Genomic DNA, 112,047 nt, shown 5'->3' with positions numbered 1-112,047 from the left:
GCCAGCGCCCGGTATCGAGTCCGGCGACGACGCCAAGGGCGAGAAGCTGCCCAAGGTCGAGTTGAGCAGCGATTTGCTGTACAAGCTGACCAAGGCTGAAATGGAATTCAAGAGCGGCCAGTGGCAAGGGCCGTATGTGACGATGATGGTGGCGGCGCAGCAGACGCGCGACCCGCGCCTGGCGCGCCGCGCCTCCGAAATGGCGCTGGCCGCCAAGCAGGGCGGCGAAGCGCTGGCGGCCATCCGCCTGTGGCGCGAGCTGGCGCCCGAATCGGATGAGGCGACCCAGTTCTTCCTCGGCTTCGTCGTCCTGACGGACAAGATCGAAGAAGCAGAACCGATTTTTGCCGAGCGCCTGGCCAATGCGCCGCCGGGCGCGCGCGGCGTGGCCCTGTTCCAGATGCAGCAGATCCTGTCGCGCTCGAATGACAAGCTGTATGCCTATTCGATGGTGACGCGCCTGGTGCAGCCCTACCTGGACATGTTCGAAGCCCACCTGGTGCTGGCGCAGGGCGCCTTGTCGATCGGCGAGCGTGAGCGCGCCATCGGCGAAGCGAACAAGGCGTTGGCGATCAAGCCGAACTCCGAGCTGGCCGCGCTGACCCTGGCGCAGGTGACGGGCGAGCCCGAGGCGGCAGGCAAGGTGCTGGCCGCCTTCCTGCAAAAGAATCCGGACGCCGTCGAAGTGCGCGGCGCGTATGCGCGCCTGCTGGTCGAGCAAAAACAGCTGGAGCTGGCACGCGACCAATTCCTGCTGCTGCTGAAAAGCCAGCCCGACAACCTGGGCGGCCTGTATGCGCTCGGCATCGTGGCGTTGCAGCTGGAAGACACCAAGGGCGCGGAGCAGTACTTCAAGCGCTTCCTGGCCGTGCTCGACAAATCCCCTGGCGACGCGCGCGATCCGTTCAAGGCCCTGATGATACTGTCGCAGATCGCCGAAACGCGCGGCGACACGGCCGGCGCCATCGCCTGGCTGGACAAGATCGACAACAGCGCGTCCGCCGGTTATGTCGAGGCGCGTTTGCGCCGCGCCCAGCTGATCGCCCGTGGCGGCAATCTCGATGCGGCGCGCAAGGCGCTGACGGAAATCGAAACGGACGATCCGGCAAGCCAGGCGCAGGTGCTGCTGGTCGACGCGCAATTCCTGCGCGATGCCGGCTACGTGCAAAGCGCCTATACGGTGCTGGAAAATGCCTTGCTGCGCTTCCCCGATAATCCGGAACTGCTGTACGACTATGCCTTGCTGGCTGAGCGCCTGGATAAACTCGAACTGATGGAAGCGAGCCTGCGCCGCGTGATGGCGCTGGCGCCCGACAACCAGCACGCGTATAACGCCCTCGGTTACTCGCTGGCCGAACGGGGCATCCGCCTGCCGGAAGCCCATGCGCTGATCGAAAAAGCCTTGCAGATGGCGCCGGGCGACCCGTTCATCATGGACAGCATGGGCTGGGTGCAGTTCCGCATGGGCAACCTGGCGGCCGCGGAAAACGCGCTGCGCCGCGCCTATGCCGTGCGCAGCGATCCGGAAATCGCCGTCCACCTGGGCGAAGTGCTGTGGCAGAAGGGCGACAAGGCCGAAGCGCAAAAGCTGTGGCGCGAGGCGCAAGGCAAGGATCCGAAAAACGACGCGCTAAAAAGCACCCTGGCGCGCTTGAATGTCAGTTTGTGATTGAATCGATTAACTCAACTATGAAAAACCAGCGCCATGGCGCTGGTTTTTCCTTGTGTCCATGTCCAAACCCATGTCCAAACATTTCCTGCCCCTGACGGTCCTGTGCCTGGCCCTCTCGGCCTGCTCGACCCTGACTTCTCCCTTTTCATCCGGCGCCGCGCCATCGGGCGAAGCCGTGGCGCCCTACCGGGAACAGGTGGAGTTGACGGGCCGTTTGAACGTCGTGTACCAGAAGGATGACAAGCCCGAATCGGCCACCGTCAATTTCAACTGGCTGCAGACGGCCGCGCGCACGGATGTGACCCTGTATACGCCCGTCGGCAGCACCCTGGCGACGATCGCCGTCACGCCGCAGCAGGCCGTGTTGACGCAAAGCGGCAAGGCGCCGCGCAGCGCGCCCGATGTCGATACCCTGAGCGCGCAGATGCTGGGCTGGTCCCTGCCCGTGTCGGGCTTGCGCGACTGGCTGCAAGGTTATGCCGTGGGCGCCGATGGCAAGCGCTTCGTCGCGTCACCGGCCAATGACAGCGTGACAACCAAAGACGGCTGGCGCTTGCGCTATGTGTCGTGGCAAGATGCTGCTGAGAATACACCGGGCGCCTTGCCCCAACCGCGGCGTATCGATGCCGAACGCACCACCAGCGCGCAGGCCGATGCCGTCTCGCTGCGCATCGTGCTCGATGCCGCCCCATCCACACCTGCACCATGACATTGACGACCCTGAATCATTGCCCGGCTCCCGCCAAACTGAACTTATTTCTGCACGTTAACGGCCGCCGCGCCGATGGCTACCATCTGCTGCAGACGGTGTTCCAGTTGCTCGACCATGGCGACACCTTGCACTTCGCGCTGCGCGACGACACGCTGATCCGCCGCGTGACGGCACTGGCCGGCGTGCCGGAAGAGCAGGACCTGATCATCCGCGCCGCGAAACTGCTGCAGGCGGAAGTGCTGCGCCGTACGGGCGCCTTGCCGCGCGGCGTCGATATTGCCATCGACAAGGTGCTGCCCATGGGCGGCGGCCTGGGGGGCGGTTCGTCCGACGCGGCCACGGCCCTGATGGCCTTGAACCGCCTGTGGCAAGCGGGGTTGAGCCGCGAGGAATTGATGGCGCTGGGTTTGCCGCTGGGCGCCGATATCCCGTTTTTCATCTTTGGCGAAAACGCCTTTGCCGAAGGCGTGGGCGAGGCCCTGCAGCCCGTCGCCACGCCCGAATGCTGGTATGTGGTGATCGAGCCGGGCGTGCAAGTGCCTACCGCCGCAATTTTTTGCGCGGAAGGCTTGACGAGAAATACCGAACCCGTCACAATAGCGGACTTTTCCAGGCACCTCGCAGAAGGAAACGATGCGGGCGGGTTTGGTAAGAATGATTTACAGCAAGTGGCATGCAGTCTTTTCAAGCCGGTAGCAGATGCGGTAGAATGGCTGGGTGCTTACGGTGAGGCCAGGATGACTGGTTCCGGTGCTTGTGTGTTTAGTGCGTTTGGCAGTCAGGAAGAAGCGGATGCGGTGCTCAGCAATGTGCCACCAATCTGGATCGCCTGGAAGGCAAAAGCGCTGAATCGCCACCCGATGCTCACGGTGTTGTAAAGAGCAAAAAAAGATTTTGCTTAGCGTCAAATAGTCGGTATAATACTGGCCAACATGACGGCAAGCAGTCAGTAACGTAGGGGAATCGCCAAGCTGGTTAAGGCACTGGATTTTGATTCCAGCATGCGAAGGTTCGAATCCTTCTTCCCCTGCCAAAATTTCACCGTAGTCTGTCGATGCGAAGTTAGCGTCCAGTACGGGAAAAAGCAGATATGTCGCCACGCGGCATATTCTAAACAATGACTGACCGGGCCTATGCCCGGTTAGTGCTTTTCAAGACTTCTATATCACCTCTTGGGACTCCCATGGCTTACGAAAACCTGATGGTTTTTACCGGCAACGCGAATCCAGCGTTGGCAGAGGGGGTCGCAAAAAACCTCGGCATCCCTCTCGGTAAAGCAAACGTTTCGAAATTCTCCGACGGCGAAGTAATGGTCGAGATTAACGAAAACGTACGCGGCAAGGATGTTTTTGTTTTGCAATCCACCTGTGCTCCAACCAACGACAGCCTGATGGAAATCATGCTGATGGTTGATGCCTTGAAACGTGCTTCCGCTGGCCGCATCACCGCCGCGATTCCTTACTTCGGCTACGCCCGCCAAGACCGTCGTCCACGCTCCGCGCGTGTGGCAATTTCGGCCAAGGTGGTGGCGAACATGCTGGAAGAAGCCGGTGTCGAGCGCGTCCTGATCATGGACTTGCACGCTGACCAGATTCAAGGTTTCTTCGATATCCCAGTCGACAATATCTACGCTTCGCCAATTTTGCTGGGCGACCTGCAAAAGAAAAACTACCAGGATCTGCTGGTGGTGTCGCCGGACGTCGGCGGTGTGGTACGTGCGCGCGCTCTGGCAAAACGCCTGGGCTGCGACCTGGCCATCATCGACAAGCGTCGTCCAAAAGCGAACGTGTCGGAAGTAATGAACATCATCGGTGAAGTCGAAGGCCGCAACTGCGTGATCATGGATGACATGGTCGACACGGCAGGCACCCTGACGAAGGCTGCCGAAGTGCTCAAAGAGCGCGGCGCGAAAAAAGTCGTGGCGTATTGCACGCACGCGGTGCTGTCGGGCCCGGCGATCGACCGTATTTCGGCCTCGCCACTCGATGAGCTGGTCGTGACCGACACGATCCCCCTGTCCGAAGCGGCCCTGGCCTGCGGCAAGATCCGTCAATTGACGTGCGCGCCGCTGCTGGCCGAGACGTTCAAGCGCATCATCAAGGGCGATTCGGTTATTTCCCTCTTTATCGATTAATTCGACAAGAGCAGCAACAAACGTCACCTGCGGCGCGACCGGCTTTTTGCCTGTTGCGCCGTAGTATTTTAGTTTTCGGGGCGCGTATGCGCCCATTTTCGAAGATTCCTGGTCGCGGGAATCTTCATAACACAAGGCGCAAGCCTTGTTCTTCTTGGAGTTTCACATGAAAGTTATCGCATTTAAACGCGAATTGCAAGGTTCCGGAGCGAGCCGCCGCCTGCGCATTTCCGGCCAAACCCCTGGTATCGTCTACGGTGGCGCTGAAGCCCCAGTGCTGATCTCGCTGGATCACAACGCCCTGTACCACGCGCTGAAAAAAGAAGTGTTCCACTCGTCGATCCTGGACCTGGAAATCGACGGCGTTTCCCAGCAAGTTCTGTTGCGCGACTTCCAAGTCCACGCATACAAACAACTGGTTCTGCACGCTGACTTCCAACGCGTTGACGCTAAGCAAGCTATCCACGTGAAAGTTGCTCTGCACTTCACGAACGCTGACGTTTCCCCAGCAGTCAAACTGCACGGCGCGACCATCAGCCACGTAGCCAACGAAATCGAAGTTTCGTGCCTGCCAGGCCAACTGCCAGAATTCATCAACGTTGACCTGTCGAACATCGACGTCGGTCACTCGCTGCACGTTGGCGACCTGGTCCTGCCAGCTGGCGTGACCGCGGTCACCCACGGCGCCAACCTGACCATCGCTACCGCTTCGGTACCGGCTGGCCACGTTGCTGCTGAAGCCGCTGCTGCTGAAGTTGTTGCTGACAAGAAGTAATTTTGCCGCCGCAGCAATGCGGTAGTTGCAAGGAAAAACCCGTCCGGTTCGCTCCGGACGGGTTTTTTTCTGTCCGTTTTCACCGATAATACGTTTTTACACTGCAGACACAGCCATGCCCATACGCCTGATCGTCGGCCTCGGCAACCCGGGACCCGAATACGAACAAACCCGTCACAATGCCGGTTTCTGGCTGGTGGACAACCTCGCCAACAGCTTGCCCGGCACGCGCTTGCAGCGCGATTCGCGCTACAACGCCATGCTGGCCAAGACTTCCATCGGCGGCAACGAAGTCTGGCTGCTCGAACCGCTGACCTTCATGAACCGCTCGGGCCAGTCCGTGGGCGCGCTGGCGCGTTTCTTCAAGATCGCCGCCGATGAAGTGCTGGTCGTGCACGACGAACTCGATCTGATGCCCGGCATCGCGCGCCTGAAGAAGGGCGGCTCGGCCGGCGGCCATAATGGCTTGAAGGACATCACGGCCGCGCTGGGCACGCAGGATTACTGGCGCTTGCGCCTGGGTATCGGCCATCCGCGCACCCTGAGCCTGCAGCAGCAGGTGGCTGACTTCGTGCTGCACCGCCCGCGCCGCGAAGACCAGGAGCTGATCGAGCAAGCGATAGAAAAATCCTTGCAAGTCATGCCGCAGATCGTCGAAGGCAAGTTCGAGGCGGCGACCATGAAGCTGCATACGGTCTGAGAACAGGGCCTGATGGCGTCACGATACGACTGTTTTGGCGTCATTTGCCCATCATCGGACTGTTGAAGCGCGCGGGACACGGGTACAATTGACCCCTTGAAATGCAGCACACGCACTATCCCCGGAAAAGGGTGAACAATCGCCCCGTTTTCCCTAACAGCACGGCAAGCACGCCGATAGACGGCGCCATGTGCTTTGATTATTAAAGGTTTTCCCATGAGTCTCCAATGCGGTATCGTCGGCTTGCCGAACGTCGGCAAGTCCACCCTGTTCAATGCACTGACGAAAGCCGGCATTCCGGCTGAAAACTATCCGTTCTGCACCATCGAGCCGAACGTCGGCGTCGTCGAAGTGCCGGATCCACGCATGGATGCGCTGGCCGCCATCGTCAAGCCGGAACGCATGGTCAACGCCATCGTGGAATTCGTCGACATCGCCGGCCTGGTGGCGGGTGCATCGAAGGGCGAGGGCCTGGGCAACCAGTTCCTGTCGCACATCCGTGAAACGGATGCCATCGTCAACGTCGTGCGCTGCTTCGAAGATGACAACGTCATCCACGTGGCAGGCAAGATCAACCCGCTCGACGATATCGAAGTTATCCAGACCGAACTGGCGCTGGCCGACATGGGCACCGTGGAAAAAGCCATCCACCGCGAAAACAAGAAAGCCCGCTCGGGCGACAAGGATGCGGCCAAGCTGCTGGCCATCATGGAACGCATGATGCCGTACCTGAACGACGCGAAACCCGTGCGTGCGATGGGCCTGGACGCCGACGAAATGGAACTGATCAAGCCTTTGTGCCTGATCACGGCCAAGCCGGCCATGTTCGTGGCCAACGTGTCCGACTCGGGCTTCACGAATAACCCGCTGCTGGACCAGCTGACGGCCTATGCGCAATCGCAAAACGCCCCCATCGTCGCCATCTGCGCGGCGCTGGAAGCGGAAATCGCCGACCTGGACGATGCCGACAAGGGAGCTTTCCTGGCCGACATGGGCATGGAAGAGCCTGGCCTGGACCGTCTGATCCGCGCCGGCTACAAGCTGCTGGGCCTGCAAACCTACTTCACGGCAGGCGTGAAGGAAGTGCGCGCCTGGACCATCCCCGTCGGCGCCACGGCGCCGCAAGCGGCCGGCGTGATCCACACCGATTTCGAACGCGGCTTCATCCGCGCGCAAACCATCGCCTATGACGACTTCATCGCCTACAAGGGCGAGGCGGGCGCCAAGGAAGCGGGCAAGATGCGCGCCGAAGGCAAGGAATACGTCGTCAAGGATGGCGACGTGCTGAACTTCCTGTTCAACGTCTAAGGACAGATGCTTGCTGGCGAGCGCCAGCAACATACTGCATTCGTCCATCGCGAAATGCCGCTCAATGTATTTGAGCGGCATTTTTTGTTTGTCTATTTGAAAAGGCCTGCCATGCAGCCGGAGAAACAACCGCTCGTTTCCATTGTCATGGCCACGTATAACCGGAGCAATATCCTCGGGTACGCTATTCAGTCGGCACTCGCCAGCACCGTGCAGGATTGGGAACTGATTATTGTCGGCGATTGCTGCACCGACGATACCGCCGAGGTGGTCGCCGCGTTCGGCGACGCGCGTATCCGCTTTGTGAATCTGGAAACCAATTACGGCGAGCAGACGGGGCCCAACAATCTCGGCGTCAGCCTGGCACGCGGCACCTATCTGGCATTCCTGAACCACGACGACCTGTGGTTGCCCGATCATTTGCAAAGCAGTATTGAAGTCCTCGAGCGCACCGGGGCCGACCTGGTCTTTGGCCTGGGACTGGTGGTTTTGCCGGTCGGGTATCACATGGTGGGGGCGCTGGCAGACGGCGTGCAACCGTACCGTCCGTGGATGGATGTGCCCGCTACCCTGTGGGTCATGCGGCGCGAGCTGGCCCTGCAGATCGGCCCATGGCAGCCCTCATGGGAAGTGCGCTGCTGGCCGTCGCAAGCCTGGCTGCACCGCGTATATCGCGCGGGGCGGCCGATGCTGGCCCATTCTCGCATCGGCGCCATCCTGATCCAGTCTGGCACCCGCAGCAATGCCTACCTGGACCGGCAACACGCCGAGCATGCGTTCTGGTGGACGCACATGCAAGATCCGTTGAATATTCTGCAGGCTGTCACCACGCTGTATGGCAAGGTGGGGCGTGAGCGTCTTATCGCACCGCTACAGTCCGCGATAACGGCCATGAAAGCATTGTCACGCCGTCTTTGTTATATGTTGGGGCTGTGGCCGCCGCATCCCGGCTTCTGGCTCAAATATTGGCGCAAAGGCACATTTTTACGTGAATTACGCCATCGCCGGGGATTGAAGGACATGCCGCGGCGATAGATAATACGGTTGCAATACATAAGAGCATTTTTATAAAAATTCTAGGGGTAGATCTGGTGGTTGAGAAAGATAACTGGTTGTTGGTTGGCGCGAAGCAGGATGGTGTCAGTATTACCAAGGAATGGAAGCCGACAACGCCTTCCTTGATCGATGGCGTGATTTTCCAGGAAATCAAGCCTGTCTTGACGGCGTACGGCAGCCTGACTGAAATCTTCCGCACCGAATGGGTGCCTGATGCTACAGCGCAGATTGGCCAGATATTTGCCTCGACCCTGGAGCCGGGCGGACTGAGCGCCTGGCATGCGCATGCCATCACGACGGACCGCCTGTTCGTGGCGGCGGGCCAGATGCGCGTGGTGCTGTACGACGCGCGCGAGGACTCGCCCACCTTTGGCATGCTCAACGAATTCAAGCTGGGCACCAGGCGTCCCGGCCTGCTCGTCGTGCCGCCGCGCGTCTGGCATGGCGTGCAAAATTACTGCAGCACTCTTGCCATCCTCGTCAATGCGGTGGACCATGCGTATCGCTATGATGCGCCGGACCACTGGCGCGTGCCGGCCGATTCGGACACGGTACCCTATCGCTTCTCCAACGACAGGCATGGCTGAGATGCCCGGCCCGGCTGAACGATGCGCCTGAACCGTCTCGCGGGTTTTTCAGCCGGCCCCATCTTGTCGCTGCTGTGCAGCCTGGCCACCGTTCCTGCCGTGGCCTGGCTGTTTCAGCCTGCCGACATCGGCAAGCTGGATTTCTTCATGACCGCATGCACGGTGGCCGGTTTGCTGCTGTCGCTGGGGCTGGATAAGGCTTTCCTGCATGAATACCATTACAGCACCGCGCGTAGCGGCTTGCTGAAAGCGTGCCTGCTGCCTGCGGTGTTGCTCGCGCCCGTGGCGCTGGCCGTGATACTCGTGTTTGCCGCGCCCGTAGCACAACTGTTATTTGATGTGGCGCAACCGGCACTGGCTGTCCTGTTCGCTGCCGGCATGCTGAGCGCCCTGGCCAATCGCCTGATCGCACAGCTGTTCCGCATGCAGGAGCGTGCCTGGGTGTTCAGCCTGGCGCAGGTATTGCCGAAAATATCGCTGCTGTTGCTGCTGCCTGTCCTGTGGTGGGATCCGCAGCGCAATTTCGTGCACCTGGCAAGCCTGGTCGTGGCCACCACCTGGCTGGTCACGCTATGGCTGTTGTGGCATGCGCGCGTATCGCTGGCGCATGCCTGGAATACCGCCGTGGACCGGGTGCTGCTGCGGCGCCTGCTTTCCGAGGCGGCGCCCCTGCTGGTGAGCGGGATTTTTTATATGTTCATGTTGTCGGCCGGCATGGGTTTGCTGCGTTTCTTTGCCGGCTTTGACGAGCTCGGCATTTATGCGCTGGCCACGCGCGTGGCCGCCGGCGCCTGGCTGGTGCAATCGATTTTTACGATTGTCTGGGTACCGCAAGTACACAAATGGGCGGCGGCCGGCGGCGGCCTGTCGAATATTGCGGCCATTTGCCGCCATGCGCAGGCCATCGTGGTGGTGGGCTTTTGCCTGGCGGGCGCCCTGGCCTGGCTGATCGGCTGGGTCTTGCCTTCCAACTATCATGGCGTCGCGTACCTGGCGGTGGCTACCGTCGGCCAGCCGCTGTTGTATGCCCTGGCGGAAGTGACCGGCGTCGGCATCAATCTGGCCCGCCGTCCGGCATTTTCCATCGCCGCCTTTGCGGCCGGCTTGCTGGGCACCTTGCTGGCGGGCGCCGTGCTGGTGCCGGGCCATGGCGCCACGGGCGCCGCCGTGTCTCAACTGATGGGCTTCCTCGTGTATTTCGTCGTCAAGACAGAGCTGGGCATGCGCGTCTGGCGTCCGCTGCCGCGCCGTTCGCTGTACCTGAGCACCGCCCTGCTGTCGCTGCTGGCAGCGGGCCACGCATTTTTTGCCCAGCGCCTGGGGGTGCTTGCTCCGCTGGCGTGGGGTGTGCTGCTCGCTGCCGCACTGCACGTCTACCGGCCTTCGTTGTGGGCCGCTTTCAGGCTCTTCAGGCCCGTCCGGCAGCAGGGCTGAGGGCGTTTGCTGCCCGTCGCCGTATTGCGTTTTCCTCGTCACTCCGCGTACAATGAGAATAATTCTCATTTATAATCCGATGCGCCTGTTCTTGCCGGCCGTTGGCGACAGGAAGGGTATCGTGAGCACCGCCGAGTTAGCGCTTCAGCAGCAAGTCAGCAGTCTGTACACCGACCACCATCACTGGCTGCGTGGCTTGCTGCGCCGTAAACTCGGCAATGCCTTCGATGCGGCCGACCTGGCGCACGATGTGTACCTGCACCTGATGAAGACGGGGCGCATGCCGCCGGCCGGGGAGTCGCGCCGTCACCTGACGCAGATCGCCAACGGCATGGTCATCGACCTGTACCGCCGCCGCCAGATCGAGGCCGCCTACCTGGAAGTGCTGGCCCTGGTGCCCGAGGCGCTGGCGCCGTCCGAGGAAGAGCGCGCGCTGGTGATCGAGGCGCTGACGGAAATCGATGCGGTGCTGCACCGGTTGCCCGCCAAGGCGCGCAAGGCCTTGCTGCTGTGCAAACTCGATGGCCTCAGCTATCGCGACATCGCCGCCGAATTGCAGGTGTCCGTCTCGTCCGTCGAAAAATACATCGCCGCCGGTTTGCTGGCCTGCTACCAAGCCATGCACGCGCCGGACGCCTGAGCCATGGAGGTGGTGATCGCGCCCGCCGTCGTGCAGCAGGCTGCCCAGTGGATGGCGCGCCTGTGGTCCGATGACGCAAGCGACGAAGACCGGGCTGCCTGTGCCCGCTGGTGCGCCGCCCATCCGCACCACGCCATCGCCTGGCAGCGTTTGCAAGCGTTCGAGGGCAAGCTGCACAGCGTGCCGCGCGATGCGGCCCGGCACGCGCTGCGCGAACCGGCGCCCGCCGCCTACCTGAACCGCCGCCGTGCCCTGAAGCTGCTGGCCGTGCTGCTGCCCGTGGGCGGCATGGCGTATATGCTGCGCGGCACGGATGCCTGGCAAGTGGCCACGGCCGGCCACGGCACGGCCACGGGCGAGGTCCGCGAGATTACCTTGCCTGACGGCACGCGCGTGATGCTGGCCTCGGCGTCCGCCATCGACGTGCGCTTCGATGCCAGCGAGCGCTTGCTGATCCTGCGCAGTGGCGAAATCTTCGTCACCACGGCGCACGATCCCGACCCGGCTCAGCGGCCTTTCCGCGTGCAGGGCCGCCACGGCACGGTGCAGGCGCTGGGCACGCGTTTTACCTTGCGACAAGACGAACACACGTCGCGCGTGGCCGTCTTCGAGGGCGCCGTCGAAATACGCCTCGCGCATGCGCCCGGCCACGCCGTGGGCATCGCCACGGGCTACGGCGCCATCTTCTCGGCGGACATCGTGCAATCGGCCGCCCCCGTGCCGGCCAGCGCGGCCGCCTGGACGAAGGGCGTGCTGGTGGCCGACAACATGCGCCTGGACGACCTGCTGGCGGAACTGGCCCGCTATCGCCCCGGCCTGCTGCGCTGCGACCCGGCCGTGGCCAGCCTGAGCGTCAACGGCGTGTTTTCCCTGCGCGACACGGACCGCGCGCTGCATAACCTGGCGCTGGCCTTGCCCGTGCAAATCCTTGCGCGCACGCGCTACTGGGTGACGGTGCAAGCCATACCGCAAGCCGCTGCCTGACAATTTTTCGGGCCCGATTGAGGGTTTTGCATTCTCGTTCGGGATATAGGGTGAGAGCCACCCTTATTCATTGACCTTATGCACGTTTTTTCCCGTTTTTCCCATGCGTAGCCAACGCCGCCAGCCCGGCCCGATCAGCCGGATACTGCACCCCATCCGCGGACGCCTGATCGTCGCCGCCGTGCTGGCCGGCACGGGGTCCATGCTCACCCTGGTGCCCTTGGCGGGCATCGCGCAGATCGCGCAAATCGCCATGGCCCCCGCGCTGGCGCCGGACGCTGTGTGGCCGATCATCGTCGCCAGCGTCGCCTGCCTGTTCCTCGGCATGGTCCTGATGTCGCTGGGCGAACTGGCCGCACACCTGGCCGACAACCACCTCACGCATCGATTGCGCCTGCAAGCCATGCAGCGCCTGGGGCAGGTGCCGCTGGGCTGGTTCACCAGCCGGGCCTCGGGCGAGGTCAAGCAGGCGATGCAGGACGACATCAATACCCTGCACAGCCTCACGGCGCACTTCTATACGACGACGGGGCGCGCCGTGGGCGCCATCGCCATCTCCGTCGTGTATCTATTCGCCATGGATTGGCGCCTGGCCCTCATCGCCATCCTGCCGTTTCCCGGCTTTTTCCTGTTCTTCGGCCGCGCCATGAAAGCCAGCGGCGGCAATATGGAGCAATTCGTCGCCGGCATGGGGCGCATCAACAATGCCGTGGTGGAATTCGTCAACGGCATTCCCGTGGTCAAGGCGTTCGGCGCCACGGGACGCGCGCACGGCAGCTACCGCACGGCCGTCGATGCGTTTGCCGATGCGTTTTCCGCGTTTACCCGTCCGCTGGTCGGTTCCATGGCCAACGCCAACGCGCTGATCGCGCCGGCCGCCGTGCTGGGCGTGGTGGTGCTTGCCGGCACGGCCTTCGTGGCCCTGGACTGGATTGCGCCCGTCGATATCCTGCCGTTCGCGCTCGTGGCGCCCGGCATTTCCGCGCCCATGCTGCTGCTGCATTACCTGACGCATGACCTCAACAACGCCACGGGGGCGGCCCAGCGCGTGCAAGCCTTGCTCGACACGCCCGTGTTGGCGCAGCCCGCGCCGGAGCAGCAGCAGTTGCCCGACGGCACGGAGATCCGCCTGGAAGGCGTCGGCTATGCCTACGATGGACACAACAAGGTGCTGTCGGATATCACGCTGACCTTGCAGCCCGGCACGGTGACGGCCATCGTCGGCGCTTCCGGTTCCGGCAAGTCGACCCTGGCGCGGCTGCTGCTGCGCTTTTTCGACCCGACCGAGGGGCGCATCACCCTGGGCGGCGTCGACCTGCGGCACATCGCCACGCCCGAGTTGTACCGGCGCATCGGTTTCGTGCTGCAGGAAGTGCGCCTGATCCACGCCAGCGTGCGCGAGAACATCGCGCTGGGCCGGCCATCGGCCAGCATGCACGAGATCGAACAGGCGGCGCGCCTGGCGAACATCCATGAACGCCTCCTGGCCTTGCCGCGCGGCTACGATTCCGTCATCGGCGAGGATGCGCAATTGTCCGGCGGCGAGTTGCAGCGCGTGAGCATCGCCCGCGCCGTGCTGCTCGACCCGTCCGTGCTGGTGCTCGATGAAGCGACGGCCGCGGCCGATGCGGAAAACGAGGTGGCGATCCAGGACGCGCTGTCGCGCTTTGCCCGGGACCGCACCTTGCTCATCATTGCGCACCGGCTCGACACGGTGATGCATGCCGACAACATCGTCGTCGTCGAGAACGGCGCCATCGTCGAACAGGGCAGCCATGCCGGCTTGCTCGCCGACAAGGGCCGCTATGCGCAACTGTGGGCGCTGGGCGGCTATCAGGATTTCCAGGAAGACGCGGTGCTCCCATGCTGAAAACGTTTATTCAACTGCTGGGCGATGACGCGCCCGTGTTCCGCCGCTACTGTGCCATGGCGCTCGCGTATGGCGTGCTCAGCGGGCTGACCATCACGGCGCTGGTGCTGGCCCTGGGCCGCCTGCTGGGCGGCGACGTGGGCGGCGCGGCCCTGTGGCTGCTGGTGCTGCTGGCCGGGCTGGTTGCCTGCTGGGTCTGGCGGCGCCAGGTGGAAAAGGCCGGCGTGCGCGTGGGCGTGACGGTGCTGCAAGGGGCGCGCCAGCGCCTGGGCGACCACGTCGCGCGCTTGCCCGTCGGCTGGTTCACGCCGGACAACACGGCAAAACTGGGCCACGTCATCACGCAAGGCATGATGAATGTGGCCCAGCTGCCCGCCCACGTGTTGACGCCCGTCATCTGCGGCGCCGTCACGCCCGTCGTGATGCTCATCGCGCTGTTCGCGCTGCACTGGCAGCTGGGTCTCGTCGCGCTGCTGGCGCTGCCGCTGCTGGCCGGCGCCTTGCGGCTCACCGCGTACCTGGGCCAGCGCGCCGACGATGCCTATCACCACCATTTTGCCCAGACCAGCCAGCGCCTCGTTGAGTTTGCGCAAGCGCAATCCGTCTTGCGCGCATTCAATGGCAACGGCAGTGGTGCAGCTGACGGCGGCACGCGTTTCCTGCAGCAAGCGATCGATGCGCAGCGCCACGCGGGCACGCGGCTCATTTACCTGTCGGCGCTGTCGTCGGTGCTCAACGCCTGGACCGTGCAAGCCATTTTCGCCGCCTTGCTGGCCGCCGCCGCGCTGTGGCTTGACAGCCTGGCGGGCGGTGCTGCCGGCGCGGGCGACGCCATCGCCGTCATCGTGGCCTTGCTGCTGGTGGTGCGCTTTGTCGACCCGCTGCAGGAAGTGGCCAGCTATGGCGAAGTGCTACGCGGCGCACGCGGTCCGCTCGACGCGGCGCGCGATATTTTCGCCGTGCAGCCGCTGCCGGAAGCAGACAAGCCGCAGGCGCCGCGCGATGGCGCCGTCGAATTGCGCGGCGTGGCTTTCCGCTATGCACAGGATCAGGCCGACGTCTTGACGGATATCAACCTGCGCATTGCGCCGGGCAGCATGACGGCGCTGATCGGCGCGTCCGGCTCCGGCAAGACGACCCTGGTGCGCCTGATCGCGCGTTTCTTTGACGCCAGCGCAGGCGCGGTGCTGGTGGGCGGCGTCGATGTGCGCGATATGTCCAGCGAGCAATTGGCTGGCCAGATCAGCCAGATATTTCAGGACAGTTATCTGTTCCAGGGCAGCATCGGCGACAACATTCGCATCGGCAAGCCTGGCGCCACCGATGCCGAGGTGCGGGACGCGGCGCGCCAGGCGGGCGTGGCCGAGATCATCGCCCGCCTGCCGCAGGGACTCGATACCCTGGTCGGCGAGGGCGGCGCGCGCCTGTCCGGCGGCGAACGCCAGCGCATCGCGATTGCCCGCGCCCTGGTCAAGGATGCGCCGATTTTGCTGGTCGATGAGGCGACGGCTGCGCTCGATGCGGAAAACCAGGCGGCCATCGCCGAAGCGCTGGCGCGGCTGCGCGGCAAGCGCACGGTGATCGTCATCGCGCACCAGCTGTCGACGGTGGCCATGGCCGACCAGATCGTCGTGCTGGACGGTGGCGTGATCCGCGAGCAAGGCGCGCCAGCCACCTTGCGCGCGCAGCACGGCCTGTACGCGCACTTCCTGGCCCAGCGCCAGGAGGCCAAGGGCTGGCGCATCGCCGCGCCCGCCCGCCAGGCTGGAACGGAGTTCCGCATTTGACACGCGCGCGTCTGTTCTTCGTCTTCTTCCTGCTGTGCTGCGCGTCCTTGCTGGTGGGCGCCAGGCAGATGGAGTGGGCGCAGCTGTTGTCCTCGTCCGACGCGCCGTCCGCCGATGCATGGCTGACCCTGACGGCCAGCCGCCTGCCCCGCCTGGCGGCGCTCGTGCTGACGGGCGTGGGCCTGTCCGTGTGCGGCGTCATCCTGCAGCACATCGTGCGCAACAAATTCGTCGAACCGGCCACCTCGGGCGGTCTCGACGCGGCCAAGCTGGGCATCCTCGTGGCGCTCACCGTGGCGCCCGCGGCGGGCACGGCCGGCAAGATGGCGTTCGCGCTGGCCTTCTGTTTTGCCGCCAGCCTCGTGTATGTGGCCCTGATCCGCCGCATCCGCTTCAAGAATACGATACTCGTCCCCGTCATCGGCCTCGTGTATGGCGGCGTGCTGAGCGCCGTGGCCGAGTTTTATGCTTACCGCAACAACATCCTGCAAAGCATGCAGGGCTGGCTGCTGGGCGATTTCTCGAAGATCGTGCAGGGTAACTATGAAATCATTTATCTGATCCTGCCCATCGTTGCCCTGACGTATTTGTATGCGCAGCGCTTTACCGTGCTGGGCATGGGCGAGGGCATGGCCACCAGCCTGGGCTTGAACTATGGGGGCACGGTGGCGCTGGGCCTGATGCTGGTGGCCGTCACGGTGGCGGCCACGGTGATCACGGTGGGGGCGATCCCGTTTGTCGGGCTGGCCATCCCCAACCTGGTGGCCTTGCGCTACGGCGACAAGCTGGACCGCACCCTGCCCATTGTCGCGCTGGGCGGCGCGTCGCTGCTGCTGGCCTGCGACATCGCGGGGCGCTTGCTGATCTATCCATTCGAAGTGCCCATCGGCCTGACGGCAGGGGGCGTGGGGGGCGTGCTGTTCCTCATGTTGATCATCCGGGGGCGGCGATGAGGCGCCGTTTGAACCAGCGCATGCTCTGGTTGGCCGCGTTGGCCCTGGCGCTCGCTTTCCTTTTCATCGGCGCAAATCTGGATGTCGATTACGTCATTCCCAAGCGCATGTCGCGCCTGGCCGCCATCGTCATCGGCGGCGTTTGCGTGGCCGTCTCTTCGATTGTGTTCCAGACCATCGCCGGCAACCGCATCCTGACGCCGGCCGTCATGGGTTACGAAGCCGTGTATTTGCTGCTGCAATCGCTGCTGATCCTCGCGATGGGCATGCACAGCGTCGTGCTGCTGGGGCAGAACGGCAATTTTGTCGTGTCGATCGCACTGATGCTCGCGTATTCCTGGGCCATCCACTATTGGCTGTTTCGTGATCGAAAGAACAACGTGTATTTCCTGTTGCTGCTGGGATTCGTGCTGACGATGGTGATCGGCACATTTACCCAGTTCATCCAGTTGCGCATCAGTCCCGGTGAATTTGCCATCTTGCAAGGATTCAGCCAGGCCTCGTTCAACAAGGCGCAGCCCGTGCAGTTGCTGTACTCGGCCGTGCTGGCGGGCGCCGCCTGCGTGGCCGTGCTGAAAACCTTGCCAGCGCTCGACGTGCTGGCGCTGGGGCGCGAGCAGGCCATCTCGCTCGGTATCGATTACCGTCGCATGGTGCGGCTGCAGCTGGCGCTGATCGCCGTGCTGGTGGCGGTGTCGACGAGCTTGCTGGGACCGACGGCCTTCATGGGCATCTTTGTCGCGAACACGACTTACGCCCTGGCCCGCACGGCGCGCCACCGCGTCACCTTGCCGCTGGGCTGCGCCATCGCCATCGCCATCTTCCTGGCCGCCCAGTTGCTGGTCGAACACGTTTTCAATTACCGGACCACGGTTGGCATCCTCGTCAACCTGGTGTGTGGCGCCTATTTCCTCGCGCTCATGGTCCGCATCCGAGGTACAGCATGATCCACGTCAAACAGATTGACAAAAGCTACGGCGAAAAGCGCGTGCTGGCCAAGGTCAGCGCGCAGTTTCCCAGGGGAAAAGTGACGTCCTTGATCGGCCCGAACGGCGCCGGCAAGACGACCTTGCTGATGCTCATCGCGCGGCTGCAGGAAGCGCATGGCGGCGAGATTACGATAGACGGGCGCAGCATTGCAGCCATCCAGATCCGGGACTATGCACGACTCGTGGCCACCCTGCGCCAGTCACCCGATTTTCACTTGCGCCTGACGGTGGAAGAGCTGGTCGCCTTCGGCCGCTTTCCCTACAGCCGTGGCGCGCTGACAGAGCGGGACCGGCAAGCCATCGATGACGCCATCGCCTTCCTGTCGTTGGAGCATCTGCGCCTGGCGTATGTCGATGAGCTGAGCGGCGGCCAGCGGCAGATGGCCTTCCTGGCCATGACGATCGCCCAGCAGACCGATATTCTGCTGCTTGACGAGCCGCTCAACAACCTCGACATGAAGCATGCCGTGCAAATCATGCGCGCGCTGCGGCGCCTGTGCGACGAGCAGGGCCGCACGGTGATCCTGGTGATCCACGACATCAATTTCGCCGCCAACTATTCGGACCACATCGTCGCCATGCAGGGCGGCGCCGTGCGCTTTTCCGGCCCCGCCCACGAAGTCGTCACCGAGGAACGCTTGCGCGCGCTGTACGACATCGATTTTCACATCGTGCGCAACGAGCGCGGCTGCGTCTGCAATTACTTTACCCCCACAGGAGCTTGAGATGATCTGGAACAAATCCCGCTGCGCGCTGGCCGTGCTGCTCGCCGCCATGGCCGCCCTGCAAGGCTGCACCGACAAGGCAGCCACGACGCCGCCAGCGCCTGCCGCCTCCGCGCCACCGCAGGCGTTTGCGCCCATCACCATCGAGCACAAGCTGGGCACGACGGTGCTCAAGCAGCGTCCCCAGAGGGTAGCCGTGCTCGACATGAACGAAGTCGATTTCCTCGACCAGCTGGGCGTGCCCGTGGCCGGCATGGTGAAGGATTACGTGCCGCATTTCCTCACCCGCTACAAGGAAGACCAGGGCATCCGCGACCTGGGCGCCATCGTGCAGCCGAATCTCGAGCATATCCACGCGCTCCAGCCCGATTTGATACTGATGACGTCGATCCAGGCCAACCATTACAAGGAACTGAGCCAGATCGCGCCCACCTTGCATTTCGACGTGGATTACCAGAACAGCGAGAGCAAGCACATCGAAGTGGTCAAGCAACACTTGCTGACACTGGGACGCATCTTCGGCAAGGAAGACATTGCCAACCGGAAATCCGCGGAGCTCGACGCCAAGGTGGCGGATGCGCGCAAGGTGACGCAGGAGCGTTCCGAGAAGGCGCTCATCGTGCTGCATAACAACGGCGCCTTCAGCTCCTTCGGCGTGCGGTCGCGCTACGGTTTTGTCTTCGACGCGCTGGGCGTGAAACCTGCCAGCTCGGCCATCGAGGCGGGCTTGCATGGCCAACCCATTTCCAGCGAATTCATCCAGCAAGCCAATCCCGACATCATCTATGTGGTGGACCGCACGGCCGTGATGGAACACCGTCCCGTCATGACGGCCGAACAGATGGCCAATCCACTGTTGCGCCAGACGAATGCCTGGAAGAACGGCCGCGTGGTCTTCGTCGATGCGGACGCCTGGTACATCACGGCGGCCAGCGTGACGTCGCTGAAACGGGTGATCGACGACGTGCTCAAGGGTTATCAGTGAGATAAATTATTTTCGTAATGAGTCGTATTTGCATTGAGGGTTTTGCCTTTTCGTTCGGGAGATAGGGTGAGAACAAGCAATCATCCCCTCTGAAAGGATTTACTTTATGACCCAACGCATGGCAACCCGCCATCTTCCCGCCTTGAACCTGAGCCGTATCGCCACCGCCGTGCAACTGGCGCTCATCACGGGCTTGACCGTGGGGGCGCTGGGCGTGGCGGCCTCGCCAGCGTATGCGCAAGCGGGGGCGGGCCAGGCCCGGCAAGCGTTCAGTGTGCCGGCCGGTACGCTGGGCCTGGCGCTCAACACTTTCGCGGCCGAGGCGGGCGTCGAATTGACGGTCGAGGCTAGCTTGCTGCAAGGCAAGAACAGCGCCGGCCTGTCCGGCAGCTACAGCGTGCCCGAAGGCTTTTACGAATTGCTGCGCGGCCATGGCTTGCAAGCCGTGCGCGAGGGCAATGGCAGCTACACGGTGCGCCGCGAACCGGCGCACAGCGCCGCCGCCGAAGCCGCCGCCACCATGCCGGCCGTAACGGTGTGGGGCAAGGGCAACAGCGTGACGGATGCCTACGCAGGCGGACAAGTGGCGTCCGGCGGCCGCGTGGGATTTCTTGGCGACAAGGATTTCATGGAAACGCCGTTCAACACCATCAGCTATACGGATAAATTCATCGAAGACCGGCAGGCGCGCGACATCACCGACGTGATTTCCGCCGCCGACCCTACCGTCTTCAGCAGCGGCATGACGGGCATCATCGGCGAGAATTACTCGATACGGGGCTTCAGCTCGAATATCGGCGATGTCGCGTTTGGCGGACTGTACGGCATCTCTCCCTACTACCGCACGTCGCCTGAAATGTTTGAGCGCATCGAAGTGCTGAAGGGGCCATCGGCCTTGCTCAACGGCATGCCACCGGGCGGTTCCGTGGGCGGCAGCATCAACCTCGTGCCCAAGCGCGCGGGCGATGCGCCGCTGGCGCGCGTGACGGCGTCGTACATGTCGGACTCGCAATGGGGAGGGCATATTGATATGGGTCAACGTTTTGGCGAGAATCAGCAATTCGGCATCCGGGTCAACGGCGTCTACCGCGATGGCGACGGCGCCATCGACCACCAGAAAAAGAAGACCCGGCTCGTCTCGCTTGGCCTGGACTGGCGTGGCAATGGCGCGCGCCTGTCCGCCGACCTGTATCACAGCGAGGACCGCGCCGATGGCTTGAACCGGGGCGTCAATCTGGCCCCCGGCTTGCCCGTGCCGCGTCCGCCGAAAGCGGAAACCCTGCTCAATCCCAGCTGGGCGTTTTACGACACCAAGGACAAGGGCGCCATGCTGCGCGGCGAACTGGACTTGAACGCGCAAGTGATGGCGTATGCGGCCGTGGGCGCCAGCCGGGCCGACTACCAGTCGACGGGCGCTTACCTGATCCAGGTATTCAACACGGCCGGCGATTACCGCACCAACGTCGCCGACCTGGGCTTCGACGTGGAAAAGCAGTCGGCGGAAGCGGGCTTGCGGGGCAAGTTGCGCACGGGCGATATCGGCCATCAATGGGCCGTCAACGCCACGTATTATCACCACACGGACAAGCAGTACGGCCGCAGGAATACCCTGGCGAAAGACTGGATCACAAACATCTACCATCCCGTCTGGGGCCCGGCGACGCGCTTCGACGCGCCGCAAATTTCCAAGGCGGAACTGCGCCTGGCCAGCTTTGGCCTGGTCGATACACTTTCCTTTGCGCAAGACGCCGTGCAGCTGACGGTGGGCTTGCGTCGCCAGGAAGTGCTCAGCGATAACTTCAACATCAAGACGGGCGCGCGCACCTCGCGCTATGACGAAAGCGCCACCACGCCCGCCGTCGCCCTGCTGGTCAAGGCGAGCAAGACGGTCTCTCTGTACGGCAACTACATTGAAGGCTTGAGCCAGGGCGCCACGGCGCCGTTGACGGCCGCCAACTCGGGCGAGGTCTTTGCGCCGTACAAATCGAAGCAGGCGGAGCTTGGCGTCAAGGTCGACCTGGGCGAGTTCGCGCATACGGTCAGCGTGTATGAAATCAAGCGCCCCAGCAGCTATGTCGATCCCGTCAGCAATATCTTTTCCTTTGGCGGAGAACAGCGCAACCGCGGCATCGACTGGGGCTTCTTCGGCTCGCCCCTGCGCGACGTGCGCCTGATGGGCGGCGTGGCGTATGTCGACCCGGTCTTGAGCAAGACGGTGGGCGGCGCCAACCAGGGCAAGCAGGCGACGGGCGTGGCCAAGCTGCAAGCCAAGCTGGGCGTCGAGTGGGATACGCCCGCCATCCCTGGCGTGACCCTGACGGCGAACGCGACGGCGGCATCGAAGCAATACATCAATGCCGACAATTCGATGTCCGTACCGGGCCGCACCGTGTTTGACCTGGGCGCCCGCTATGCGACGAAGGCGGCGGGTCGGCCCCTGACGGTGCGCGCCAGCGTGACGAACGTCGGCAACAGGGCGTACTGGGCGCTGCCGCAATGGACCAGCCTGGGCCTGGGCGCGCCGCGCACGGTCATGCTGTCGGCCACGACGGAGTTTTAAGCCGTCTCGCTGTTATTACTCGTCCGGGCCCCGCGCCTGGCTGTTTGAACGTTGCCACGTCCACATCAGGCCGATGCCGGCCGAGGTGCCGCTGTTCTGGCGCAGCAGGGGGCTGGCGCGGTTGGCGGCGCCTGTGTAAGTGTCGTAGCGTACAAAGGCAAAGGCGCGCCAGTCACGCTGCAGCCGGTACGAACCGCCCAGGCCCAGCCGCGTGAGCATCAGCCCGCTTTTTGCCGCATACGCGGGGCGCTGGCCGGTGGCAAACGCGGGACTGACGCCATAAAAATAATCGTTGATGGCGGCATTGCCCAGCACGGCGCCCAGGCTGGCGTCCACATGCCAGACCTGCTGCCCGTCTTGCAGCGCGTAGACGAAGCGCGGCTCGAAGGTGGCGCCCTGGCGGCGCAGGCCGCCGCGCGCTTCGATGACGGCGCGCAAGGGCAGCTCCAGCCCCAGGCGGCTGTGCTGCGTCGGCTCGGCCAGCCTGATTTTCAGGCGCGGGCCAAATTCCACCAGGGTACCCAGGTCCGGCATGCCGCGCCGGGCCGGCACGTCGCTGGACCTGGCCGGCAGGGACAGGGCAAAACCGATATCGAAATCGAATCGCTCCGTATTGAACAGGCGCGCGCCCACGCCGGAGCGGTCGGCGCGCAAGACTTTCCCGCGATAAATCAGATAGGGCAGGGCCAGGCTGCGCGTCGAGCGTTCGCTGGCGCCCGGATAGGCGGGCGTGATGGCCGTGCCGCCAAACACGCCCGCTTCCCATAGGGGCAGCGGTGCTTCGACGGCGCGCGCCGGCGCCATGGCGGCGAGGAGGCTGGAGGCGGCCAGCAAGGGACGTGCGATACTCATCGAGCAACTCCGCAAGGTTTGCCTGCCGGCAGCGATTCCAGGTCGGCAAAGGCGCCCAGCGCCCACGATTGATGAAACCCCAATTCATTGCGCACGCCCAAGGCTTCCGTGGCCTTGCCCTGGCGTTCATACAGGTCGATCAGGGCCTTGTAGCCGAGGGCGCTCGATTGTTTGCTGCGTTTCGCCAGCGCGATGGCCTGGCGGAAATGAAATTCGGCCGCATCGTAGCGGCAGGCCCCGCTGGCGGCGCGTCCCGCCTGGTGGTGCAGCCGTGCTTGCCAAGCGAGATCGCCGTGGCCCAGTTCGACATTCCCGACGGCGTCCGCGTAGTTGCGCATGGCTTGTGTCCAGTCGCCCTGGCTGGCCGCTTCTCGCCCCCATTGTTCCTGTTGCGCCGCCGTGCGCAGTTCGATTTGCGTGGCGCAGGCATTGAGCGCCATCAAGACGAGCGGCAGGAGGAGGCAAGACCGGATGGGCGGCAGTGTGGACATGGCGCCACTGTAGCGCAAGGGAAGGCGCGCACGTTTGCGCGATACGCATGAATTCGGGATTTGCCCCGGCATGGATGACATATAATTTGCACACGACTTTGTTATTTTTGACAGTACACCTCACGGGAGCACCATGTTTTCACGCAAATTCCATTCTTGTGCACAGCTGATGCTGGCTACCATGCTGATGGGCTTTATCGCCGCTTCCCCCGCGCGCGCGCAGCAGGCGGCCGTCAAATTGCCGAATGTGGTGATCCTGGCCACGGGCGGCACCATCGCCGGCAGCGGCGCCGACAGCACCACCACCGTCGGCTATACCTCGGCCACCGTGGGTGTCGAGCGCCTGATCGCGGCCGTGCCGGAATTGAAAAAAGTGGCGAACGTGAAAGGCGAGCAAGTGTTCCAGATCGCCAGCGAAAGCATGGGCAATAGCCACTGGCTGGCCCTGGCCAAGCGCATCAACGTGCTGCTGGCCTCGAGCGATGTCGATGGCGTGGTCGTCACGCACGGCACCGACACCATCGAGGAAACGGCGTACTTCCTGAACCTGACCGTGAAGAGCCATAAACCGGTGGTGGTGGTGGGCGCCATGCGTCCGTCGACGGCCATCTCGGCTGACGGCCCCATCAACCTGTACAACGCCGTGATGCTGGCGGGCAGCAAGGAAGCCGTGGGCAAGGGTGTCTTGGTGGCCTTGAACGACCAGATCAACGCCGCGCGCGAAGTGACCAAAACCAACACCTCGACCACCGACACCTTCAAGTCGCCGGAACTGGGCATGCTCGGCTACATCCAGGGCAGCAAGGCCTTTTTCTACCGCCAGTCGACGCGCAAGCACACGCTGGAGTCGGAATTTGACATCAGCAAGCTCGATGCCTTGCCGCAAGTGGACATCGTCTATGGCTACGCCAACATGAACCGCGTCGGTATGGACGCCTTCATCGCCGCCGGCGCCAAGGGCATCATCCACGCAGGCGTGGGCGATGGCAGCGTGGCCGCGCAAATGAAGCCGGCCCTGGTGGAAGCGCGCCAGAAGGGCGTGCTGATCGTGCGTTCGAGCCGCGTCGGCCAGGGCATCGTGGCGCGCAATGGCGAAGCCAACGACGATGAACTCGACAGTGTCGTATCCGACACCCTGAACCCGCAAAAAGCCCGCATCCTGCTGATGCTGGCCTTGACCAAAACCAATAGTACGCAAGAAATCCAGCGTATTTTCTACACGTATTGATCGCCGTCACGTCGGCCCGGCCACTGCGGCTGGGCTTGGCGGATTTACGCTTGCCCGCTTTGCTGCCATACTTCGTTTTTGAATAACTTCCTGGCTGAAGCAGCAACACTGTTCCTTCTCCCCTGTCCATGGCTATCCTGTCCGACATCATCCTGTATCCGATCAAATCGTGCGCCGGCATCCATTTGCGCGAGGCTGTCCTGACGCGTTCAGGGCTGATGAGCGAGCACGTGTTCGACCGCGAATGGATGGTGGTGGACGAGCACGGCCGCTTCCTGACGCAGCGCGAACATCCGCGCATGGCGCTGATCGTGCCGTCCATCAAGGCCACCACCCTGGAATTGCGCGCGCCGGGCATGTTGCGGCTGGAAATCGAGCTGGGCTTGCCGCATCCGCAACTGGCGCCCATGCTGGACGTGCAAGTGTGGGACGATACCGTGCGCGCCTACGATTGCGACGACGTCACGGCCACCTGGTTTACCAAGGCCGTCGGCGTGCCGTGCCGCCTGGTGCGCTTTCACCCGGACGTGGTGCGCGCCACCAGCACGAAGTGGACGGATGGCGTGGCCGCCTCGACCATGTTTGCCGATGGCTATCCGGTGCTGATCGCCGGCAGCGCCTCGCTAGCCGACGTCAATGACAAGCTGCGCGCCGCCGGCCGCGAGGCCTTGCCGATGAACCGTTTTCGTCCCAATCTCGTCATCGGCGATATCGGCGCCTTCGAGGAAGACTACGCCGACTTCCTGCAATTCGGCGCGACCGTGTTAAAACCCGTCAAGCCGTGCTCGCGCTGCCCGATTCCGTCGGTGGACCAGGCCACGGGCGTGCCCGGACCGGACCCGCTCGACGTCATGCATGGCTACCGCGCCAAGCCCGAGCTTGACGGCGCCATCTGCTTCGGCATGAACGCCATCGTCACCGAAGGCGGCGATGAGCGTATCGTAGTGGGGCAGGACATCGGTTTCGAACTGGCATTTTAAGCATGGCGCCCGCACAGAAGGGTTTAAGGTTTCTATGAATCAAGCAATACCGCCGGACCCGCGCATTGCCAGCCTCGAAGCCGAAAACCAGGCCTTGCGGGCGCGCATGGCTTTCCTGTTGGAACAGGTCGAGCGCAACCATGACATCATGTGCCGCCACCAGGCGTTCGACCTGGAAATCGTCGGCGCGTCCACGTTTCCCGAACTGATCGGCACCATTTTCCGCACCTTGCCCGTGATTTCCGACCTCGACGGCGTTACTTTGAGCCTGCTCGACGAGGATGACGATATCGTGCTGGTGATGGAAAAGCTGGGCGTCGATTTCAGCGCCTTCCCGCGGTTGCTGTTCGTGCATGCCGTGGCGGAGCTGGGTTTTGCCCCGTCGGCGCCCGTGGCCGAGGGCGAAGCGGCCTTGCCGCCGCTGCCGCTGCTGGGCGCCTTCGATGCCGCCGTGCATGGCCCGCGTTTCCCGGGCATCGACTCGCCCTTGCGCAGCGTGGCGCTGGTGCCCTTGCTGCGCAACAAGCGCCTGATTGGCAGCCTGAACCTGGCCAGCAGCGACGTGACGCGCTTTACGCCCGTGCTGGGCACGGATTTCATCAAGCACATGGCTTCCATCATCGCCATTTGCCTGGAAAACGTGATCAGCAATGAAATGCTGAAATACATCGGCTTGACCGATTCCTTGACGGGCGTCTACAACCGCCGTTATATCGACCGTCGGCTGCTGGAAGAAATCGCCCGCGCGCGGCGCCAGAATTATTGCATTTCATGCATGTATATCGATATCGACCATTTCAAGCTGGTCAATGACACCTATGGCCATCAGGGCGGCGATGAAGTGCTGCGCGAAGTGGCCACGCGCATCCGCACGGAATTGCGGCGCTCCGATGCGCTGGGCCGCTTCGGCGGCGAGGAATTCGTCGTGCTGCTGATCGACGCCGACCTCGACAGTGCGACGTTCGTTGCCGAACGTATCCGCGCCAGCATCGCCGGCACCATGTTCGACTTGCCGGGCAGCGCGCAAGCGTGGGTCAGCGTCTCGATCGGCGTGGCCAGCCTGGAGGCGGACGCGGCGCTGCTGCCGATCGAAACGGTGGCGCAGCAGCTGGTGGCGCACGCCGACCAGGCCCTGTACCAGGCCAAGGCCGATGGCCGCAACAAGGTCATCAGCTGGCAGGCACCGTCAGAATAGTTATTTAAATAGCAATGCTTCTGCTTTGGCCACGGCGTCGGCCGTGCCGCGCAGCACCACCACGTCGCCGCTGGCCAGCTGCGTCTCGGGGGTGACGTCGAGGCGGCCGCGGCCGCGGCGGATGGCCGTGACAAACGCGCCGCAGCCGGCCACGTCGATCGCACTCAAGGGCAAGTCCACGCAGTGCGCGCCGTCGCTGACGGTGACCGTATGCAGGCGTTCCAGCTCGGCATCGTCGCCCGCGTCGCTGGAACCGTGGAAATAGCCGCGCAGCGAGGCATAGCGCTCCTCGCGCGCGGCCTGCACGCGGTGCACCACGCGGCGCAGGGGCACGCCCATCATGATCAGTGCGTGCGAAGCGAGCATCAGGCTGCCTTCCATCAATTCCGGCACCACTTCGGCCGCGCCCGCGTTCTTTAGCTGGTCGAGGTCGGTATCGTCGTGGCTGCGCACGATGACGGGCAAGGTCGGCGCCATTTCGTTGAGTAAATGCAATAATTTCAGTGCCGAAGGCGTGTTGGCGTACGTGATTACCACGGCGCTGGCCCGGTAGATGCCGGCCGCCACCAGGCTTTCGCGCCTGCCCGCGTCGCCATACGACACGTGGGCGCCGGCCAGCTGCGCTTCCTGCACCCGTTCCGGGTCCAGGTCCAGCGCGTGGTATTCGATCTTTTCTTCCGCCAGCAGGGTGGCCAGGCTTTGCCCGCTGCGGCCGAAGCCGGCAATCAGCACGTGTTTCTGCGACGCCATGGTGCGCGTGGCGATCTTCGTCAACGCCAAGGATTGCATCATCCAGTCGTTGGCCGCCAGTTTCATGACGATGGCGTCGGACTTGGCGATGAGGAAGGGCGCCACCAGCATCGACAGCACCATCGACGCCAGCACCACCTGCACGACGAACGGGTCCATCAATTTGATGCCGCCGGCCAGGTTCAGCAGCACGAAGCCGAATTCGCCCGCCTGCGCCAGGCCCAGCCCTGTGCGCAAGGCAACGCCGTTGCTGGAGCCGAACAGCCGGGCCAGGCCCGCGATCAGGGCGAATTTCAGCAGCACGGGCCCGCACAGCAAGAGCAGCACCAGCCACCAGTTGTCGAGCACCACGCGGATATTGAGCAGCATGCCGACGGTGATGAAGAATAGGCCCAGCAGCACGTCGCGGAAGGGCTTGATATCCTCTTCCACCTGGTGCTTGAATTCCGTCTCGGAAATGAGCATGCCGGCAACAAAGGCCCCCAGGGCCAGCGACAATCCTGCCCGTTCCGTGATCCACGCCGCCCCCAGGGTAATCAGCAGCAGGTTGAGCATGAACAATTCCTGCGAGCGGCGCTTGGCGACGATGGTCAGCCAGCCGCGCACCATCTTCTGGCCGATGAACAGCAGCAAAATGAGCACGACCAGGGCCTTGCCGCCGGCCCAGGCCAGGGTTTCGGCCAGGTTGTCCGAATCGCGGGTGAGGGCGGGAATCAGGATCAGCAGGGGCACGACGGCCAGGTCCTGGAACAGCAGGATGCCGATGATCTTACGGCCGTGTTCGCTTTCCAGTTCCAGCCGCTCCGTGAGCATTTTCGAGACGATGGCCGTCGACGACATGGCCAGCGCGCCGCCCAGGGCGAAGGCGGCTTGCCAGCTCAGGTGGATGTAGGCGGACAGGTAACGGGCGACAAACCAGCCGAAGACGACGGTGGCGATGATGGTGGTGACCACCTGCGCCATGCCGAGGCCGAAGACGATGCGCCGCATGGCGAGGAACTTGGGAAGAGAAAATTCTAGCCCGATGGAAAACATCAGGAAGACGACGCCGAATTCGGCCAGGGTGTGGCTGGCCTCGTTTTCCGCCGCCAGGCCCAGCGCGTGGGGGCCGATGACGATGCCGACGGCCAGGTAGCCCAGCATGGGCGGCAAATGCAACATTCTGAAAGCGACCACGCCCAGCACGGCGCTGCCGAGTAACATCAGGGTCAGTTCAAGCGAGGAAAACATGGGTTGCCCGGTACGGTCAATGGAAATCGTTGTTTGTTGTGACTGGCAAGTTTTTTGCTTTCCTAATTCGTTTATACTTTGGGCATGAGTGTAACCCATGAAAAAACAATGCTGAAAGCTTTTGATCGAATTGACATGCAAGCGACGACCGAGCGCGCTGTCGCGCTGGCCCGCACCACCTTGCAGATCGAGTCCGACGCCATCGTTGCGCTGCATGCGCGCCTGGCCACGGACGACAGCGTCGGCCGCGCCGTGGCGATGTTGCTGCAATGCAAGGGAAGAGTCGTCGTCTCCGGCATCGGCAAGTCCGGTCACATCGCGCGCAAGATTGCCGCCACCCTCGCTTCCACCGGCACGCCGGCCCTGTTCGTGCATCCGGCCGAAGCGGCCCATGGCGACCTGGGCATGGTCACCTCGGACGATGCTTTTATTGCCATATCGTACTCCGGCGAATCATCGGAACTGATGGCCATCATGCCCGTCGTCAAGCGCATGGGCGGCGTGCTGATTTCCATGACGGGCAAGCCCAATTCGAGCCTGGCCCAGCTGGCCGACGTGCACCTGGATATTTCTGTTGAGAAAGAAGCCTGTCCGCTGAACCTGGCGCCGACGGCCAGCACCACCGTCACCCTGGCCCTGGGCGACGCGATCGCCGTGGCCTTGCTCGACTTGCGCGGCTTCAAGGAAGAAGATTTCGCCCGCTCGCATCCGGGCGGCGCCCTGGGCCGCCGTTTGCTCACGCACGTGCATGACGTCATGCGCAGCGGCGAACGCGTACCCAAGGTGCCCGTGGACGCTTCCTTGCTGCAGGCGCTGGAGGAAATGACGAAGAAAGGCATGGGCATGACGGCCGTCGTCGACGCGGACAACCGCCCCGTGGGCGTGTTTACGGATGGCGATCTGCGCCGCATGTTCGAGCGCGTGCAGGATTTCACGCAAGTGGCGATCCGCGACGTCATGCATGCGCAGCCGCGCAGCATCGCGCCCGAACGCCTGGCCGTCGACGCCGTGGCCGTGATGGAGCAGTTCCGCATCAACCAGATGCTGGTCGTCGATGCCGACGGCAAGCTGGTGGGCGCGCTGCATATCCATGATCTGACGCAAGCGAAGGTGATCTGATGGACAGCGTGGCGGACAACCTGGCGCGGGCGGCCAAGGTCAAACTGATGATCTTTGACGTCGATGGCGTGCTCACCGACGGCAGCCTGCATTTCGGCCCGGACGGCGAGATGATGAAAACGTTTAATGTGTATGATGGCCTGGGCATCAAGCTGCTGCAGGAATCGGGCGTGCAGACGGCCATCATCAGCGCGCGCCGCTCGGCCATCACGGCGCGCCGCGCGCAAGACCTGGGCATTACCCATGTGCACCAGGGCGGCCACGACAAGCTGACGCCGTTTCGCGAATTGCTGGCGCTGACGGGCTTGACGGAAGAGCAATGCGGCTATATCGGCGACGACGTCATCGACGCGCCCATCCTGAAACGCGTGGGCTTTGCCGTCAGCGTGCCGGGCGGGCGTCCGGAGGCGCAGGGCCTGGCGCACCATGTGACGCAGGCCGGCGGCGGTCGCGGCGCGGTGCGCGAGATCTGCGAATTCCTGCTGCGCGCCCAGGACAACTATGCGCGCGTCATGGCGCCGTTCCTGGAGTGAGGCGCGCCGCCTCGCCAGTGACCTTTGAAAGAGTGAAGCCCTATGCGTAAGCCAGGAGGCGCCCATCGCTGGCGCATGATTTTTACCGTGCTGGGCGCGGTTGTCGTCGCGCTGGGCAGCTTTTGGCTGCTCGAGGTGATGAACAAGAATGGCCAGGACATTACGGCCAGCAAGCATCTGGATGAACCTGACTATTTCATCACCAATTTCAGCCTGGTGCGCATGGATTTGACGGGCAAGCCCAGCTATATCGTGTCGGGCACCAAGCTCACGCATTATCCGCTGGACGACTCGTCCGATATCGACCAGCCCTTCGTGCGCAAGCTCACGCCAGGCATGCCGCCGATGAACATGAATGCGGAACTGGCGCATATCGACCAGGATAATACCCGGCTGCAACTGCACCGCAAGGTCGTGATCGACCGCGTGGCCAGTCCGAAGGCGCAGAACCTGACGGTCAAGACGGAAGCGCTGACGGTGTTCCCGGACGAGGAAAGAATGGAAACGGATGTGCCTGTCGATATCCTGACGGGCGCCTCGCGCATCAATGGCGTCGGCATGAAGGCGAATAACGCCACCGGCGTCGTGGAAGTGCAGAATGCGCTGCGCATGGTCCTCCCGCCGAAACCGCGCCCGGCCGCGGCGGCAAAATGACAGAATGAAACAAGGAAACCATATTATGAAGAACATCTTGCTGTTGACCGTATTTTCGCTGGCCATCATGGGCGTGGCGCATGCCGAGAAGGCCGATTCCGAGAAGGAAGCCGTCATCACGGCACGCAGCGGCCACGTCGATGACATCAAGCAGGTGCGCACCCTGACGGGTGACGTCGTGCTGGTCAAGGGTACCCTGACCATGAAGGCGGGCCGGGCCCTGATCACGGAAGACCCGCAAGGCTACCAGTTCATCACCTTCTGGGCCGATCCCGGCAAGCTCGCGACCTTCCGCCAGAAGCGCGATGGCGCGGGCGACCTGTGGGTCGAAGGCGAAGCGGAGCGCGTGGAATACGACAACAAGACGGAAGTGGTGAAACTGTTTTCCAGAGCCAAGCTGACGCGCCTGGAAGGGGCGAAAGTCACCGATGTGGCCAACGGCGCCTTCATCTCGTATGACAGCCGCAAGGAAGAATTTGCGATGGAAAATTCCAACAGCGGCACCAGCACCGCCGATGGCGGCAGCGTGCGCATGGTGATCCAGCCGAAGACCAAGGCGCCGGCAGCGGAGAAAGCGCCGGCCACGCCCGCGCCAGGAAAGAAATAATGGAAAATACACGTTGCGGCAGCACCCTGATCGTTCGCGGGCTGCAAAAAACCTATGGCAAGCGGCAAGTCGTGCATGATGTCTCGCTGCAAGTCGAATGCGGCGAAGTGGTGGGCTTGCTGGGCCCGAACGGCGCCGGCAAGACCACCTCGTTCTACATGATCGTCGGCCTGGTGCCGTCCGATGGCGGCAGCATCGATATCAGCGGCGTGGATATCTCCAGCCTGCCGATCCACCGCCGCGCACAGATGGGCCTGTCCTACCTGCCGCAGGAAGCGTCCGTCTTCCGCAAGCTGACGGTGGAAGACAATATCCGCGCCGTGCTGGAAATCCAGACCGTCGAAGGCCGTCCGCTGACGAAGGCCGAGATCGAGGAACGGCTGGATAAATTGCTGGCCGACCTGCAGATTGAAAAGCTGCGCGAGAACCAGGCGCTGTCCCTGTCCGGTGGCGAACGCCGCCGCGTGGAAATCGCCCGCGCGCTGGCCACCGATCCCCGTTTCGTGCTGCTCGACGAGCCGTTCGCCGGCGTCGATCCGATCGCCGTGATCGAGATCCAGCGCATCGTGCGTTTCTTGAAGGAGCGCAATATCGGCGTGCTGATTACCGATCATAATGTGCGTGAGACGCTGGGTATTTGCGACCGCGCCTACATCATCAACCAGGGCTCGGTGCTGGCGTCGGGACGCCCCGACGACATCATTGCGAACGAGTCGGTACGCCGGGTCTATCTGGGCGAACACTTCCGCATGTAAGCCAATGAAACAATCATTGCAGCTGCGCACTTCGCAGCACCTGGCACTGACGCCGCAGTTGCAGCAATCGATACGCCTGTTGCAATTGTCTACCCTGGAATTGCACCAGGAATTAGAGCAATTGCTGACGGACAATCCCTTGCTCGAACGCCTCGACGATCCGCTCGACCGTTCGCTGCGCCTGCTGTCCGACGGGGCCTTGAGCTCCACGGCCGCACCGGCCGAAGGGCCGCCCCAGCCACCAGGCCAGGAGGCGCCCGCAGCGCCGGCCGAAGCGGAAGCGTTTGACGGCGAGGGTGGCGACAGCCCGGCCGCCGCGGATGGCGGCGACAGCGACTGGAGCGAGGCGAGCCGGGGCAAGGCGCCCGACGACGAAGATTCGCGTCCGCAATTGGAGGCTCATCACTGCACGCTGCGCGAACACCTGATGGAGCAGATGCGCGTGACGGTGCTCGAATTGCGCGACCGCGCGCTGGTCGAGCTGATCATCGACGCGCTCGACGACAATGGCTACCTGGAAGAGTCGCTCGACGACATCCTGGCGCGCCTGCCGGAAGAGCTGGAAATCGACGCCGACGAGATGCGCACGGCCTTGTCGCTGCTGCAAAGTTTCGATCCGCCGGGCGTGGGCGCGCGCAACGCGTCCGAATGCCTGGCCCTGCAAATCAAGCGCTTGCCGCACATCGCCATGGTGACGCGGCGCATGGCCCTCGTGATCGTGGAAAAGCACCTGGCCTGGTTTGCCCAGCGCGATTTCAACAAGCTGAAAAAAGCCCTCGATTGCGACGATGAAGACTTGCGCGAAGCGCAGACGGTGATTCGCCAGTGCAATCCGCATCCGGGCGCCGTGTTCGCCTCGGACGTCTCCGATTACGTGGTGCCCGACGTCGTCGTCAAGCGCGCGCGCAATGGCTGGCAAGTCACCCTGAACAACGACGTCATGCCGCGCCTGCGCGTCAACGCCATGTACGCCAACTTGCTCAAGCAGGGCAAGGGGGAGGGCGCCATGGGCGCACAGTTGCAGGAAGCCAAGTGGCTGATCAAGAATATGCGCCAGCGCTTCGACACGATCCTGCGTGTGGCGCAGGCGATAGTAGAAAGACAAAAGAACTTTTTCTCGCATGGGGCCGTTGCCATGCGCCCCCTTGTGCTCCGTGAAATAGCTGATACACTGGGTTTACACGAGAGTACTATCTCGCGGGTAACAACTCAAAAGTACATGCTGACCCCGCACGGCATGTTCGAGTTGAAATATTTCTTTGGTAGCCACGTCGCCACCGAAGCGGGGGGCGAAGCGTCATCGACGGCGATACGGGCATTGATCGTGCAACTGACAGGAGCAGAAGACCCTAAAAATCCTTTATCCGACAGTAAGATTGCGGACATGCTGGGGGAACAAGGCATGGTGATTGCGCGACGTACTGTTGCCAAATACCGGGAAGCATTAAAAATTCCGCCAGTGAGCCTGCGTAAGTGTTTGTAAGTTTTTTTCGGTTCCTCTGCGGGCCGGATAGGATGGACCGCACGAACCCGATCATCTTTAGGAGTGTGTATGAATCTCACCATCAGCGGACATCATCTCGAAGTGACACCAGCCATCCGTGAATACGTACAAACGAAGCTGGAGCGCGTGAAACGTCATTTCGATCAAGTCATCGATATCGCCGTGATTCTGACCGTGGATAACCTCAAAGAGAAAGAAAAACGTCAAAAGGCTGAAGTCAACCTGCGTTTGAGCGGCAAGACTGTCTATGTGGAAAGCTTGGCGCACGACCTGTACGCCGCGATCGATACCCTGATCGACAAGCTCGATAGGCAAGTGATGAAATACAAAACCAAAGTGCAAGGGCACGGTAAAGAGGCGATCAAGCATCTGCCAGACAACTCCGAGGAAGAAGCCGTCGTCGCCGTCTAAGGCCACCCGCTTCCAGCAGTTGTGATCAACTAAGGGCGCACATTGCGCCCTTTTTTGCGCCCAGCGGAACGCAATGTTCCCCGCGCAGGTATTAGAATATTCGCACTTTCACTTCTTTCTAGCCTGCCATGAGCGACTTCGTCCAGACTTCCATCCGCAACCGCACCGGGCACATCGTGCTCGACCGTCCGAAAGCCTTGAATTCCCTGTCGCTGGAGATGGTGCGCGCCCTGAGCGCGGCCCTGCTGGCCTGGCGCGACGATCCGCAGGTGGACGCCGTCGTGATCCGCTCCAGCAGCGATAAGGCCCTGTGCGCCGGTGGCGACATCCGTTTCTTTTACGATGCGGGTCTGGCCACGCCGCAAGGCGGCAGCGCCCTGCTGGAAGATTTCTTTACGGAAGAATATGCTTTAAATCATTTAATTCATTTCTACCCGAAACCGTATATCGCCGTGATGGATGGCGTGGTGATGGGCGGCGGCATGGGTGTGGCGCAAGCCGGGCCAGGCAACCGCTTGCGCATCGTGACGGGCCGCACGCGCATGGCCATGCCGGAAGTCAATATCGGCCTGTTTCCGGACGTGGGCGGCAGTTATTTCCTGTCCCGCCTGGCCGGCCAGCTGGGCCTGTACCTGGGCTTGACGGGCTTGACGATCAACGCGGCCGACGCCCTGTACACGGGCCTGGCCGATGTCTACCTGCCCGAAGCGCAGATGGGGGCGCTGCTGGACCTGTTTGAATCGACGCCGGGCGAGGCCTTGCCTGTGGCCATCAAGGCGCTGGCGGCACCATTCCAGGCCGAGGCAGGCGTTTCTCCCCTGGCCACGGCGCGCGCGGCGCTGGACCGCCATTTCAGCGCGGGTTCGGTGGCGGCCATCATGGCTTCGCTGGCGCAGGACGACAGTGCGTTCGCCACCAAGGCGCTGGCGGCCATGCGCCTGCGTTCGCCCTTGATGATGTCGGTGACCCTGGAGTTGCTGCAGCGGGGCGCCCACCTGGGCGTGGCCGATTGCCTGCGCCTGGAGCGCACAGTCGTGCGCCACAATTTCGAACATGGCGAAGTGCTCGAGGGCGTGCGCGCGCTGGTGGTCGACAAGGACAATGCCCCCCGCTGGAATCCCGCCAGCCTGGACGAAGTCGACGCGGCCATGGTGGCGCGCTTCTTTGCGCCCGTCTGGCCGGCTGCGGCGCATCCGCTGCGCCACCTCGATTAACTAGCTGCGCTCGCGGTGGCGTAGAACCACGCGCTCGTTGGGTCCGAAATATTGCGCCAGCCGCTCCGCCATGTACACGGAGCGGTGCTGGCCGCCCGTGCAGCCGAGGGCTACCGTCAGGTAGCTGCGGTTGTCGGACTTGAATGATGGCAACCATTTCTCGATGAAGGCGCGGATGTCGGCCAGCAGTTCCAGCGCGCTGGGCTGCGCGTCGAGGAAGGCGATCACGGGTGCGTCGCGTCCATCGAGGGGGCGCAAGGCCAGGTCGTAATAGGGATTCGGCAAGGCCCGCACGTCGAAGACGAAATCGGCATCCAGCGGCACGCCCAGCTTGAAGGCGAACGATTCGAAGAACAGGGTCAGCGGCGCGCGTTCGGAGGCGACGATATCCTTGATCCAGGCACGCAGCTTGTTGGCGCTCAGTTCCGACGTGTCGATCACATGGCCCAGCTGTTCGATGGTCGACAGGCGTTCGCGCTCTTCCGAAATGCACTCGATCAGGGTGCGGCGGCTGGCCGGATTCTGGTTCGGACGCAATTCGTGCGACAGCGGATGGCTGCGCCGTGTTTCCGAGAAGCGGGCCACCAGCGAATGCGTGGTGGCTGTCAGGAACATGACCTTGACGTCGTGCCCCTGGTCGCGCAGCAGGGCCACATTGTGCGGCAGGCTGGTCAGCGACTCGGCGCTGCGCGCATCGACGGCGACGGCCAGTTGCGGTGTACCTTCGTCGAGCAGGGTCTGCACCAGGCTGGGCAGCAAGGCCGGTGGCAGGTTGTCGACACAATAGTAACCGGTATCTTCCAGCACATTGAGCGCGACGGATTTACCGGAGCCGGATATTCCGGTGATAAGGACGATATGCATAACCCGATCATACAATAAAGACCGGCGCTCCGCTCCCAAGGCAACTATCTTTACAAATTATTGCAATTTCGACTGTAGTATTGGTTAAACAAAAGAGGGCGTGCTTCTTGCAACGCTAGTCGCCGCTCATTGCCAAACGTTGCCGTTCCATGAACTCCTGCAAGGTATCGATGCCGCGCAGTTGCAAAATCGTATTGCGCACGGCCGCTTCCAGCAGCACGGCGATGTTGCGGCCGGCGGCGACGGGGATGACGACCTTGCGCACAGGCAAGCCCAGCACGTCTTCCGTGGGGAACAGGAAAGGCAGGCGCTCGACTTCTTCTTCCAGCGCGTTGCGGCGCACCAAGTGCACGATCAGCTTCAGACGCATCTTGCGGCGTACGGCCGTCTCGCCAAAGATGGCCTTGATATCGAGCAAGCCGAGTCCCCGCACTTCCAGCAGGTTTTGCAGCAGGGGCGGACAGCGGCCTTCGATCATATTGGGCGCGATGCGCGAGAATTCGACGGCGTCGTCGGCCACCAGGCCGTGGCTACGCGAGATCAGTTCCAGTCCCAGCTCGCTCTTGCCCAGGCCCGAGTCGCCCGTGATCAGCACGCCCACGCCCAGCACGTCCATGAACACGCCATGCATGATGATGCGTTGCGCCAACTTTTTCGACAGGTAGACGCGCAGGAAGTCGATTACTTGCGCGGCCGGCAGCGGGGTGGAGAACAGGGGGATGTTTTGCTCGTCGCAGATGGCGAGGATGTCGGGCGGCGTTTCCAGCCCTTGCGCGATGATCAGCGCGGGCGGACCGCCGGCGATCAGTTCGCCGATCACGTGGGTGCGCGTGTTGACCTTCAGACGCTGGTAGTAATTGATTTCCTGGTGGCCGAAGACCTGGATGCGGCCCGGATGGATCAGGTTCAAGTGGCCCACCTGGTCGGCGGCCGACGAGACGTCGCCCGAGATCAGGCGCTCGCCGCCGGGGAAGCCGGCGAACCAGCCCAGTTGCAGACTTTCACGATTATCGTCGTACAGGCGTTGTATCGTCAGCGGCGTTTGCAACATGGCAGTCTTCTTCAGGAGTGGAGGAATACCTGAAGTTTAACCTGCCGCTTGCAGACTGGGTTGCCAATTGACGATGCGCGAATGCACGGATTTCGGTTCCGGATCCGTGGCCAATGCCGTGCGGAAGGCGTCGTCGGAAAACATTTCGGCGATTTCCGACAGGATTTCCAGATGTTGCTGGGTGACATGATCTGGAATCAGCAGGAAAAACAGCAAATTGACGGGCTTGCCATCGGGCGATTCGAATGGAATCGGCTCGGCCAGGCGCACGAAGGCGCCCAGCGGCGCTTTCAAGGTTTTGCTGCCCTTGACCCTGCCATGCGGCACGGCCACGCCATGGCCCAGACCGGTCGAGCCCAGGCGTTCGCGGGCAAACAGATTGTCCGAGACGGTAGAGCGGGCGATGCCGTAATTGTTTTCGAAGATCAGGCCGGCTTGCTCGAAGGCGCGCTTTTTACTGGAGACTTCCAGGTCCAGCAGGACGTTTTCGAGGGATAATATTTTGCTAAGATTAGTCATGACACTCAATGAAATGGTGCAATGCGCAGAGGGCTTGCGAGCCGAATTATAGGCCTGTTTCGGCGGCCTGTAACGCCAATTCTCAACAGTATACGCCCGCTGCGGGCGCAGTGGGCGCTACAGCCCACGTGGTCATCATTTTAGCAAAAAAATAACATCGGCGTGTATCGGCTATTTCTTGATTAAAAACACGCGGTGCGCCGGTTTTTCCGCCGCCGAATGCCGATTTTCCGATTTTTCAGCGTCTTTGACATGCTCTGCGGCACTACTGCAACGTTGTTTTAAAACACAGCCAACATTCCTGTTGGCATGGTTGCGGGGTGTTGTTTGGCGTTACTGGCGCGCATTGCGCAGATTGCCCGGCATCGCCCCGGTGCTGAAGTTGCTGCGCCAGGGATTGATGTCGAGGCCGCCGCGGCGCGTGTAGCGCGCATACACGGACAGTTTTTGCGGCTTGCACTGACGCAAGATATCGACAAAGATGCGCTCCACGCATTGCTCGTGGAATTCGTTGTGTTCGCGGAAACCGATCAGGTAGCGCAACAGGCTTTCCTGGTCGATCTGCGGTCCCGCATACTCGATCTGCACGCTGCCCCAGTCGGGCTGGCCCGTCACCAGGCAATTCGATTTGAGCAAATGCGAGACGAGTTTTTCTTCCACCGGCGCTTCATCGAGCGCCGCCTTCAAGAGCAGCGGCGAGGGCGTATATTGCGTGATTTCCAGGTCCAGGCGGTCGAGCAGCACGCCGTCGAATTCGCCCATTTTCAGCTTGCCGAAATCGTCCTGCAAGGTCAGTTCCACTTGCACGGGCGCGCCGAAACCCTTCGATAAGTCCTGCTTGAGCAAGGCCAGCAGCGCATCCGGGCTGTCCAGCCTGGTCTGGTTGAACGAATTCAGATAGAGCTTGAACGACTTCGATTCGATGATGTTCGGCGAATCGGCCGGCGCACTGACCTTGGCAATCGCCACTTGCGGCTTGCCGCGCTGGTTCAGCCACGACAGTTCATACGCATTCCAGATATCGAGGCCGAAGAACGGTAATGTACCGCGCAATTCCAGCTCGTCGCGCTTGCCCTGGCGGGGAATGGGAAACAGCAGTTCCGGCGCGTAATCGGTGCGGTAGGCGGAGCTTTTACCCAGCGGGGATTGTTCGGCGAGGTCGTTGGTGGTGGTCATGGTCGTGTGGCGTGAATTCAGTCAAGCACGCATGGTAGCCTAATTCTCCCGACGGCGAGTAGCCGCCGCCGGGAGGTGATGCTTACCCCAGGAACAGCTTATAGACGGGATTGCTGCTTTCATCCCAGTAACGGTAGCCCAGGGTATCGAGGAAGCGGGCGAATTCTCCCATTTCATCGGGCGGCACTTGCAGGCCGATCAGGATGCGCCCCACGTCGCCGCCCTGGCTGCGGTAGTGACATAGGGAAATATTCCAGTTCGGCGCCATGCTGTCGAGGAAGCGCATCAGGGCGCCCGGGCGCTCGGGGAACTCGAAGCGGTACAGCAGCTCGTCCTGCGCCAGCCGGCTCTTGCCGCCCACCAAGTGGCGGATGTGCGACTTGGCCAGCTCGTCGTGGGTCAGGTCCAGGGTCTTGAATTCGTGTTCCTCGAAAGTCTTCGCCAGTACGCTTGATTCATGTCGGTCGGCAATTTGAATGCCGACGAACACGTGCGCGGCTTTTTCATCGCTGATGCGGTAATTAAATTCCGTCACGTTGCGCGCGCCGATGAGCGAGCAGAAACGCTTGAAACTGCCCCGCTGTTCGCGCATGGTGACGGCAAACACGGCTTCGCGGAATTCGCCCAGTTCGGCCCGTTCCGCGACGAAGCGCAAACGGTCGAAATTCATATTCGCGCCGCTGGCGATGGTGACCAGGGTTTCATTGTTGACGGGGTGCTTGGTCAGGCTGGCCCGTTCCACATAGGCCTTGGCGCCGGCGATGGCCAGCGCGCCGGACGGCTCCAGGATGCTGCGCGTATCCGTGAACACGTCCTTGATGGCGGCGCAGATGGCGTCCGTGTCGACGGTGATGATTTCATCGACATACGCCTGCACGAGGCGGAAGGTTTCCTCGCCGGCCAGGCGCACGGCCGTGCCGTCGGCAAACAGGCCCACGTCGTTCAGGGTCACGCGCTCGCCCGCTTTCAGCGAACGGGCCATGGCGTTCGAATCGACGCTTTGCACGCCGATGATCTTGATGTCGGGACGAATCTGTTTCACATAGGCAGCAATGCCGGCGATCAAGCCGCCGCCGCCGATGGGCGCGAAGATGGCGTGGATGGGGCCGGCGTGCTGGCGCAGGATTTCCATGCCGATCGTGCCCTGGCCGGCGATCACGTCCGGATCGTCGAACGGGTGCACGAAGGTCAGCTTCTGTTCCTTTTCCAGGGTCAGCGCATGGTTGTAAGCATCCGTGTACGACTCGCCGTGCAGCACCACTTCCACGTGCACGCCGCCGCGTCCCTTGACGGCCTCGACCTTCACCAGCGGCGTGGTGGTCGGCATGACGATGACGGCGCGGCAACCCATGCGCGCGGCCGACAGGGCCACGCCCTGGGCGTGGTTGCCGGCCGAGGCGCAAATCACGCCCCGTTTGCGGTCCGCTTCGCTGAGCTTGGACATCTTGTTGTAGGCGCCACGAATCTTGAAACTGAACACGCTTTGCATGTCTTCGCGCTTGAAGTAAATCTGGTTGTTCAGGCGCTGCGACAGGGCAGGGGCCAGTTCCAGCGGCGTTTCGGTAGCGACGTCATAGACGCGGGCGGTCAGGATTTTCTTGAGGTAGTCGATGTTCATAGTCTGCAAGCAAGTGATTCTGGGCCAGAAAGGGTCTGGAGCGTGTCGGGCGATAGCGGCGGCGCCGCGGCGGATAGCCTGGCGACAATAATGCTCTGTGGAACTGCGGGCGGGTAAGCCTGTGCCGGCCGGCGCGGATTGTGCGGCGCGCAAGCTGCTCTTCATTATAATGGAGAGCCTTACTGCATCGCGAAGTGTTCCATGATCGAATCCGCAATCGCCTGGCTGCTGCAGCTGATCGCAGCACCGGAAGTCGGGCTGACATCGGTCTTTCTGATCAGCTTTATTTCCGCCACCCTCTTGCCGCTCGGCTCGGAACCGGCCGTGTTTGCCGTCATCAAGGCCAACCCCGCGCTGTTCTGGGCCACCATCGGCGTCGCCACCCTGGGCAACACCCTGGGCGGCGTTGTCGACTACTGGATGGGCTACCGGGCCAAGCAGGCGTTTGCCAAGGAACGCGACACGCGCTGGTTCCGCTGGCTGGCCCGCTATGGCGCCAAGACCATGCTGCTGGCCTGGCTGCCCATCGTGGGCGACCCGCTGTGCACCCTGGCTGGCTGGCTCAAGCTGCCGTTCTGGCCCAGCGTGGCCTACATGGCCGTCGGCAAGTGCGCGCGCTACCTGACCATGACGGGCTTGCTGCTGTATGTGCCCGATGGCGTATGGCACCGGATTGGACAAATGCTGGCGTAAAGTGGGCGCAAACGGGGCGTAATGCAACGCCGTTTTGCCCCATTTTTGGGCAGTTCGATAGTTTGCAGCAGACTCTGATTCTTGGCATTTTTGCGTCAAAAAATGATCAACACTGATTTTTTATTCATGCAAAATAGGGCTTTTCCGTATTTGCTATGGTGACGGGTGTGGTGCTTAAACCTTGGGCGGCATAAGGCTGTTCCCGCATGGTGCGGCGCAATAAGATAAAATGGGCCTTTAGGGTCCAGTCCACATCGTCACCACACTCCATGAACGCTCCCGCACATATCCAAGCTTTACTGGCAGAAACGCCGAATGGTCCCGCAGCAAGCCGCCTGCGCGAAATCCCGTATAACTACACGTCGTTTTCCGATCGCGAGATCGTCATACGCCTGTTGGGGGAGGACTCCTGGCGCCTGCTCGACGAGCTGCGCGGCGCCCGCCAGACGGGCCGTTCGGCCCGCATGCTGTACGAGGTGCTGGGCGACATCTGGGTCGTGCGCCGCAATCCCTACCTGCAGGATGACTTGCTCGACAATCCGAAGCGCCGCCAGGGCTTGATCGATGCCTTGCATCACCGCCTGGCCGAGGTCGACAAGCGCCGCTTGTCCATCGACGCGGCCGGCGGCGACGTGGCCGCCAGTGGCGAAGCGCCCGAAGTGGCGCAAGCGCGCAGCGCCAATGTGGAGCTGCTGCTGAAAGCGGCGAGCAAGGCCGTGGCCGACTTTGGCGACGAATTCCGCAAGACCTATGACTTGCGCAAGCGCACGGTCAAGGTGCTGGGACGCTATACGGAAAAGCATAACGTCCGCTTCGACGGCATGACGCGCGTGTCGCACGTGACGGACGCCACCGACTGGCGCGTGGAATACCCGTTCGTCGTGCTCACGCCCGACACGGAAGAGGAAATGGCCGGCCTGGTGAAGGGCTGCATCGAGCTGGGGCTGACCATCATCCCGCGCGGCGGCGGCACCGGCTACACGGGCGGCGCGATTCCCCTGACGCCGATGTCGGCCGTCATCAACACGGAAAAACTCATCACCCTGGGCGCCGTGGAAATGACGGTCTTGCCGGGCCTCACGCACGAATACGCGACCATCAATTCGGGCGCCGGCGTGATCACGAATAAAGTGTCGGAAGCGGCGGAAAAGGCCGGTTTCGTGTTTGCCGTCGACCCGACGTCGGCACACGCCTCTTGCATTGGCGGCAACGTCGCCATGAATGCGGGCGGCAAGAAAGCCGTGCTGTGGGGTACGGCGCTGGACAACCTGGCCTCGTGGCGCATGGTCGACCCGAATGGCGACTGGCTCGACGTCACGCGCCTCGACCATAACCTGGGCAAGATCCACGATATCGCACTGGCACGTTTCCAGCTGGAATGGCGTCACCCGAGCACGCGCGACGCCACGAAACCGAATGCGCCGTTCAAGACGGAAATCCTGGAAATTCCTGGCCGCAAGTTCCGCAAGGAAGGCCTGGGCAAGGATGTCACCGATAAATTCCTCGCTGGCTTGCCGGGTATCCAGAAGGAAGGCTGCGACGGCCTGATCACGTCGGCGCGCTGGATTTTGCACAAGATGCCGAAGTTCGCCCGCACCGTCTGCCTGGAATTCTTCGGCCAGGCGCGCGACGCGATCCCGTCGATCGTGGAAATCAAGGATTACCTCGACGGCTTGCCGGCGAAAGGCGAGCAATACACGACCATCCGCCTGGCGGGCCTGGAACATCTGGACGAGCGCTACCTGCGCGCCGTCGGCTACGCCACCAAGTCGAAGCGGGGCGTACTGCCGAAGATGGCCCTGTTCGGCGACATCGTCGGCGACGATGAAAATGCCGTCGCGCAAGCGGCGTCGGAAGTGGTGCGCATCGCCAACACCCGCGTGGGCGAAGGCTTTGTCGCCGTCAGCCCGGAAGCGCGCAAGAAATTCTGGCTCGACCGTGCTCGCACTGCGGCGATCGCCAAGCACACGAATGCGTTCAAGATCAATGAAGATGTCGTGATCCCGCTCAATCGCATGGGCGAATACACGGATGGTATCGAACGCATCAATATCGAGCTGTCGATCAAGAATAAACTGCAATTGGCCGAGGCCCTCAGCGAATTCTTTGGCAAGGGTAATTTGCCAGTAGGCAAGAGCGATGATGCGTCCGACGACCGGGTCGACGATGCGGAAATGCTGGGCGACCGCGCCGAGCAGGCGCAGCAGCTGTTGGCGCAAGTGACGAGCCGCTGGACCTATCTGCTGGCCCAGCTGGACCGTCCGCTGGCGGACGTGAAGGGCGAATTGGCCGAACTGGGCATGGAGCGCTTGCTGCCCGTGTTCGATGCGCGCCTGGAAACGCAGCCGGACGCCACCCTGTTCGACGTAGTGCAGGACCGCACCGTGCGCATTACCTGGAAGCAAGAGATCCGCGCCCAGCTGCGCCAGATCTTCAACGGCGCCGCGTTCAAACTGATTTTGGACGAGGCGACGGCGATTCACGCGCGCGTCTTGCGTTCGCGCGTGTTCGTTGCGCTGCACATGCATGCGGGCGATGGCAACGTGCACACGAACTTGCCCGTCAACTCGGACAATTACGAAATGCTGCAGGACGCCCACGAAGCCGTGGGCCGCATCATGATTTTGGCCCGCTCGCTCAATGGCGTGATTTCCGGCGAACACGGTATCGGCATCACCAAGCTGGAATTCCTGACGGAAGAAGAGATCGGCGAATTCCGCAGCTACAAGCAGCGCATCGATCCGGAAGGCCGTTTCAACAAGGGTAAATTGCTGAACCTGCCGGGCATGGGCGCCGACTTGCGCAATGCCTACACGCCATCGTTCGGCCTGATGGGGCATGAGTCCTTGATCATGCAGCAAAGCGATATCGGCGCCATCGCCGACAGCGTCAAGGATTGCTTGCGTTGCGGCAAGTGCAAACCCGTGTGCTCGACCCACGTGCCGCGCGCCAATTTGCTGTACTCGCCGCGCGACAAGATCTTGGCGACCTCGTCCCTGATCGAAGCCTTCCTGTACGAAGAACAGACGCGCCGCGGTATTTCCATCAAGCATTGGGAAGAGTTCGAGGACGTGGCCGACCACTGCACGGTCTGCCATAAATGCGTGACGCCTTGCCCCGTCAACATCGATTTCGGCGATGTGTCGATGAACATGCGCAATTTGCTGCGCAAGATGGACAAGAAGAGCTTCAATCCTGGCACCAAGGCCACGATGATGTTCCTCAACGCCACCGATCCCGTGACCATCAACGCCACGCGCAAGGTCATGATCGGCTGGGGTTACAAGGCGCAACGCCTGGGCCATGACTTGCTGAAGAAATTTGCCAAGAAGCAAACCAAGGCGCCGCCGCCATCGACGGGCAAGCCGCCCGTCAAGGCGCAGGTGATCCACTTCATCAACAAGAAAATGCCGGGCAACCTGCCGAAGAAATCGGCACGCGCGCTGCTCGATATCGAAGACGATAAAGTCATCCCGATCATCCGCAATCCGAAGACGACGACGGCCGATACGGAAGCCGTGTTCTATTTCCCTGGTTGCGGTTCGGAGCGCCTGTTCTCGCAAGTGGGCCTGGCCACGCAGGCGATGCTGTGGGAAGTGGGCGTGCAGACGGTCTTGCCGCCGGGCTACCTGTGCTGCGGTTATCCGCAGCGCGGCGCGGGCGAGTTCGACAAGGCCGAGAAGATGATGACGGACAACCGCGTCCTGTTCCACCGCATGGCCAACACGCTCAATTACCTGGACATCAAGACGGTGCTCGTGTCGTGCGGCACTTGCTATGACCAGCTGGCCACGTATCAGTTTGAAAAGATTTTCCCTGGCTGCCGCATCATGGATATCCATGAATATTTGCTGGAGAAAAACGTCAAGCTGGAAGGCGTGAACGGTACCCGTTACATGTACCACGAGCCATGCCACAATCCGATGAAGCTGCAGGAATCGGGCAAGACCATCAATTCCCTGATCAGCACGGTAGACAACGTGAAGATCGAGAAGAATGACCGTTGCTGCGGCGAATCGGGTTCGCTGGCCGTCACGCGCCCGGACATTTCCACGCAAGTGCGTTTCCGCAAGGAAGAAGAGATGGTCAAGGGCGCCGACAAGCTGCGCGGCGACGGTTTCACGGGCGACGTCAAAATCCTCACCAGCTGCCCGTCGTGCCTGCAAGGCTTGTCGCGCTACAATGACGATTCGGGCACGACGGCCGACTACATCGTCGTCGAGATCGCCAAACACTTGCTGGGAGAGAACTGGATGCCGGATTACGTGAAACGCGCCAATGACGGCGGCATCGAACGGGTGCTCGTGTGATGTCCACGAGTTGCGATCTGTGCAACTTGCTGGACGGCTACGCCAACAAGCAGGGTCTGGAGACCTTGCTGTGGCGCAGCGAGCGCCTGTCCGTCGTGGCTGTCGACGATCCTGCCTATCCCGGCTTTTGCCGCGTGATCTGGAACAAGCACATCAAGGAAATGACGGACCTGACGCCGGGCGAGCGCAATTACGTCATGGAAGTCGTGTGGCAAGTTGAACTGGCCGTGCGCGAAGTGATGCAGCCGGAAAAGGTGAATGTCGCCAGTTTCGGCAACATGACGCCGCACGTGCACTGGCACGTGATTCCCCGCTACCGCGACGACGCGCATTTCCCGAACCCCAGCTGGGCGGTGATCCAGCGCGAAACGGCGCCCGGGGTGCTGGCCGCGCGCCGCGCCCTGCTGCCGGCCTTGCGCGACGCCATCCTTCAACGTTTATCCGCATAAAGTATTGTCATGACTGAAAAAGCAGCAACACCCCAACCCACCGGCTTGACCGTGCACAACCAGTCGCGCGTGCTCGACGTGGCGTTCGACGACGGCAGCGAATTTGCCTTGCCGTTCGAATACCTGCGCGTGTACTCGCCGTCGGCCGAAGTGCAGGGCCATGGCAAGGGCCAGGAAACCTTGCAATTGGGAAAACGCCTGGTCGGCATCACGGGTCTGGAGCCGGTCGGCAACTACGCCGTGCAGCCCACCTTCAGCGATGGCCACAATTCCGGCCTGTACACCTGGGCTTATCTGTACAAGCTGGGCGCCGAGCAAGCGACCCTGTGGCAGGATTACCTGGATCGCCTGGCAGCCGCCGGCTACCCGGGCGACAGCGGCCGCGATGCCAAGGCGGACATGACGGTCAAGCAATCTTCCGGCGGTCATGTTCATGGACCCAGTTGCGGTCATAAGCATTAATTAAAAATAATGCGGTAATCTTGTCGGATTGTCGCCGCCCCGTTCGTCGTATGGATGCCCGCGCTTGCGGGCATTTTTCTTTTGGAGAAGAGACTATGGAATACATGATCCTGATCTACGCCGACGAGGCGCGCTATGCCGCCATGGAAGAGGGCCAGATGGCCAGCCTGATGGCCGACTTTGCCCGCTATACGCAGGACCTGGAGGCGGCGGGCGTGATGCGCGGCGGCGCCGAGCTCGCGCCTGTGCGCAGCGCCACCAGCGTGCGTGTGCAAAACGGCAAGCCTGTCATCACGGATGGGCCGTTCGCGGAAACCAAGGAGCAGCTGGGCGGCTATTACCTGCTGGACTGCGCCCACCTGGACGAGGCGCTGGCCTGGGCCGGGCGTTGTCCGGCGGCTTCCCTGGGCACCATCGAAGTGCGGCCTGTCACGGCATAAACATGGCCAGTGACGCCATTGCGGCCGTCGAACACGTCTTTCGCCAGGAAAAGGGCAGGGTGCTGGCCGGCCTGATGCGGCGTTTCGGCGACCTGGGCCTGGCGGAAGATGTGTTGCAGGAGGCGTGCCGCAAGGCGCTGGAACTGTGGCCGCAGGCGGGCATCCCGTCCAATCCCGCGGCCTGGCTCAGTTCCGTGGCGCGCAACGCGGGCCTCGATCACGTGCGCCGCGCGGGCAAGAGCGTCAGCGAGGCCGAGGCCGTGCTGTCCTGCCTGCCGGCCGCCATGCTTGATGAAACGCAAGCCATCGAGGACGACCGCCTGCGCCTGCTGTTCATCTGCTGCCATCCCGCGCTGGCGCCCGAGGCGCAGGTGGCGCTGGCTCTGCGCACCCTGTGTGGCCTGTCCACGGGCGAGATCGCGCGCGCCTTCGGCTTGGCGGAAGCGGCCCTGTCGCAGCGGCTCTTGCGCGCCAGGCGCAAGATCGCCGAAGCGCGCATCCCTTTCGAGTTGCCGCCAGCGCAAGATTGGCCGCAACGGCTGGCGCAAGTGCTGCACGTGATTTATCTGGTGTTCAGCGAAGGCTATTGCGCCAGCGGCGGCGATAGCCTGCTGCGCGCCGACCTGTGCGCGGAGGCGCTGCGCCTGGGGCGGCTGCTCGACAGCCTGCAGCCCGGCCAGCCGGAAGTACAGGGGCTATTGGCCTTGCTGCTGCTGCAGGCGTCGCGCGGCCCGGCCCGGCTGTCGCCCGAAGGCGATCTGCTGACCCTGGAAGAGCAGGACCGGCGCCTGTGGCAGGGAGATTTGATCGCCGAGGGGCTGGCCGTGCTGGAACGAGCCTTGCCGGCGCGCGCGCCGGGGCCATACCAGTTGCAGGCAGCCATTGCCGCCTTGCACGCTAAAGCTCCCACGGCCAGCCAGACGGACTGGCGCCAGATCAGCGCCCTGTATGGCGCCTTGTTGCGGCACAAGCCGGAGCCCTTGATCTTGCTCAATGCCGTGATCGCCTGCGCGATGGCGCATGGCGCCGAACACGGTCTGGCGTGGCTCGAACGCCTGGAAGCCGTGCCCAGCCTTGCCAATTCGCATTATCTGCACGCGGCCCGGGCCGACTTGCTGCGCCGCCAGGGCGACCGGCGGGGGGCGCTGGCGGCGTATGCCCGGGCGGCCATGCTGGCCGCGAATGCAGTGGAAAGGCAATACCTTCTCCGGCGTCACGGGGAAATGCGCCTGCCGCTTGTATAATGCTCCCAAGTTCAAACAGACTGCCTACCATGACCAATACGACCCATTTCGGATACAAAACAGTTGCAGAAGACGACAAAGTGCGCGAAGTCGCCAAGGTGTTCCATTCCGTCGCTGCCAAATACGACGTGATGAACGACTTGATGTCGGGCGGGCTGCACCGTCTGTGGAAGACGTTTACCATTGCCAACGCGGGCGTGCGTCCCGGTTTCAAGGTGCTCGACATCGCCGGTGGCACGGGCGACCTGTCGAAGGCGTTCGCCAAGCAGGCGGGCCCTACCGGCGAAGTCTGGTTGACCGATATCAATGAATCGATGTTGCGCGTAGGCCGCGACCGCCTCTTGAATCGCGGCTTGCTCACCCCCACCTTGTTGTGTGACGCGGAAAAACTGCCGTTCCCCGACAATTATTTCGACCGGGTCAGCGTGGCCTTTGGCTTGCGCAACATGACGCACAAGGATGTGGCGCTGGCGGAAATGCGCCGCGTGCTGAAACCGGGCGGCAAGCTGCTGGTGCTGGAGTTTTCCAAGGTGGCGGCGCCCCTGCAGAAGCCGTACGACCTGTATTCGTTCTCGGTCTTGCCGTGGTTCGGACAGAAAATCGCCGGCGACGCGGAAAGCTATCGCTACCTGGCAGAATCGATCCGCATGCATCCGGACCAGGAAACGCTGAAGACCATGATGGAAACGGCGGGCCTGGAGCGCGTGCAGTACTACAATTTGACGGCAGGCATTGCCGCTTTGCATACCGGCATCAAGATGTAACTCAAGCTGTAACTCACCAAGCCGGTGATTTTAGGAGATGGAATGAAATTGAAGAAATTTATGGTCGGCATGATGCTGGCCGCGACCACGGTATCCATGCTGGGCGAGGCGCTGGCCCGTCCCATGGGCGGTGGCCGTTCGTTTGGCCGCCAGTCGCAAAACGTGGGCCGCCAGGCGCCTGCGCCGGCACCAACCCCGGCGCCGGCCGCCGCGCCACGCCAGGCGCAACCTGCGCCAGCCCCCGCGCCGGCCCCTGCCGCCAAGGCACCGAGCCGCTGGAAGGGCTTGCTGGGCGGCGCCTTGCTGGGCCTGGGTCTGGGCGCCTTGCTGTCGCACTTTGGTCTAGGCGGCGCCCTGGCCAGCATGATCAGCACCCTGTTGATGGTGGCCTTGCTGGCCGGCGTGGCGTTCTTCATCTACCGCATGGTACGTGGCAAACGCGACAATAATGCCGGCGGCAATGCGCCGTTCGCCGGTTTTGGCGGCAACCAGCCTGCGCCAGCGGGCAACGTGCCTGACATCGGTTCGCGCATCCCGCCGCTGCCGCCGCTGCAACCCGTCTCGTCCGGCGTAGGCCTGGACAAGCCGGTCCCGGCTGCCGCGCCATGGGGCGTACCAAGCGACTTCGACAAGGACGCCTTCCTGCGCCACGCGAAAAGCAATTTCATTCGCCTGCAAGCGGCCTGGGACAAGGCGGACGTCAACGATATCCGCGAATTCACGTCGCCGGAAGTGTATGCGGAACTGCGCATGCAAATCCAGGAACGGGGCGCGCAGCCAGACTTTACGGATGTCGTCACCATCGATGCCGAATTGCTGGGGATCGAAACGAGCGTCAACGACTACCTGGCCAGCGTGAAGTTTACGGGCCTGATCCGTTCGGCGCCGGGCGCCGCAGCGGAACCGTTCGCGGAAGTGTGGAATATGTCGAAACCCGTCAGCGGCAATAGCGGCTGGGTTCTGGCAGGCATCCAGCAATTGAATTAATTGTAAAAACTTGCTGAATAATGGCTTAAGTCCATGCGGAATGCATGATGCTTGACAGATATTTCCTGCTGAACTGGTAAGATCGAAACCGCCCACCTTGTTTGATGGGCGGTTTTTTCTTTTTGGGGGCGCGCGCGGCGCGCAGTATATAGATGGCACCACTTTCCGATCTCTCCCTGATGACGCCCGTCATCGCGACAATCAACCACTTGCTGGCGCAGGAGCCGTGGGCGCGCCAGCAACTGGCCGTGCACGCCGGCAAGCTGGCCTGCATCGACACGGGCGCCGTGGCCTTGCGCCTGCGCGTCGACAGCGCCGGCATGCTGGAAGCAGCGCCGGCGGATTTTCCGGCCAACGTCACCATCCGCGTGAAATTGTCCGATGTGCCGCTGATCCTGCAAAACCGCGAGCGGGCGTTTTCCTACGTCAAGATCGAAGGCGATGCCGAGTTTGCCAATGCGATTTCCCAATTGAGCAAGGGCTTGCGCTGGGAAGCCGAGCACGACCTGGAAAAGGTCGTCGGCCCCATGCTGGCCACGCGCCTCGTTTCCGGCGCGAAGGATGCGGCCGCCTTTGTGCGCACGGGCCAGCAAAAGCTGGCGGAAAACGTGGCCGAATATTTCCTCGACGAACAGCCCATGCTGATCCGTCCTTCTACCCTGCAAGAGTATTCCGCTGGCGTGACGCGCGTGCGCGATGACGTCGAACGCCTGGCCAAGCGCCTTGCCCGGCTGGAAAAGGCGGTCGCCGCCGTCCAGCCGCAGCCCTCCTCACCGGATTTGTCTACATGATATTGAAATTCCTGCGCCTGTTTAAAATCATCCGTGTTTCCATCAAGTACGGCCTGGATGAGATAGCGATTTCTGGTCTGCAAGTTCCCCGCACCGCCAAATTGATCGACACCCTGATTTTCTGGCGCGACCTGTCGTCGCCACGGGGCTTGCGCCTGCGCCTGGCGCTGGAAGAGCTGGGCCCGATTTTCGTCAAATTCGGCCAGGTGCTGTCGACCCGGCGCGACCTGATGCCGCTCGACATCGCCGAAGAGCTGGCGCGCCTGCAAGACCGGGTGCCGCCGTTCGATTCCGACCTGGCCGTCGCGCAGATCACCAAGTCCCTGGGCGCGCACCCGGACCAGCTGTTTGCCCGCTTCGAGCGCGAACCGGTGGCGTCCGCCTCGATTGCCCAGGTGCACTTCGCCACCTTGAAAGACGGCCGCGAAGTGGCCGTGAAGGTCTTACGTCCAGGAATGAAAAAGCTGATCGACGAAGACGTGGCCCTGATGCACATCGCCGCCGACTGGACCAGCCGCCTGTGGGCCGACAGCAAGCGCCTGAAACCCAAGGAAGTCGTGGGCGAGTTCGACAAATACCTGCACGACGAGCTGGACCTGATGCGCGAGGCGGCCAACGCCAGCCAGCTGCGCCGCAACTTCGCCAACTCGGACTTGCTGCTGGTGCCGGAAATGCACTGGGATTATTGTTCCAGCAGCGTCATCGTCATGGAGCGCATGTATGGCATTCCCGTGTCGCAGACGGAGCGCCTGGTGGCGGCCGGCGTGGATTTGCGCAAGCTCTCCAGCGATGGCGTGGAGATTTTCTTCACGCAAGTGTTCCGCGATGGCTTTTTCCATGCGGACATGCATCCGGGCAATATTCTCGTGTCGATCGCGCCCGAATCGTTCGGCCGCTACATCGCGCTGGACTTCGGCATCGTCGGTACCCTGAACGACTACGACAAGGATTATCTGTCGCAAAACTTCCTCGCCTTCTTCCGCCGCGACTACAAGCGCGTGGCCGAGGCGCATATCGAATCGGGCTGGGCGCCGAAGGATACGCGCGTCGATGAGCTGGAAGCGGCCGTGCGCGCCTGCTGCGAGCCCATTTTCGACCGTCCGCTGAAAGATATTTCTTTTGGACAAGTGTTGCTGCGCCTGTTCCAGACCTCGCGCCGCTTCAATGTGGAAGTGCAGCCGCAGCTGGTGCTGCTGCAAAAGACCCTGCTCAATATCGAGGGCCTGGGGCGCCAGCTGGATCCGGAACTGGACCTGTGGCAAACGGCCAAACCCTACCTGGAAAAATGGATGAGCAACCAGGTGGGGCCGCAAGGCTTCATGGAGCGCCTGCGCGCCGAGGCGCCCCGCTATGCGCACATCTTCCCGCAACTGCCGCGCTTGCTGCACCAGGCCTTGACGGTGCATGGCGAACCGCGCGAAAACGAGGTGGAACTGATGAAAACCTTGCTGGCGGAGCAACGCCAGACGAACCGCCTGCTGAGCTTTATCGTCTACTTCGTGGGCGCTTTCGCGCTCGGCGCGCTGGGCTTGCAAGTGTTCATGCGCTGGCATCAACTGCCGTTTTAACTGGCTGAGGACGTAAGTGATGGCTGACTTCCACACCCGCGACCCGCTCTCGCCCGCCTTCTGGGACGAGCGTTTCGAGAAGCAATTCACGCCCTGGGACCACGGCGGCGTGCCCGCGCGCCTGCGCAGCTTCGTTGCCGGCAGCCCGGTGCCGCTGCGCTGCCTGATTCCCGGCTGCGGCTCGGCGTATGAGCTGGTCTTCATGCTGGAACACGGCTGGGATGCCACGGCCATCGATTTTTCGCCCGGTGCCGTGGCGGCCGCGCGCATCCAGCTGGGTGAGCGGGCAGGGCGGGTGGTGGAAGCGGATTTCTTTGCCTGGGAACCCGATGCGCCGCTGGACCTGATCTATGAACGGGCATTCCTGTGCGCCATGCCGCGCGCCATGTGGCCGCAAGTGGCGGCCCGCTGGGCGCAGCTGCTGGCGCCCGGTGCCATGCTGGCCGGTTACTTTTTCTTTGACGACAATGCCAAGGGGCCGCCGTTCGGCATATCGCGTGAGACACTACAGGAATTGCTGGCGCCGCATTTCGATTGCCTGGCCGACGACGCCGTCGACGATTCCATCGCCGTCTTCGCTGGCAAGGAGCGCTGGATGAGCTGGCGCCGCCGGGCAGACTGAGGCGGGCGGGGCAATTTCCGCTGGCGACAATGGAAAAGCTTTATAATTCAGGGTTTTTGATGATTTTCTCGGAGTAGAGATGCCGATTTACGCTTACCGTTGTGACGAGTGTGGTTTTGCCAAGGACGTCTTGCAAAAGATCTCCGATCCAGTACTGACGGTGTGCCTGTCGTGCGGCAAGCCCAGTTTCAAGAAACAATTGACGGCCGCCGGTTTCCAATTGAAGGGCACCGGCTGGTACGCGACCGATTTCCGCGGCGGCACGGCGCCTACCACGGCCATTCCGACGGGCCCGGCCGATAACGCCAAACCCGCCCCGGCAGCAGAGAGCGCGCCTGCCGCGGCCCCTGCGCCCGCCCCGGCTGCCGCTGCGCCGAAAGCGGACTGAAAAGCGCGCCGCGCCGATACGATCCCTTACCGAGAAACCGATGCGTAAATACTTTATTACCGGATTACTGATTTTGGTGCCGCTGGCCATTACGGCCTGGGTCCTGAATCTGGTCATCAGCACGATGGACCAGTCGCTGTTGCTGGTGCCCGGCAGTACGCAGCCCAGCGTCTGGTTCGGCCGCCAGATTCCCGCGCTGAGCACCATTCCCGGCCTGGGCACGGTATTGACGGTATTGATCGTGTTCTTCACGGGCTTGCTGACGAATAACCTGGTCGGCAATTACGTGGTGAAACTGTGGGAAAAATTGCTGCAACGCATACCCATCGTCAATTCCCTGTATTCGAGCGTCAAGCAAGTGTCGGATACCCTGTTTTCCCCGTCGGGCAATGCCTTCCGCAAGGCCGTGCTGGTGCCGTATCCGCACCAGAACTCCTGGACCATCGCTTTCCTGACCGGCGTGCCGGGCGGCGATGCGGCAAACCACCTGGTGGGCGACTATGTCAGCGTGTACGTGCCGACGACGCCGAATCCGACATCGGGCTTTTTCCTGATGATGAAGCGCAGCGATGTCGTCGAACTCGACATGAGCGTCGATGCGGCGCTCAAATATATCGTCTCGATGGGCGTGGTGGCGCCTGCGGAAGTTGTTGCTGTACCGGCCCCGGCAGCCAAAGAATAAAGGCAGGCGTCCCATGCGGGACGTGGCCGGATTGAACACTCACTAACCTGAACTGAGAATTTTATGTCTATGCGTACTGAATACTGCGGCCTCGTTACCGAAGCCATGCTGGGACAAACCGTCAGCCTGTGCGGCTGGGTACATCGCCGCCGCGACCACGGCAGCCTGATTTTCATCGACTTGCGCGACCGTGAAGGCCTGGTGCAAATCGTCTGCAACCCGGAACAAGCGGAGATGTTCAAGGTCGCCGAAGCCGTGCGCAACGAATTCTGCCTGCGCGTGACGGGCGTCGTGACCAACCGTATCGAAGGCACGATCAACAACAACTTGAAATCGGGCAAGATCGAAGTGGTCTGCTCGGAGCTGGAAGTGCTGAACCCTTCCGTGCCCGTGCCGTTCCAGCTGGACGACGACAACCTGTCGGAAACGACGCGTCTGACGCACCGCGTGCTGGACCTGCGCCGCCCGCAAATGCAAAACAACCTGCGCCTGCGCTACAAGGTGACGATGGAAGTGCGCAAGTACCTCGACGCGCTGGGCTTCATCGACATCGAAACGCCGATGCTGACCAAGTCCACGCCAGAAGGCGCGCGCGATTACCTGGTGCCGTCGCGCGTGAACGCGGGCAGCTTCTTCGCCTTGCCGCAATCGCCACAGTTGTTCAAGCAACTGTTGATGGTCGCCAACTTTGACCGTTATTACCAGATCACCAAGTGTTTCCGCGACGAAGACTTGCGCGCTGACCGCCAGCCTGAATTCACGCAGATCGATTGCGAAACCTCGTTCCTGACGGAACAGGAAATCCGCGACCTGTTCGAAGACATGATCCGCGTCGTCTTCAAGAACACGCTGAACATCGACTTGCCGAACCCGTTCCCGGTGATGGATTTCGCCGAAGCGATGGGCCTGTACGGCTCCGACAAGCCGGACATGCGCGTCAAGCTGGCCTTCACGGACTTGACCGAAGTCATGAAGTCGGTCGAATTCAAGGTCTTCAACGGCGCCGCCAACATGAAGGGCGGCCGCGTGGTGGCCCTGCGCGTACCGCAAGGCGGCAGCATGCCCCGTTCGGAAATCGACGCCTACACCCAGTTCGTTGCCATCTACGGCGCCAAGGGTTTGGCTTACATCAAGGTCAACGAGAAAGCCAAGGGTCCTGAAGGCTTGCAGTCGCCGATCGTCAAGTTCCTGCCTGCCGACGTGCTGGCCACGATCCTGGAGCAGACGGGCGCGCAAGACGGCGACCTGATCTTCTTCGGCGCGGACAAGGCCAAGGTCGTCAACGACGCCATCGGCGCGCTGCGCGTGAAAATCGGTCACAGCGAGTTCGGCAAGAAAGCCGGCCTGTTCGAAGACGTGTGGAAGCCATTGTGGGTGGTCGACTTCCCGATGTTCGAGCACGACGAAGAAGCGGACCGCTGGACGGCGACCCACCATCCATTCACGGCGCCGAAAGACGGCCATGAAGACATGCTGGAAAGCGATCCGGGCGCCTGCATCGCCAAGGCCTACGACATGGTCTTGAACGGCTGGGAACTGGGTGGCGGTTCGATCCGTATCCACCGCGAAGAAGTGCAAAGCAAGGTCTTCCGCGCACTGAAGATCGACGCCGAAGAAGCGCAGCTGAAATTCGGCTTCCTGCTCGACGCCCTGCAATACGGCGCGCCACCGCATGGCGGCCTGGCATTCGGCCTGGACCGTATCGTGACCATGATGACGGGTTCCGAATCGATCCGCGACGTGATCGCCTTCCCGAAAACCCAGCGCGCGCAGGATTTGCTGACCCATGCGCCGTCGGAAGTTGACGAGAAGCAACTGCGTGAACTGCACATCCGTTTGCGCAGCACCGAGCCAAAAGTAGTGTAATGAAGCATGCGGCTGCCCAGGCAGCCGCTACCGTTTTACTTGCTGAGGCAAAAAAAGGCGCTGCGAGGCGCCTTTTTCATTCTTGATATGAGCCATAAAATTCCCGTTTCCGTGCTGGTCGTCATCCATACGGCTGACCTAGACGTCTTGCTGATCGAGCGCGCGGGCCAGCCCGGTTTCTGGCAATCCGTGACGGGTTCCGTCGACGCCGTCGATGAACCGCTGCTGCTGACGGCCGCGCGCGAATTGGCGGAAGAAACCGGCATCGTTGTCGATGGGCACGATATCGTGCTGCGCGACTGGAACTTGTCGAATGTGTACGAGATTTATCCGATCTGGCGCCACCGCTATGCGCCGGGCGTGACGCGCAACACGGAACACGTGTTCAGCGTGCAAGTGCCGCGCGACATCGCCGTCACCCTGAGTCCGCGCGAGCATTTGCAGTACGCGTGGCTGCCGTATCTGGCGGCGGCCGACCGCTGTTTCTCGTCGTCCAACGCGGAAGCGATCTTACAATTGCCGGCCATGACGGGTCTGGCGCGTCCCACCTGATTTCCCTAGAAAGCATTCCATGTTGAACTGGTTACATTTGACTGCGCAGCAAAAACTGCTGGGCACCCTGGGCATCGTTTTTTGCCTGTGCTTTATCTTCCTGCTGTTCAGCTCCACCGTGCCCGGGCGCACGCCGCCGATCGGCATGCCGCTGATGGCCATCGGCTGGCTGCTGCATCCGGGCGCGTTTGCCAAGGGCAAGCGCACCGTGGCCTGGCGCGGCGCACCGTTGCTGGTGAAGATCGTCTGGGCGGCGGGTATTACCGCGCTGATCGTCAGCGTGACGGCGGGCGTGGGACGCATGCTGGCCTGAGCCGCTGAAACTATTGTTATGTGGTATTATTGCTTTAATCGCAATCTCACTTCCTGACGAAAGGTGTCCATGCTGAACTGGTCTCAACTTTCTTTTCAGCAGCGCCTCTGGGGCGCCATATTTCTGTCCTGGATCTTTGGCGCCCTGTATGCCGTGTGTTTCCCCGATCAGCCGCATGCCCGCCTGCCGCAGGCTGGCTTGCCCCTGCTGATGCTGGGATTTCTCCTGCACCCCCGCTGCTTTGCCGGCGGACGGGGTGCCTTCAGCTGGAGCAGCGCACCCATGCTTGTGAAGGGCTTGTGGCTCATCGGCAGCGTGGTAGGCAGCATCAGCGCCGCCGATAGTTTGCTGGGAGCGATGGCAGGCAGATAAAGTGGGACTTGGGTGCGCACGCGCACCTACGCTGGCGCCGCGCGGGGCCCGTCTGGGAGTAGAATCAATGCATGAAAATCCGCGTAGCAACTTATAATATACACAAGGGTGTCTCCTCCGTGCGGGGCTTGCCCCGCGTGCATGCTTTAAAGCAGGCGATTGCCCTGTTTCATGCCGATGTTGTCTTTTTGCAAGAGGTGCAAGGCAAGCACGACCGCAACGCGGCCCGCTATGGCGCCGAGAAAAACGGCCACAAGCATTGGCCGGAAGCGTCGCAGCACGAGTTCTTTGCCGGCCCCGAGCACCATTCCGCCTACGGCATGAATGCCGTGTATGACCATGGCCACCATGGCAACGCCTTGCTGAGCAAGTTTCCCATCGCTTCGCAAACCAACCACGACGTGTCCGACCATGCCTACGAGCAACGCGGCATCCTGCATTGCGTGCTCAAGACGCCGCAGGCCGACGTGCATTGCTACGTCGTCCACCTGGGCTTGTTCGAGTCGGGGCGGGGCCGCCAGGCGCAGGCGCTGATCGACGCCGTCATGGAATCGGCGCCGAATGGCGAGCCCGTCATCATTGCGGGCGACTTCAACGATTGGCGCAACACGCTCAGCGACAAGCTGCGCAATGCGCTCGGCGTGGTGGAAGTGTTTGACCAGCGCGCGTCGAACTCGGCCTTGGGCGATTTGGTGCGCACCCTGGCGCGGCGCCAGACGAAAACGCCGATCCCCGTGCCGGCGCGTACCTTTCCCGCCGCCTTGCCGTGGTTCCGCCTGGACCGCATCTATGTGCGTGGTTTCCACGTGGAAGGCGCGCAAGTGATGCACGGCACCCTGTGGGCCAAATTGTCGGATCACGCGCCGATAGTTGCCGCTTTGAAACTCGCGTAGACTGCCGGCATGCGCACAGTCAATTTCATCGCCCACAACGACATCCAGCTGCTGTATTGCGGCACCGATTACTTTCCTGCCTTGATCGCCGCCATCGACGGCGCGCGCTCGGAAGTGTATTTCGAAACGTATATCTTTGCCGACGACGCCACGGGCGCCCTGGTGCTCGATGCGCTCAAGCGTGCCGCCGCGCGCGGCGTGCTGGTGTGCATGATCACGGACTGGTTCGGCACGGGCAACCGCCGGGTCAACGCCATGCATGCAGAGCTGGAAGCGGCGGGCGTGCACCACCGCATCTTCAATCCGTGGTTCCGGCGCGGCATCACGCGCACGCACCGCAAGATCTGCGTGGCCGATGGTGAAATCGCCCTGGTGGGCGGCATCAATATCAATGACGACATGTTTTGCGACTACGACCACAACATCAGCCTGGAAGCGCCGCGCTGGGATTTCGCCGTGCAGGTGAAGGGCCCGCTGGTGGATGCCATCCACGAGGAAGTGCAGGCGCAGTGGGCAAGATTGGGCAAGATGAACCTGGTGCGACGTATCAAGCTGTACCGCAAGATGCGCGTCGTCAGCAAGGAGCTGGCGAAGAACCCGGTCGTGGCCGGCTTTGTCGTGCGCGATAACTTGCGCAACCGCCGCACCATCCAGCGCGCCTATCTGCAGGCGCTGGGCCAGGCGAGGAAAAGCGTGATGCTGGCCAACCCGTATTTCGCGCCCGGCCACAAGCTGCGCCGCGCCCTGGCCCAGGCGGCCCAGCGGGGCGTGGACGTGGTGCTGTTGATCGGCGTGGGCGAATTCCGCATGCAGGACGCCGTGGCGCATTCGTTTTATCCGAAGCTGCTGGCCGCCGGCGTGAAAATCGTCGAATACCGCAAGACGCAGCTGCACGCCAAGGTGGCCGTCGTCGACGATGACTGGGCGACGGTCGGTTCCAGCAATATCGATGCGCTGAGCCTGTTCCTGAACCAGGAAGCGAACGTGGTCATCAAGGATGTGGCGTTCGCGCAAAGCTTGCGCCAGCATATAGAGCAGGGTGTCGCCGACGGCATCGTGATTCACCAGGATGATTTCAAGCACATCGGCCGTTTCCGGCGCATCGGCTACGAAGCCGCGTTCCTCGTGTACCGGCTGGTGATGCGCATTTTTTCAGTAGGCAAGTACGCATGAACGAGATGACAACGGTAAGGCTAGACAAATGGCTGTGGGCGGCGCGCTTCTTCAAGACGCGCTCGCTGGCCAGCGAAGCCGTCGACACGGGCAAGGTCAAAGTGGGCGGCGAGCGCGTGAAACCGGCGCGTAGCCTGCGCGTGGGCGACGAGCTGGCCATCGACAATGGCGCAGAGACGTGGGAAGTGGCCGTGCTGGGCCTGTCCGACAAGCGCGGCGCGGCGCCCGTGGCGCGCCTGCTGTATGGCGAAACGCCGGCCAGCATCGCCCGCCGCGAGCAGCTGGCCGAGGAGCGCAAGCTGTTCCGCGAGCCGGGCACCACCATCAAGGGGCGGCCGACCAAGCGCGATCGCCGTCAATTGAGCAAGGCAGGCGACCTTTCCTGAGGCTCGCCTGATGTGGAGCGGCAAGGGCGCGCGACGCTTTTGCCCTCCTGAAATCGCTGTAAACACGCAGCCTGAAAATGCTGCGCTGCACCAATAGAACACCGGCTCTAAAGTTCCCGTTTGACTTTTATGTGGTAGTGGATAATAGTACGAGCGTTCGGATTTTTTCGAGGCGTGCTTTTTTTTACCCTCGCTTCAGTCCGCCAAATCGGCAACATCACTTTTAGAACGGACCTCTTGAATACTTCAGTCAAATTCATGCGCAAGGGCGAACTGACCCGTGCAGCCATCCTCGACGTGGCGCTGGACCTGTCCAGCCGCGACGGCCTGGAAGGCCTGACCATTGGGTTGCTTGCGGACAAAATGAACATGAGCAAGTCGGGCGTGTTTGCCCACTTTGGCTCGCGCGAAGACTTGCAGATGGAAGTGCTGAAGCTTTACCACTATCGTTTCGAGCAAGAAGTCTTTTTTCCCAGCATGAAAGAACCACGCGGCATCCAGCGCCTGCAATCGATGTTTGCGCGCTGGGTCAAGCGGGTCAGCGTGGAAATCGCTTCCGGCTGCATCTATATCAGCGGCGCCGTCGAGTATGACGACCGTCCTGGCCCCATCCGCGAGGCCCTGGTGGCCATGGTACGGGCCTGGCAGGGCGCGCTGCTGCGCTGTGTCGAGCAATCGATCGCCACGGGCGACCTGAAAGCGGACACGGATGCCCAGCAGCTGGTGTACGAGATGTATGGCCTGATCCTGGCCCTGCATCACGATGCGCGCTTCCTGCGCGTGCCGGGCAGCATCGAACGGGCGCAAGCGGGCTTTGTCCGCCTGCTGGCGTCATACCAGAATTCCGTCACAAGCAAATAAGCCGTCAGGCAGTATCCGCAACAACGCACACGCACTTACAAGTACAACACTTTAGCTAATCGCCTTCAGGAGAAAATTATGGGTCAATACGTCGCGCCAATCCGGGATATGCAATTCGTCCTGCATGAGTTCCTGCAAGTGGAAGAAGAACTGAAGCAAATGCCGTCGTACGCCGACGTCGACGCCGACATCATCAACCAGGTACTGGAAGAGGGCGGCAAATTCACCTCCGAAGTATTGTTCCCGCTGAACCACTCCGGCGACCGCGAAGGCTGCCACCACGACCCCGTCACGAAAAGCGTGACCACGCCTAAGGGTTTCAAGGAAGCCTACAAGCAGTACGTCGAAGGCGGCTGGGCGGCCCTGGCGTGCGATCCGGAATACGGCGGCCAGGGCTTGCCTGTCGTGCTGAACAATTCGTTCTATGAAATGCTGAACTCGTCGAACCAGGCCTGGTCCATGTACCCGGGCCTGTCGCACGGCGCCTACGAGTGCCTGAAGGAACACGGCACCGACCACCAGAAGGAAGTGTATCTGCCGAAGCTGGTGTCGGGCGAATGGACGGGCACCATGTGCCTGACCGAACCGCACTGCGGCACCGACCTGGGCCTGCTGCGCTCGAAAGCGCTGCCTGAGGCGGACGGTTCCTGGACCATCACCGGCAACAAGATCTTCATCTCGGCCGGCGAGCACGACATGGCGGAAAACATCCTGCACCTGGTGCTGGCCCGCGTGCCGGACGCGCCGGAAGGCTCGAAAGGCATTTCGCTGTTCCTGGTGCCGAAATTCCTGCCAAACGCGGATGGCACTGTCGGTGAACGCAATCCGATCACCTGCGGCGCCATCGAAGAAAAAATGGGCATCCACGGCAATTCGACCTGCCAGATGAACCTGGACGGCGCGAAAGGCTGGATCATCGGCCAGCCGAACAAGGGCCTGAACGCCATGTTCGTCTTCATGAACGCGGCCCGCCTGGGCGTGGGCATGCAGTCGCTGGGCCTGACGGAAATCGCTTACCAGAACGCGCTGATCTACGCCAAGGACCGCACGCAAATGCGTTCGCTGTCCGGCATCAAGAACCCGGAACTGCCGGCCGACCGCATCATCGTGCACCCTGACGTGCGCCGCATGCTGCTGACCGGTAAAGCCTACGCCGAAGGCGCGCGTGCTTTCACCTCCTATGTGGCGCTGCAGATCGACCGTGAACTGCACCACCCAGACGCCGACGTGCGCAAGGAAGCGGCCGATGAAGTGGCGCTGCTGACGCCTGTCATCAAGGCCTTCATCACCGACAATGCCTGGATCGCCACCTCGGACGCGATGCAAGTGTTCGGCGGCCATGGCTACATCTCGGAATGGGGCATGGAGCAGTATGTGCGCGACGCGCGCATCAACATGATCTACGAAGGCACGAACACGATCCAGTCGCTGGACCTGTTGGGCCGCAAGATCCTGGGCGACAACGGCGCCAAGCTGCGCAAGTTCGGCGAAAAGATCAAGGCTTTCGTCGAAGACAACGGTACCGATGAAGCGATGAGCGAATTCGTTACGCCACTGGGCGACCTGGGCGACAAAGTCACCAAGCTGACCATGGAAATCGGCATGAAGGCATTCCAGAATCCGGACGAAGTGGGCGCGGCATGCGTGCCTTACCTGCGCGTCGTCGGCCACATGATCTACAGCTACCTGTTCGCGCAGATGGCCAAGATCGCCCTCGAAAAAGAATCCAGCGGCGACAAGTTCTACACCGCCAAACTGGCTACCGCACGTTTCTACTTCGCCCGCTTGCAGCCTGAAACGGCAACCCTGATCCGTCAGGCGCGTTCCGGTTCGGCCAACCTGATGGCACTCGACGCAGACCTGTTCTAAGACTTGAGGAAAATATGACCAATTTCATCGTTAAAAAAGTAGCCGTCCTCGGCGCCGGCGTGATGGGCGCGCAAATCGCCGCCCATTGCATCAACGCGAAAGTGCCGGTCGTGCTGTTCGACCTGCCGGCCAAGGAAGGCCCGAAGAATGGCATCGTGCTGCGCGCCATCGAGAACCTGAAAAAGCTGTCGCCTGCGCCGCTGGGCAACAAGGATGACGCCGCGCTGATCCAGGTGGCCAACTACGAAGACAACCTGGACCTGCTGGCCGGTTGCGATCTGATCATCGAAGCCATCGCCGAGCGCATGGACTGGAAGCACGACCTGTATCAAAAGGTCGCGCCGCACATCGGCCCGAACGCGATCTTCGCCTCGAACACCTCGGGCCTGTCGATCACCAAGCTGGCCGAAGGCTTCGACGCCGACCTGAAATCGCGCTACTGCGGCGTGCACTTCTTCAACCCGCCGCGCTATATGCACCTGGTCGAGATCATCCCGACCGAGTTCACCAAGCCGCAGATCGCCGACCAGCTGGAAGGCTTCCTGACCACCACCCTGGGCAAGGGCGTGGTCCGCGCCAAGGATACGCCGAACTTCATCGCCAACCGCGTTGGCGTGTTCGGCATCCTGGCCATCGTGCATGAAGCCGAAAAATTCGGCCTGTCCGTCGACGTCGTCGATGATTTGACGGGCGCCAAGCTGGGCCGCGCCAAGTCGGGCACCTTCCGCACGGCGGACGTGGTCGGCCTGGACACCATGGGCCATGTGATCAAGACCATGCAGGACTACCTGCCGAACGATCCGTTCGCTGCCGTCTACAAGACGCCGGCCGTGCTGGCGCAGCTGGTGGAAAAAGGCGCGCTGGGCCAGAAGAGCGGCGCAGGCTTCTACAAGAAGGTCGGCAAGGAAATTCAACGCCTGGACTTCGCCACCGGTGAATACGTGGCCGGCGGCGCCAAGGCTGCCGACATCATCGCCCGCATCCTGAAGGAAAAGGATCCGGTCAAGAAGATGAAGGCGCTGCGCGAATCGACGAACCCGCAAGGCCAGTTCCTGTGGGCGATCTTCCGCGACGCTTTCCACTACATCGCCATCCACCTCGACACCGTGGCCGACAATGCGCGCGACATCGACTTCGCCATGCGCTGGGGCTTCGGCTGGAACGTGGGCCCGTTTGAAACGTGGCAGGCATCGAACTGGCTGCAAGTGGCCAACTGGGTCAAGGAAGACATCGACGCCGGCCACGCGCTGTGCAATGCGCCGCTGCCAGCCTGGGTCTTCGAAGGCCCGGTCGCGGAAAAAGGTGGCGTGCACACGCCGGAAGGTTCGTATTCGGCCGTGTCGAACAGCTTCGTGCCACGTTCGACCCTGTCCGTGTATGACCGCCAGCCATTCCGCGCGCCAGTCCTGGGCAGCGGCGCCATCGACGGCAAGACCGCCGGCACCACCGTCTTCGAAGACGAATCCGTGCGCGTCTGGCATACGGGTGACGATGTGCTGATCATCTCGTTCAAGACCAAGATGCACGTGATTGGCGAAGGCGTGATTAACGGACTCAAGCTCGCGCTGGCTGAAGCCGAGAAGAACTTCAAGGGCCTGGTGATCTGGCACGCCGACGCAGCCGAAGGCGGCGCCTTCTCGGCCGGCGCCGACCTGCAATCGGCCCTGCCGGCGTTCATGCAAGGCGGCGTGAAAGCCGTCGATCCGATCATCGCCGAACTGCAGAACACCTTCATGTCGCTGAAATACGCGAATGTGCCGGTGATCGCCGCGGTCGCTGGCCTGGCACTGGGCGGCGGTTGCGAGCTGGCCTTGCACGCATCGAAGCGCGTGGCCTCGATCGAGTCGTACATCGGTCTGGTGGAAGTGGGCGTGGGCCTGATTCCAGCCGGCGGCGGCTTGAAGGAAGCGGCGCAGCGCGCCTACAAGGAAGCCAAGGGCAACGATATCCTGCAATTCCTGAAAACGGGCTTCACCAATGCAGCCACCGCCAACGTGTCGAAATCGGCGCTGGAAGCGAAGAAAATGGGCTACCTGAAGGAAGACGACGTGATCGTGTTCAATGCCTACGAGCTGCTGCACGTGGCCAAGGTCGAAGCGCGCGCCATGTTCGACGCGGGCTTCCGTCCGCAACTGCCGTCGCTGATCCAGGTGACGGGCCGTTACGGCTGGGGCACCATCAAGGCGCAGCTGGTCAACATGCGCGACGGCGGCTTCATTTCGGCGCACGATTTCAAGCTGGGCGAGATGATCGCCGAGATCGTATCGGGCGGCGACGTGGACCAGGGCAGCTTCGTCAGCGAACAGTGGCTGCTGGATATGGAACGCAAGGCATTCCTGGAGCTGTTGAACCATCCGAAAACCCAGGAACGGATCATGGGCATGATGCAGACCGGTAAACCGGTACGCAACTAAGCACAGCGTCGATGACGATCCTGTCCCTCGTTTTTAAAGTATTACTGCGCGTGAGGCCAAGCATGGTGTATGACCGTATCAAACAACAGATGATGGACACCTTGCCCTTCGTGCGGCTGCTGGGGATCAGCATCGACGACATCGGCGCCGGCACCTCGAAGGTGTCGCTGCCGGAAGATCCAAAACTGAATAATCACCTGGGCACGCAGCATGCGGGCGCCTTGTTTACCCTGGCCGAAACGGCTTCCGGCGCGGCCATGGCGGGCGGCTTCGCCGAGCTGATACTGGGCTTGCGCCCGGTGGCCAAGGAGTCGCGCATCCAGTACCAGAAGGTGGCCCGGGGCGCGACGCGCGCCGAAGGCCGGGTACCGGGCGACCTGGCTGCCTTGAAGGCGCAGCTGGCGCAGGATGGCAAGGTGGCGTTTCCCGTGGAAGTCGATATTTTCGACTCCGAAGGCACGCTGGCGGCACAGGTGACGGTGGACTGGTATTTGTCGCAGAAGCGATAAGCCTCTACCCCGGACATTCGACAGAACACGAACCTCGTTCAACATCTTTGAAAGAACAAAATGAGCAAACAACTTCAAGACGCGTACATCGTCTCTGCAACCCGGACCCCGATCGGCAAGGCGCCGCGCGGCATGTTCAAGAACACCCGCCCGGACGACCTGCTGGTGCGCGTGCTGCAATCGGCCCTGGCGCAAGCGCCTGGCCTGGACCCGGCGTTGATCACCGACGCCATCATCGGCTGCTCGTTCCCGGAAGCGGAGCAGGGCTTCAATATCGCGCGTAACTCGGTGCTGCTGGCCGGCTTGCCGAAAACCGTGGGCGGTGTCACCGTCAACCGCTACTGCGCTTCGGGCATCACGGCCATCGCCATGGCGGCCGACCGCATCCGCGTGGGCGAAGCCGACGTGATGATCGCCGGCGGCATCGAATCGATGTCGATGGTGCCGATGATGGGCCACCACCCGTCGATGAACCTCGACATGTTCAGCGACGAGAACATCGGCATGGCTTACGGCATGGGCCTGACGGCCGAAAAAGTGGCGCAGCAATGGAAAGTGTCGCGCGAACAGCAGGACGCGTTCTCCGTCGAATCGCACCGCCGCGCCATCGCCGCGCAGCAAGCCGGTTTCTTCAAGGCGGAAACGACGCCCGTGGAAATCATCACGCGCACGCCGAACCTGGCTACCGGCCAGGTGGATGTGACGCGCCGCACGGTCGACACCGACGAAGGCGCGCGCGCCGATTCGTCGATGGAGTCGCTGGCAAAACTGAAACCGGTCTTCGCGGCCAAGGGTTCCGTCACGGCCGCCAACAGCTCGCAGATGTCCGACGGCGCCGGCGCGCTGCTGATCGTCAGCGAAAAAATCCTGCGCGAGCACAACCTGACCCCGCTGGCGAAATTCTCGTCGTTCGCCGTGCGCGGCGTGCCGCCGGAAATCATGGGCATCGGTCCGAAATTCGCCATTCCTGCAGCATGTGCCGCCGCCGGCATCACGCAAGACCAGCTGGACTGGATCGAGCTGAACGAAGCGTTTGCCGCACAGGCGCTGGCCGTCATCGGCGACCTGGGTTTGGACCCATCGAAGGTCAACCCGATGGGCGGCGCGATCGCCCTGGGCCACCCGCTGGGCGCCACCGGCGCCATCCGCGCAGCCACCGTGATCCACGCGCTGCAGCGTACCAAGCAGAAGTACGGCATGGTCACGATGTGTGTGGGCGCCGGCATGGGCGCAGCAGGTATCTTTGAACGCGTCTAAGTTCGACGGGCTAAAGCAATAAAACAGGGCGCTGCGGGATTACCCCGGCGCCCTTTATCTTTTTGGAGACGACATGGATATTTTGTGCAGCAAGAGCGAGGGCATTCTGACCCTGGAATTCAATCGCCTGGAACGCAAGAATGCGATCACGGGCGCCATGTACCAGACCCTGGCCGATGCGCTGGTGGCGGCGGAGACGGACGACGACGTGCGCGCCATCCTGATCTGCGGCAAGCGCGAGATTTTCACGGCCGGTAACGACCTCGATGACTTCATGAAGACGGCGCGCCCGAAGGATGGCTCGCTCGACCATGACCGCCCCGTCTTCCAGTTCATGCGCGCCCTGTACGGCAGCAGCAAGCCCGTGGTGGCGGCCGTTTCCGGCCCGGCCATCGGCATCGGCACCACCTTGCTGATGCATTGCGACCTGGTCTACGCGGCCGACAATGCCAGCTTCTCGATGCCGTTCACGCAGCTGGGCCTGTGCCCGGAATTCGGTTCCAGCCTGCTGCTCACGCAACTGGCCGGCTACCCGCGCGCGGCGGAAAAGCTGATGCTGGGCGAGTCGTTCCCGGCCAGTGAAGCGCTGGAAATGGGCCTGGTGTCGAAAGTCGTGCCCTTGTACGAGCTGATGACCTTCGCTCAAGGCCAGGCCGCCAAGCTGGTGGCTCTGCCAGCCGCCTCCATTCGCGCCACCAAGCGCCTGATGAAGCAAAGCCGCATGGAGCCGATGAAGGCCGCCATCGCCGACGAAAACAAACTGTTCAGCGCCATGCTGGGCGGCGCCGAGGCGAAGGAAGCGTTTACGGCCTTTTTCCAGAAGCGCAAGCCGGATTTCAAGCAGTTCAATTAAGCGCTTGTTTCAACACTGGCCTGCATGCCGGCCAGGATCAGGGAAACCGAGGCATGCCAGTGCGTCTCGTCCACCGGCCTGCCCGCCAGCGCATAGCCGTGCAGGAAATCGACGAGCGCATCGCGCCCGCGCAAGCGGGTTTTCTTGTCCAGCGCGAGACCGTCGACGGCCAGCTCGAACAGTGCCATAAACCGCTCGGCCACGTCGGCTTGCTCCACCAGTCCGCGCGCCATCAGGCGCACGAAATACGGCGTAGCGCTGACCAGTTCCAGGTACAGCGCGCACAGCGCCCGCACCCGCCGTGGCGCTGCCTGGCGCCGCGTAAACGGCGGCTGGCACGGGTCGAGCGCGGCAAAACGCTGCGCCATCAAGGCCTGCAACAATTCCTCTTTTCCCGCGTAGTAGTGATACAGGGCCATGGCGTCGACGCCCAGGCTTTGCGCCAGCGCGCGCATGGAAAATGCCTCGCCTTTTTCTTCCAGCAGGGCCAGGGCCGCGTGCAGGATGCTGGCGTTGTCCAGTGCGGGCAGGGAGCGACGGGGACGACCCGCTCGGCGCACGGGTGACTCCATGGCTTGAAGTTTTGGGATTTTCATGGGCATAATTCTACACCGTAGAATTAAATCAAGGAGCACTCATGCAAAAACCTTTCGTCAGCGTTTTTCTCGGCATTAGCCTCGATGGCTGCATCGCCGGAGAAAACGGCGACCTGTCCTGGCTGGCCGAACTGGCCCCCGACTCGCCCGACGCCACCGGCTATACGCAATTGATGGAGCAAGTCGATACCCTGCTGATCGGGCGCACCACGTATGACGCCGTGCTGGGCTTCGAGCCGTGGCCGTATGCGGGCAAGCGCGTGTTGGTCTTGAGCCACCGCGACTTCGCGCCGCGCCATGGCGAGCAGCGCCGCGAAGGCAGCGTGCGGGAAGTGCTGAAGGGACTGGCAGCGGAGGGCTGCCGCCACGTGTACCTCGATGGCGGCGCCGTCATCCGCGCCGGCTTGCGCGATGGTGTCGTCGACAGCGTCACCTTGTCCGTGCTGCCCGTGGTGCTGGGCCGGGGCGTGCGCCTGTTCGAGGATGGCTTGCCGCGCAGCGACTGGCGCCTGGACGGCACGCGCGAACTGCCCAGCGGCGTGGTGCAGCTGCGCTATGGAAAACGTTAAGCCGCGCTGGCCAGGTCGACGATGAAGCCTGTGTCAAAACGTTCGTTCTCGGGCGTGCCGTCCGGCCGTTTGTAGCCGCAGGGATTGCAGACCACGCGGCAGTCCCGGACGCGGTAGTCGAGCGAGGCATGCATGTGGCCATGCACCCACAGGTCCGCTTGCGCCACCAGCGCGTCCAGCTGCGAGGCGAAGGCGGGCGAACCGAGGTTGTCTGCATACTGCGCTTCCACCGACAGCATCGATGGCGCCATGTGCGTGATGACGACCGTCTTGCCATCGAACGGTTGCGCCAGCTGCCGCTCCAGCCAGGTGCGGTGCTGCGCGTGCAACTGCGCCGTGTCGCTGGCGCACAGCAGGCGGGGCGTGTCGCCGCCCGTGCTGATGCGCTTGTAGTCGGGCATGTAGGCTTGCGCCGCGTTCAGTGCTTCTTCCCGGCGCTGCGCGCCGAACAGCAGGAAATCCGTCCACAGCGTGACGCCGAGAAAGCGCACGCCGTTCAGTACCACGGCGTCGCCGTCGAGCAGACGGATGTTGGCGCCGTGCGCATTCGCGCTGGCGCAGGCGTCGCGCACGGCGTCCTGCATGCGTTCGAGCTGGTGGCCGTAGCCTTCGTGGTTGCCGTGCACGTACAGCACGGGCAGGGCGCCGAAGGTGCGCGCGGCCCAGCCGATGGCATTGCTGCCCGTGTCGATGTCGCCGGCCAGAATCACCACGTCGGGGCGGCAGGCGGCAAGGTCGATGGCGGGCGTGTTTTCGCCCCAGACTTCCAGGTGCAGGTCGGACAGGATCAGCAAACGCATGGCAGTGGGCGCGGCAAGGCGCACGGCAGTCGATGGGCCTCTATCGTAGCGCAAGTCGCCACGCCCGTCTGCTTGACCGCGCGAGGGTAGCGACGTTACCCTGTGGCATTGATTCATACTGCCTATCTTCCTGGAGCCGCATGCCGCCTTTCTTCCTTCTCAAGACCTTGCTCAGTATCGCGCTGGCCGCCATGGCGCTGCCGTTGACGGCGCATGCCGCCACGCCCGCCGTCGATCCCCTGACGCAGCCGATCGCCTCGCCGTATGCGGCGCAGTGGAACCGCCCGCAGCAACCGGCGCGCATCCACGGCGACACGTATTACGTGGGCGTGGGCGGCTTGAGCGTGGTGCTGATCGACACGCGCGAGGGCTTGATCCTCATCGATGGCGCATTGCCGCAATCGGTGGCCGCCATCAAGGAACATATCCTGGAGCTGGGCTTTCGCCTGCAAGACATCAAGTTCATCCTGAGTACGGAAGCGCATTTCGATCATTCGGGCGGCATCGCCGCCTTGGCCCGCGACAGCGGCGCGCAAGTGATCGCCAGCCCGCTGGGAGCGGAGGCGCTGCGCGCGGGAGCGGTGCTCGCCGCAGATCCGCAAGCGGGCGAAATCGATCCCATGCCGGCCGTGGACAACGTGCGCGAGATCGCCGATGGCGAAACCCTGCAACTGGGCGACGTGACCATCACGGCGCGCCATACGCCTGGCCATACGCCAGGCAGCACCAGCTGGACCTGGGTGTCGTGCGAGGATGCGGAGCGCCAGGAATGCCTGAACGTGGTGTTTGGCGCGAGCCTCACGCCGGTGGCGGCCGACGACTTTCACTACCTTGCCGATGAACGCCATGCGGACCTGACGCCGGCCTTCCGCCGCGTCATGCAGGACTTCGCCAGGCTGCCGTGCGATATCCTGATCTCGGCCCACCCCGACCACTCCGGCGGTGACGTGAAGCTGACGCAACTGCTGGAAGGCGTCACGCCGAATCCTTTCATCGATGCGCAGGCGTGCAGCAACTACGCTGCCAAAAATGAAGCGAAGCTCGACGCCCGCATCGCCAAGGAACAAGCCATGGCTGGCGAGACTGCGACAAAATAACAACGTTGGCGCATGCGCCATGAAAAGCGGTTGACGCACTGCAGCATACGGCGCAGAATCAGCGTCCGCAGTGCAGATTAACCAGATAAAGGAAAGGAAACCCATGTTCGAGCAGGCTGGCAGCAAATTGTACGACCACTAGCCCCGCGCATGACGCTCGGGGCCATCGGCAGCATTGCCGATCCCGAGCCGGTGTCCTTCAAACCCCGGTGAGGAAACTCGCCGGGGTTTTTTGTTTTGGACGACCGGATTGAAAGGAAATACCATGAAAATCAAAGTGAAAGCCACGCCCAAGCCGCGCAATCCGCTGGTGGCCGCCGCCAGGCTGCGCGGCGGCGCCGGCGTGCACCAGTCGGTAGCGTCGCCGCGCGCGGCGCGCCGGGCCGGCAAGCACCGCCTGCAGCAATGGCTGGCGGGCCGCCTCAAAGCTGACGATTAGCGGGCCGGCAGCTCGACGATGTAGTTCGGATCAAAAGCGGAATTTTGCGGCGTGCCGCTGCGCGTCCGGTAGCCGCAGGGGTTCGAGACGACGCGGCAGCGGCCGATGCGGTAATCGCGCGAAGCGTGGATGTGGCCATGCACCCACAGGTCCGCCTGCGCGGCCAGTTCGTCCAGGCGCGAGGCATAGGCGGGCGAACAGCCTTCGCTGCCGTAGGCATCGTCGACCGAGAGCAGCGACGGCGCCATGTGGCTGATGACCACCGTGCGGCCGTCGAACGGCTGCGCCAGTTCGCGTGCCAGCCACGCTTTTTGCTGCGCGTGGAACATGGCCGTGTCGGCCGCGCGCAGCTTGCGAAAGCCCATGTTGGCCAGGCGGATGCGCTTGTAGTCGTTCATGACGGCTTCCGCGTCGCGCATGGCCGCCTGGCGCGTGTCGTCGCCCAGCAGGCGGAAATCCGTCCACAGGGTGGCGCCCAGGAAGCGCACGGCGTTGCCTGCCGGGTCGGTGATGACGTGCGTGCCGCAGTCGAGGAAGTGCACGTTGTCCGTGGTGGCGCAAGCGCTGCGCAGCTCCTGGCGCACCTTGTCGAGGTGGTGGCCATAGCCTTCATGGTTGCCATGCACGTACAGCACCGGCAGCCCCGCAAACGCGGTGGCGGCCCAGGCGACGGCGCGGGCGCCCGTGTCGATGTCGCCAGCCAGGATGACGGCATCGGGGCAGCTGAGCGCAAGGTCGCCTTGCGGCGCTTCGTCGCGCCACAGCTCATGGTGCAGGTCCGACAGGATCAATAAACGCATGCGGCATCCAGGCGATGGGAGGGTATGCCATCCTACCTGAAAACCCTCACTCTTCCTCCAGCGCGGCGAAGCCGTGCGCCAGGTAGTCGAGCAGCGCGCGCACGGCCGGCAGCAGGCCGCGCCGCGACGGGAACACGGCGTGGATGATTTCGCGCTGCGGCCGCCACTGCTCCATCAGCGGCAGCAGGCTGCCATCGGCCACCTGCTCGGTGATCATCATGGTCGGCAGCTGCACCACGCCCACGCCGGCCACGGCCGCGTCGCGCAAGGTCAGCATGTCGCCCGTGACGAAGCGCGGCACGTGGCGCAGCTGGGCGCGTGCGCCGTCTGGGCCATGCAAATCCCACTGGTAGTGCTGTTGCGGCGTGCCCAGGGCCAGGCTGGGCCAGTCGGCCAGGTCGGCCGGCGCCTGCGGCGCGGGCGCGCCGGCGAACAGCAGCGGGCTGCCCACCATGCACTGGCTGCGTTCGGCCAGCACGCGCAGCACCAGGTCGCTGTCGGGCAGCGGTGGCGGGCGCACGCGGATGGCCACGTCGATGCCTTCGGCCACCAGGTCGACGCGGCGGTTGCTCGCTTCGAGCAGCAGGGTCACTTGCGGATGCGCGCGCATGAAGCCGGCCAGCATGGGACCCACCAGTGTATGCAGCAGGGCGATGGGGCAGGACAGGCGCACCGTGCCGCGCGGCGCGGCCCGCGTCAGCTCGATGGCTTCCTGCGCCGCCTCCGCTTCCACCAGCATGGCCTTGCAATGTTCATAAAACGTCTGGCCCACGTCGGTGACGGAAAAATGCCGCGTCGTGCGCTGCAGCAGGCGCGCGCCGAGGCGCTCTTCCAGCAGGGCGATGCGCCGGCTCAGCTTGGATTTCGGCATGCCCAGCGCGCGCCCGGCCGGAGCGAAACCGCCATGGTCGACCACCTGCACAAAGTAATACAAGTCATTCAGATCCTGCATGCCGCCTCCTTGATCGTTCTATTTTTAGAACGCTGATGGCATATTTTACCGTCTACCGCCTGCATCGTTGCAAGCGTATTCTGTCTTCATCGTAATGCAAACCCCAACAGGAGATCGAGATGAACACAGTCACAGGTATCTACAGCGCACCCCGCCAGCACTGGGTCGGCGACGGTTTCCCCGTGCGCTCGATGTTTTCGTATAACGGCCATGGCAAGCAGCTGAGCCCCTTCCTGCTGCTCGACTATGCCGGCCCTGCCGAGTTTGCGCCCGGCACCCGTCCGCCCGGCGTCGGCTCGCACCCGCACCGCGGCTTTGAAACGGTGACCATCGTCTACAAGGGCGAAGTGGCGCACCGCGATTCGACTGGCCAGGGCGGCGTGATCGGTCCCGGCGACGTGCAATGGATGACGGCCGGCGCCGGCATCCTGCATGAAGAATTTCATTCGCCCGCCTTCACGCAGTCGGGCGGCACCCTGGAAATGGTGCAGCTGTGGGTGAACCTGCCGGCCAAAAACAAGATGACGGCGCCCGGCTACCAGGCCATCACCAGCGGCACGATTCCCACCGTGGCGCTGCCGGACGATGCCGGTTCCGTGCGCGTGATCGCCGGCGACTTCGACGGCCAGCATGGCCCGGCCCGCACGTTTTCGCCGATGCAGGTGTGGGACCTGCGCCTGGCTCAGGGCAAGCTGACGCAGCTGCCCGTGACCCGAGGCTGGAGCACGGCGCTGATCGTCCTGCATGGCACGGTGCTGGTCAACGGCGAGAGCGTGGTACGCGAAGCACAGATGGCGCTGTTCGAGCGCGATGGCGACAGCATCACCATCGAGGCGAACAACGACGCCGTGGTGCTGCTGCTGAGCGGCGAGCCGATTGACGAGCCCATCGTCGGCCACGGCCCCTTCGTCATGAACAGCGAAGCGGAAATCGCGCAGGCGTTCGAGGATTTCAACAGCGGCCGCTTCGCCCGCATCGAGAAGTAGTGTGTGCAGTACCCATGCCGCATCCCGCGGCATGGTTTTTTGAGGAGACCACCATGAGCACCCCCGCCAATTTCAACGGTTTGCCCCCGATGATCGATCCCGACGACGCCGTCATGCTGCTGATCGACCACCAGAGCGGCTTGTTCCAGCTGGTGCGCGATATCGAGCAGCATGTGCTGCGCGGCCACGTCACGGCGCTGGCCAAGCTGTCGCGCCTGGCCAACATGCCGACGTTTACCACCGCTTCCGTACCCGACGGCCCGAACGGCCCCCTGATCCCGGAAATCCACCATTTCAACCCGGAAGCCGTCTACATCCCGCGCACGGGCCAGATCAATGCCTGGGACAATCCGGCCTGGGTCGACGCCATCGAAAAGACGGGCCGCAAGACCCTGCTGATCGCCGGCACGCTCACCAGCGTGTGCATGGCCTTTCCCACCATCAGCGCGCTGGCGGCCGGCTACAAGGTGTTTGCCATCATCGACGCCTCGGGCAATTGGTCGAAGATGGCCACCGACATCACCATGGCGCGTGTGACGCAGGCGGGCGCCGTGCCGATCGACACGTATGCCGTGCTGGCTGAAGTGATGAGCACCTGGAACCGCGCCGATGCGATGGAGTTTGCCGCCATCATGACGGACCACATCGTGCCGCCGTACCGCGCGCTGATCGAAAGCTACGACAAGGCGCAGGGCGTGCAAAAGAACGGCCGTGAAACGAAGCTGGAAATCCTGGAAGCGGCCAGCAAGGGCTGACCGCGGCTACGGTGCTTCGTAGCTGCTGCGTATCGCCGCCAGCGCGCCGCGCTGTTCCAGGCGCGTGATGGCGGCGTTCAGGCGCGCCAGGTCGTCGGCGCTGGTCGTGCGCGCATTGAGCATCAGGTGCACGGGGGCGCGCAGGATGAGGAAGGGCAGGGTGTTCAAGGCAACGCCCTGCAGGCGCGCTTCGTGGCGCACGGCCAGCACGTCGCCCAGCAGCAGGTCGGCGCGGCCCGCATCGAGCATGCGCACGCCTTGCTGGAAGCTGCCGAACGCATTCAGGCGGCCGGCCTTTTCCAGCGCCGGCCGGGCCGCCGCGTACTGCGCGCCATACCAGCCCACCTTGGGCGCCAGCAAGGTCGAGCTGCCGCGCATGAGCTGCGCAAAGCTGGCGATCTGGCGGTGGCCGGCGGGCGCGCCGGATTTGCTGAAGAGGCCCACGGCTTCGTCGCGATACGAGAGGGAAAAGCGGGCATAGGACTGGCGTTCCGGCGTCTCGGACGCGGCCAGCATCAGGTCCAGCCCCCCTTTCTGGAACAGCAGCTGGCGCCGCGCGGTGGGCAATTCCGGCAAGGTGACGAGGGTGCACCGGGCTTCCTTGAAAATGGCTTGCAGCAACTCCAGGTCCAGGCCCGTAAAGCGGCCCCGGGCATCGCGGTAGATATACGGCGGCCACTGTTCCAGCGCCATCGTCATGCGGCAAGCCACGGCGGGCAGGGCAGTTATGCCGAGCATTGCCGCAAACAGGAGATGGCGCATGCGCATATGGAGGTTTCCAGGAGTTTCAACTTGATATTCAATTTGCCAGAATGGCCGCGGAAGTCAAGGGCTGAGGCTGCGGAAGGCGGGCCTGGTTCGCATTTCTTCGATGTTTGCGCGTTTTTTGCCGCTTTTCCCCATGGAAATCGCCTCCGGCCCGGCGAACACCGTACAGTGTAATCGGCTATAGTGGCGCGGTGCCACCACTGCCCCGCAAAGGAAGACCGCTTGACTGCCCCGCTCGAGATCGCCGCCAATGTACTGATGACTGCCTCCATCATCCTGGCCGGACGCAATAATATTCATTCCTGGTGGATCGGCATGGTCGGCTGCGTGCTGTTTGCCGTGCTGTTTTTCCAGGTCAACCTGTACGCCGACGTGATGCTGCAACTGTTTTTCATCGTCACCTGCGTCATCGGCTGGCTGCAATGGCGGCGTGGCGCCGGCGGCAAGCCGTTGCCGATCACGCGCACGGGCTGGCGCAGCCTGGCGTGGGTGGTGCCGGCCGGCATCGCCTCCGTGGTGATCTACGGCATGCTGCTGCACCGCTTTACGAATGCCTACGCGCCGTTCATCGATTCGGCAGTGTTGGTATTTAGCATCATCGCGCAATTCCTGCTGATGAGCCGGCGCATCGAAACCTGGGCTTTCTGGCTGCTGGTCAACACCGTGGCCGTGCCGCTGTACTACAGCCGCGGCCTGCACCTGACGGCTGTGCTGTATGCGGCTTACTGGGTCAATGCCGTGATTTCCTGGTACTGGTGGAGCGTGCAGGCGCGCCGGGCGGCGCTGGCGCCAGTGGCGCATGCCGATGCTTGAATGTTGTCAAACGACAAGTCCTTAGATTCAAATCGTATATACAATCAATTTTTAATTCGTTCACGCCTTAAAGACGCCGGGATATAGTGGCCTTTCCCCGCTTACCGGTGTCTTTTATGTTGCGTTCTACCCCTTCTGCCAGTTTTTACGCTACCTGTCATCAACTGACCATGCAATGCATGGCGCAGTGGATGCCGATGCGTGCCCGTCCACGCATCCCCTAAGTCACTCCATCCATTTCGTTGTCGTTTGCCCGCTGGCCCACCCGGTCCGCGTGCCCCTGCTCGGCCTTTTTTATCGGAAAAAGGCTGCAATCCCAATAAGAGGAAACCATGTTCAAACCACTCGCCATCAGTCTTGCCATCGCCGCCGCCTTTCCCGCTGTCACCACTCTTGCCCATGCCGAGGACGACATGCTGCGCGTGAATGTCACCGGATCGAACATCCGCGTCAGCGAAAAGGAGGGCGCCAGCGCCGTGCAGGTCATCACGGCCAAGGAATTGAAAGCCGGCGGCAAGACCAGCGTGTCGGACGTGCTGCGCGCCATCTCCGCCAACAGCGGCAACAGCTACAACGAGCAATATACGGGCAGTTTCTCGGCCGGTACCTCGGGCCTGTCGCTGCGCGGCATCGGCCAGCAAAACACCCTGATCCTCGTGAATGGCCGCCGCGTGGCCAGCTATGCCACGGCGCAGGATTTGCAGCAGACCTTCGTCGACCTGAACAGCCTGCCGATGGCGGCCGTGCAGCGCATCGAGGTGCTCAAGGATGGCGCCTCGTCCGTGTACGGCTCCGACGCCGTGGCCGGCGTGGTCAACATCATCCTGTACAAGGAATTCACGGGCACGGACATCACGGCGCAATGGGGCGGCTCGACGCAAGGCACGGGCCAGCATGAAAAGAGCGCGGCGCTGCAAACGGGTTTCGGCAAGCTCGAGGAAGATGGCTACAGCGTGGTCTTCTCGGTCGACGCGCAGCAGCGCGACAAGCTGCAGCAAAGCGACGTGGCATGGCTGCGCGATGCCGATTACCGCCAGCAGCAGCGCGGCAGCCTGGGCTGGGCTGTCACGAATTACGCGGGCAACGACCCCACGCAGACCCTGGGCGGCGTGCGCGGCCCGCTGCAACTGGTGTCGTACAACGACATCAATCCCGATCGCAGCGGCCAGGTGCTGGCCTACAATCCGGCGCCGTATAAAACGCTGATTCCGGGCATCCAGCGCATCCACTCGTCGCTGCGCGGCACCCTCAAGCTGAACGCGGACACGGAAGCCTATGTCGACTTGCTGCACAGTTATTCGCGCGCCGACCAGACCTTCAGCGCGCCGTTGAGCGTGAATAACGCCACGCGCGTGTGGAACAACAGCACCAAGCTGCTCGACACCATCCCCGTGGTGCTGCCCGTGGGGCACCCGAACAATCCGGGCACGACGCCCTTGCCCTTCACGGCTACCCTGTTCGACCTGGGGCCGCGCCTGAAGCAGGACCGCGTCACCTTCTACCGCGCGCTGGCCGGCGCCAAGGGCACCTGGGCGGGCTGGGACTGGGATACGGCCGTGGCCCATTCCAGCAGCAAGCTGGAGGAAACGGTGCAGAACTTCGTCAACCGCTACGAATTCCAGAAAGTGCTGGCCGAAGGCAGCTACAATTTCTTTGATCAATCGCAAAACAGCGAAGCGGTGCGCAACCGCCTGCGCCTGTCGACCCTGCGCCCGGCCGAATCGACGCTCGATACGCTCGACTTCTCGGCGGCCAAGGATATCTGGGCCTTGCCCGCGGGCCCGCTGGGCTTTGCCGCCGGCGCTCAATGGCGCCGCGAAAAGATGGATTCGCAAACCTCGACGGCCGTGCTGTCGGGCACGGAACTGCGCCCGGCGCTCAATATCATCAACGGCTCGCGCAATGTGTCGGCCCTGTTCGCCGAATTCAACGTGCCCGTCGTGAAGGATCTGTCCGTCAACGTGGCCGGCCGCGCCGACCATTACAGCGACTTCGGCAATGCATTTTCGCCGAAAGCCAGCGCGCGCTACCAGGCGGCGCCATGGTTGTTGCTGCGCGGCACTGTTTCACGCGCCTTCCGCGCGCCGTCGCTGCCGGAAATCACCGACAGCACGGCCGTCAGCTATACCAGCGTGATCGATGCCCGCGATCCGCTGACGCCGACGCAGGCGCGCGGCGTGACGGTGATGACGATCGCCAATCCGAACCTGCGCCCCGAGCGCTCGAAAAACCTGAACCTGGGCGTGGTGGTGTCGCCCACCAGCAGCTCGAGCATCGGCCTCGATTACTACCGCATCAAGCAGGATGGCGTGATCGGCACGGCCAGCGCCACCACCATCCTCGAGAATGAAGGCACGGCGCCGCAACAGATCACGCGCGGCGCCGATGGACGCATCACGACCCTGTACCGCCAGTTCCGCAACCAGGGACAGCGCGAAGTGTCGGGCATCGATATCGACCTGCGCCAGCGCTTCGTCGACAAGGACTGGGGCAAGCTGACCCTGGCAGGTCAGCTGAGCCGCGTGCTGCGCTTTGCCGAGCCGCTGTCCGATGGCGCGCCGCTCACCAATGGCGCCGGCACCAATCACTTCGGTTCCATTCCGAAATGGCGCGGCGTCAGCTCGGCCACCTGGGAACAGGGCAAATGGTCGTCGACCCTGACCTGGAACTATGTGGGCAGCTATGCGCAGGAGACGCACCTCGATGAATCGGTGGCCGCCTTCAGCACCTTTGACGCGACCAGCAGCTGGCAAGTGACGCCACAGGCGAACGTCACCTTCATCGTGCAAAACCTGGCCAACAAGCGCGCGCCCTGGGACTATGCCTCCACCGGCTTTGACTTTACCCAGGCCGACCCGCGCGGACGCGTTGCGGCGCTCAAGCTGAACTACAAGTTCTAGCCGCCCGCCGCCTGCCGCTGGCTCGTCTGCTCCTGCAGGCGCTGGCGGTAGGCGCTGGGGGGCACGCCCATGCGTTCGCGAAAGGCGGTGGCGAAGTTGCCCGCGTTGTGAAAGCCGATCAGCAGGGCGATATCCTGCACGTCGATGTCCGTCTGCTGCAGCAATTCCACGCCGCGGGCAATGCGCGCTTCGCGGATGAAGGCGAAGACCGTCATGCCCGTCTGCTCGCGGAACATCAGGGTCAGCTTTTCGCGGTAGGTGCCGACGCTGCGGGCGATCTCGGACAGGTTCGGCAGGCTGCCCAGGTTGTCGAGAATAAGTTGCTTAACGGCATTAACGAAGACCAGGTCGGGATGCTGCAGCTTGTCGCTGATCGGCGTCGTCGCCGGCAGGGTACTGTTGCTTTTACGCATCAATCCCAGGTGGATATGGATGCGCGCGGCCAGTTCTTCCGGCGTGAACGGCTTCGAAATGTAGTCCACACCCCCCACCTGCAAGCCCATGATGCGTTCCTTGGCGGCATCGGCGCCGCTGAGGAAGATCACGGGTATCTGTTCCGTTTCGGGATTGGCCTTGAGCAAACGGCACGCCGTGTAGCCATCCATCTCAGGCATGCGCACATCGAGCAGGATCAGGTCGGGGTGCGTGGCCAGTGCCAGCTGGTAGCCCTGGTAGCCGTTGAACGCGATGCTGAAACGATAGGGCTGCTCGCTGAGCAGCTCCATCAGCATGCGCTGCTCGAACGCGGAATCGTCCACGAGCAAGATGTTCTTTTTGATGGTTTCGCTGGTCAATGGCATGGCATGGATGACTTAACCAAATAGCAAGTTGTGGCTTATTATGCCTCGCTTTTTCTTTTTTTTCTGCTTTTCTCGTGTTTCAAAAGATGTTTCTCCGCCAGAAGAAGCGCGGATTTCCCAGATCGCCAATAATTCATTCGTGCATTGATTTTAAGCAATGTCGATTGCTAAAAAATCTGTTTTGCCAATGCTGCAAAAAGTGCCGGAGTCCCCGGGTTCCTGACTCCCGGCACCTGTATTTTGTCGTCCTGGTTTGCGTGCCCAAGAAAACGCCGGCAATACCGTGACTATCCTCGACGCCCCTCAAATTGGCGGGCTCATTAATGATGTTCCATCATCAGGAGGTATCATGTTGCGAGTTATTTTCCCCCGTCTTATCGTTGCCGCCAGCGTGGCTATTGCCGCCACGGCGCTCCTGCCACGTGGCGCCGACGCAGCCGTGTATCTGAATGGCAGCGCCAGCACCACCTTCGACGTCACCCTGAAAATCATCGCCAATTGCACCATCGCGGCGGCCAATCTCGACTTTGGCCAAAGTCAGGGTGTACTGGCTACTGCCGTGAACGTCAATACGACCGTGAATGTCACCTGCACCAATACCACGCTGTATAACGTGGGCTTGACGGCGGGAACGGGCACCGGCTCGACCGGCACGACGCGCTACCTGAGCGGTACCGGCGGCAACCTGGGGACGGTGCAATTCAATCTGTACCAGACGGCCGGCAGCACCTTGTGGGGCGATACCCAGGGCACGAATACCGTCGGCGGCACCGGCAACGGCTCCTCGCAGCCGATCACGGTGTACGGCAATATTCCGCCGCAGGCGACACCGGCGCCCGACACCTACAAGTCGACCATCACGGCCACCGTTTACTTTTAAGCCAGGCGCCGCGTGAAGGCCGGTGTTGTTTCCCTGATGAAAGGCGTGCTGGCGCTGCTGGCTTGCTGCGCCGCGGGCGCGCACGGTGCCAGCCTGCAGATTTCGCCGGTGACGCTCAATTTGCGCGCGGCGCAGAATGCGGCCGGCCTCACCCTGCAAAACCTCGGTGACCAGCCCATCTACGGGCAAGTGCGGGTATTCGTCTGGGATCAGCGCGATGGCGAGGAAACGCTGGCGCCGACGCAGGAGCTGGTGGCCAGTCCGCCGATCGTCGAAATCGCCGCCAACAGCCGGCAGACCATCCGCCTCGTGCGTGCCCAGGCTGGCCCTGTCGCGCAGGAAAAGACGTATCGCGTGCTCATCGATGAAGTCAGCCGCGAGGATGAGGCGGGCCGCAGCGGCGTCGATATCCGCCTGCGCTATTCGGTACCCGTGTTCGTGCTGCCGGCCGGGGCGCCGGGGAAGGAAGTGCTCGACTGGCAAGTTTTCCGCGAACAGGGCGAGTGGATGTTGCGCATCAAGAACAGCGGCAATTTCCATGCGCAGATCGGTGCGATGACGTTGACGAACCCGGCGGGCAAGGAGTTTGTCATCAGCAAGGGGCTGTTTGGTTATGTCTTGGCGGCACGCATGCGCGTCTGGCGCCTGCCCGTTGCCAGGGAGGCCGAGCTGGATGGGCCGTTGAGTATTGCGGTAAATGTGAATGCCAAGGCACTCATTGCCAAGACTTCGACACCTTGAACATGGCTGCCATGACGGGGCGGCCTGCTGCGCGCCCCGGGCGCAAGCGGCCACACCATGAAACGCGCACTGGCAGCGTGGCTGTTGCTGGTCATGGCGCCGCTGGCCAGGGCCGATGGCACGGCGGGCCTGACGGGTGCCGATCCGGGTCCTGCCAGCTTGCCCAGCGATCCGGCGGCGCCGAATGAACTGTATCTGGAGGTCACTGTGAATGCTGAATCAACCGGGCTGATCTTGCGCTTTACCCAGGTGGGCAAAGGCTTGCGCAGCAGTGTGGCGAACTTGCAGCAGCTGGGGCTGGACCCCGCGCGCCTGGTCGCACCCGGTCAGACCGAGGTGGCGCTCGACGCGATTCCCGGACTCAGCTATGAATATGATGCGGCACGCCAGAGCGTGTCGCTGCGGGTGGCGGACGACTTGCGCTCGCCTTACCGCATCAGCGCGCGCACGGCGGCGCAGACGCCGCCATCGACGGTCACGCCCGGCGCCGTTCTCAATTACGAAGCCTATGCGGAACTGGGCCGGACGCGGCGCGCCGCCATCTTCAACGACTTGCGCTACTTCAATGACAGCGGGGTCTTCAGCAATACCGGCACCGTGAACCTGGGGTCGGACCAGCGCAAGTACATGCGCTTTGACACCTTCTGGAGCCACGCCGACCCCGACACCTTGCAAACGTGGCAAGTGGGCGACCTGATTTCTTCGTCGCTGAGCTGGAGCCGCGCCGTGCGCGTCGGCGGCGTGCAGTGGCGCAAGAATTTCCAGCTGCGCCCCGACTTGCTGACCTTTCCCGTCGCTTCCGTCGATGGCACGGCGCTCGTGCCTTCGTCGCTGAGCCTGTATGTCAATGGCGTACAGCAATATGCTGCCAGCGTGCCCAGCGGGCCATTTGTGCTGAACCAGGTGGCCGGCATCAATGGCGCAGGGCAAGCCACCATTATCACGCGCGATGCGCTGGGGCGCAGCGTGACGACCGTGTTGCCCCTGTATGTCGATACGCGCATGCTGGCCAGCGGCTTGAGCGATTACTCGGTCGAGGCGGGCGCCGTGCGGCGCGACTATGGCCGCCGCCTGTTCGGCTATGAACGGCAACTGGTTGCCAGCGCTTCCGGCCGCCACGGCGTCAGCGACAACTTCACCCTCGAAGGCCATGCGGAACTGGCCGCCGGCCTGTATCAGGCGGGGGCGGGCGCGCTGGTGCGGCTGGGCCAGGCGGGCGTGCTGAGCGGTTCGCTGTCGGCCAGCGCTGGCCGCAGCCGTGGTGCGCAGCTGGGCGCCGGCTATCAATACATGGGGCCGCGCTTCAGCGTCGATGTGCAAAGCGTGCGCGCCAGCGCCGGCTTTGGCGACCTGGCCTCGCGCGACGGCAGCCCCGTGGTGCGCGCGGCCGACCGCCTCACCGTCAGCCTGCCATTGCCTGCAGGAAGCAGTATCAGCAGCAGCTACATCAGTTACCGCACGCCTGGCGCGCCGCCATCGAAACTGGCCACCGTGGGCTATTCGGCCACCCTGTTCCACGGCCTGTTCTTCAACGCCAGCCTGTTCCAGGACTTGCGGCAACGCGAGAAGCGGGGCTTTTACTTTGGCTTGAGCATGGCTTTCGACAACAATCTGGCCCTCAGCGTGAACAGCAGCCGGCAAAACGGCGAGAGCGGCCGCAGCGTCAGTGCGCAGCGCGCGGCGGACTTTGGCGGCGGCTTCGGCTGGAGCGTGCAGGCTGGCACGGCGGGCAGCAATGCCTACCGGCAGGCGCAAGTGGAATACCTGGGCAACGACGGCCGCGTGAGCGCGCGCACGCAAAGCAGCAGCATGGGCAGTGCCTCCTCGCTGGGCGCGGCCGGCGCGCTGGTGCTGATGGATGGCCATGTCGAGGCGGCGCGCCAGGTGGGCAACGGTTTTGCGCTGGTCTCCACGGGCGGCGTGGGTAATATTCCTGTGCTGCATGAAAACCGCCAGATCGGCGTGACGGGCAGGGGCGGCTATCTGCTGGTGCCGAATTTGAATCCCTATGGCAATAACCAGATCAGCATCGCCACGGATGAGCTTGATGTTGATGCGCGGGTGCCTGTGAGCAATATCAATGTCGTGCCGCAATACCTGGCGGGCGTGCTGGCGGCCTTTCCCATCGAGCGCTACAGCGCGGCCACCGTCATCGTCCAGGATGCGCAGGGCAAGGCGCTGGCCACGGGCTTGCCCGTGTTGCACGTGCAAAGCGGCAAGCAGACGGTGGTGGGATTCGACGGCATCGTTTTCGTCGACGACCTGCTCGAACAAAACGAGTTGCAAGTCGGCGAAGGCGAAGGCGCATGCACGCTGCGTTTTGCCTATGTGCGTCCGGCCGCGGGCGGCTTGCCCGTGATCGGGCCGTTGCGCTGCGCCGCTGCCAGCGCCGGGGCAGGCCGCTGATGCGCCGCCTGTTGCTATGGCTGACCCTGCTGCTGGGCTGCGCCTGGGGCGGCGTGGCGCAGGCGGCCGATACCTGCACGGTCAGCGTGACGAATATCGATTTCGGCACCGTCAGCCCGATTTCCGGCACCGATCACGTGGCGCAGGCCACGGGGACCTTCAGCTGCCTGTTTTCGTCGCTGAACCTGGGGCAGTTGCTCACGCCCAATGCGCAAGTGTGCATCTCGCTGGGGCTGGGCACGAATTCCACGTCGGCCCTGCCGCGCAAGCTGGGCAATGGCAGCAACCGCATGGAGTACAACGTGTACGTGGACAACTCGTATGCGACGGCGAAGATCTGGGGGGGCGCCGGCGTGGCGGGCGCGCCGTCGACCTTCGGCATGATCCTGTCGGCCGGCTTGCTGGCCCCGCCCGGCACGTATTCCACCACCTTTACCGTGTACGCGAAGATTCCTGCCGGCACCGCCCTGGCCGCCGTGCCCACGGTCGCCAACGCCAATACCGTCTATACGTCGAGCTTTGCCGGCGTCGGCACCTACACCTACACCACGTATGGCCTCGTCAACTTGCAGGGTTGCACGGCCAGCAGCGGCAGCTTCGGTTTCACGGTGAATGCCACGGCCGTCAACGATTGCACCATCACGGCCACGCCGATGGCGTTTGCGAACGCCTCCATCCTGACGGGCAACCTGCGCAGCACCAGCACCTTGTCGGTGCGCTGCGTCAATAACAATGCCTACCAGATTGCCCTGAACGGCGGCAGCGTGGCGGCCAATGTGGCCAACAGGCAAATGAAGAACACGGTGACCACGGACAAGGTCAGCTATTTGCTGTCCGCCACCCTCGATGGTGCGCCATGGGGCGATGGCACGGCAGGCACGAGCATGGTGACGGGGACGGGAACGGGCGCCAGCGTGCCGCTGACGATCTACGGCCGCGTGCCGGCGCAGGTGTCGCCGCGCCCTGGCGATTACAAGGACACGGTGACGGCAACGATTTATTTCTAGAACGTGACGGTGACGAGGTCGGCGCCCGATGACGTTGCCTGCTGGTGCAGAAAATAGGGCGTGTTGTGCTGGCAGCGCACCTGGGCGCTGCCGCGCTGCGAGACGATGGTGCACGCATCGTGGACGACGAAGGTGGCCTGGAACGATGCGGAAGAGACGGTACCGGCGGTGGTGGTCTGGCAAACGGCAAGGGCAAACAGGGCTGGCAGTACGGCAAGCTTCAAAGGAGTCATCTTGGATGCATCTGGCGAAAAACGGGCGTGGTCAGCGACGCCGCATGGCAAGGCTGACACCATTTTTCGTACCGGGTTGAGGGGGACAGAACGAGCCATGATTGTACTGGAACAAGAAAAGTGTGAGTTTGTGCGTATTTTCAGGCCGCCATCATGGGGTGAGCGTAGCTTTCAAGATGATAGTAACTAAGTTTCCGTATTGCAACTGAAATACTTTTTCGATTGTTGTGTTGAGTCAACGTGAGGAGATGGTCATGAAACATACCAACTTTAATAATTTGCCTTGCCCGATCGCACGCAGCCTGGGCAAGGTGGGCGAATGGTGGAGCATCCTCATCCTGCGCGAAGCGTTCTACGGCAAGACGCGTTTCGACGAATTTGAAAAAAGCCTCAAGATTGCGCCCACCATCCTGACGCGCCGCCTGGCCGATCTGGTGGAAGGGGGCTTGATGACGCGCCGCCTGTATTGCGCCAAGCCGCCCCGCTACGACTATGTGCTGACCAAGTCCGGGCGCGCCTTCAAGCCTGTCTTGCTGGCGTTTATTGCCTGGGGTAATGAAAACTTCGCGCCCGAAGGCGCCAGCCTCGTCATCGCCAGCCGCGACACGGGCCTGGCCGCCGACCCGGTGCTGGTCGACGCCACGACGGGCTTGCCCATCAACGACGAGTACTACGCGTTCGCGCCAGGGCCTGCCGCCAGCGACAGCATGCGCAGCATCATCCTCGATGCGGAAAAAAGCAGCGGCATCGCGCCCAAGCCGAAGGCGCCGGCCGCCAACCGCGGCTGGGTGGCGGAAGGCCACCTGGCCTGAACGCGGGCAGGCAGGCGAGCAGCAAGTTTGGCGTACAGCAAAGCGGACACGGCGGCATGGCGTTACTGTCGCACTATGCAACTCAAGTGCGGCGTACGCCCGGCTCGGCTGTACGGGCAGGGCGCCATCCGTGATCCGATGTCCGTTGAGGGAGTATTGCGATGAGCACACTGCAACAACACGTACGCCGCGCCGCCAGCGTGCTGGCGCTGGCCGCCCTGCTGGGCGCCTGTTCCCACGGCCCGCATCATCCGGGCGGCCATGACGTCACCTTGACGGGCGCGCAGGAAGTGCCGGCCAATACCAGCACGGCCAGCGGCAGCAGCAATATCCGCGTCGCCCACGACCGCAGCGTCAGCGGCGGCGTGCGCTACACGGGCATGGTGGCCTCCGTCGCGCACATCCATGAAGCGCCCGCCGGCGCGAATGGCCCCGTCATCGTGCCGCTGGTGAAAACTGCCGAAGGCATGTTTGCCGTGCCGGCCGGCACCATGCTCACGCCGCCCCAGTATGCGAGCTACCAGGCCGGCAACCTGTACGTGAACGTGCATAGCGCCGCCTATCCGGCCGGCGAGATCCGCGCCCAGCTCAAACCCTAGCCGGCCGCCTGCGTTTTTCCGAAAACCTCCTTGGGCCGCGCGAGCGGCCTTTTTTTGCGCCAGGCGGCCGGCCGGTACAGCGCGCTACAATGGCGCTCCATGCTGACCATCCTCGCCATCACCTTTCCCTTCTTCGCCCTGGTGCTGTGCGGCTACCTGGCCGTGCGGCGCAAGCTGCTGCCGCTGGCCGCCATCGGCGGCTTGAACAGTTTTGTCCTGTACTTCGCGCTGCCCTGCATGCTGTACCGCTTCGGCGCCGCCACGCCCATCGCGCAGCTGCTCGACGCCAGCGTGTTCGGCGTCTACCTGCTGTGCGCCCTGATCATGGTGGGCGTCACCACGGCCATGACCCTGAGCCACCGCATCGACTGGAACAACGCCGCCTTCGGTGCGCTGGTGGCGGCTTTCCCGAATACGGGTTTCATGGGCGTGCCCCTGCTATTGACCTTGCTCGGTCCCCGCTCCTCGGGCCCCGTCATCGTCACCATCGTCGTCGACATGCTCATTACCAGCTCGCTGTGCATCGCCCTGTCGCGCATCGGCAGCGGCGGCGCGCATGGCAGCCGTGCGGCCGTCATGAATGCCCTGAAGGGCATGGTGGGCAATCCGATGCCGTGGGCGATTGTGCTCGGTGCCCTGTCGTCGTGGCTGGAACTGGCCTTGCCCAAGCCGTTGACGCAGACGGTGGGCCTGCTGGCCGACGCCGCCTCGCCGGTGGCCCTGTTTACCATCGGCGCCGTGCTGGCCCGTTCGCAAATGAGCACGAGCGACCCGGCGCCACTGGGAGAGTATGTGCCCGTGGCGCTGAAAAAACTGCTGCTGCATCCGCTGCTGGTGTGGGGCACAGGCCATGCGGCCATCGCGCTGGGCGCGCCGCTCGATCTATTTGCGCTGACCTGCATGGTGCTGGTGGCTTGCCTGCCCAGCGCCAGCAATGTCTCGCTGCTGTCGGAACGTTTCGGCGCGAACACTGCGCGTATCGCCCGCATCATCCTCGTGTCGACGGCGCTGTCGTTCCTGACGTTTTCGGCGGCCGTCAGCTGGCTGGCGTGAGGGTGGACTCGTTGTCCCGGGCCGCGCCTCGCGCCTTGCGCATCATCGTGAGCACTGCGCGGCGCGCATCGCCCGCATCATTCTGGTCTCGACGGCGCTGTCGTTTTTGACGTTTTCGGCGGCTGTCAGCTGGCTGGCGTGAGGGTGGACGCGTTGGCCCGGGCCGCGCCTCGCGCCTTGCGCATCATCGTGAGCACTGCGCGGCGCGCATCGCCCGCATCATTCTGGTCTCGACGGCGCTGTCGTTTTTGACGTTTTCGGCGGCCGTCAGCTGGCTGACTTGACGTTGGCGGCGATCAGCGCGCCCAGGGCCTGCGCCGCGCCGGCTTGCGTGTCCAGCGCCAGGCCCTGCGCCATGCTGGCCTGGTCCTGCATGCTGCGGTTCTGCCCCAGCTTCCATTTGCCCGTGATGCGCGCGAGGGGAATCTCGATGCCGACGATGGCTTTCAAGAGTTTCTCGATGTAGCCGGCCGGCGCATCGCCCACTTTCCAAGGCGCGGCTTGATCTGCCTCATGGCGCGCCGTCAGGCGCTCCACCAATCCCAGCAGCCACGCCGCGTCGTCGATGGCGCGCAGGGGGCCGTGCGCGTGCACGACCGCGTAATTGAAAGTGGGGACCTCCTTGCCGCTGCGCTGCTTTTCCGCATACCAGGCGGGCGTGATGTAGGCATGCGGCCCCTGGAAGATCACCATGCAATCATCCTCACTGCCGGCCGCGCGCCACAGCGGGTTGGCGCGCGCCACGTGGGCGCGCAGGATGCCGAATGGCGCATCAAGCGTGGGCGCGGCGATCTCGAACGGCAGGTGGTCGGCGCACAGGCCATCGGCGCCATGGCGCACCAGCGCACCCAGCGGATGCGCGGCGATCAGGCCATGCAGCACCTCGAGGCGCTCTTCGCGGAAGGTGGCGGGCGTGTACATTTAGTGCGCTCCTTCCACGACCACGTCGGCCGTCAGCGAATTGGCGATGTAGCAGCGCTCGTGCGCGTCGTGGTGCAGGGCGGCCAGCGCCTCGGGCGAGGGCGGCGATCCCGCGAAGACGATGCGCGGACGCAGCACGATGCGCGTCATGGCCAGGCGCCCAGCGGCATTTTTTCCCAGTTCGCCGACGGCGTCGTCGCGGTAGTCGTCGATGACGTAGCCGCGCTGCGCTGCCAGCGACAGGAAGAACAGCATGTGGCAGCTCGATGTGGCGGCCACCAGCGCTTCTTCCGGATCGACGTTGGCCGCCACCGACATGGGCAGCGGCACGGACAGGGGCGACGACGAAGCGGGGACCGTCAGGCCGCCGTCGAACTGCCATTCATGGCCGCGGCTGTAGCGCTGGCCGGCGAAATCCTGGCCGTCGCGCTGCCAGGCCACGGTGGCGAAAAACTGATGCATGGGTGCTCCGCAAGAGTGAGGGGATGTGCCATCTTAGTGCCAGTCTTGGCTATTTAAAACAGCCAATAAGTGCTATCTTGAGGCTACCAATTCAAGAATGCCGCCATGCCAGTTTCCCACCTGCACCAAGTCATCGCCGCCTTGCCGCTGCAGCGCGGCGCCATCGAGCCGCTGTTTCGCCAGCTGTATGCGGCCATCAAGGCCGCCATCCTCGATGGCCGCATGAGTCCCGGCATGCAGCTGCCGCCCACGCGTGACTTTTGCCGCCTGCTGGCCGTGTCGCGCCAGACGGTGCTCAATGCGTATGCGCAACTGGCGGCCGAAGGCTATCTCGATGGCGCCGTGGGGCGCGGCACCTTTGTCAGCCGCGACGTTCCGCTGCCTGTCCCTGCCGCGGCGCGGGGCTTGCTGCGGCCCCTGTCGGCGCGCGGGCAGGGCGTGGTGGCGGCCATGCGCCAGGTGGCGTTCCACCGGGGGCCGCTGCGCGCCTTTCGCGTCGGCATGCCGCGCATCGACCATTTTCCGTTCGACGTGTGGAACCGCCTGGAAGCGCGGCGCTGGCGCCGGCCCGACCACCATTTTGGCTACAGCGACCCGGCCGGCTACCTGCCGCTGCGCGAACTGCTGTGCGTGTACCTGAAGGCGTCGCGCGGCGTCCAGTGCACGCCGCAGCAAATCGTCATCACCTCCGGCTCGCAGCAGGCGCTGTTCCTGCTGTCGACCATCCTGCTGGCGCCCGGCGACGCGGCCTGGATGGAGTCGCCCGGCTACCGGGGCGCCAGCGGCCCGCTGCGCGCGGCCGGCGCGCGCGTCTTTCCCGTTCCCGTCGATGCGCAGGGGCTCGACGTGGCGTATGGCGTGGCGCATTGCCCGCAGGCGAAGCTGGCCTACGTGACGCCATCGCACCAGATGCCGTTGGGCGTGAGCATGAGCTTGCCCCGCCGCCTGGCCTTGCTGGCCTGGGCCTCGCAAAACAAAGCCTGGCTGGTGGAAGACGATTACGACAGCGAATACCGCTACACGGGTGCGCCGTTGGCCTCGCTGCAAAGCCTGGACCGGGCCGGTTGCGTGGTGTATGTGGGTACGTTGTCGAAAGTGCTGTTCCCCGGCCTGCGCCTGGGCTACATGGTGGCGCCGCCCGCACTGGCCGAAGCGCTGGTGCAGGCCAAGGCCGTGATGGACCGCCACACGGCCATCGTGCCGCAGATGGCGCTGGCCGACTTCATCGCCGAGGGCCACTTTGGCCGGCATATCCGCCGCACGCGCGACAGCAATGCCGAGCGGCGCGACCTGCTGGTGCGTGGCCTGGCGCGCGAACTCGACGACCAGCTCGCCTGCGGCCCGGCCGACAGCGGCCTGGAGCTGTGCGCGTATTTCCGCGGCAGCCATGACGAGGAAGCAGTGTCGCGCGCGGGTCTGGCGCGGGGCATCGAATTGCGTCCGCTGGGCCACTATGCCGACCCTGACGCCAGCGCCGCCTGCGCCACGCCGCCCGGGCTGCTGCTGGGCTTTGCGGCGATTCCCCCGGCCGAGATGGCGCACGGCTTGCTGGAACTGGGGCGCCTCCTGCGCGGCCGATAAACTATACTGAGACTTGCCTGCACATGAAGAACACGACCATGAATATTACCCGCTGCTCCTGGGCCAATCCGGCCAATCCCCGTTATCTCGATTACCACGATACGGAGTGGGGCGTGCCCTGCCACGACGAGCGCCGGCTGTTCGAGATGCTGAACCTGGAAGGCGCGCAGGCTGGCCTGAGCTGGGAAACCATCCTCAACAAGCGCGACACCTACCGCGCCGCCTTCGATAACTGGGATGCGGAAAAGATCGCCGCGTATGGCCCGGACAAGGTGGCGCAGCTGCTGCTCGACCCGGGCATCGTGCGCAACCGCCTGAAGGTGGCGGCGGCCATCACGAATGCGCAAGCCTACCTGCGCCTGCGCGCGGAAGGGCAGACCCTGGACAGCTTCCTGTGGGCGTATGTCGATGGCCAGCCCATCGTCAACAGCTGGCAGACCGGCGAGCGTCCCGCCAGGACGGCCTTGTCCGACAAACTGTCGAAAGATTTGCTCAAGCGGGGCTTCAAGTTCGTCGGTTCGACCATCATCTACGCCTACATGCAGGGCATCGGCATGGTCGACGACCATGCGCCCGCCTGCTTTTGCCGCGCGGGGCATTGATGCGCCGCGCGCTGGTCCTGCTCGACACGGATTTTGACGGCGCCCGCTTGCGTGCCGCCTGCGCGGCGCATGGCGGCCGCCGCCTGCATTACATCGCGCTGGCGCCGCGTCCCGTCGACGCCAACCACTTGCCCGAGCAGTGGCGCGCGCAGTGGCCGCCCTGCGTGCCGGGCCTGCACCGCATGGTCTCGCACGATGGCCTCGTCACGCTCGATGTGCTGATCGGCGAGCCCGATGCCTGCCTGGCGCAATTGTCGGCGCGTGTCGACGAAGTGCACCTGGCCTGGGTGCCGGCAGCCACGCCCGTGCTGGCGCGCCTGATGGTCGATGGCGCCCGCCTGCAGGCCGTGCACCTGGACGAGGCGCAGCGCATGGCGCTGCAAAAGAACGGTTTTGTCTTCGACGAGAGCCGCTTGCGCGCCATGTTTTATGCGCGGCGCGCAGAGCAGGTGGCTGCCGTGGCGCCCGAGCGGCGCGCTATCGTCATCGGCGCGGGCGTGGCCGGTGCGGCCGCCTGCGAACGCCTGGCCGCGCGCGGCTGGAAGGTGACCTTGATCGAACGCCACGCACGGCCGGCCAGCGAGGCGTCGGGCAACCTGGCCGGCATCTTCATGCCGCAGCTGTCGAAGGACGACAATATCGCCACGCGCCTGGTGCGCGCCGCCTACCTGTACTCGCTGCGCTACTGGCAAGATTTGGGCGGCATCGGCAGCGCTTTTGATGGCGCGCAATGCGGCGTGCTGCAACTGGCGCGCGATGACGCGCATGCGCAGGTGCAGCGGCAGATCGCCGCCAGCGGCCTGTATCCGCGCGAATTCGCCCGCTGGCTGGAAGCGCCCGAGGCGGCGGCCATGCTGGGCGCGCCGGCGCCCGATGGCGCATGGTGGTTCGAACAGGGCGGCTGGGCGCGCCCGTCCTCCGTCTGCGCCGCCATGCTGGACGCTTGCGGCGCCTTGCTCACGCGGCGCTTTTCCAGTAGCGCCCTGCGCCTGGAACGCGGCGATCAGGAATGGCTGGTGCGCGATGCGCAAGGCACCCTGATCGCGGCCGCACCCACCGTCATCCTGGCGGCGGGTACGGGGGCCGTGGATGTCGAGCAAGCGGCCGGCCTGCCGCTGGACGCCGTGCGCGGGCAGGTCACGCACCTGGCCGAAGGCAGCTTGCCTTCGTTGCCGTTCGTCGTCTGCCGCGAAGCCTATATGACGCCGGCGCACCAGGGTGTCGTGTGCGTGGGCGCCAGCTACGATGCGGACGCGGACACCACGTTGCGCCCATCGAGCCAGGAAGAAAATATCGCGAAGATCGCCGACATCCTTGGCGTAGCCCCGTTCGAGGCGCCGCTGGCCGGGCGCACGGGCTTTCGCTGCGTGGCGCCGGACCGTTTGCCGCTGGCGGGCGCCTTGCCCGACCCCGGCGTGCCAGGCCGCTGCGAGCGCCTGCGCGACGTGCCCCGCTGGCCCGGCCTGTTCGGCTTGCTCGGCTATGCCTCGCGCGGCCTGATCTGGGCGCCGCTGGCGGCCGAGCTGCTGGCTTGCCAGCTGGAGGGCGAGCCGCTGCCGCTGGAGAGTCAATTGGCCGCCGCTTTGGACCCTGCGCGCTTTCTGTTGCGCGAGCGCCGCCGGACCGCCTGAAAAAGCCCATGGCGTTGTTGTCCTGCCTCGCCGTACGTTCGTACTGTCTTCGGCACTCCGCCTGGCCCTGGGCATTTCCAGACGCTCCCCCCTTCGATTTCTCCATATACGTTTTTCAGCTTTCCAAACTCTTTTTAATTTGTTTTCCGAACAACATAAGTTCGCTACAGTGGACTCGTGCTGGTTTTTGACGACGGAATAAAGAGGTGGAAAGATGGCTGCTGCAGAACTGATTTTCGATCCCCGCGCCGCGCACGGCGAGGCGGCGTTTGACGAAGTGCTCAATCTCGCGCGCACCCAGGCGCAGGCGCAAGGCTTGCCGTATGCGGGCATCGTCAGTGCGCAGGATGCATGGCAGCTGGTGCAGGCCGGCAAAGCCGTGCTGGTCGACGTGCGCACGAATGAAGAACGCACCTTCGTCGGCTACGTGCCCGCCTCGCTGCACGTGGCGTGGGCGACCGGCACGTCCATGAACCGCAATCCCCGCTTTACGCGCGAACTGGAAGCGAAAGTGGGCGGCAAGGACGCCGTCGTGGTGCTGCTGTGCCGCAGCGGCAAGCGCTCGGCCGCAGCTGCCGAAGCGGCGGCCAAGGCGGGCTTCACGCACGTCTTCAATATCGCGCAAGGCTTCGAGGGCGACCTCGACGAGCAGCAGCAGCGCGGCCACAGCGGCGGCTGGCGCTGGCATGCGCTGCCCTGGCTGCAAGATTAAATCTCCCTTCAGGATCACCATGAACCAGCGAGCCATCCCCCCCGCCTCCCTAGCCGCGCAGCCGCAGTGGGAATTGCGCCAGATCGTCGATGAATTGCGCGCCGTGCGCGAGCAGTGGCGCGAAGGATTGGCCAGCAACCAGGAGTGCGGCGCGCGCGAATTCCCGTCGCGCCAGCATTTGCACGACATCATCAAGGCCCTGTGCGCGGCCCTGTTCCCCATGCGCCTGGGGCCCCTCGACCTGCAGCAGGAGAGCGAGGATTTCTTTGTCGGCCACACGCTCGACACGACCCTGACGGGCTTGCACGAACAGGTGCGGCGCGAACTCAGTTACCACGCGCGCCAGCATGGCTTGCAGCAGACGGTGTCCATCGAACAGCAGGCGCTGGCCATCGTGCAGCGCTTCGCCCGCGCGCTGCCGCGCATCCGTGCCCAGCTCGACACGGATGTGGCGGCCGCCTTCCATGGCGACCCGGCTGCGCACAGCGTCGACGAAGTGCTGCTGTGCTATCCGGGCATCCTGGCCATCATCCATTACCGCCTGGCGCACACCTTGTATGCACTGGGCGCGCCGCTGGTGGCGCGCATCATCGCCGAAGTGGCCCATTCGCAGACGGGCATCGACATCCACCCGGGCGCCATCATCGGCAGCAGCTTTTTCATCGACCATGGCACGGGCGTGGTGATCGGCGAGACTGCCATCATCGGCGAACGGGTACGCATCTATCAAGCCGTCACCCTGGGCGCCAAGCGCTTTCCCGCCGGCGCCGACGGCGTGCTGAAAAAGGGGCTGGCGCGCCACCCCATCGTGCAGGACGACGTGGTCATCTACGCGGGCGCGACGATCCTGGGACGGGTGACCATCGGCCAGGGCTCCGTCATCGGCGGCAATGTCTGGCTGACCCGCAGCGTGGCGCCCGGCAGCCATGTCACGCAAGCGCATAACCAGCAGGAGGCGCCGGAGTTGCCAGCGCCATCCCACCCCGCTTTTGCCCATCACCCATGAGGACAGCATGTTGATCAAACAGTTTGGACTGGCCGTGCGCCAGTTGCGCGAAGGGCATGGCTGGTCGCAGGAGCGCCTGGCCGAAGCGGCCGACTTGAACCGCTCGTTCATCGGCGAAATCGAACGGGGTGCCGCCACGCCGTCGCTGCTGACGGTGGAAAAACTGGCCGGCGCGCTGGGCATCGGCCTGGCGGGCTTGATGGCGCGCTGCGAGCCGGAGCTGGTGGATTAATGCGGGTGGATTAAAACGTCGCGTTGATGGCGATAGCATGTTGAGAGATCAGGGGAGACGCTTGATACTTTATTTGTTTTTCAGATAAGCATATTCACTTTTCTCATTAGGAGTCGTAGATGGCCGAAGCAACCCCCGATAGCCAGTTCGCGCTGGGCGACAACGCCGCGCGCCAGCTGGCCAATGCAAGCAAGAGCGTCCCCCAGCTGTCCACGATCACGCCGCGCTGGCTCGTGCACCTGCTGCAATGGCTGCCCGTGGAAGCGGGTATCTACCGCCTGAACCGCGTGAAAAATCCGAAGGACGTGCGCGTGGCCTGCTCGCAGCGCGACGAGTCGGAACTGCCGCAAACCTTCGTCGACTACGACGACCAGCCGCGCGAATACTTCCTCAATGCCGTCAGCACGGTGCTCGATGTGCACACGCGCGTGTCGGACCTGTACAGCAGTCCGCACGACCAGATCAAGGAGCAGCTGCGCCTGACCATCGAAACGATCAAGGAGCGCCAGGAAAGCGAATTGATCAACAATCCCGACTACGGCCTGCTGGCCAGCGTGCACGACGACCAGCGCATCTTTACCCTGACGGGTGCGCCCACGCCGGACGACCTCGACGAACTGCTGACGAAAGTGTGGAAGGAGCCGGGCTTCTTCCTCGCGCACCCGCTGGCCATTGCCGCCTTCGGCCGCGAATGCACACGCCGCGGCGTGCCGCCACCGACCGTCAGCCTGTTCGGTTCGCAGTTCCTCACGTGGCGCGGCGTGCCGCTGGTGCCGTCCGACAAGCTGCCCATCGAAGACGGCAAGACGAAGATCATCCTGCTGCGCGCGGGTGAACAGCGGCAAGGCGTGATCGGCCTGTTCCAGCCTGGCCTGGCGGGCGAGCAAAGCCCGGGCCTGTCCGTGCGCTTCATGGGCATCAACCGCCACGCGATTTCGTCCTACCTGATTTCGCTGTATTGCTCGCTGGCCGTGCTGACCGACGATGCGCTGGCCGTACTGGAAGACGTGGAGATCGGTAAATACCATGACTACCCAGACACCTACAAGTGATGGCGCGGCGGGCTTGCCTGCCGTCCCGTTTTTACCCGACGAAGCGACCTTGAACCGTCTGGCGGGCGAGTTTTTTGCCCGCCTGCCGGGCTTGGACAAGTCTCCCAGCCTCGGCGGTTCCGGCAGCGTGCTCGATGCGGCGCCCCGCTATGCGAACCGTCCGCCGCCGCAGCCCGGTCCTGCGTTCGCCGCCATCGCTCCCGGCGTGGCGACGGCGCAGGTGCCGCCCGTGACGGCGCCCCTGGAAGCGCCCATTGCGCCGGCCCCCGCGTCCGTGCCGACGCCGCGCTTGTCGGCGATCAATGCGCCGGCTGCACCGTCGCCGTATTATTTTATCGGTGGCGCGCATGGTTATCCCGCGTCGGGCAATGGCCTCGATGGCCTGGCGCGGCAGGGGCAAGGGCAGGCAGCGCCCGATGATGTGCGGGGCCTGTTTGCCACGCCGCAGCGCGCGCCCGCGCGCCAGCTGCCCGTCTCGCCAGCCGGTGGCCAGCCCGCGTTCTATTTCCAGACCGAGCTGCCCTCGGCGACGAAGCCTGGCCAGCACCAGACGCCGGCGCCGTTCGATGTACACGCCGTGCGGCGCGATTTTCCCGTGCTGGCCGAGCGGGTCAACGGCAAGCCGCTGGCCTGGTTCGACAATGCGGCCACCACGCACAAGCCGCAGTCGGTGATCGACCGCGTGTCGTATTTCTATGCGCACGAAAATTCGAACATCCATCGCGCGGCGCACGCGCTGGCGGCGCGCGCCAGCGATGCGTATGAAGCGGCACGCGCCAAGGTCGCCAGTTTTCTGGGCGCCGCCTCGGCCAATGAAATCATCTTTGTGCGGGGCGCCACGGAAGGTATCAATTTGATTGCCAATACCTTTGGCCGCAAGTACATCGGCAGCGGCGACGAGATCATCGTCTCGCAGCTCGAACACCACGCCAACATCGTGCCGTGGCAGCAGCTGGCGGCCGAGAAGGGCGCGACATTGCGCGTGATTCCCGTCGACGACAGCGGACAGATCATCCTCGATGAATTCCGCAAGCTGCTCAACGGGCGCACCAAGCTGGTGTCCGTGACGCAGGTGTCGAATGCGCTGGGGACGGTGACGCCCGTGGCGCAGATCATCGCGCTCGCGCATGCGGCCGGCGTGCGCGTGCTGGTCGACGGCGCGCAGGCCGTGTCGCACCTGCGCGTGGACGTGCAGGCGCTTGGCGCCGATTTCTATGTGTTTTCGGGGCATAAAGTGTTCGGTCCGACGGGCATCGGCGCCGTGTATGGCAAGGCGGACTTGCTCGAGCAATTGCCGCCATGGCAGGGCGGCGGCAACATGATCGCCGACGTCACGTTCGAGCGCACCGTCTACCAGGGCGTGCCGAACCGTTTCGAGGCGGGCACGGGCAATATCGCCGATGCCGTGGGCCTGGGCGCGGCCATCGACTACGTGCAGCGCATCGGCCTGGAAAACATCGCCGCCTACGAGCACGCGCTGCTGGAATACGCGACGCACCACTTGCAAGCCATTCCCGGCGTGCGCCTGATCGGCACGGCGCTGGACAAGGCCAGCGTGGCTTCGTTCGTGCTGGCCGGCTACGCGCCGGCGGAAGTGGGGCGCGCCCTCAATGACGAGGGCATCGCCGTGCGCTCGGGCCACCACTGCGCCCAGCCGATCCTGCGCCGCTTCGGCGTGGAAGCGACGGTGCGGCCATCGTTCGCCTTCTACAACACGTATGAGGAAATCGACCGCATGATCGCCGTGGTGCGCCGCCTGGCGGGCGCGCGCCGCTGACCTTGCCAGCTTGTCAGGCTGATGCCGCCCCTGCGCCAGCGGGGGCGGCATTGTTGCGTCATGTCACGGACTTTGCGCGCGGCTGGTTGGCGTCCGCAGGCTGGCGGTATAATTTATCCTTGGCAATATTCAAGCTACGGCCCCAAGGAGATATCCGGTGGAAGATCAACACAGCTCGCCCGAGCTATTCCTGTTCCTGGCGTCGACCGTGCACGACATGAAAAATTCGATCAGCGTCGTCAGCGGCACCCTGGAGTCGCTGCTGGCGGCCGAGCAGGCCAAGCCTGCGCCCCAGGCCGACCCCGCCTACCTGCAGATGGCGCAGATGCTGTACCAGACCAAGCGCCTCAACGATAACCTGATCCAGCTGCTGGCCCTGTACAAGGAAGTGGGCAAGCCCGGCTACCCCTTCGACGTGCAGCCGCAACTGGTGAGCCAGGTCATCGACCAGGTGGTGGATCAGGAAAAGATCCTGCTGGCCTCGAAAGGCATCCGGCTGGAGACGGCCTGTCCGCCGGAACTGATCTGGACCCTCGATGAAGACCTGGTCATCGGCGTGCTCGCGCATGCGATCAACAACGCCATCCGCTACACGAAAGACACGATTCGCCTGTCCGTGCGGGAGCACGACGACATGCTGGAGCTGCGCGTGGAAGACAATGGCGACGGCTATACCCAGGCTTTGCTGGACGCGGGCAGCGCGGCCATGGATGGCATGGCCGCCGGCGTGAATTTTTCCACCAACAGCACGGGACTGGGCCTGTATTTTTCCAGCGAAGTGGCAAAGATGCACAAGCACCGGGGCAGCAGCGGCAGCATCGCCCTGGAAAATGGTGGCGCGCTGGGCGGCGGCTGTTTCATCCTGCGCCTGCCCTGAACGAGGAATCCATGACGACAGACAGCCACGCCACCGCCGCCGAAGCGGGCAGCACCGACTGGGCCGACAAACATTATCTGCTGGTCGACGATTTCATCGGCATCCGCATCCTGCTGCGCGAATCGCTGCGCAACCTGGGCGCGCGCCATATCGACCAGGCGGCCAGCGGCGGCGAAGCCATGAAGCTGCTGGCCAAGACGCGCTACGACGTGGTGCTGTGCGATTACAACCTGGGCGAAGGCAAGAATGGCCAGCAAGTGCTGGAAGAGACGCGCGTGCGCAACCTGACGGCGCCATCGAGCGTGTGGCTGATGGTGTCGGCCGAGAAAAGCGTGGAATCGGTGATGGGCGCGGCCGAGCACCAGCCCGACGCCTACCTGATCAAGCCGATCACGGAAGGCGTGCTGCTGACGCGGCTGAACCGCGTGTGGCACAAGAAGCAGGTGTTCCGCGAAATCGACCAGGCTTGCATGGAAAAGGATTATCTGCGCGCGGCCAAGCTGTGCGACGCGCAGATCGAGGTCAACAAGCTGCACGAGCTGGAATTGCTGCGCATGAAGGCCAGTTTGCTGCTGAAAAGCGGCGAGCCGGAAAAAGCCCGCGCCGTGTATGAAAAAGTGCTGGCCGAGCGCGATTACAGCTGGGCCAAGGCGGGCCTGGGCAAGATACGCATGAATAACGGCGAACACGAGGCGGCGCGGCAGATCTTCCAGGGCGTGATCGTCGAAAACAAGTATTACATCGACGCCTACGACCAGATGGCCGTCGCCTACCAGCTGATGGGCCAGCACGAGGAAGCGTGCGGCGTGCTGGAAAAGGCGGCGCGCCTGTCGCCCAATTCCGTGCCGCGCCAGCGCAACCTGGGACTGGCGGCCCTGAAAGTGGGCAATGTCAGCATGGCGGAAAAGGCTTTTCGCAAGTGTATTTCCATCGGCGAGTTTTCCGTCATGAAGACGCCGGACGCCTACCTGGGACTGGCGCGCGTGTGCGGCCTGAAGAAGGATGCGAAGGAGGCGCTGCAATGGCTGCTGCTGGCGCAGCGCGAATTCTCGCCCGAACAGATCGGCTTGCGCGCGAAGATCACGGAAGGCATGGTGCACCACGAAACGGGCGATTACCGGCGCGCGCGCAAGTGCGGCGACGAGCTCGAAGCCATGCTGCTGGAAGACCCGGCGCGGCCCGAGAAGGCCATCTGCATGGAGCTGGCGACCCTGCTGTTCGCCGTCGGCGTCAAGGATGCGCCGGCCGGCCTGCTGTGCTACGTGGTGAAGAACAACCACGACAACCAGGTGGTGCAGGATGAAGTGCAAAAGATATTCGACAAGGCGAAGATGGGCGACGAAGGCACGAGCCTGATCATCGCCTCGCGCAAGGAAGCGTCGGACTTGATGAACAAGGGCGTGCTGCTGTGGAAGACGGACAAGCTCAACGAAGCGGTCGCCTGGATGCGCGCGGCGCGCGAAAAACTGCCGAACAACTTGCGCATCCTGTTCAATTCCGCGCAAATCATCGTTTCCTTCCTGCAGCAGCGCGGGTTTCAGGCCGATTTGGCGGCCGAAGCCATGGAAGTGTTGTTGTATGTAGACAAAATTGCACCAGGGCAGCAGCGCTTCGCGCAATTGATGGAGCAACTGGTGCAGCTGACGCCGCCGCCCGGGCCGGAAGACGCCGTCGCGGCGCCGGAAAATGCGCCGCCGGCAGCGGAAAAAGGGGGAAAAGCCGTGCGTGAGCGTGCCGGATGATAAACTAGGGGCCAGCGTGGGTTCGCCCGTGCTTGAGTTGCTTTACAACAATAAGGAAGAAACTATGCGTGATGTGGTCAATGAAGTATACAAAAAAATGAAGGTCGGCGCCGTTGCCTGGGTACGCCCGGTCGCCGCCAAGGGAGACACGCTGGAAACATTCCAGTCTTCGTACGAGCACGCCAAGGCGCTGGCCGACGAAGGCCTGATCACGATCGGTGACGTAAAACGCCAGGCCGACAACATGATCGAGGCGATCCGCATTCATCGTATCGCCTGATCATATTGCCGGCTTGAAACATCAGGCCTTGCCTGGTGCTTTGGCCTTGGGTGCTGCGCGTTTTGCGGGCGCCTTGCGCAGCGGGGCCTTGGCCTTGGCTGCCGTGCCTGCTTCGGCAGGTTTGGCCGGCTTGCTGGCCGCTGGCTTGGCTTTGCTCACGCCGCCAAAGCTGGCCGCTGCCGTGCTGGCGGCGTCGGGCGACATCGCTGTCGAGACGGCCTGCGTGAACTGATCTTGTAACAAATTCCACCAGGCACTTGGATTGGCCAGCTGGGCTCCGGCCTGGCTGCCGGCATCGGCGGGCGCCGCCGCAGCGGGTGGCGGTGCGGGCGCAGGCGCCGGTTTCGGTTCAGGCGCCGCAGGTGCGGCTTGCTGGAAAAACGCGGAAGCGTAGGGCACCGATTCAAACACGGATTTTTCGCTGGCGCCGGGCTGGGTGATGGCTGCCGCCAGGGACGCGCCCATCGATTTCAAGGTGGCGATGGTGCCGCGCTGCACTTCCAGCGCCTGGATACTGCCGCGCAGCATGCTGGTGTTGAGGTTCAGCCATGCTTCGACGGCCTTCAAGTCATTGATTTTCTTGTCCAGCTCTTCCACCGACATGGTGGGCGCCGTGATGCCAGGCATGCCCATGCCGGGCACGCTCATGCTGCCCCACAGGTTTTTGACGAAGTCGAGCGTATCGGTCACAACTGCTGCGCCCGGCATTTGGGGCATTTGCGGGTTTGCCATGCGAAATCTCCTGGTAGGTGGATAGCCTTAGCGTAGCAGATATCGGCTTGCAACTGACGCAATGCCGCCAACATTTTCTTACATAAAACATTAAGAGTTGAGCACGGGCAAGAAGCGGGAAGCGGGGCGGAAGCGTTACACTACGGCCTATGATGCCTGACTCCTTCTTTTCGCCACCGCGCCGCCGCACCGTCATCTTTGTCGCGGTCATCGGCGTACTGCATTACGTGGCGTTGGAATGGCTCACCTCGCGCGCCAGCATGGTGCCGCTGGGACAGAATCATGCGCAGATGGTCAGCATGGCCTTGATCGCCGAGCCGCCCAAACCCCTGCCGGTGGTGCCGCTGCCGCCGCCCGAACTGCGGCCAGTGCCCAAGCCCAGGCCGCCGCCACCACCGCCGCCGACGGAGCTGGCGTCGAGCGAAACGCCGCAGTTGACGGCGCCCGTCAGCGACGTGCCGGAAGGCCCGGCCACGAGCGAGCCGGCCGCCGTGGCGGCTCCGGCCATCACGGCGCCGGCGCCCGCCGTGGCCGCCGCGCCCGCGCCGGCCAGCGAACCGCCGCCACCGCCCGTCGAGCAGGCACGCCACTACAAGACGAACGCGCCCGCTTCGGCCCAGTTCGACCTGCACGTGGACCGGCGCGATGCGGACGGCACCAAGTGGCAGGGCGTGGCCGCGATGGCGTGGGAAAACCGGGGCGACACGTATCAGCTGAAACTGGAAGTGGGCTTGAGCATGCTGATCACGCGCATCAACCTGCTGGTGCTGACGAGCGAGGGCCAGATCGATGGCAGCGGCATCGTGCCCGTCACGGCCACGGAGAAACGCAAGGGCCGCGCGCAAACGGCCACGCATTTCAACCGCGACGCCAAGGCCATCACGTTTTCGGCAACGACGGCCACGGCGCCATGGCAGGAAGGGGCGCAGGACAAGGCCACCGTGCCGTTCCAGCTGGCCGCCATCGGCCGTGCCGACGTCAACCAGCTGGTGGGCAATATCGACATTCTCGTCGGCGAGGAAAAGGAAGCGACCGTGTTCCGCTTCCACCTGGTGGGCGAGGAAGAACTGGACACGAAAATGGGCCGCCTGGTGACGTGGCACCTGCGCCGGCCGCCGAAGCCCGGCACGTATTCGTCGCAGCTCGATGTCTGGCTGGCGCCGTCCATGCAATGGTATCCAGTACAAATACGCAATACCGAAGCGAACGGGGCGCTGACCACGCAAACCGTGACCAAGATCTCCGTAAATGAATCAACAGGAAAATAAATGACTACTTTGACTACCTTGAAACGCGTCCTGGCTGCCAGCCTGCTGGCGGCCACCCTGACGCCCGCCATGGCGGCGGACGAGCCCGTGGACCATCCCGTCATCAAGCGCCCGTACAAGCTGGCGCCGTCGGCCGACCTCGTCTATTCGATCAAGGCGAAGCAGCGCGGCATTGCGCTGTCCGGCGAATCGGTCAGCAACTGGCGCGCCGGCGACGGCAAGTACTCGCTGCTGGCCGAAACCAAGGCTGCCCTGTTCGGCAAGATCCTGGAACAGCGCAGCGAAGGCACGGTCGACGATTACGGCCTGGCGCCGGCGCAGTTCGTGGAAAAACGTTTCCGCAAGGAAGCTGCCACGACCACCTTCAAGCGAGACAGCAAGAGCATCGTCTTCAGCGAAGGCGATGAAACGTATCCGCTGAAAGGCGGCGAGCAGGACCGCAACAGCACCGTCTGGCAACTGGTCAGCGTGGCGCGCGCCACCCCGGAAAAATTCACGCCCGGCTCGGAATGGAGCTTCTTCGTTGCCGGCCGCCATGACGCCGAACCGTGGACCTTCAAGGTCGTCAAGCAGGAGACGGTCGCCACCGGCCAGGGTCTGGTGGAAGCCGTGCACCTGGTCAAGGCGCCGCCGCCGGACAAGAAGGGCCAGCAAGTGGACCTGTGGCTGGCGCCGTCGCTGGAATGGTATCCCGTGAAGGTGACGTTCGCCGATGAAGACGGTGATTACGTCGAGCAAACCTTGCAAAAGATCGTCAGGAAGTAAGTGTTCACTAATGGCTTGGGGCCAGGCATGCCGTGTTTGGCCCCCCATTTCATCGTCCTGGCCCGACACGGCGCACCGGCCGTGTTGCGCCATGTCCGCACCGCCCCCTCCCATGCGCTAAATTGCATGTCAGAACTGATATACTGACGCCCCCGCCCCGCAGCGCCGCGTTAGCCCGCAGCGCCGCCCGCTGAACACTCATCCGGAAAAGAATGATTGATATAATGGCAAGTGCAGCCGTGGCTACGGATGCAAATCAGACAGAGCAAGAGCATCACGATTCCTTGCAGGCGCATTTCCAGCCCAATATTTCGGCCGATGAAATTGAGCAAGTTTTTCACTTGAAGCGGGCGCAGCCCCTGCTGCAAGTGTTTACGGCCCTGTTCCACGGCGGTTTCGATGGCGTGCTGGTGCGTCTGCTGGTGTTGCGCGAGCTCGCGTCCGATGCGGCCACGTCCGCCTATACGCGCGCCGATATCAATACGAAACTCGCGTATCTGTTGCCGGAAAGTTTGGAAACGGTCTTGCTGCGCCTGCGCTCGAACCAGTTGCTGGCCTGGGATGCGCAGCAGGGCGTGTACCGCGTGACCCCGATGGCGCGCAATGTGCTGTCCGCCATCGACAGCTTGCTGGGCCTGGGGCAGACGGAAGATGAAGCGGAAATGGGTTTCCTGCTGTCGCAGGTGGCGGGCGCGCAAGCCGTCGGTGGCGTGTCGGTCGAGCAACTGCAGCATTTGCTGGGCCGCCTGGTGGACTTGACGGAAGAATTCTCCGACGCGATTGCCTCCGGTTCCGAATTCCGCCTGCGCACGGCGCAAGCGAAGTGGAACATGGCTTGCGACTGGGTCGAGAAGGGTTCCGAGATCCTCGTGGCCATCACCTCCGATGAAAACGCGGACAGCGCCACGCACAAGGCGGCGCAGGCGATCGGCCGCGCGCAAAGTAAATTGCTGAACATGCAAGGCATGTTTTCGCGCGCCCTGAACCAGATCGAGCGCCAGCGGGTCCACCTGGGCCAGTCGGGCTTGTCGACCACGGACATCAAGCGCTGGCTCTTGCTGCATGACGACCTGGCCAGCCTGGCCGAGGGCGCCATCGACCAGCCTGTCGTGCCCCTGTTCTCCACGCCGGCCGAGATGATCGACGTGGCCGAAACGGAACTGCTGTCCGAACGGGCGGCGGGTGTCATCAACACGGGCCTGCCCAGCGGCGAGGACGCGCCCACCACCATCAGCGACGGTCCCGCCATGCAACTCGAACTCGATGACTTGCTCGAACGCCTGTCGAACTTCGCCAGCCTGGGCAATTTCCCCAGCATCGGCGAAGAGGGGCCGAAATCGGTGCCCGTGCAGGATTCCCTGTTGCCGGCCAGCTTTGCCGTGGCTTCGTACCGCGCCTCCATGCTGCCGCTGCTGGGCGACGTCTCCGAAGCGAGCTTGCAGGGATCCACGGCCGAACTGGCCCGTTTGCCGATTACCTTTACACCGACCGACGAGATGGTCCAACTGACCGACCCCCACGTGGCGGCCATGTCGATCGCCTCGCTTTCACTGAATGTTTCACTTGATTTAGATAGCGGCACCGCCGATGAATGACGATTCCCAAATCCTGATTGCGCGCCTGCTCACGCATCAAACCCTGCGCCGCGACGATAAGCTCGTCAAGCGCGTGCTGTCCGACGAGCTGTTCCGCGCCGAGATCGATGCGCGCCTGCTGGCCTGCGGCTTGAAATTGCTCGACAACGTGTACGCCGACCACGTCACCCTGGCCCTGACGCGCACCATCGAACCGAAGATCTTCGGCGCGCGCGACGTGTGGCAAAACAACAACTTCGGCCTGGCGCGCGATGGCGTGGCCTTGCTGGTGGTGCTGTGGGCGCAGATCATCCTGCCCAAGCGTGAACGCCAGGAAACGCACCAGCACGCGGACGACGACCAGAACGACATGTTTGGCACGGAAAAACCGCTGCCGCGCGCGGAAGATGCGTCGATCGGCATTTCCTACAAGGCGCTGCTGTCGGACTTCGGCGACAAGCTGGGCAAGAAGACGCGCATGGACATGAATCTGGGCACGCTGGCCAAGCTGGGCTTCATCGAGCGGCGCGGCGATTTCATCCTGGAAGGTCCGCTGCTGGACCTGATGATGGACACGGACGTCTTGAAAGAGCGCATCATCAACGGCGCCCTGGCCGACGTGTTCAAGCGGGCGCCGGCGCGCCTGGTGGCCGTCAGCGGCGATACATTGCCCGACGCCGACCTGACGGACGACCTGTCCGCCGACATCGGCGACCTGCCCGACGACGGCGATGAGCCCGCGTCCGACCTCCTTCACTGAAAGCGCCCATGTTTCATATCAAATCACTTGAACTGGTGCACTGGGATTACTGGCAGCGCATCAAGAATATTCCGCTCGACGCGAAGATCATCACCATCGCGGGGCAGAACGGCTCGGGCAAGACCACCTTGCTCGACGCCTTGCGCACCCTGTTCGGCCTCGATTGCTCGATGGGCCGCACGTATAAACACTATGCGCGCCACTCGGGCCAGCAGACGGCCTGGCTGCGCGCCGTGGTCGACAACAAAAACGTGGGCAAGCAGCTGTCGAACCGCCCGTTCCGCAGTTCCGGCTTCTTCAGCGACGATGAAGTGACCCTGTTTTGCCAGATCCAGAAGAACGGCGGCGACTGGAAGCGCCAGTATCTGATGCGTCCAGGCAATGTGCAGATCGAAGACATCACGGACGCCAACGACTGGCTCGGCGTGGAAAACTACCGCAAGCGCCTGGCCAATGCGGGCCTGTCGCCCGCCATGTCGAAAGTGCTGGCGCTGGAGCAGGGCGAGACGGACAAATTGTGCGAATACGCGCCGCGCCAGCTGCTCGACCTCGTGTTCCAGGTGTTTGGCGACAAGGAGGTGCTGGACGCCTACGACGAAGCCAAGCGCCACCAGCGCGACACGGAAGTGGAACTGAAGCGTTTCGAGACGGAACTGGAAGCGTCGAAGACCAACCTGGAAGGCTTGCGCCTGCGCGTGGCCAACTATCACCAGTGGGAAGGGCTGCATAAGGAGCGCCGCAACCTGCTGGAAGAAGTGCTGCCCAGCCTGCAGTACCACGAGGCGCGCGAAAAAGCGGCCGCGGCCAGCCGGCAATTGCGCGATGCGCGCAAACCGATGGCGCAGGCGGACCAGCAGCTGACCGATAAACGCAATGCGCTGGCATCGCAGGCGAAGGCCCTGTCCGACGCGCAAATGAACGAAACCTTGCTGGAACAGGAATCGATCGGCTTGCAGAGTCGTTTGTCCTTGATCAATAGCAAGCTCAAACCGCTGGACAGCCTGCTGGAGCAGAAAGACCGTTTGCACAAGCTGGCGGCGGACTCGGGCAGCGACATCGCCGAAGTGGCGGCCCAGCTGGAACAGAAGGAAGCGCAATTGCTGCAGCAGCGCCAGCAGCGCGACGCCTTGGCGGCGCGCATCGCGGGCGAACAGGCAACTATTGCCGCGCTGCAAGGCAAGACGGCCATGCCGGAGCCGGACAACGTGCGCGGCATGCGCCGCGCGCTGCGCGATGCCGGGATCAGTCACGCGATGCTGTCCGATATCGTCGAAGTGACGGACAGCCGCTGGCAGGGCGCCGTCGAAGGCGTGCTGGGCGGCTACGCTTCGGTGGTGCTGCTGGACAAGGCCAAGGATGCGGCTGCCGCTTACCGTTTGGCCGAGAAGGAACGCTATCGCCACTTCATCGTGCCCGACCTGGTCACGGCGCCGGTGGCGAAAGACGAGAGCTTGCTGGCGGTGGTGAAATTTTCTGCGCCCGTGCCCAGCTGGCTGATCGAGCAGCTGTCGCGCATTGCACGCGTCGATTCCGTCGAAGCAGGCTTTAAACTGGGCAACCATGAGGAATGGATCACGCCCGAGGCGTATCACCGCGAACGCCGCGGCGGGCGCTCGCTGTTCGTGGAAGCGTCGCGCTACCGCTTCGGCCAGGCTGGCCGCAGCGGCCGCCTGGAAGCGCTGCTGCGCTCCCTGCCCGGCCTGGAAGGACAGGAAGACACCCTGACCCTGGCGATTTCGAAGCTGGCGGCCGAAGTGGGCGCCTTGAAAGCGCGCATCGCCGGCGTCGACGCGGCCAAGGAACTCAGTGCCCGCCAGGAAGAGTTCGCCGAAGCGCTGCGCAACTCGAAGCCGCTGAAGGAAGAGCGCCTGGAAGTGGGCGGCCGCCTGGGCGAGCTGCAAAACCTGACGAAGAACGCCACCGTGGCGCGCACGCGTGCCGATACCGTGTGGCAAAACGCGCGCCTGGCCCTGTCCGAGGCGGAAGCGGGCTCGCGCCTCGGTTACAAGAAGCAGATTGAACAGCGCGCCGAGCATGCGCGCGCCTTGCTGGCCCTGCGCCATGCGTGGCGCCACTTGCCGAAAAGCTGGCGCCGTCCCGCACGCCGCGCGGCCCTCGTGGCCGAGCACCAGAATGCGCACCAGGTCGACTTGCGTGTGGCCAGCCTGCAAAACAGCCTGGCGCGCGACGACTGGGAACTGGACGCCACCGTCATCGACCAGCACCACCGCCTGTCGGACCAGTTGCATGGCCGCCAGTCGGAAACGGACGAGCGCCGCTACCAGAACAACCGCGCCATCGAAGCGACGGGCAATGCACGCGGCGCCTACATGGAACGCTTGCGCTACACCATCAAGACCTACAGCAAGAATATCAAGGAGCTGGGCGAGCTGGCCGGCATCGAAGTGCATGCCGACCCCGTGCGCCTGGAAAACGACGACGTGCAGCTGTCGCAGGCGGGCTTGCACGTGCGCTTCAAGTTCGACGGCAAGGGCGTCATCGGCATGAACGATGGCGAAGCGTCGGGCGGCCAGCAAGTGATGAAATCGCTGGTGCTCTTGATCGGCTTGCTGAAATCGGAAGACGGTTCCGGCGGCTTCGTCTTCATCGACGAACCGTTTGCCCACCTCGATATCCGCAACATTCAATTGGTGGGCGAATTCCTGAAGAACACGGAAGCGCAATACCTGATGACGACGCCGTTGACGCACAACACGGATGTCTACGATCCATCGGAACTGACTTTGATCACGAGCAAGAAGAAAAAGGATACCCAATGGGCGCAACCGATTTTCGTGCTGCAGCGCCGGGTCGATCCCGTCTCGGGCAAGGTGGCGTGATGCTGGTGCGCACCTTGCTGGCATCTGCCGCGCTGGCGCTGGCGTGTTCGGCGCCCGCCATGGCCAACGACGGCATCGGCTCCGTGAGCGCGGGCGGCATCCTGTTCGGCAAGACGGATGCCGTGGCCATGAAAAAGGAAGTGCTCAGCGTGAGCGCGGAATTGATCAAGGTCGAATACGAGTTCCTCAATGAGTCGAAAACGGATGTGGAAGAGACGATCTTCTTCCCGCTGCCCGAATACTCTTCCGGCTACCACGGCTCGCCCACGTATTATGGCCAGCCGCAACAGTTTACCGTCGACGTGGACGGCAAGCGCAAGGAGTATAAAACCACCTTCGTCGCCAAGCTCGACGCAGAGGACGTGACGGCCCGCTTGCGCCAGCTGGGCTTGTCCGATGCGCAAATTGCGTATTTCCCCTCGCACACGCCGTTCGACAAGAAAGTGGCGCCGCTGACGGCCGCGCAAAGCAAGATCATGATCCGCGAAGGCTTGCTGGCCCAGCTGTACGACGAGGAATGGGTACCGGCCTGGACCGTGAAAGTCATCTACCTGTGGCAGCAGAAATTCCCTGCCGGCAAAGTCGTGCGCGTGCGGCATCAATATGCGCCGTTCGTTGCGGCTGGTCCCGGCGCGTCCTACCTGGGCGATGGCAATACATTTGAAAAGAAATACTGCGGCGACAAGGCCTTCTACAAGACGTGGAACCGCCTGGCGGCCCAGCAGGGCGAAAGCGGCTTCGTCAATGCCGTGTGGGTGTCGTACATTTTGACCACCGGCAATACCTGGAAGAATGGCATCGAAGACTTTACCTTGAACTTGATCAAGGGAAAGTCGGACGAGCTGGTCAGCCTGTGCTTCCCCGGTACGTTTACCAAAATCAACCCCACCACCTTGCAAGTCAAGCTGCGCAACTTCCATCCGAAGCAAGACCTGGACGTGTACTTCGGCAATGTCGAAGGCACGGTTAGCCACGACGGCGTGGCGCCGCAGATCCGGCCCTAGCTGCATGAGCAGGCAGGAAGCACTGGCGGCGCGCCTGCGCGCCATCGCCGGCGCCACGCCGTGGTGCATGCAAGCCTTGCACGCCGTGGCGCAGCTGGGCTTGCCCCATTGCTGCATCGGCGCCGGCGCCGTGCGCAACCTCGTGTGGGATGCCTTGCATGGTTACGCGCAAGCGTCTGCCTTGAGCGATATCGACGTGGCGTATTTCGATGCGCACAATTTGCAACCCCGGCGTGAGGTGGAACTGCGCCAGCGCCTGGAAACTGTGCTGCCCGGCGTGCCGTGGGAGGTTTGCAACCAGGCGCGGGTGCACCTGTGGTTCGAAGACGCGTTCGGCTACGCCGTGCCGCCCCTGCTGTCGCTCGACGACGCCATCGCCACCTGGCCCGAGTTTGCCACCTCGGTCGGCATCTCGCTGCAGCCTGACGGCGGGATCGGCATCATCGCGCCGCATGGCCTCGACGACCTGTTCGATATGGTGGTGCGGCGCAACCCGGCGCGCATCAGCCTGGACGGCTATGTGCAGCGCCTGGCCAGCAAGGATTATGCGGCGCGCTGGCCGCGCGTCACCATCATCGCCTAGATAAAACGTGGTGTAAAACACAATTAAATGCACTGTGGATACAGATTGCCTATAATTGCCAATCTTCCAATAGTGTTTTCCTGATCCCATGTCCCTGTCGATTTCCATGCCGTTGCGCCGCCTCGGCCGCCTGTTCTGCCTTTCCTCCGTCCTCGTGGCGCCCGCCGCCTGGGCCGACAGCTATACCGATTTCCAGCAAGCCAGTGCCCGCCTGGAAGCGCTGATGGCCAAGGCCACGCTGCAAAGCGGCTTGCCGCGCCTGGGCGACCCTGAAGTGGCAGCGTTGATTGCCCGGATTACCGATGCTCCGGGCCTGTTCCGGGCGCCCGTCGCGGCGTTGCAGGACATCAACCCGAGCGTGGCCCTGTGCGAGCGGGCAACCAACATTGGCAAGGCGTATTACACGTTTGGCAGCGAGCGGCCGCTGCCGCTGTCCGGCGCCGAGTTGCAGCAGGCGCGCAATGACCAGGTAACGGAGAACCTGGCCAATTATGGCGATGAAATGAGTACTTTTTTTGCCTTTGGCATGCATTGCCATGCGCACTTGATTGGCTTGATGGAGCAGGAATTCAGTAGCCAGCCGCTGCAGGTAGTGAGCGGTACGGAGCGCATGCGGGCGCGCGCCTTCAGCAAGGGCTCGACCACCCTGTATGTCGGCGTGGTGCAGTTCGTGCAAGTGCCGTTCTGGACCGTGGCGCAAAAGAAGCGCATGCTGGAAGCGGCCGCGCAGTACGCAACGCCGAACGTCGCGCTGATGGCGCCGCCGTTGCGCGAGCGTTTGCTGGCCAGCCTGGCTGATGCGGACAAGGACCTCGATCCCGCCCTGGCTCCGGCGCTGGCGACGATACGCCAGGCACTGTCGGTGACGACTTGCGAAGGCCTGTGCCAGTACTACTGACGGGATGACTTATTCGGGCGCCTGCAGCGGTTGGTTGCGCTGGCGCCAGCGCACCAGGCCCCACGCATACACGGCGTAGTAGCCGATAACGAGGCCGTAGGCGGCCATCGTCAGCGCGCTCTGGCCGAACGGTGGCGGCGGCACGGGCACGTCGAGGCGCGAGTTCAGGTAGATTTCCATGCCACGGTACAGCAGGCGGGCGATGAACAGCATCGTGATGGCCAGGCCCAGGTAGCGGTGCTGGGTAAAGAAAAAGTCCTTGCCGACCTGTTCGAAGCGCGTCAGCTTCAAGCCCAGCACCCCCAGCCAGCCGCCGGCCAGCGCGGCCGCGCCCAGGCTGGACAGGGGCAGGACGTCGAACTTCGTCGTCGTCGCCAGGAACAGCAGCAGCGCGGGGAAGGCGATTGCCACCGTCCAGTGCCGCCACAGCTGCGACTTCTGGCGCGCCACCAGTTTCTTCAGGCGCGAATAAATGCGCCAGACCAGCAGCGGGACCAGTAACAGCAGGGCGAGGGTGGTGGTTTCCATGTATGCAATCGGGTACGGGTAAAACAGCGATTGTAAGCCAGATGGGGACGGGCGGCGATGCTTGTCAAACGGTAAAAGTTGCATGTTGACATTTACATGGCATGCAAGCACTATGCCTTGTCACGCCGTGCCGCCGGCCGCGGACGTCAAGCCGGCAGGCAAACATGGACAGGCGGCGGGCATCTCGTGGTATGGTCTTCTTTTGTTCGCCGGGAGGCCAGCCATGTCCGTCATCCATGCCCACCGCGCGCCCGACCCGGCGCCCGTCGATGAACCCATGCCGGCGCCGGAGCCGCAAGAAGCGCCCGGGCACCATCCGGGGCCCGTGCACCCGGTGCCGCAGGACGATCCCGTGCCGCACCCGCATCCCAGTTAATCTCGTCAAGAAAGGCTGTTTTAGATGGCAATTGTCAAGGAAGTCTACACACGCAAAGTCAGCGGAGAATCGTTCGACTATGAACTCGATTACACCCAGGGCACGGACGTGGCCTGGATTGCGCGCGTGTATCACGACGGCGTGCTGAAAGGCTCGCCCCATGGCGCGCTGACGGCCAACGTGCTGTCCGGCCCTGCGCTGGAACAATACCTGCGCGCGTACGTCGAAGGCATGATCGAGCGGGGCCTCGACGTGGCTGAGTAAGTTTGCCTTTGCGGCAGATCAAAGAAAAGGGCGCCGAGGCGCCCTTTGCTGTTTCTGCATTTCAACGTCTGATTAGTCGAACGCCCACGTGTACAACACGTCCAGGGCATTGTTCGTGCCGGTCTGGAATTGCAGGGTGATGCGGCGGTTCAGCTTGTAACGCAGCTTGACCAGGCTCGTCGCCGTGCTCGTGCCTTGTTCGAACGTCAGGTAGGCGCGCGAGGACAGGCGCTT

General features: G+C 63.2%; 111 protein-coding genes and 1 tRNA gene (2 of these 112 running past the window's edge). 92 read left to right on the top strand and 20 right to left on the bottom strand.

What is annotated here, in order from left to right; translation table 11 throughout:
* The 20 genes from O0879_RS25490 to O0879_RS25395 form a co-directional block, all read left to right on the top strand.
* On the top strand, nt 1-1,669 hold the 3' portion of the coding sequence (locus O0879_RS25490; RefSeq protein WP_289919425.1) for a tetratricopeptide repeat protein. The gene continues 116 nt to the left of window position 1, outside the view; the window shows 1,669 of its 1,785 coding nt (coding positions 117-1,785); the start codon falls outside the window, past its left edge; the stop codon is at nt 1,667-1,669.
* A 73-nt stretch (nt 1,670-1,742) separates the two neighbouring features.
* Complete coding sequence (locus O0879_RS25485) at nt 1,743-2,381, top strand: outer membrane lipoprotein LolB (protein ID WP_289899511.1); 639 nt, start codon at nt 1,743-1,745, stop codon at nt 2,379-2,381.
* Nucleotides 2,378-3,262: a 4-(cytidine 5'-diphospho)-2-C-methyl-D-erythritol kinase gene (gene ispE / locus O0879_RS25480; RefSeq protein ID WP_289919423.1), complete on the top strand. Its 885-nt coding sequence runs from the start codon at nt 2,378-2,380 to the stop codon at nt 3,260-3,262. Before O0879_RS25485 ends, ispE begins: the two co-directional genes overlap by 4 nt.
* Nucleotides 3,263-3,340: 78 nt before the next feature.
* A tRNA-Gln gene (locus O0879_RS25475) sits at nt 3,341-3,417 on the top strand.
* A 150-nt stretch (nt 3,418-3,567) separates the two neighbouring features.
* Nucleotides 3,568-4,518, top strand: a complete 951-nt coding sequence (locus O0879_RS25470; protein WP_034753270.1) for a ribose-phosphate pyrophosphokinase — start codon at nt 3,568-3,570, stop codon at nt 4,516-4,518.
* 166 nt (nt 4,519-4,684) lie between these two features.
* Nucleotides 4,685-5,293: a 50S ribosomal protein L25/general stress protein Ctc gene (locus O0879_RS25465; protein WP_077408940.1), complete on the top strand. Its 609-nt coding sequence runs from the start codon at nt 4,685-4,687 to the stop codon at nt 5,291-5,293.
* Between the two features lie 115 nt (nt 5,294-5,408).
* The gene (gene pth, locus O0879_RS25460; RefSeq protein WP_289912372.1) at nt 5,409-5,993 is read left to right on the top strand and encodes an aminoacyl-tRNA hydrolase; all 585 of its coding nucleotides are present in this window, start codon (nt 5,409-5,411) and stop codon (nt 5,991-5,993) included.
* Nucleotides 5,994-6,209: 216 nt separating this feature from the next.
* Nucleotides 6,210-7,301, top strand: coding sequence for a redox-regulated ATPase YchF (ychF, locus tag O0879_RS25455; protein ID WP_086145737.1), 1,092 nt, complete (start codon nt 6,210-6,212; stop codon nt 7,299-7,301).
* A gap of 6 nt (nt 7,302-7,307) precedes the next feature.
* Nucleotides 7,308-8,336: a glycosyltransferase family 2 protein gene (locus O0879_RS25450; RefSeq protein WP_289919420.1), complete on the top strand. Its 1,029-nt coding sequence runs from the start codon at nt 7,308-7,310 to the stop codon at nt 8,334-8,336.
* Between the two features lie 56 nt (nt 8,337-8,392).
* Entirely contained in the window at nt 8,393-8,944 is a 552-nt protein-coding gene (locus tag O0879_RS25445; RefSeq protein WP_289912370.1) for a dTDP-4-dehydrorhamnose 3,5-epimerase family protein, read from the top strand.
* Between the two features lie 21 nt (nt 8,945-8,965).
* A complete protein-coding gene (locus O0879_RS25440; protein ID WP_289919418.1) occupies nt 8,966-10,378 on the top strand; it encodes an oligosaccharide flippase family protein in 1,413 nt (470 codons plus the stop codon).
* 121 nt (nt 10,379-10,499) lie between these two features.
* Nucleotides 10,500-11,018 carry a sigma-70 family RNA polymerase sigma factor gene (locus tag O0879_RS25435; protein ID WP_289919416.1) on the top strand — a complete coding sequence of 173 codons (519 nt, stop codon included), beginning with the start codon at nt 10,500-10,502 and terminating at the stop codon, nt 11,016-11,018.
* 3 nt (nt 11,019-11,021) lie between these two features.
* The gene (locus O0879_RS25430; protein WP_289919415.1) at nt 11,022-12,002 is read left to right on the top strand and encodes a FecR domain-containing protein; all 981 of its coding nucleotides are present in this window, start codon (nt 11,022-11,024) and stop codon (nt 12,000-12,002) included.
* 103 nt (nt 12,003-12,105) lie between these two features.
* On the top strand, nt 12,106-13,872 hold the full coding sequence (locus tag O0879_RS25425; RefSeq protein WP_289919411.1) for an ABC transporter ATP-binding protein: 1,767 nt from the start codon (nt 12,106-12,108) through the stop codon (nt 13,870-13,872).
* Complete coding sequence (locus O0879_RS25420) at nt 13,866-15,659, top strand: ABC transporter ATP-binding protein (RefSeq protein ID WP_289919408.1); 1,794 nt, start codon at nt 13,866-13,868, stop codon at nt 15,657-15,659. The genes O0879_RS25425 and O0879_RS25420 overlap by 7 nt, the downstream gene beginning before the upstream one ends.
* On the top strand, nt 15,656-16,612 hold the full coding sequence (locus O0879_RS25415) for an iron chelate uptake ABC transporter family permease subunit (RefSeq protein ID WP_289919407.1): 957 nt from the start codon (nt 15,656-15,658) through the stop codon (nt 16,610-16,612). The genes O0879_RS25420 and O0879_RS25415 overlap by 4 nt, the downstream gene beginning before the upstream one ends.
* On the top strand, nt 16,609-17,559 hold the full coding sequence (locus O0879_RS25410) for an iron chelate uptake ABC transporter family permease subunit (RefSeq protein ID WP_289919405.1): 951 nt from the start codon (nt 16,609-16,611) through the stop codon (nt 17,557-17,559). Before O0879_RS25415 ends, O0879_RS25410 begins: the two co-directional genes overlap by 4 nt.
* Nucleotides 17,556-18,326: an ATP-binding cassette domain-containing protein gene (locus O0879_RS25405; protein ID WP_289919403.1), complete on the top strand. Its 771-nt coding sequence runs from the start codon at nt 17,556-17,558 to the stop codon at nt 18,324-18,326. The genes O0879_RS25410 and O0879_RS25405 overlap by 4 nt, the downstream gene beginning before the upstream one ends.
* 1 nt (nt 18,327) lies before the next feature.
* Nucleotides 18,328-19,311, top strand: coding sequence for a siderophore ABC transporter substrate-binding protein (locus O0879_RS25400; protein WP_289919400.1), 984 nt, complete (start codon nt 18,328-18,330; stop codon nt 19,309-19,311).
* Nucleotides 19,312-19,417: 106 nt separating this feature from the next.
* Nucleotides 19,418-21,871, top strand: coding sequence for a TonB-dependent receptor (locus O0879_RS25395; protein WP_289919399.1), 2,454 nt, complete (start codon nt 19,418-19,420; stop codon nt 21,869-21,871).
* A 15-nt stretch (nt 21,872-21,886) separates the two neighbouring features.
* Here O0879_RS25395 and O0879_RS25390 read toward each other — a convergent pair whose 3' ends face one another.
* Together O0879_RS25390 and O0879_RS25385 are read right to left on the bottom strand one after the other, a co-directional pair.
* Nucleotides 21,887-22,723 carry a MipA/OmpV family protein gene (locus O0879_RS25390; RefSeq protein WP_289919397.1) on the bottom strand — a complete coding sequence of 279 codons (837 nt, stop codon included), beginning with the start codon at nt 22,721-22,723 and terminating at the stop codon, nt 21,887-21,889.
* On the bottom strand, nt 22,720-23,214 hold the full coding sequence (locus tag O0879_RS25385; protein ID WP_289919395.1) for a hypothetical protein: 495 nt from the start codon (nt 23,212-23,214) through the stop codon (nt 22,720-22,722). The genes O0879_RS25390 and O0879_RS25385 overlap by 4 nt, the downstream gene beginning before the upstream one ends.
* Before the next feature lie 133 nt (nt 23,215-23,347).
* Here O0879_RS25385 and O0879_RS25380 point away from each other — a divergent pair, with 133 nt between their 5' ends.
* The 3 genes from O0879_RS25380 to O0879_RS25370 all read left to right on the top strand — a co-directional run bounded on the left by O0879_RS25380 (nt 23,348) and on the right by O0879_RS25370 (nt 26,617).
* Nucleotides 23,348-24,442, top strand: coding sequence for a type II asparaginase (locus tag O0879_RS25380; RefSeq protein ID WP_099665695.1), 1,095 nt, complete (start codon nt 23,348-23,350; stop codon nt 24,440-24,442).
* Nucleotides 24,443-24,570: 128 nt separating this feature from the next.
* Nucleotides 24,571-25,422: an MOSC N-terminal beta barrel domain-containing protein gene (locus tag O0879_RS25375; protein WP_289919393.1), complete on the top strand. Its 852-nt coding sequence runs from the start codon at nt 24,571-24,573 to the stop codon at nt 25,420-25,422.
* A 34-nt stretch (nt 25,423-25,456) separates the two neighbouring features.
* Nucleotides 25,457-26,617, top strand: coding sequence for a DUF484 family protein (locus O0879_RS25370; RefSeq protein WP_289919391.1), 1,161 nt, complete (start codon nt 25,457-25,459; stop codon nt 26,615-26,617).
* Here O0879_RS25370 and O0879_RS25365 read toward each other — a convergent pair whose 3' ends face one another.
* Complete coding sequence (locus tag O0879_RS25365; protein WP_289919388.1) at nt 26,618-28,597, bottom strand: monovalent cation:proton antiporter family protein; 1,980 nt, start codon at nt 28,595-28,597, stop codon at nt 26,618-26,620.
* 108 nt (nt 28,598-28,705) lie between these two features.
* Between O0879_RS25365 and O0879_RS25360 the strand changes: the two genes are divergently transcribed.
* The 8 genes from O0879_RS25360 to O0879_RS25325 all read left to right on the top strand — a co-directional run bounded on the left by O0879_RS25360 (nt 28,706) and on the right by O0879_RS25325 (nt 35,394).
* Nucleotides 28,706-29,716 carry a KpsF/GutQ family sugar-phosphate isomerase gene (locus O0879_RS25360; protein WP_099665691.1) on the top strand — a complete coding sequence of 337 codons (1,011 nt, stop codon included), beginning with the start codon at nt 28,706-28,708 and terminating at the stop codon, nt 29,714-29,716.
* A complete protein-coding gene (locus O0879_RS25355) occupies nt 29,716-30,249 on the top strand; it encodes an HAD hydrolase family protein (protein ID WP_077398943.1) in 534 nt (177 codons plus the stop codon). The genes O0879_RS25360 and O0879_RS25355 overlap by 1 nt, the downstream gene beginning before the upstream one ends.
* A 42-nt stretch (nt 30,250-30,291) precedes the next feature.
* On the top strand, nt 30,292-30,903 hold the full coding sequence (gene lptC, locus O0879_RS25350) for an LPS export ABC transporter periplasmic protein LptC (RefSeq protein ID WP_289905730.1): 612 nt from the start codon (nt 30,292-30,294) through the stop codon (nt 30,901-30,903).
* A gap of 25 nt (nt 30,904-30,928) precedes the next feature.
* Nucleotides 30,929-31,510, top strand: coding sequence for a lipopolysaccharide transport periplasmic protein LptA (gene lptA / locus O0879_RS25345; protein ID WP_077398947.1), 582 nt, complete (start codon nt 30,929-30,931; stop codon nt 31,508-31,510).
* Nucleotides 31,510-32,265 (top strand): LPS export ABC transporter ATP-binding protein, encoded by a 756-nt coding sequence (gene lptB / locus O0879_RS25340; protein ID WP_077398949.1) that lies wholly within the window; start codon nt 31,510-31,512, stop codon nt 32,263-32,265. The genes lptA and lptB overlap by 1 nt, the downstream gene beginning before the upstream one ends.
* A 4-nt stretch (nt 32,266-32,269) precedes the next feature.
* Nucleotides 32,270-33,748, top strand: a complete 1,479-nt coding sequence (locus tag O0879_RS25335) for an RNA polymerase factor sigma-54 (RefSeq protein WP_289905729.1) — start codon at nt 32,270-32,272, stop codon at nt 33,746-33,748.
* Nucleotides 33,749-33,817: 69 nt separating this feature from the next.
* Entirely contained in the window at nt 33,818-34,180 is a 363-nt protein-coding gene (gene raiA / locus O0879_RS25330) for a ribosome-associated translation inhibitor RaiA (protein WP_034778388.1), read from the top strand.
* Between the two features lie 128 nt (nt 34,181-34,308).
* Nucleotides 34,309-35,394 (top strand): enoyl-CoA hydratase/isomerase family protein, encoded by a 1,086-nt coding sequence (locus tag O0879_RS25325; protein WP_289919386.1) that lies wholly within the window; start codon nt 34,309-34,311, stop codon nt 35,392-35,394.
* Here O0879_RS25325 and rapZ read toward each other — a convergent pair whose 3' ends face one another.
* From rapZ to ilvA, 5 genes are all read right to left on the bottom strand, one after another.
* Nucleotides 35,395-36,258 (bottom strand): RNase adapter RapZ, encoded by an 864-nt coding sequence (rapZ, locus tag O0879_RS25320; protein WP_099665687.1) that lies wholly within the window; start codon nt 36,256-36,258, stop codon nt 35,395-35,397.
* Between the two features lie 115 nt (nt 36,259-36,373).
* Nucleotides 36,374-37,309 (bottom strand): HPr(Ser) kinase/phosphatase, encoded by a 936-nt coding sequence (gene hprK, locus O0879_RS25315; RefSeq protein ID WP_034753337.1) that lies wholly within the window; start codon nt 37,307-37,309, stop codon nt 36,374-36,376.
* 36 nt (nt 37,310-37,345) lie between these two features.
* On the bottom strand, nt 37,346-37,828 hold the full coding sequence (locus tag O0879_RS25310) for a PTS sugar transporter subunit IIA (protein ID WP_071079718.1): 483 nt from the start codon (nt 37,826-37,828) through the stop codon (nt 37,346-37,348).
* Nucleotides 37,829-38,161: 333 nt separating this feature from the next.
* Nucleotides 38,162-39,004: an NADPH-dependent 7-cyano-7-deazaguanine reductase QueF gene (queF, locus tag O0879_RS25305; protein WP_099665686.1), complete on the bottom strand. Its 843-nt coding sequence runs from the start codon at nt 39,002-39,004 to the stop codon at nt 38,162-38,164.
* Between the two features lie 82 nt (nt 39,005-39,086).
* Entirely contained in the window at nt 39,087-40,622 is a 1,536-nt protein-coding gene (ilvA, locus tag O0879_RS25300; RefSeq protein WP_099665685.1) for a threonine ammonia-lyase, biosynthetic, read from the bottom strand.
* A 201-nt stretch (nt 40,623-40,823) separates the two neighbouring features.
* Between ilvA and O0879_RS25295 the strand changes: the two genes are divergently transcribed.
* From O0879_RS25295 to O0879_RS25170, 26 genes are all read left to right on the top strand, one after another.
* Nucleotides 40,824-41,315 carry a YqaA family protein gene (locus tag O0879_RS25295; protein WP_077398959.1) on the top strand — a complete coding sequence of 164 codons (492 nt, stop codon included), beginning with the start codon at nt 40,824-40,826 and terminating at the stop codon, nt 41,313-41,315.
* Between the two features lie 269 nt (nt 41,316-41,584).
* Complete coding sequence (locus O0879_RS25290; RefSeq protein ID WP_289919385.1) at nt 41,585-45,625, top strand: DUF3683 domain-containing protein; 4,041 nt, start codon at nt 41,585-41,587, stop codon at nt 45,623-45,625.
* Entirely contained in the window at nt 45,625-46,074 is a 450-nt protein-coding gene (locus O0879_RS25285) for an HIT family protein (protein WP_289919384.1), read from the top strand. The genes O0879_RS25290 and O0879_RS25285 overlap by 1 nt, the downstream gene beginning before the upstream one ends.
* 9 nt (nt 46,075-46,083) lie before the next feature.
* A complete protein-coding gene (locus tag O0879_RS25280; protein ID WP_289905722.1) occupies nt 46,084-46,536 on the top strand; it encodes a DUF971 domain-containing protein in 453 nt (150 codons plus the stop codon).
* 95 nt (nt 46,537-46,631) lie between these two features.
* Nucleotides 46,632-46,976 carry a YciI family protein gene (locus O0879_RS25275; protein ID WP_289905721.1) on the top strand — a complete coding sequence of 115 codons (345 nt, stop codon included), beginning with the start codon at nt 46,632-46,634 and terminating at the stop codon, nt 46,974-46,976.
* A gap of 2 nt (nt 46,977-46,978) precedes the next feature.
* The gene (locus tag O0879_RS25270) at nt 46,979-48,220 is read left to right on the top strand and encodes a sigma-70 family RNA polymerase sigma factor (protein WP_289919382.1); all 1,242 of its coding nucleotides are present in this window, start codon (nt 46,979-46,981) and stop codon (nt 48,218-48,220) included.
* Between the two features lie 29 nt (nt 48,221-48,249).
* On the top strand, nt 48,250-48,984 hold the full coding sequence (gene ubiE / locus O0879_RS25265; protein ID WP_034753359.1) for a bifunctional demethylmenaquinone methyltransferase/2-methoxy-6-polyprenyl-1,4-benzoquinol methylase UbiE: 735 nt from the start codon (nt 48,250-48,252) through the stop codon (nt 48,982-48,984).
* Nucleotides 48,985-49,026: 42 nt separating this feature from the next.
* Complete coding sequence (locus O0879_RS25260; RefSeq protein ID WP_289912345.1) at nt 49,027-49,971, top strand: Tim44-like domain-containing protein; 945 nt, start codon at nt 49,027-49,029, stop codon at nt 49,969-49,971.
* A 152-nt stretch (nt 49,972-50,123) separates the two neighbouring features.
* The gene (locus O0879_RS25255) at nt 50,124-50,762 is read left to right on the top strand and encodes an SCP2 sterol-binding domain-containing protein (RefSeq protein WP_289919381.1); all 639 of its coding nucleotides are present in this window, start codon (nt 50,124-50,126) and stop codon (nt 50,760-50,762) included.
* Complete coding sequence (gene ubiB, locus O0879_RS25250) at nt 50,759-52,330, top strand: ubiquinone biosynthesis regulatory protein kinase UbiB (RefSeq protein ID WP_099665676.1); 1,572 nt, start codon at nt 50,759-50,761, stop codon at nt 52,328-52,330. The genes O0879_RS25255 and ubiB overlap by 4 nt, the downstream gene beginning before the upstream one ends.
* 19 nt (nt 52,331-52,349) lie before the next feature.
* Nucleotides 52,350-52,952 carry a methyltransferase gene (locus O0879_RS25245; protein ID WP_289919380.1) on the top strand — a complete coding sequence of 201 codons (603 nt, stop codon included), beginning with the start codon at nt 52,350-52,352 and terminating at the stop codon, nt 52,950-52,952.
* Nucleotides 52,953-53,031: 79 nt separating this feature from the next.
* Nucleotides 53,032-53,340: an FmdB family zinc ribbon protein gene (locus O0879_RS25240; RefSeq protein ID WP_077398979.1), complete on the top strand. Its 309-nt coding sequence runs from the start codon at nt 53,032-53,034 to the stop codon at nt 53,338-53,340.
* Nucleotides 53,341-53,380: 40 nt separating this feature from the next.
* Nucleotides 53,381-54,022: a DUF502 domain-containing protein gene (locus O0879_RS25235; RefSeq protein ID WP_077398981.1), complete on the top strand. Its 642-nt coding sequence runs from the start codon at nt 53,381-53,383 to the stop codon at nt 54,020-54,022.
* 63 nt (nt 54,023-54,085) lie between these two features.
* Nucleotides 54,086-55,888: an aspartate--tRNA ligase gene (aspS, locus tag O0879_RS25230; RefSeq protein WP_180278639.1), complete on the top strand. Its 1,803-nt coding sequence runs from the start codon at nt 54,086-54,088 to the stop codon at nt 55,886-55,888.
* Nucleotides 55,889-55,975: 87 nt separating this feature from the next.
* On the top strand, nt 55,976-56,440 hold the full coding sequence (nudB, locus tag O0879_RS25225) for a dihydroneopterin triphosphate diphosphatase (protein ID WP_289919378.1): 465 nt from the start codon (nt 55,976-55,978) through the stop codon (nt 56,438-56,440).
* Between the two features lie 19 nt (nt 56,441-56,459).
* On the top strand, nt 56,460-56,753 hold the full coding sequence (locus O0879_RS25220) for a hypothetical protein (RefSeq protein WP_046682130.1): 294 nt from the start codon (nt 56,460-56,462) through the stop codon (nt 56,751-56,753).
* A 63-nt stretch (nt 56,754-56,816) separates the two neighbouring features.
* Nucleotides 56,817-57,125, top strand: a complete 309-nt coding sequence (locus O0879_RS25215) for a hypothetical protein (RefSeq protein WP_289919376.1) — start codon at nt 56,817-56,819, stop codon at nt 57,123-57,125.
* A gap of 71 nt (nt 57,126-57,196) precedes the next feature.
* Nucleotides 57,197-58,018, top strand: coding sequence for an endonuclease/exonuclease/phosphatase family protein (locus O0879_RS25210; RefSeq protein WP_099665672.1), 822 nt, complete (start codon nt 57,197-57,199; stop codon nt 58,016-58,018).
* Nucleotides 58,019-58,027: 9 nt separating this feature from the next.
* Complete coding sequence (gene clsB / locus O0879_RS25205) at nt 58,028-59,191, top strand: cardiolipin synthase ClsB (RefSeq protein WP_099665671.1); 1,164 nt, start codon at nt 58,028-58,030, stop codon at nt 59,189-59,191.
* Nucleotides 59,188-59,577 (top strand): RNA-binding S4 domain-containing protein, encoded by a 390-nt coding sequence (locus O0879_RS25200; protein ID WP_077398991.1) that lies wholly within the window; start codon nt 59,188-59,190, stop codon nt 59,575-59,577. Before clsB ends, O0879_RS25200 begins: the two co-directional genes overlap by 4 nt.
* A gap of 258 nt (nt 59,578-59,835) precedes the next feature.
* The gene (locus tag O0879_RS25195; protein WP_070278980.1) at nt 59,836-60,438 is read left to right on the top strand and encodes a TetR/AcrR family transcriptional regulator; all 603 of its coding nucleotides are present in this window, start codon (nt 59,836-59,838) and stop codon (nt 60,436-60,438) included.
* A 78-nt stretch (nt 60,439-60,516) separates the two neighbouring features.
* Nucleotides 60,517-62,307, top strand: coding sequence for an acyl-CoA dehydrogenase C-terminal domain-containing protein (locus O0879_RS25190; RefSeq protein ID WP_034753387.1), 1,791 nt, complete (start codon nt 60,517-60,519; stop codon nt 62,305-62,307).
* A 14-nt stretch (nt 62,308-62,321) separates the two neighbouring features.
* Nucleotides 62,322-64,721 carry a 3-hydroxyacyl-CoA dehydrogenase/enoyl-CoA hydratase family protein gene (locus O0879_RS25185; RefSeq protein ID WP_289912338.1) on the top strand — a complete coding sequence of 800 codons (2,400 nt, stop codon included), beginning with the start codon at nt 62,322-62,324 and terminating at the stop codon, nt 64,719-64,721.
* An 11-nt stretch (nt 64,722-64,732) separates the two neighbouring features.
* Entirely contained in the window at nt 64,733-65,230 is a 498-nt protein-coding gene (locus O0879_RS25180) for a YiiD C-terminal domain-containing protein (protein WP_289905710.1), read from the top strand.
* Between the two features lie 60 nt (nt 65,231-65,290).
* The gene (locus tag O0879_RS25175; protein ID WP_034753391.1) at nt 65,291-66,487 is read left to right on the top strand and encodes an acetyl-CoA C-acyltransferase; all 1,197 of its coding nucleotides are present in this window, start codon (nt 65,291-65,293) and stop codon (nt 66,485-66,487) included.
* A gap of 73 nt (nt 66,488-66,560) precedes the next feature.
* Nucleotides 66,561-67,340 carry an enoyl-CoA hydratase gene (locus O0879_RS25170; RefSeq protein ID WP_289919372.1) on the top strand — a complete coding sequence of 260 codons (780 nt, stop codon included), beginning with the start codon at nt 66,561-66,563 and terminating at the stop codon, nt 67,338-67,340.
* Here the strand turns inward: O0879_RS25170 and O0879_RS25165 are convergent.
* Nucleotides 67,337-67,936, bottom strand: a complete 600-nt coding sequence (locus O0879_RS25165) for a helix-turn-helix domain-containing protein (RefSeq protein ID WP_289919370.1) — start codon at nt 67,934-67,936, stop codon at nt 67,337-67,339. The genes O0879_RS25170 and O0879_RS25165 overlap by 4 nt on opposite strands.
* A gap of 41 nt (nt 67,937-67,977) precedes the next feature.
* Here O0879_RS25165 and O0879_RS25160 point away from each other — a divergent pair, with 41 nt between their 5' ends.
* Nucleotides 67,978-68,505 carry a dihydrofolate reductase family protein gene (locus O0879_RS25160; RefSeq protein WP_289919369.1) on the top strand — a complete coding sequence of 176 codons (528 nt, stop codon included), beginning with the start codon at nt 67,978-67,980 and terminating at the stop codon, nt 68,503-68,505.
* Here the strand turns inward: O0879_RS25160 and O0879_RS25155 are convergent.
* Nucleotides 68,502-69,359 (bottom strand): metallophosphoesterase family protein, encoded by an 858-nt coding sequence (locus O0879_RS25155; protein WP_289919368.1) that lies wholly within the window; start codon nt 69,357-69,359, stop codon nt 68,502-68,504. The genes O0879_RS25160 and O0879_RS25155 overlap by 4 nt on opposite strands.
* A gap of 86 nt (nt 69,360-69,445) precedes the next feature.
* On the opposite strand from O0879_RS25155, the gene bla reads away from it, so the two are divergent.
* Together bla and O0879_RS25145 are read left to right on the top strand one after the other, a co-directional pair.
* Entirely contained in the window at nt 69,446-70,402 is a 957-nt protein-coding gene (gene bla, locus O0879_RS25150; protein ID WP_289919367.1) for a subclass B3 metallo-beta-lactamase, read from the top strand.
* A 265-nt stretch (nt 70,403-70,667) separates the two neighbouring features.
* Entirely contained in the window at nt 70,668-70,841 is a 174-nt protein-coding gene (locus O0879_RS25145; protein ID WP_289919365.1) for a hypothetical protein, read from the top strand.
* Here the strand turns inward: O0879_RS25145 and O0879_RS25140 are convergent.
* Complete coding sequence (locus tag O0879_RS25140) at nt 70,838-71,641, bottom strand: metallophosphoesterase family protein (RefSeq protein ID WP_289919363.1); 804 nt, start codon at nt 71,639-71,641, stop codon at nt 70,838-70,840. The two genes, O0879_RS25145 and O0879_RS25140, sit on opposite strands and share 4 nt — an antisense overlap.
* Nucleotides 71,642-71,687: 46 nt before the next feature.
* Nucleotides 71,688-72,593 carry a LysR family transcriptional regulator gene (locus tag O0879_RS25135; RefSeq protein WP_289919362.1) on the bottom strand — a complete coding sequence of 302 codons (906 nt, stop codon included), beginning with the start codon at nt 72,591-72,593 and terminating at the stop codon, nt 71,688-71,690.
* Nucleotides 72,594-72,712: 119 nt separating this feature from the next.
* Here O0879_RS25135 and O0879_RS25130 point away from each other — a divergent pair, with 119 nt between their 5' ends.
* Both O0879_RS25130 and O0879_RS25125 read left to right on the top strand, forming a co-directional pair.
* The gene (locus tag O0879_RS25130; protein WP_289905700.1) at nt 72,713-73,579 is read left to right on the top strand and encodes a pirin family protein; all 867 of its coding nucleotides are present in this window, start codon (nt 72,713-72,715) and stop codon (nt 73,577-73,579) included.
* A 53-nt stretch (nt 73,580-73,632) separates the two neighbouring features.
* Nucleotides 73,633-74,334 (top strand): isochorismatase family protein, encoded by a 702-nt coding sequence (locus O0879_RS25125; protein WP_289899475.1) that lies wholly within the window; start codon nt 73,633-73,635, stop codon nt 74,332-74,334.
* Nucleotides 74,335-74,340: 6 nt separating this feature from the next.
* Here O0879_RS25125 and O0879_RS25120 read toward each other — a convergent pair whose 3' ends face one another.
* Nucleotides 74,341-75,072, bottom strand: a complete 732-nt coding sequence (locus tag O0879_RS25120; protein ID WP_289919361.1) for a transporter substrate-binding domain-containing protein — start codon at nt 75,070-75,072, stop codon at nt 74,341-74,343.
* A 252-nt stretch (nt 75,073-75,324) separates the two neighbouring features.
* Here O0879_RS25120 and pnuC point away from each other — a divergent pair, with 252 nt between their 5' ends.
* Complete coding sequence (gene pnuC / locus O0879_RS25115; protein ID WP_289905697.1) at nt 75,325-75,915, top strand: nicotinamide riboside transporter PnuC; 591 nt, start codon at nt 75,325-75,327, stop codon at nt 75,913-75,915.
* Nucleotides 75,916-76,247: 332 nt separating this feature from the next.
* A complete protein-coding gene (locus O0879_RS25110) occupies nt 76,248-78,815 on the top strand; it encodes a TonB-dependent receptor (protein ID WP_289919358.1) in 2,568 nt (855 codons plus the stop codon).
* Here O0879_RS25110 and O0879_RS25105 read toward each other — a convergent pair.
* Nucleotides 78,812-79,615 (bottom strand): response regulator, encoded by an 804-nt coding sequence (locus tag O0879_RS25105; protein WP_099665657.1) that lies wholly within the window; start codon nt 79,613-79,615, stop codon nt 78,812-78,814. The genes O0879_RS25110 and O0879_RS25105 overlap by 4 nt on opposite strands.
* Before the next feature lie 349 nt (nt 79,616-79,964).
* Here O0879_RS25105 and O0879_RS25100 point away from each other — a divergent pair, with 349 nt between their 5' ends.
* From O0879_RS25100 to O0879_RS25085, 4 genes are read left to right on the top strand one after another with little or no spacing between them, the layout of a single operon-like run.
* The gene (locus O0879_RS25100; protein WP_099665656.1) at nt 79,965-80,495 is read left to right on the top strand and encodes a spore coat protein U domain-containing protein; all 531 of its coding nucleotides are present in this window, start codon (nt 79,965-79,967) and stop codon (nt 80,493-80,495) included.
* 12 nt (nt 80,496-80,507) lie between these two features.
* The gene (locus O0879_RS25095) at nt 80,508-81,236 is read left to right on the top strand and encodes a fimbria/pilus periplasmic chaperone (protein ID WP_251349324.1); all 729 of its coding nucleotides are present in this window, start codon (nt 80,508-80,510) and stop codon (nt 81,234-81,236) included.
* A gap of 57 nt (nt 81,237-81,293) precedes the next feature.
* Nucleotides 81,294-83,642, top strand: a complete 2,349-nt coding sequence (locus O0879_RS25090) for a fimbria/pilus outer membrane usher protein (protein WP_289919356.1) — start codon at nt 81,294-81,296, stop codon at nt 83,640-83,642.
* Nucleotides 83,642-84,649, top strand: a complete 1,008-nt coding sequence (locus O0879_RS25085; protein WP_289905693.1) for a spore coat U domain-containing protein — start codon at nt 83,642-83,644, stop codon at nt 84,647-84,649. Before O0879_RS25090 ends, O0879_RS25085 begins: the two co-directional genes overlap by 1 nt.
* On the opposite strand, the gene O0879_RS25080 is transcribed toward O0879_RS25085, so the two are convergent.
* Nucleotides 84,646-84,882 (bottom strand): hypothetical protein, encoded by a 237-nt coding sequence (locus O0879_RS25080; protein WP_099665652.1) that lies wholly within the window; start codon nt 84,880-84,882, stop codon nt 84,646-84,648. The two genes, O0879_RS25085 and O0879_RS25080, sit on opposite strands and share 4 nt — an antisense overlap.
* A 254-nt stretch (nt 84,883-85,136) precedes the next feature.
* On the opposite strand from O0879_RS25080, the gene O0879_RS25075 reads away from it, so the two are divergent.
* From O0879_RS25075 to O0879_RS25065, 3 genes are all read left to right on the top strand, one after another.
* Nucleotides 85,137-85,694: a helix-turn-helix domain-containing protein gene (locus tag O0879_RS25075; RefSeq protein ID WP_034753667.1), complete on the top strand. Its 558-nt coding sequence runs from the start codon at nt 85,137-85,139 to the stop codon at nt 85,692-85,694.
* A 161-nt stretch (nt 85,695-85,855) separates the two neighbouring features.
* Complete coding sequence (locus tag O0879_RS25070) at nt 85,856-86,293, top strand: CHRD domain-containing protein (RefSeq protein WP_289919353.1); 438 nt, start codon at nt 85,856-85,858, stop codon at nt 86,291-86,293.
* Between the two features lie 99 nt (nt 86,294-86,392).
* Nucleotides 86,393-87,346, top strand: a complete 954-nt coding sequence (locus tag O0879_RS25065) for an AEC family transporter (protein ID WP_289919351.1) — start codon at nt 86,393-86,395, stop codon at nt 87,344-87,346.
* Nucleotides 87,347-87,613: 267 nt separating this feature from the next.
* Here the strand turns inward: O0879_RS25065 and O0879_RS25060 are convergent, their stop codons facing one another.
* Both O0879_RS25060 and O0879_RS25055 read right to left on the bottom strand, forming a co-directional pair.
* Nucleotides 87,614-88,267, bottom strand: coding sequence for an FMN-binding negative transcriptional regulator (locus tag O0879_RS25060; RefSeq protein WP_289919348.1), 654 nt, complete (start codon nt 88,265-88,267; stop codon nt 87,614-87,616).
* Nucleotides 88,268-88,729 (bottom strand): OsmC family protein, encoded by a 462-nt coding sequence (locus O0879_RS25055; protein WP_289919347.1) that lies wholly within the window; start codon nt 88,727-88,729, stop codon nt 88,268-88,270.
* Nucleotides 88,730-88,834: 105 nt separating this feature from the next.
* On the opposite strand from O0879_RS25055, the gene O0879_RS25050 reads away from it, so the two are divergent.
* The 11 genes from O0879_RS25050 (at nt 88,835) to O0879_RS25000 (ending at nt 100,221) form a co-directional block, all read left to right on the top strand.
* A complete protein-coding gene (locus O0879_RS25050; RefSeq protein WP_289919346.1) occupies nt 88,835-90,310 on the top strand; it encodes a PLP-dependent aminotransferase family protein in 1,476 nt (491 codons plus the stop codon).
* Between the two features lie 38 nt (nt 90,311-90,348).
* Nucleotides 90,349-90,912 (top strand): DNA-3-methyladenine glycosylase I, encoded by a 564-nt coding sequence (locus tag O0879_RS25045; protein WP_289919345.1) that lies wholly within the window; start codon nt 90,349-90,351, stop codon nt 90,910-90,912.
* The gene (gene mnmC / locus O0879_RS25040; RefSeq protein ID WP_289919343.1) at nt 90,912-92,543 is read left to right on the top strand and encodes an FAD-dependent 5-carboxymethylaminomethyl-2-thiouridine(34) oxidoreductase MnmC; all 1,632 of its coding nucleotides are present in this window, start codon (nt 90,912-90,914) and stop codon (nt 92,541-92,543) included. The genes O0879_RS25045 and mnmC overlap by 1 nt, the downstream gene beginning before the upstream one ends.
* A gap of 214 nt (nt 92,544-92,757) precedes the next feature.
* Nucleotides 92,758-93,255: a rhodanese-like domain-containing protein gene (locus tag O0879_RS25035; protein WP_251349313.1), complete on the top strand. Its 498-nt coding sequence runs from the start codon at nt 92,758-92,760 to the stop codon at nt 93,253-93,255.
* 19 nt (nt 93,256-93,274) lie between these two features.
* Nucleotides 93,275-94,261 (top strand): serine O-acetyltransferase EpsC, encoded by a 987-nt coding sequence (gene epsC, locus O0879_RS25030; protein ID WP_070305407.1) that lies wholly within the window; start codon nt 93,275-93,277, stop codon nt 94,259-94,261.
* Between the two features lie 7 nt (nt 94,262-94,268).
* Nucleotides 94,269-94,493, top strand: coding sequence for a helix-turn-helix transcriptional regulator (locus tag O0879_RS25025; protein WP_034784364.1), 225 nt, complete (start codon nt 94,269-94,271; stop codon nt 94,491-94,493).
* Nucleotides 94,494-94,612: 119 nt separating this feature from the next.
* A complete protein-coding gene (locus O0879_RS25020; protein ID WP_071325557.1) occupies nt 94,613-95,545 on the top strand; it encodes a family 2A encapsulin nanocompartment shell protein in 933 nt (310 codons plus the stop codon).
* Complete coding sequence (locus O0879_RS25015; protein ID WP_289919338.1) at nt 95,520-97,322, top strand: family 2A encapsulin nanocompartment cargo protein cysteine desulfurase; 1,803 nt, start codon at nt 95,520-95,522, stop codon at nt 97,320-97,322. The genes O0879_RS25020 and O0879_RS25015 overlap by 26 nt, the downstream gene beginning before the upstream one ends.
* Nucleotides 97,323-97,479: 157 nt before the next feature.
* Complete coding sequence (locus tag O0879_RS25010) at nt 97,480-98,199, top strand: HAMP domain-containing sensor histidine kinase (protein ID WP_289919337.1); 720 nt, start codon at nt 97,480-97,482, stop codon at nt 98,197-98,199.
* An 11-nt stretch (nt 98,200-98,210) separates the two neighbouring features.
* Nucleotides 98,211-99,941, top strand: coding sequence for a response regulator (locus tag O0879_RS25005; protein WP_099665642.1), 1,731 nt, complete (start codon nt 98,211-98,213; stop codon nt 99,939-99,941).
* Between the two features lie 64 nt (nt 99,942-100,005).
* The gene (locus O0879_RS25000) at nt 100,006-100,221 is read left to right on the top strand and encodes a hypothetical protein (RefSeq protein WP_077399068.1); all 216 of its coding nucleotides are present in this window, start codon (nt 100,006-100,008) and stop codon (nt 100,219-100,221) included.
* A 21-nt stretch (nt 100,222-100,242) separates the two neighbouring features.
* Here O0879_RS25000 and O0879_RS24995 read toward each other — a convergent pair whose 3' ends face one another.
* The gene (locus O0879_RS24995; RefSeq protein WP_289919336.1) at nt 100,243-100,953 is read right to left on the bottom strand and encodes a PhaM family polyhydroxyalkanoate granule multifunctional regulatory protein; all 711 of its coding nucleotides are present in this window, start codon (nt 100,951-100,953) and stop codon (nt 100,243-100,245) included.
* A gap of 149 nt (nt 100,954-101,102) precedes the next feature.
* On the opposite strand from O0879_RS24995, the gene O0879_RS24990 reads away from it, so the two are divergent.
* The 8 genes from O0879_RS24990 to O0879_RS24955 all read left to right on the top strand — a co-directional run bounded on the left by O0879_RS24990 (nt 101,103) and on the right by O0879_RS24955 (nt 110,645).
* The gene (locus O0879_RS24990) at nt 101,103-102,221 is read left to right on the top strand and encodes a DUF3108 domain-containing protein (RefSeq protein WP_289912310.1); all 1,119 of its coding nucleotides are present in this window, start codon (nt 101,103-101,105) and stop codon (nt 102,219-102,221) included.
* Nucleotides 102,222-102,986 carry a DUF3108 domain-containing protein gene (locus tag O0879_RS24985; RefSeq protein WP_099665640.1) on the top strand — a complete coding sequence of 255 codons (765 nt, stop codon included), beginning with the start codon at nt 102,222-102,224 and terminating at the stop codon, nt 102,984-102,986.
* Nucleotides 102,987-103,210: 224 nt separating this feature from the next.
* Nucleotides 103,211-104,581: a hypothetical protein gene (locus O0879_RS24980; RefSeq protein ID WP_092608970.1), complete on the top strand. Its 1,371-nt coding sequence runs from the start codon at nt 103,211-103,213 to the stop codon at nt 104,579-104,581.
* On the top strand, nt 104,574-105,320 hold the full coding sequence (locus tag O0879_RS24975; protein WP_289919335.1) for a hypothetical protein: 747 nt from the start codon (nt 104,574-104,576) through the stop codon (nt 105,318-105,320). The genes O0879_RS24980 and O0879_RS24975 overlap by 8 nt, the downstream gene beginning before the upstream one ends.
* Before the next feature lie 8 nt (nt 105,321-105,328).
* Nucleotides 105,329-108,160, top strand: coding sequence for an ATP-binding protein (locus tag O0879_RS24970; protein WP_289919334.1), 2,832 nt, complete (start codon nt 105,329-105,331; stop codon nt 108,158-108,160).
* Nucleotides 108,160-109,164, top strand: a complete 1,005-nt coding sequence (locus O0879_RS24965) for a DUF4424 family protein (protein ID WP_289919333.1) — start codon at nt 108,160-108,162, stop codon at nt 109,162-109,164. Before O0879_RS24970 ends, O0879_RS24965 begins: the two co-directional genes overlap by 1 nt.
* A 4-nt stretch (nt 109,165-109,168) precedes the next feature.
* Complete coding sequence (locus O0879_RS24960; RefSeq protein ID WP_289919332.1) at nt 109,169-109,747, top strand: nucleotidyltransferase family protein; 579 nt, start codon at nt 109,169-109,171, stop codon at nt 109,745-109,747.
* An 88-nt stretch (nt 109,748-109,835) separates the two neighbouring features.
* Nucleotides 109,836-110,645 carry a hypothetical protein gene (locus O0879_RS24955; protein ID WP_289919331.1) on the top strand — a complete coding sequence of 270 codons (810 nt, stop codon included), beginning with the start codon at nt 109,836-109,838 and terminating at the stop codon, nt 110,643-110,645.
* A gap of 9 nt (nt 110,646-110,654) precedes the next feature.
* Here the strand turns inward: O0879_RS24955 and O0879_RS24950 are convergent, their stop codons facing one another.
* The gene (locus O0879_RS24950; RefSeq protein WP_251349301.1) at nt 110,655-111,173 is read right to left on the bottom strand and encodes a hypothetical protein; all 519 of its coding nucleotides are present in this window, start codon (nt 111,171-111,173) and stop codon (nt 110,655-110,657) included.
* Between the two features lie 223 nt (nt 111,174-111,396).
* On the opposite strand from O0879_RS24950, the gene O0879_RS24945 reads away from it, so the two are divergent.
* Nucleotides 111,397-111,549, top strand: coding sequence for a hypothetical protein (locus O0879_RS24945; RefSeq protein ID WP_168208500.1), 153 nt, complete (start codon nt 111,397-111,399; stop codon nt 111,547-111,549).
* A gap of 24 nt (nt 111,550-111,573) precedes the next feature.
* Nucleotides 111,574-111,813: a hypothetical protein gene (locus O0879_RS24940; protein WP_099378551.1), complete on the top strand. Its 240-nt coding sequence runs from the start codon at nt 111,574-111,576 to the stop codon at nt 111,811-111,813.
* 72 nt (nt 111,814-111,885) lie between these two features.
* Here O0879_RS24940 and O0879_RS24935 read toward each other — a convergent pair whose 3' ends face one another.
* Nucleotides 111,886-112,047: the 3' end of a translocation/assembly module TamB domain-containing protein gene (locus O0879_RS24935; protein WP_289919329.1), read on the bottom strand. The gene runs 4,266 nt beyond the window's last position; only the last 162 of its 4,428 coding nucleotides appear in the window; its start codon lies off the right edge, out of view — the gene reads right to left on this strand; it ends in the stop codon at nt 111,886-111,888.

The sequence above is a fragment of the Janthinobacterium sp. SUN120 genome (genome assembly GCF_030397735.1).
Classification (GTDB): domain Bacteria; phylum Pseudomonadota; class Gammaproteobacteria; order Burkholderiales; family Burkholderiaceae_D; genus Janthinobacterium; species Janthinobacterium kumbetense.
Note: the sequence above shows the minus strand (reverse complement) of the source record. Positions and strands in the feature narration are given on the sequence as shown.

Excerpts from the sequence above, each read along its gene's own strand:
- nudB (WP_289919378.1), top strand. The coding sequence starts at position 55,976 with ATGAGCCATAAAATTCCCGTTTCCGTGCTGGTCGTCATCCATACGGCT.
- O0879_RS25050 (WP_289919346.1), top strand. The coding sequence starts at position 88,835 with ATGCCAGTTTCCCACCTGCACCAAGTCATCGCCGCCTTGCCGCTGCAG.
- O0879_RS25420 (WP_289919408.1), top strand. The coding sequence starts at position 13,866 with ATGCTGAAAACGTTTATTCAACTGCTGGGCGATGACGCGCCCGTGTTC.
- queF (WP_099665686.1), bottom strand. The coding sequence starts at position 39,004 with ATGACCACCACCAACGACCTCGCCGAACAATCCCCGCTGGGTAAAAGC.
- O0879_RS25390 (WP_289919397.1), bottom strand. The coding sequence starts at position 22,723 with ATGAGTATCGCACGTCCCTTGCTGGCCGCCTCCAGCCTCCTCGCCGCC.
- O0879_RS25260 (WP_289912345.1), top strand. The coding sequence starts at position 49,027 with ATGAAATTGAAGAAATTTATGGTCGGCATGATGCTGGCCGCGACCACG.
- O0879_RS25015 (WP_289919338.1), top strand. The coding sequence starts at position 95,520 with ATGACTACCCAGACACCTACAAGTGATGGCGCGGCGGGCTTGCCTGCC.
- O0879_RS24950 (WP_251349301.1), bottom strand. The coding sequence starts at position 111,173 with ATGGAAACCACCACCCTCGCCCTGCTGTTACTGGTCCCGCTGCTGGTC.
- O0879_RS25470 (WP_034753270.1), top strand. The coding sequence starts at position 3,568 with ATGGCTTACGAAAACCTGATGGTTTTTACCGGCAACGCGAATCCAGCG.
- O0879_RS25055 (WP_289919347.1), bottom strand. The coding sequence starts at position 88,729 with ATGCATCAGTTTTTCGCCACCGTGGCCTGGCAGCGCGACGGCCAGGAT.
- O0879_RS25240 (WP_077398979.1), top strand. The coding sequence starts at position 53,032 with ATGCCGATTTACGCTTACCGTTGTGACGAGTGTGGTTTTGCCAAGGAC.
- O0879_RS25385 (WP_289919395.1), bottom strand. The coding sequence starts at position 23,214 with ATGTCCACACTGCCGCCCATCCGGTCTTGCCTCCTCCTGCCGCTCGTC.
- O0879_RS24995 (WP_289919336.1), bottom strand. The coding sequence starts at position 100,953 with ATGGCAAACCCGCAAATGCCCCAAATGCCGGGCGCAGCAGTTGTGACC.
- O0879_RS25005 (WP_099665642.1), top strand. The coding sequence starts at position 98,211 with ATGACGACAGACAGCCACGCCACCGCCGCCGAAGCGGGCAGCACCGAC.
- O0879_RS25120 (WP_289919361.1), bottom strand. The coding sequence starts at position 75,072 with ATGCTCGGCATAACTGCCCTGCCCGCCGTGGCTTGCCGCATGACGATG.
- O0879_RS25045 (WP_289919345.1), top strand. The coding sequence starts at position 90,349 with ATGAATATTACCCGCTGCTCCTGGGCCAATCCGGCCAATCCCCGTTAT.
- O0879_RS24945 (WP_168208500.1), top strand. The coding sequence starts at position 111,397 with ATGTCCGTCATCCATGCCCACCGCGCGCCCGACCCGGCGCCCGTCGAT.
- O0879_RS24955 (WP_289919331.1), top strand. The coding sequence starts at position 109,836 with ATGTCCCTGTCGATTTCCATGCCGTTGCGCCGCCTCGGCCGCCTGTTC.
- O0879_RS25140 (WP_289919363.1), bottom strand. The coding sequence starts at position 71,641 with ATGCGTTTATTGATCCTGTCGGACCTGCACCATGAGCTGTGGCGCGAC.
- ispE (WP_289919423.1), top strand. The coding sequence starts at position 2,378 with ATGACATTGACGACCCTGAATCATTGCCCGGCTCCCGCCAAACTGAAC.
- epsC (WP_070305407.1), top strand. The coding sequence starts at position 93,275 with ATGAACCAGCGAGCCATCCCCCCCGCCTCCCTAGCCGCGCAGCCGCAG.
- O0879_RS25105 (WP_099665657.1), bottom strand. The coding sequence starts at position 79,615 with ATGCCATTGACCAGCGAAACCATCAAAAAGAACATCTTGCTCGTGGAC.
- O0879_RS25145 (WP_289919365.1), top strand. The coding sequence starts at position 70,668 with ATGAAAATCAAAGTGAAAGCCACGCCCAAGCCGCGCAATCCGCTGGTG.
- O0879_RS25200 (WP_077398991.1), top strand. The coding sequence starts at position 59,188 with ATGAACGAGATGACAACGGTAAGGCTAGACAAATGGCTGTGGGCGGCG.
- ychF (WP_086145737.1), top strand. The coding sequence starts at position 6,210 with ATGAGTCTCCAATGCGGTATCGTCGGCTTGCCGAACGTCGGCAAGTCC.
- O0879_RS25450 (WP_289919420.1), top strand. The coding sequence starts at position 7,308 with ATGCTTGCTGGCGAGCGCCAGCAACATACTGCATTCGTCCATCGCGAA.
- O0879_RS25245 (WP_289919380.1), top strand. The coding sequence starts at position 52,350 with ATGGCTGACTTCCACACCCGCGACCCGCTCTCGCCCGCCTTCTGGGAC.
- O0879_RS25310 (WP_071079718.1), bottom strand. The coding sequence starts at position 37,828 with ATGACTAATCTTAGCAAAATATTATCCCTCGAAAACGTCCTGCTGGAC.
- O0879_RS24985 (WP_099665640.1), top strand. The coding sequence starts at position 102,222 with ATGACTACTTTGACTACCTTGAAACGCGTCCTGGCTGCCAGCCTGCTG.
- O0879_RS25100 (WP_099665656.1), top strand. The coding sequence starts at position 79,965 with ATGTTGCGAGTTATTTTCCCCCGTCTTATCGTTGCCGCCAGCGTGGCT.
- O0879_RS25440 (WP_289919418.1), top strand. The coding sequence starts at position 8,966 with ATGCGCCTGAACCGTCTCGCGGGTTTTTCAGCCGGCCCCATCTTGTCG.
- O0879_RS25285 (WP_289919384.1), top strand. The coding sequence starts at position 45,625 with ATGTCCACGAGTTGCGATCTGTGCAACTTGCTGGACGGCTACGCCAAC.
- O0879_RS24975 (WP_289919335.1), top strand. The coding sequence starts at position 104,574 with ATGAATGACGATTCCCAAATCCTGATTGCGCGCCTGCTCACGCATCAA.
- lptC (WP_289905730.1), top strand. The coding sequence starts at position 30,292 with ATGCGTAAGCCAGGAGGCGCCCATCGCTGGCGCATGATTTTTACCGTG.
- O0879_RS25255 (WP_289919381.1), top strand. The coding sequence starts at position 50,124 with ATGGCACCACTTTCCGATCTCTCCCTGATGACGCCCGTCATCGCGACA.
- bla (WP_289919367.1), top strand. The coding sequence starts at position 69,446 with ATGCCGCCTTTCTTCCTTCTCAAGACCTTGCTCAGTATCGCGCTGGCC.
- O0879_RS25360 (WP_099665691.1), top strand. The coding sequence starts at position 28,706 with ATGCTGAAAGCTTTTGATCGAATTGACATGCAAGCGACGACCGAGCGC.
- O0879_RS25130 (WP_289905700.1), top strand. The coding sequence starts at position 72,713 with ATGAACACAGTCACAGGTATCTACAGCGCACCCCGCCAGCACTGGGTC.
- O0879_RS25410 (WP_289919405.1), top strand. The coding sequence starts at position 16,609 with ATGAGGCGCCGTTTGAACCAGCGCATGCTCTGGTTGGCCGCGTTGGCC.
- O0879_RS25160 (WP_289919369.1), top strand. The coding sequence starts at position 67,978 with ATGCAAAAACCTTTCGTCAGCGTTTTTCTCGGCATTAGCCTCGATGGC.
- O0879_RS25335 (WP_289905729.1), top strand. The coding sequence starts at position 32,270 with ATGAAACAATCATTGCAGCTGCGCACTTCGCAGCACCTGGCACTGACG.
- ubiB (WP_099665676.1), top strand. The coding sequence starts at position 50,759 with ATGATATTGAAATTCCTGCGCCTGTTTAAAATCATCCGTGTTTCCATC.
- O0879_RS25235 (WP_077398981.1), top strand. The coding sequence starts at position 53,381 with ATGCGTAAATACTTTATTACCGGATTACTGATTTTGGTGCCGCTGGCC.
- O0879_RS25195 (WP_070278980.1), top strand. The coding sequence starts at position 59,836 with ATGCGCAAGGGCGAACTGACCCGTGCAGCCATCCTCGACGTGGCGCTG.
- aspS (WP_180278639.1), top strand. The coding sequence starts at position 54,086 with ATGTCTATGCGTACTGAATACTGCGGCCTCGTTACCGAAGCCATGCTG.
- pth (WP_289912372.1), top strand. The coding sequence starts at position 5,409 with ATGCCCATACGCCTGATCGTCGGCCTCGGCAACCCGGGACCCGAATAC.
- O0879_RS25295 (WP_077398959.1), top strand. The coding sequence starts at position 40,824 with ATGATCGAATCCGCAATCGCCTGGCTGCTGCAGCTGATCGCAGCACCG.
- O0879_RS24990 (WP_289912310.1), top strand. The coding sequence starts at position 101,103 with ATGATGCCTGACTCCTTCTTTTCGCCACCGCGCCGCCGCACCGTCATC.
- O0879_RS25485 (WP_289899511.1), top strand. The coding sequence starts at position 1,743 with ATGTCCAAACATTTCCTGCCCCTGACGGTCCTGTGCCTGGCCCTCTCG.
- clsB (WP_099665671.1), top strand. The coding sequence starts at position 58,028 with ATGCGCACAGTCAATTTCATCGCCCACAACGACATCCAGCTGCTGTAT.
- lptA (WP_077398947.1), top strand. The coding sequence starts at position 30,929 with ATGAAGAACATCTTGCTGTTGACCGTATTTTCGCTGGCCATCATGGGC.
- O0879_RS25405 (WP_289919403.1), top strand. The coding sequence starts at position 17,556 with ATGATCCACGTCAAACAGATTGACAAAAGCTACGGCGAAAAGCGCGTG.
- ubiE (WP_034753359.1), top strand. The coding sequence starts at position 48,250 with ATGACCAATACGACCCATTTCGGATACAAAACAGTTGCAGAAGACGAC.
- O0879_RS25380 (WP_099665695.1), top strand. The coding sequence starts at position 23,348 with ATGTTTTCACGCAAATTCCATTCTTGTGCACAGCTGATGCTGGCTACC.
- O0879_RS25035 (WP_251349313.1), top strand. The coding sequence starts at position 92,758 with ATGGCTGCTGCAGAACTGATTTTCGATCCCCGCGCCGCGCACGGCGAG.
- O0879_RS25365 (WP_289919388.1), bottom strand. The coding sequence starts at position 28,597 with ATGTTTTCCTCGCTTGAACTGACCCTGATGTTACTCGGCAGCGCCGTG.
- O0879_RS25355 (WP_077398943.1), top strand. The coding sequence starts at position 29,716 with ATGGACAGCGTGGCGGACAACCTGGCGCGGGCGGCCAAGGTCAAACTG.
- O0879_RS25090 (WP_289919356.1), top strand. The coding sequence starts at position 81,294 with ATGAAACGCGCACTGGCAGCGTGGCTGTTGCTGGTCATGGCGCCGCTG.
- O0879_RS25075 (WP_034753667.1), top strand. The coding sequence starts at position 85,137 with ATGAAACATACCAACTTTAATAATTTGCCTTGCCCGATCGCACGCAGC.
- lptB (WP_077398949.1), top strand. The coding sequence starts at position 31,510 with ATGGAAAATACACGTTGCGGCAGCACCCTGATCGTTCGCGGGCTGCAA.
- O0879_RS24980 (WP_092608970.1), top strand. The coding sequence starts at position 103,211 with ATGGCAAGTGCAGCCGTGGCTACGGATGCAAATCAGACAGAGCAAGAG.
- O0879_RS25425 (WP_289919411.1), top strand. The coding sequence starts at position 12,106 with ATGCGTAGCCAACGCCGCCAGCCCGGCCCGATCAGCCGGATACTGCAC.
- O0879_RS25165 (WP_289919370.1), bottom strand. The coding sequence starts at position 67,936 with ATGAAAATCCCAAAACTTCAAGCCATGGAGTCACCCGTGCGCCGAGCG.
- O0879_RS25070 (WP_289919353.1), top strand. The coding sequence starts at position 85,856 with ATGAGCACACTGCAACAACACGTACGCCGCGCCGCCAGCGTGCTGGCG.
- O0879_RS24960 (WP_289919332.1), top strand. The coding sequence starts at position 109,169 with ATGAGCAGGCAGGAAGCACTGGCGGCGCGCCTGCGCGCCATCGCCGGC.
- O0879_RS25080 (WP_099665652.1), bottom strand. The coding sequence starts at position 84,882 with ATGACTCCTTTGAAGCTTGCCGTACTGCCAGCCCTGTTTGCCCTTGCC.
- O0879_RS25210 (WP_099665672.1), top strand. The coding sequence starts at position 57,197 with ATGAAAATCCGCGTAGCAACTTATAATATACACAAGGGTGTCTCCTCC.
- O0879_RS25025 (WP_034784364.1), top strand. The coding sequence starts at position 94,269 with ATGTTGATCAAACAGTTTGGACTGGCCGTGCGCCAGTTGCGCGAAGGG.
- O0879_RS25180 (WP_289905710.1), top strand. The coding sequence starts at position 64,733 with ATGACGATCCTGTCCCTCGTTTTTAAAGTATTACTGCGCGTGAGGCCA.
- hprK (WP_034753337.1), bottom strand. The coding sequence starts at position 37,309 with ATGTTGCAAACGCCGCTGACGATACAACGCCTGTACGACGATAATCGT.
- O0879_RS25280 (WP_289905722.1), top strand. The coding sequence starts at position 46,084 with ATGACTGAAAAAGCAGCAACACCCCAACCCACCGGCTTGACCGTGCAC.
- raiA (WP_034778388.1), top strand. The coding sequence starts at position 33,818 with ATGAATCTCACCATCAGCGGACATCATCTCGAAGTGACACCAGCCATC.
- O0879_RS25020 (WP_071325557.1), top strand. The coding sequence starts at position 94,613 with ATGGCCGAAGCAACCCCCGATAGCCAGTTCGCGCTGGGCGACAACGCC.
- O0879_RS25065 (WP_289919351.1), top strand. The coding sequence starts at position 86,393 with ATGCTGACCATCCTCGCCATCACCTTTCCCTTCTTCGCCCTGGTGCTG.
- O0879_RS25175 (WP_034753391.1), top strand. The coding sequence starts at position 65,291 with ATGAGCAAACAACTTCAAGACGCGTACATCGTCTCTGCAACCCGGACC.
- mnmC (WP_289919343.1), top strand. The coding sequence starts at position 90,912 with ATGCGCCGCGCGCTGGTCCTGCTCGACACGGATTTTGACGGCGCCCGC.
- O0879_RS25465 (WP_077408940.1), top strand. The coding sequence starts at position 4,685 with ATGAAAGTTATCGCATTTAAACGCGAATTGCAAGGTTCCGGAGCGAGC.
- O0879_RS24940 (WP_099378551.1), top strand. The coding sequence starts at position 111,574 with ATGGCAATTGTCAAGGAAGTCTACACACGCAAAGTCAGCGGAGAATCG.
- O0879_RS25430 (WP_289919415.1), top strand. The coding sequence starts at position 11,022 with ATGGAGGTGGTGATCGCGCCCGCCGTCGTGCAGCAGGCTGCCCAGTGG.
- O0879_RS25190 (WP_034753387.1), top strand. The coding sequence starts at position 60,517 with ATGGGTCAATACGTCGCGCCAATCCGGGATATGCAATTCGTCCTGCAT.
- O0879_RS25085 (WP_289905693.1), top strand. The coding sequence starts at position 83,642 with ATGCGCCGCCTGTTGCTATGGCTGACCCTGCTGCTGGGCTGCGCCTGG.
- O0879_RS24965 (WP_289919333.1), top strand. The coding sequence starts at position 108,160 with ATGCTGGTGCGCACCTTGCTGGCATCTGCCGCGCTGGCGCTGGCGTGT.
- O0879_RS25395 (WP_289919399.1), top strand. The coding sequence starts at position 19,418 with ATGACCCAACGCATGGCAACCCGCCATCTTCCCGCCTTGAACCTGAGC.
- O0879_RS25375 (WP_289919393.1), top strand. The coding sequence starts at position 24,571 with ATGGCTATCCTGTCCGACATCATCCTGTATCCGATCAAATCGTGCGCC.
- O0879_RS25325 (WP_289919386.1), top strand. The coding sequence starts at position 34,309 with ATGAGCGACTTCGTCCAGACTTCCATCCGCAACCGCACCGGGCACATC.
- O0879_RS25270 (WP_289919382.1), top strand. The coding sequence starts at position 46,979 with ATGGCCAGTGACGCCATTGCGGCCGTCGAACACGTCTTTCGCCAGGAA.
- O0879_RS25290 (WP_289919385.1), top strand. The coding sequence starts at position 41,585 with ATGAACGCTCCCGCACATATCCAAGCTTTACTGGCAGAAACGCCGAAT.
- O0879_RS25400 (WP_289919400.1), top strand. The coding sequence starts at position 18,328 with ATGATCTGGAACAAATCCCGCTGCGCGCTGGCCGTGCTGCTCGCCGCC.
- O0879_RS25370 (WP_289919391.1), top strand. The coding sequence starts at position 25,457 with ATGAATCAAGCAATACCGCCGGACCCGCGCATTGCCAGCCTCGAAGCC.
- O0879_RS25220 (WP_046682130.1), top strand. The coding sequence starts at position 56,460 with ATGTTGAACTGGTTACATTTGACTGCGCAGCAAAAACTGCTGGGCACC.
- ilvA (WP_099665685.1), bottom strand. The coding sequence starts at position 40,622 with ATGAACATCGACTACCTCAAGAAAATCCTGACCGCCCGCGTCTATGAC.
- O0879_RS24970 (WP_289919334.1), top strand. The coding sequence starts at position 105,329 with ATGTTTCATATCAAATCACTTGAACTGGTGCACTGGGATTACTGGCAG.
- O0879_RS25135 (WP_289919362.1), bottom strand. The coding sequence starts at position 72,593 with ATGCAGGATCTGAATGACTTGTATTACTTTGTGCAGGTGGTCGACCAT.
- O0879_RS25125 (WP_289899475.1), top strand. The coding sequence starts at position 73,633 with ATGAGCACCCCCGCCAATTTCAACGGTTTGCCCCCGATGATCGATCCC.
- O0879_RS25275 (WP_289905721.1), top strand. The coding sequence starts at position 46,632 with ATGGAATACATGATCCTGATCTACGCCGACGAGGCGCGCTATGCCGCC.
- O0879_RS25110 (WP_289919358.1), top strand. The coding sequence starts at position 76,248 with ATGTTCAAACCACTCGCCATCAGTCTTGCCATCGCCGCCGCCTTTCCC.
- O0879_RS25170 (WP_289919372.1), top strand. The coding sequence starts at position 66,561 with ATGGATATTTTGTGCAGCAAGAGCGAGGGCATTCTGACCCTGGAATTC.
- rapZ (WP_099665687.1), bottom strand. The coding sequence starts at position 36,258 with ATGCATATCGTCCTTATCACCGGAATATCCGGCTCCGGTAAATCCGTC.
- O0879_RS25000 (WP_077399068.1), top strand. The coding sequence starts at position 100,006 with ATGCGTGATGTGGTCAATGAAGTATACAAAAAAATGAAGGTCGGCGCC.
- O0879_RS25185 (WP_289912338.1), top strand. The coding sequence starts at position 62,322 with ATGACCAATTTCATCGTTAAAAAAGTAGCCGTCCTCGGCGCCGGCGTG.
- O0879_RS25060 (WP_289919348.1), bottom strand. The coding sequence starts at position 88,267 with ATGTACACGCCCGCCACCTTCCGCGAAGAGCGCCTCGAGGTGCTGCAT.